The sequence below is a fragment of the Streptomyces sp. NPDC001933 genome (genome assembly GCF_042890955.1).
Lineage (GTDB): Bacteria > Actinomycetota > Actinomycetes > Streptomycetales > Streptomycetaceae > Streptomyces.
Genome location: NZ_JBIASS010000011.1, coordinates 1 through 114,449, shown reverse-complemented (window position 1 = coordinate 114,449; position 114,449 = coordinate 1). Strand labels below are relative to the sequence as shown.

The window sequence follows — 114,449 nt, the reverse complement described above, 5'->3', positions numbered from 1 at the left end:
ACGGCGCGGCCGAACTCGTCGACCGTCTCGTCGAGCGGCTCGCCCCCGGCAGCTACCTGGTGCTCTCGCACACCACGGGGGACTTCGACCCCGAGCGCGCGGCGCAGGCGTCCGAGATGTACCGGGCCCGGGGGATGACGCTGTGCCTGCGCTCGCACGCCGAGGTCTCCACCTTCTTCGACGGACTCGAACTCGTCGAGCCGGGGGTGTCGCTCTCCGTGGACTGGCACCCGGAGCTCGGCGAAGTGGTCGAGGTCTCCGGCGACGAGCCGATCCCGGGCTACGCGGGCGTCGCCCGCAAGCCCTGACCTCGCTCTCCTGGTCCTGCCCGGTCCGGACCAGGAGGCCCCGGCCCCTGAGCCGGGTCCGCCGTAGATCTCAGGGCCCCGGCCCCTGAGCCGACCACGCCGCAGGTCACAGGGGACCGGCCCTCTGAGCCGGCCCCGCCGCAGGTCACAATGGACACATGTCACGACGCACGAAACGACCGGGACGGCCCGCCCCCGCCGCAGCACGGCCCCCCGCGGTCACCGCGGACTCGCCGTGCCCGTGCGGCCTGTCCGCCACGTACGCGGACTGCTGCGGCCGGCTGCACGCCGGGACCGCCGTCGCGCCGACCTGCGAGTCGCTGATGCGCTCCCGGTACGCCGCCTTCGTCGTCCGGGACGAGGCGTACCTGCTGCGCACCTGGCACCCCGACACCCGGCCGCCCGCCGTCGACTTCGACCCCGGGATGCGATGGGTGCGCCTGGAGGTGCTGGAGACGACGGACGGCAGCCCGTTCCACACCACGGGTACGGTCACCTTCCGCGCGCACTACACGGACAACGGGCGGCCGGACTCGCTCCACGAGAAGAGCCGCTTCGTCCGGCACGACGGTGCCTGGGTGTACGCGACCGCGGTCTTCGTCGACTGACACCCGCGGTGCCGCGGCCCGGCCCGTTCAGGCCGCCGTCCCGGCCAGGGCCCGCTCCGGCGGCAGCTCCTGCGCCAGGTCCTCCGCCAGCAGCCGCTTGGCGATCACGTCCACCGCGGCCCTCAGCTGCCGGTCGTCCGGGCGTGCCCCGTGCTCGTCCAGGCGCTCGTTGAGCCACCGCGCCCACGCGTCGGTGATCGCGGCGGCCTCCCGGCTCCCGGCTGCGGTGTGCGTGAACACACGCCCGTCGCCGGTGAGATAACCCTCCTCGATCATCCGGTCGAAGACCGGCACCAGCACCTCGGGCGGCAGCCGGTGCCGGGTCGCGATCAGCCGCAGACCCGCGTGGCCCACCATGCGGGTGAACAGCTCGACCTGCATCACCGCCCAGGCGCCCGCCATGTCCAGCCGGGTGTCCGAGTCCGCGACGATCCGCCGGGCCGTGTCCGGGCCCACCCCGTGCAGGATCTTGGCCACGGCGAATTCGAGGAGCTTGGCCGAGTCGCCGGTGCCCGGCTGCGCGAAGCCCTCGCCCATGTCCGTGGAGCCGACACGGGCCGTGTCCCGCAGCTGCACCTGCTTCAGGAAGAGAGCGACGAGGAACCCCAGCACCGCGACCGGCACCGTCCACAGGAACACGGTGTGCAGCGTGTCCGCGTACGCCTGGGCCAGTGGCGCGGACTGTGCGGGGGGCAGCCCATGCAGTCCCGCCGGGCTCTGCGCGGCCTTCGCCAGTGTCGCGGGGTCACCGCCGGCCCGCGCCGCCGCGGCGACACCGTCGGTCAGATTGGGCTTCAGGGCGTTGGCGTAGATCGTGCCGAAGACCGCCGTACCGAAAGAGCTGCCGAGCGTACGGAAGAACGTCACGCCCGATGTCGCCGTACCCAGGTCCGCGTAGTCGACCGTGTTCTGCACAGCGATCGTCAGCACCTGCATGGCCAGACCGATGCCGACGCCGAGCACCAGCATGTAGAGCGACTCCAGCCACACCCCGGTGCCCGGACCCATCCGGGAGAGCAGATACAGCCCCACCGCCATGATCAGCGAGCCGACGATGGGGAAGATCCGGTACTGGCCCGTCTTGGAGACCACGTTGCCGCTGAAGATCGAGGCGACGAGCAGCCCGAGGACCATCGGCAGCGTCCGTACGCCCGACAGGGTCGCCGAGTCCCCGTCCACGTACTGCAGATAGGTCGGCAGGAAGATCATCGCGCCGAGCATCGCGAAGCCCACGATGAAGCTCAGGACCGAGCAGACGGTGAACACCGGATTCCGGAAGAGCCGCATCGGCAGCATCGGCTCCTGTGCCCGGAACTCCACGAGGCAGAAGAGCGCCAGTGCGACCAGGCCGCCGGCGAAGAGACCGAGGATGACGGGGGAGCCCCACGCGTACTCGTTCCCGCCCCAGCTCGTCGCCAGGATCAGCGCGCTCGCGCCGACCGTGACCATCGCGATGCCCAGGTAGTCGATGACGGGCCGGCCGGCGGCCTTGACCGAAGGGATCGTCCGGGCCGCGGCGATGACCACCACGATCGCGATCGGCACATTGACGTAGAACGCCCAGCGCCAGCTCAGATGGTCGGTGAAGAGTCCGCCGAGCAGCGGCCCGATCACCGTCGAAACCCCGAAGACCGCGCCGATCGCGCCCTGGTACTTGCCGCGTTCGCGCAACGGGATCACATCGGCGATCAGCGCCATCGAGGTGACCATCAGGCCGCCCGCCCCGATGCCCTGCAGCCCGCGCCAGACGATCAGCAGCGTCATGTTGGTCGCGAGGCCGCAGAGGAACGAGCCGGTGATGAAGATGACCGCCGACAGCTGGAAGATGATCTTCCGGCCGAACAGGTCGCCGAACTTGCCCACCAGGACCGTGGCCACCGTCTCCGCGAGCAGATACGCGGTCACCACCCAGGACATATGGGCGGCGCCGCCGAGGTCCGAGACGATCGTCGGCAGCGCGGTGCCGACGATCGTCTGGTCCAGGGCGGCCAGCAGAATTCCCAGCACGATCGTCGCGAAGACGATGTTCCGGCGGCGCGGATCGAGTACGGGCGGCGCGGCGGCACTCTGCGCGACGGGGGCGGTCTCGCTGGCAGTGGTCACGCTTGCACCATCACACCGGCCCGCGCCTCGCGCATGTGGGGGACGGCCGGACGGGTCGTCAGGCCGGCAGGTCCCGCAGGGAAGCCTTCAGCCGGGTCACGAACGCCTCCCGTACGGGCTCCGCCACCCGGTCCAGCGAGAGATACGGATTGAGGTCCTCCAGCTCGACCAGCAGCAGCTCGCCCCGCGCGGTCCGGCAGGCGTCGACTCGCTGGATGCCGTGGTCGAGAGTGTTCCACTCCACGAAGCCGCGGGCGAACGCCAGGTCCGCCGCGTCCGGCGCGTACGGCTCCAGCACCCACCGCCGCTCCGGGTCCGGTGCGTACAGCGCGTACTGGAAGTCGTGGTCGATGAAGTAGAAGGACACCTCGTAGCGGAAGTCGATGCGGGGCTGGACGAGCATCGTGCCGTCCTCGCCCGCCGGCAGCGCGGCCTCCCGCACGAACCGCAGCCCGGCCGAGTCCGCCCCCAGCTTCGGCTTGACCACGTACTCGGGCGCCTCGGGCAGCGCACCCAGGTCGGCTGCCCGGTCCACGGTGGGGATCACCGGGTGCCCGGCCCGGCTCAGATCGACCAGGTACTGCTTGCCCGCCATGTCCCCGCGGCCGTGCAACGGGTTGTAGACCCGGGTGCCCAGCTCCCGCGCCCGTGCGCGGAACGCGTCGTACGCCTCCTGGTAGTGCAGCACCGGACCGCTGTTGCGTATGACGACCGTGTCGAAGCCGTCCAGCAGCGCGGCGGCGTCCCGGGGGTGACAGAGCGCGACGTCGAACTCCTCCCGCAGCCTCGCGGTCAGCAGGATGTCCTCGTCGCAGTAGCGGCGGCCACGCGCCTGGTAGGCGAGGTCGGTGACGAACAGGACGGACGGTCGCGGGCCGGCTGGCATGGCGTTCCCCCAGGGGGTGTGTCGGTGGGCAGCTGATCAATAGCCTTGACGGCGTTGCCCGTTCACGACCCTGGAGCGTCATGACGTCTGCCCCGCACGAGCCGGCCGCATCGCAATCGCCGTCGCTGCCCGACATTCTCTCGCCCGCCTTCGCGGCCGATCCCTACGGGGCGTACCGGATCATGCGCGAGAGCGCGCCGCTGATCCGGCACGAGGCCACGAACAGTTACATCGTCTCCCGGTACGAGGACGTGGAGCGGGTCTTCAAGGACCGGGCGGGGGAGTTCACCACCGACAACTACGACTGGCAGATCGAACCCGTCCACGGCCGGACGATCCTCCAGCTCAGCGGCCGCGAGCACGCCGTCCGCCGGGCCCTGGTCGCCCCCGCCTTCCGGGGCACGGACCTCCAGGAGAAGTTCCTGCCGGTCATCGAGCGCAACGCACGCGAGCTGATCGACGTCTTCCGGCACACCGGCGAAGCCGATCTCGTCTCCGCCTTCGCGACCCGCTTCCCGGTCCTCGTCATCGCCGACATGCTCGGCCTGGACCGGGCGGACCACGAGCGCTTCCACGGCTGGTACACCACCGTCATCGCCTTCCTCGGCAATCTGGCGGGCGACCCGGAGGTGGCCGCGGCCGGTGAGCGGACCCGCAGGGAGTTCGCCGAGTACATGATCCCGGTCATCCGGCGGCGCCGGGACGAGCCGGGCGACGACCTGCTCTCCGCGCTCTGCGCCGCCGAGGTCGACGGGGTGCGGATGAGCGACGAGGACATCAAGGCCTTCTGCAGTCTGCTGCTCGCGGCGGGCGGCGAGACCACCGACAAGGCCATCGCCTCCGTCTTCGCCAATCTGCTCACCCACCCCGATCAGCTTGCCGCGGTGAGGGCGGACCGCGGCCTCGTCGACCGGGCCTTCGCCGAGACCCTGCGCCACACCCCGCCGGTCCACATGATCATGCGCCAGACGGCGAAGGAGGTGGAGCTCAGCGGCGGGACGGTCCCGGCGGGGGCCACCGTCACCTGCCTGATCGGCTCCGCCAACCGCGACGAGTCGCGCTACCGAGAGCCCGACCGGTTCGACATCTTCCGCTCCGACCTGACCAGCACCACTGCCTTCTCGGCGGCCGCCGACCACCTGGCGTTCGCGCTCGGCAGGCACTTCTGCGTCGGCGCGCTGCTGGCCAGGGCGGAGGTGGAGACGGGGGTGAACCAACTGCTGGACGCGATGCCCGACCTGCGGCTCGCGGACGGCTTCACCCCCACCGAGCACGGCGTCTTCACCCGGGGCCCGCGCTCGCTGCCGGTGCGGTTCACGCCGGTCACCGGCTGAGACCGGGGCGGCCGGGGGATCAGGGCCGTGAGCCGCCCCGTCGCCCCGCTTCGAGACGGATGTGGCGAAGGGGTCACCAGGAGCTGCCGGGGCGCACCGCGAGCCGGGGGTGGTGGGCAGCGAGGACCTTGTTGGCGCGGGCCAGTTCGGAGAGCGCCTGCTCGCGGTCGGCCCGGTCCTCGTCGCAGAGCCGCGGACCGCGGAACCTGCGCACCTCGCGCGCGGCGCAGTCGGCGTCGAATTCCGCCTGGAGGATGTGCGGCGGGATGCAGGACCCGATCAGCGCGGCAACCCGGTCCGGGATCGGCACGGGGACGAGGAGGTGTGAGGCGGTCATGGGGGGTCCCTCTCGCAATGGTCGGCCAGGAGGAGTTCTCGGTTCGGCCGCCGGGTGCGGCGGCCGACTTCTCCATATGTACGGGACGCGGTTCCGGGTTTCTCGTTGAGAACGTCTCCGTGTGGCAACCGTTTGAGAGTGACCGTCTATTTCGCCTTACCCGTAAGTAAGTTGACTCGTGGTGAGGACCGTGATCCGTCCGAAAGCCGACTCAGAGCGGTGTTTCCTCGCCACGGGCCCGCAGTTGGAGCGCCCGCAGCACGGCCTCGGTGGAGAACCGGCTCTCGGGATCGGTCAGTTGCTCGCCGAAGATGGACTCCAGATTGCGCATCCGGTAACGCACCGTCTGCGGATGGACATCCAGCAACTCGCCCATGTGGGCCGCGGTGCCACGGGTATCCAGCCAGATCCGCAGGGTCTCGACCAGCCGTTCCCGCCGGGTGGCGCTGATTCCGGAGATGGGGGCCAGTTCGCGCTGGGCGAGCTGGTCGACCAGTACCGGGTCGGAGAGCAGCCACAGGGTGATGAGGTGGTTCTCGCAGAGGATGACGGGCGTGTCGTCGATGATGTTCGTGTCGACGAGTTCGAGCACGCGCCGGGCCCAGCGGATCGAGTCCGAGGCCAGGGCGATGGGCACGGTCAGGCCGATCGCGGCGTGGGTGCCGAGGAGCGCCTCGTCCAGCATGCGTCTTCGGGCGTCGTCGAAAGCTCCGGGAATCAATAAGTGTGGTTGCGGTGCGCTGAGATCGGCCAGCAGGTCGCGGTCGGCCACGGCCCGGTCCAGGGCGGCGGGTGAGCGGACGGCGACCAGGGTGACCTCGTCGGGCAGCGCCCATCCGGTCTGTTCGCACAGTTCGGCGATGGCGGTACGGGGCGAGGGGCGTCCGGCGAGGATCAGGTGCAGCAGACGCCGGCGCATGGCCTCGGTCTGTTCGCCGGTCTGCGACTGCACCTCCAGGAAGCCCTCCCGGGAGAGGGATTCGAGCTCGTCGATGTAGGTGAAGAGCGCGTCGGCGAAACTGAGCATGAGGGCCGGCGAGAAGTTGTGACTCCGGCCGACCTTCTTGGCCCGGCGCAGCGCTACCCGGGCCCCGAGGCGGTAGGCGCCCTGAAGCGTCTCCATGGTGCGGCCTTCGTACGCCTCGAAACGCCCGAAGCGGCGGCACATGTCGTCGCGCAGCGAGGTCGACGCGGACGGCTCGGCGACCAGGTCCACGAAGGAGGAGAGGCTCTGCTCCACGCCGACCCTGATGGCCTGTCCGTTGGGGCCGTCGAGCAGTCTGGCGTATTCCGGGTAGGCCCGGGTGACCTCGACGCCGATCTCCTTGATCAGGCTCGGCAGTTCGGGCCGCATGATGGCGGCGAATTCCTGGGGGAGCGGCCCCAGCGGATCCCCCGTGTCCAACGGCTGAATGAGTTCAGGCATGACAGTCCCCCCTGCTCTCCGGCGCCCGGTGGGGGGACAGGCGGTGGGGAAAGCGCTCCCACGAACCGACAGGTGCGTACCAAGTTCGCGATGAAGATAGACCAAGTGAGCGGTTGTGCCCACTACTTGGACAAGATCGAAGTGCAAGGGGCACATATCTCGGCCCCGTTGTGGTGCTTCGGTGCAGGTAGGACGCCAGTGCTCACTTCAGGACAATGTTTTTCGGACATCTGCTCTCCCGACAACAAGAAAGTAACCGTGGGTAACGGATTCCGGCCCGGGTGATTGGTGCGGATTCGGGCCGCTGATGTGCGTCTTCCCGGAGCGCTGCGACCGTGGCGGGATGCGGCCATTCGCCGCCTCTCGGGCCGCGGAATTACAAGGGGAACATGCTATTCGGGGAAGGGAAATCCTCTGGGGCCGGCGGGTAAATGTAAAAACCGGTCGGCCGGAATGGATAATTCGCCGGCGGTTCGCCGGTGGCGGTGTGTTCCGCGGTCCGGGGCGGTGTTCCGTGACGCCCTGCGGGGGTTGGACTGCGCGGTGGGCGCGGAGCGCCAGGGCGTCATTCGGCCGAGCTCCCGACGATCTCACCGGCGGGTACGTGGCCGGTCGGCGGGCCGGCCCGCCGCCGGTGACTGCGCCTGGGATGAGTGTCCGGCGGGGGCCGGGGCGCATGAGACGGCCGTAACTACTCACTTTCGTATAGAAAATCGCGGCGATCTGCTGAGTTGTCGCTAAGGTGGAATGCTTTTGCTGAGAGGTGCGGGGATTTTCTGCGCCGGGTATTGCAGCGTTGGGCTACTGGCTCGTAACGTTCGATCCGCACGGAGTTCGATCACGCAGTCGAGTCCACCGACTTCTGCGTTCCACGATGTGAGCCGCCCTCGTGCCGGGCCCATTCCCAGGGCGTGGTGCGAGGTAATCGGGTACGTCCAACTCCACTTCCCGGAGGTAAGTTCCGTGAGAAACACCCTCAGACGAGCATTGTTCGCCACGACCGTCGCCGCAGCCGCGTTCGGCTTCGCCGCCACGTCGGCCTCGGCCACCGCCCTCGCGCAGTGGACCGTGGTCAACCCCAACGCGAACGGCACCTTCACGGCCCAGCTCAAGGCCGGCACGGTGGCGACCCTGGTCGACACCAACACCAGCCAGCAGGTGGACTGCTCGGTGGGTACTGCCAGTGGCACCGCTCCGAGCGGCACGTACTCCACCGGCGTCGGTATCGCGAAGATCACCGCCGCCGCCTGGGGCTCCACGGCCAGCCCGTGCCCGGGACCGCTCGGCTCGAACTTCACGGCCTCACTCGCATCGGGTGCTGTCATCAGCATCGACGCGAGCAGCTACAGCGGTGGCATCACCTCGGGAAGCCTGTCCGGGGTCAAGGTCAACCTGACGGGTGACACCATCCTCGGCACCTGCAAGGCCGTGATCTCCGGGTCCGTGAGCAACGTGACGTACAACAACGCCACTGGTGAACTCGACATCAACACCGGCACCGGCCTGAAGGTCGACAGCGCCGACAACTGCTCGGGGCTGCTCAACGCGGGTGACTCGGCGACGTTCGACGCGACGTACAAGGTCGCTGCGCCGCTCACCATCACCTCGCCGTAACCGGATCGGAGCCGGTGGCAAGGAAGGGCCGCGGAGCGGAGGTTCACCTCCTCTCCGCGGCCCGCCGTCGGCAGGTCCCTCCGCAACACGCACGAGTGCCGAGCACCGAGACGACGGCAGGTAGGCCGAGATGAGAACAAGGACCACGGACCCGCGGCGCGCCGCGCGCATCGCCGCAGTCGGTGCGGTGACGCTCGTGGCGGGATTCATGCCGGGAACGGGAGCCGCGACCGACACCCGGACCGCCGAGGCGGACGTCGCCTACACCTGTGACCTTCCCTCCGGCGCGCAGCCGGTCGCGGTGCACATCGCGGCGGAGCTGCCGGTGACCACGAGCATCGGGACGGCGATCCGGCTCCGGGACGTGGCCCTCTCCTTCGAGCTCCCGCGTTCCGCGCTCTCCGCGTCGCCGGGGGCCGAACCGGTGGCCGTCTCGGGATCCGCGCGGATGCTGACCGAGGTCTCGCAGCGGGGCGAGTCGACGGATGTGCCCTGGCAAGGGCTGGAGATCCCGGAGCTCCCCCTCCCCGCCACGGGCGACCTCTCGCTCCGGGCGACGGGCGAGGTACCGACGATCACGCCGAGATCCAGCGGCGACGTGCTCTTCGCCCTGGGGCAGCTGGACGTGGGTCTCGCCCCGCGCGCCGCGGAGGGTGCCGGGGACGCGCCGCCCCCGCTGGCCTTCTCGTGCAAGGTCGATCCGGACCAGAGCGCGGAACTGGCCACGGTCACCGTTCCCCCGGAGAGCGGAACCACGCCGCCTTCCGGGGCCGCCCCCGAGCCGTCCGGGGGCACCACCCCCGACCGGTCCGGCGGTGCGAAGGCCGGACGGGCAGCGGATCTGCCGTCGGGGGGCGTGCAGCCACCCGCCGACTGCACGGTCATGACCGGTCCGCTCCCGCAGGTGCCCAAGCCCGCCCACGGCTACATGGCGGGATACTCCAACGTCAACAAATTGGCCGGGGCGATCAAGTTCAACGACCCCGGACATCTTCGCCTCAACCTGAACACGTCCGTCTCCTTCCTCAGATGCCCGACGGGCGTGAAGAGCTGGCTGACCACCGACGGCACGCTCGACTACAAGGGCAAGGCCCAGATGCCGCCGGCCGAGGCCACCTTCCTCACCTTCGGCTTCATGCCGACGACGGCGAAGGTGGAACTGATCCTCGAAGGCAGGATCGACATCGGAACGCTGGGCGACTCGGCCCCCGACCCGGAGACCAAGAAGTACAAGGAGACGACGACCGCCATCGCTCCCATGCGCGCGCGCCTCTACGACGTGGAGGTCAACGGGGAGCCGCTGGACGTCGGCCCCAACTGCCGCAGTGCGAGCCCGATGACGCTGGAACTGGTCGGCAAGGGGGCGTCCGGCGTGGGCGGCCCCGAGGGCTACACGGTGAAGACCGGGGGGCCGCTGACCGGCTACGCGGATGTGCCGCCGTTCACCGGATGCGGTGTCACGGAGGATCTCGACAACCTCTTCACCGCCTCGGTCTCCGGGAAGGGCAACTACACGAAAATGATGCAGTCCCCGCTGTGTGTCGAAGGTGTTCCGGCGAACTGTCCCGAGCCGCCGAAGCCCGAGCCCGAACGCTGAGAGCTGTTCCGCAAGCGCTGACTCCCGGATCCCCAGAAAGGCTGGACCAATCATGCGAGCTGCCCCGAAAACTGTCAGACCCGCCCTCCTCGGCGCGCTGGTGGCGGTCGCCGTCGGCATTCCGCTGAGCACCTCGCCGGTGAGCGCCGCCTCCGCCCAGGAGATGAACGGCAACTGGGCGCCCTTCACCCGGTGTCCGGTCGACGACCCGGCCATGCTGGCCGCGGACGGCCAGACGAACATCGCGATCTGCGTGGCCTCGCACTCCGAGAGCGGCTCCATCAAGCTCGGCAACACCCTGGCGACGACCGGTGCCAACGACCTCCAGTTCGGCGTCGTACGGAACACGGCGACGGGCGAGTCCAAGGTCGTGCCGCCCGCGGGCGGGGCGATCGTGGGAGCGCCGACGGAGATTCCCGGCGGTCTGCTCGGCCTCATGTGCCCGAGCGGGATTCCGGTGGTCACCGACATCTGCAAGCAGTTGACGGACAACAGTCTCAACCGGGTCGTCGCCACGGTGCAGTCGGCCGGCACGCCCAGGAATTTCGACGTGGCCGCAGGAATGCAGAGCGGGAAGACGATCGTCGACATCCCGGTCCGCATCCATCTGGAGAACCCCTTCCTGGGTTCGAAGTGCTTCATCGGGACCACCTCCGACCCGATCGTGCTGCGCCCGCAGAACCTCACCCGGCCGGCCGTGGGCAGCAAGCGCTTCGATGCCAACGGCACGGCGAACACCGGCGGTCTGCTCAACCGCATCGAGCTGACCGGAAACGCTCAGGGCGACGCGGGCTTCGCCGTCCCCGGGGTGAGCGGCTGCGGACCCCTGACCCTCGGTGAGCTGAACTGGGCGGTCAACCTGAAGACGGCGCTGCCGTCGGCGGCCGGAAACAACAACCTGGTGCTCAACAACGCAGCCACGTACACCGGGGGCCTGGCATTGCCCGGTGCGGCGGCTCCCAATGCCGGCCGGCTGCTTTCGGAGAGCTGGCACGCGGGAGTGGCGCGGTAGGTACCTCTCCGGTACCTCATTTCGCGGAGTACGGAGATCAGCGATGCCGCCCGCCCCGCCCGGCGCATTCTTCCGGGCGCGGCGGGCGTTTGCATACCGGTGTGCCGAAGGACTCACTTATCGACAAGTGGGCGATGCGCAATACTCACTCGCTCACAAAAACAAAAAGGCCGTCGAATGGTGTGCAAAAAGTTTACGAACCGGTATTGCGGTGGCTGGTTACCGGGCCGTAGCGTCCCGTTGAGCAGCGGGGAAACGTATCCGCTGCTGCCTGTTCGGTACCTCTGGAGCCCCAGCGGCTCCGGTTCGCCGGCCGCGGGGCCCCGGTTCGTGGGCCGGAAACCTTGCGCAGATTTCGACAAAGCCCGCATCCGGCTTTGTCACTCGGTGACAAATGATCCACACCGAGAGCCCGGTTCGTCGATTTCCGCTGTTCAACGGCTTGTCCTGGCGGTTTCGGCGGACATAGCGTGCGCCTCCTGGTGCATGTGTGACGAGCCGCCAACGCATTTCTCAGAGCCGGAGCGCTGACAGATGACTTCGTTCACAACAACTTCGAAGGAGGGCCGATGGGAATCGAAGTAGTCGTCGAGGGCCTCACGAAGTCCTTCGGCAAGCAGAACATCTGGCAGGACGTCACCCTCACACTGCCCGCCGGTGAAGTGAGCGTGATGCTCGGGCCTTCCGGCACCGGAAAGACCGTCTTCCTGAAATCCATCATCGGTCTGCTGAAGCCGGAGCAGGGACGCGTCCTCATCAACGGCGTCGACATGGTGAACAGCCCGGAACGCGAGATCATGGAGACCCGGAAACTCTTCGGGCTCATGTTCCAGGACGGCGCCCTCTTCGGATCGATGTCGCTCTTCGACAACATCGCCTTCCCCTTGCGTGAACACACCCGCAAGAAGGAATCGGAGATCCGCCGGATCGTCATGGAGCGGATCGACATCGTCGGTCTGCTCGGCGCCGAGGACAAGCTGCCGGGCGAGATCTCCGGCGGAATGCGCAAGAGGGCCGGCCTGGCCCGCGCCCTCGTCCTGGACCCGCAGATCATCCTCTGCGACGAACCGGACTCCGGGCTAGACCCGGTCCGCACCGCGTACATCTCCCAGCTGCTCATCGATCTCAACGCACAGATCGACGCGACGATGCTGATCGTCACCCACAACCTCGACATCGCGGCCACCGTCCCGGACAACATGGGCATGCTCTTCCGCCGTAACCTCGTCACCTTCGGACCGCGCGAGGTGCTGCTCACCAGCGACATGCCGGTCGTCTCCCAGTTCCTCGCGGGACGCCGCGAAGGACCCATCGGGATGGCGGAGGAGAAGGACGCCGCGACCCTCGCCGAGGAGGAGATGAACGGCTACGGGGTCGGCATCAGCTCCGCCAACGCCCCCCGCACCGTCGTACCCCAGCTGGAGCCCTCGCCCGGCATGCCCGTCCGGCAGGCCGCGCTGCGCCGCCGGGAACGGGTCCTGTCGATGATGGGCCAGCTGCCCGAGGCCGCCCGCACGGCCATCATGAAGAGCTACACCCCGGCCGTGGGCGGTGAACGCCTGTGACGGCCCCGATGCCGGTGCGGCCCCCCGAGCCGCCCTCGGCCGAGGCGGTCGGCGCGACGCCGTCCCAGCGGCCGGAGCAGAAGGCCCCGAACCGGCTGCTCTCCCCGCTGCGCGAGACCGGGAAGCTGTTCTCGCTCGCCGCGACCGTGAGCCGGGAGGTCTTCCGACGGCCCTTCCAGGTGCGGGAGTTCATCGAGCAGTTCTGGTTCGTCGCCAGCGTCACCATCCTGCCCGCCGCACTCGTATCGATCCCGTTCGGCGCGGTCATCGCCCTCCAGGTCGGCTCGCTGACCCAGCAGCTCGGTGCCCAGTCGTTCACCGGCGGCGCCAGCGTCCTCGCCGTCATCCAGCAGGCCAGCCCCATCATCGTGGCCCTGCTGATCTCCGGCGCCGCGGGCTCCGCCATCTGCGCGGACCTAGGATCGCGGAAGATCCGCGAGGAACTCGACGCGATGGAGGTCATGGGCGTCTCGCCCATCCAGCGCCTCGTCGTCCCCCGCGTCCTCGCCACCATGCTGGTCGCCGTACTGCTGAACGGGCTCGTCTCCGTGGTCGGCACGCTCGGCGGCTACTTCTTCAACGTGATCCTCCAGCACGGCACCCCCGGCGCCTACCTGGCCAGCTTCTCCGCCCTCGCCCAGCTCCCCGACCTCTACATCAGCGAGGTCAAGGCGCTGATCTTCGGCTTCATCGCGGGCATCGTCGCCGCCTACCGGGGACTCAACCCGCGCGGCGGCCCCAAGGGTGTCGGTGACGCGGTGAACCAGTCCGTCGTCATCACCTTCATGCTGCTGTTCTTCGTGAACACGGTCCTCACGGCGATCTACCTCCAGATCGTCCCCGCGAAGGGGAGCTGACCGATGTCGATGCTCAGCTGGCTCGACCGATCCGGTGAACAACTCACCTTCTACGTACGTGCGTTGATCTGGGTTCCGCGGACCCTTCGCCGCTATCTGCGCGAGGTCCAGCGGCTGCTGGCCGAAGTGGCCTTCGGCAGCGGCGGCCTCGGTGTCATCGGCGGCACCATCGGCGTGATGGTCGCGATGACGCTCTTCACCGGCACCGTCGTCGGTCTCCAGGGGTACGCGGCCCTCAACCAGATCGGCACCTCAGCCTTCACGGGCTTCATCTCCGCCTACTTCAACACCCGCGAGATCGCCCCGCTCGTCGCCGGACTCGCACTCTCCGCGACCGTCGGCGCGGGTTTCACCGCCCAGCTCGGCGCGATGCGGATCAACGAGGAGGTCGACGCCCTGGAGGCGATGGGGGTCCGGTCCATGCCGTACCTCGTCTCCACCCGGATCATCGCCGGGGTCGTCGCGATCATCCCGCTGTACGCGATCGGGCTGCTCTCCTCGTACCTGGCGTCCCGGTACATCACGGTCCTGTTCAACGGCCAGTCCGAGGGCACGTACGACCACTACTTCAATCTCTTCCTCTCCCCGGACGACGTGCTGCTGTCGGTGCTCAAGGTGCTGATCTTCAGCGTGATGGTGATCCTCGCCCACTGCTACTACGGCTTCCACGCCACCGGCGGGCCGGCCGGAGTGGGCGTCGCGGTCGGGCGCTCGGTGCGCAACGCCATCGTGCTCATCAGCGTCACCGACTTCTTCCTCTCCCTCGCGATCTGGGGCGCGACCACGACGGTGAAGGTGGCCGGCTGATGAACTCCCACCGGACGCAGACCGTCCGCCGCAGACTCGCCGGAGTCACCTTCCTCCTCGTACCCGCCGTACTCGTCTGGGTCTCGGTCTCGGTGTACCGGAAGGACTTCACCGACGACGCCACCGTGACCGTACGCACCTCCAGCGTGGGCAACGAGATGCACGACAACGCCGATGTGAAGCTGCGCGGCGTCGTCGTCGGCCAGGTCCGCGGCATCGCCGCGGACGGGAAGGGGGCCCGGCTCACCCTGGCCATCGACCCCGACAAGCTCGACCGGATCCCGGCCGACGTGACAGCCCAGATGCTTCCCACCACGCTCTTCGGGGAACGGTTCGTCGCCCTCGTACCGCCCGAACTGCCCTCCACGCAGCCGCTGCGGGCCGGCTCCGTCATCCCGCAGGACCGCTCCAGCAACGCCATCGAGCTGGAAGAGGTCCTCGACAACGTCCTGCCGCTGCTCACCGCGGTCAAGCCGGAGAAGCTCGCCGCCACCCTGGGCGCGGTCTCCCAGGCCCTCCAGGGGCGCGGCGAGAAGCTCGGCGACACCCTCGCCACGCTCGACGCCCACCTGGCGAAGTTCAACCCCCAGCTGCCCACGCTCAACGCCGACATCAAGGAACTCGTCAAGGTGAGCAAGGTGTACGGGGACGCCGCCCCCGACATCCTCGACGCACTCACCGACTTCACCACCACCAGCGGCACCATCGCCGAACAGCAGGCGCAACTCGCCGGGCTGTACGGGTCCACGACCGCCTCCGCCCAGGACCTCACCTCGTTCCTGCGGGAGAACAGGGACAACCTGATCCGGCTCTCCGCCGAGAGCAGGCCGACACTGGAACTGCTGGCGAAGTACTCCGCCGAATTCCCCTGCACCCTGCGGACCCTGGCCGGTTTCGTCCCGGCCATGGACAAGGCGCTCGGGAAGGGCACCGACCGGCCCGGACTCCACGTCACCGTCAAGTCCGTGAAGTCCAAGGGCAAGTACGTTCCCGGCAAGGACACCCCGGTCTACGACGCGACCGGCGGACCGCACTGCTACTCCGTGCCGTACGTGGGCAGATCCGTACCGACCGCGGACACCCGCGCGGCGGTGCCGGTCACCGCACCCGGCACCACACCCGCCGAAGAACCGGCCGGCACCGCGCCGTCGGACCCCGAGTCCGGTCTCGGCATGCCCAATTCCCCGCAGGAGAGCCAACTCGTCAACGAGCTGGTCGCTCCCTCACTGAAGGTCCAGCCGCAGACCCTGCCCGACTGGAGCAGCGTGCTCATCGGTCCGGCCTTCCGCGGTGCGGAGGTGAAGCTCAAGTGAAGCGCCGCTCTCTCGCCGCTCCGCTCACGAAATCCATCGTCTTCATCCTGGTGACCGTGCTGGCCACCAGCGTGCTGGCGCTGTCCATCGCCAATACGGGCGTCGGCGACACCACCACGTACAAGGCCAGGTTCACCGACGCCACCGGACTGGTCGTCGGCGACAGCGTGAGGATCGCCGGGGTGAAGGTCGGGCAGGTCGAGTCCATCCGGGTGGCCGACAAGAGGCTCGCCGAGGTCGGCTTCGCCGTCCGCAAGGGGCGCAAGCTCCCCGCGTCGGTGACCGCCTCGATCAAGTACCTCAACATGGTCGGCCAGCGCTACATCGACCTCGACCAGGGGGCCGGACCGGTCGGCCGGAGCTTCGCCGCCGGGGCGACCATCCCGGTCTCCCGCACCACCCCGGCGCTCGACCTCACCCAGCTCTTCAACGGCTTCCAGCCGCTCTTCGAAGGGCTCTCCCCGCCCGACGTCAACCAACTGGCCGGATCCATCGTCCAGGTGCTCCAGGGCGAGGGCGGCACCGTGGACAGCATCCTCTCGCACGTCGGCTCGCTGACCGGCACGGTCGCCGCCAAGGACAAGGTGATCGGCGAGGTGATCAAGAACCTCAACACGGTCCTGAAGACCGTCAACGACCGCGAGGCCGGATTCGACGACCTCGTCGTCACCCTGCAGAAGCTCGTCACCGGATTCGCCGGCGACCGCAAACCCCTCGGCAAGGCGGTCACCGCCATGGGTGCGCTCACCACCGTCACCGCGGACCTCCTGGAGGACGGCCGGGCACCGCTCAAGAGTGACATCAAGCAACTCGGGCGCCTCTCCGACCAGTTGGGCAAGGGAACCCCGCAGATCGAGAACTTCCTGCAGAAGACCCCGGCCAAGATGGCGGCGATCAGCAGGCTCACCTCGTACGGATCGTGGCTCAACCTCTACCTCTGCGAGGCCAAGGTCAGCGGAGTTACGACCGAGGACGGCAGCACCCCGCCCACCGGCATCGAGGTCAGGAAGCCGAGGTGCCAGTCATGAGGATCAAACCCGTACGGGAACGCAACCCCGTCGCCGTGGCCGTTGTGGGGCTGGTCGTGCTCGCCCTCATCGGCCTGGGCGCCTACCGCGTCGACTCGCTGCCCTTCATCGGCGGCGGCACCACCTACAGCGCCGACTTCACGGAGTCCGCCGGACTGAGCGAGGGCGACGAGGTGCGAGTCGCCGGAGTGAAGGTCGGCGAGGTCACCAGCGTCTCGCTGGACGGCCCCAAGGTGAAGGTCGGCTTCAAGGTCAAGGACGTCTGGATCGGCAACTCCTCCACCGTGGGCATCGCCATCAAGACCCTGCTCGGCGAGAAGTACCTCGCCGTCGACCCGCTGGGCGACGCCCCGCAGGACCCGGACGAGCGCATCGGGGCGAGCCGCACCACCTCCCCGTACGACGTCACCCAGGCGTTCAACGGACTCGGCGAGACCATCGGGGAGATCGACACCGCACAGCTCGCCAAGAGCTTCGAGACGATCTCCGCCACCTTCAAGGACTCCCCGCCGGACGTGAAGAGCGCGGCCGAAGGGCTCTCCGCCCTCTCGAAGACCGTCTCCGAACGGGACGCCCAGCTCGCCACCCTCCTCAAGGGCAGCAAGCAACTCACCAAGACCCTGGCCGACAAGAAGAGCAGCTTCGAAACCCTGCTGGAGGACGGCAACCTGCTCCTCGGCGAGATCCAGGCCCGCCGCGACTCCATCCACCTGCTGCTCACCGGCACCAAGAACCTGGGCACCCAGCTCACCGGCCTCGTCAAGGACAACAACAAACAGCTGAAGCCCACCCTGGACTCGCTCGGCCGGGTCACCGCCGTACTGGTGAAGAACCGCAAGAGCCTCGACAAGGTGCTCTCGCTGGCCGGCTCGTACAGCCGGCTCGTCGGCAACACCCTCGGCAGCGGCCGCTGGTTCGACAACTACGTCTGCGGAGTCGTCCCGAAGGAGTACGTGCCCGCGGGCACCCCCGCCGGGGCCGAGTGCAAGCCACCCAAGCAGCAAGGCGGCCGCTGACATGAGAATGAAGCGCATCGTCGGCATCGGCGCCGGACTCGCCGTGGTGGCCGTCGCGGCCACCACCGGCGTGATGGCCATGGACGACGAGGGAACGACCACCGTCACCGCCTACTTCGACCAGGCCACCGGCGTCTACGCCGGATCGGACCTGCGGATCCTCGGCGTCAGGGTCGGCCGGGTCGAATCGGTCACGCCCCGGGGCAAGGAGGTCGAGGTGACCCTCCGCGTCGACAAGGGCGTCAAGGTGCCCAAGGAGGCGCACGCCGTGGTCGTCGCCCCCAGCCTCGTCGCCGACCGCTACATCCAGCTCGCCCCCGCCTACGACGGCGGACCGGAGCTCGCGGAGGGCGCCGTACTGCCGGCTGCGAACAACGCCACACCCGTCGAGGTGGACCAGCTGTACGACTCCATCACGGAGCTCTCCAAGGCACTGGGCCCGGAAGGAGCCAACGCCGACGGCGCGCTCTCCGGACTCCTGGACACCGGCGCCAAGAACCTCGACGGCAACGGAAAGGCCATCGGGGACTCCATCGAGCAGTTCGGCAAGGCCACCAAGACCCTCGACAGCAGCAGCGGGAACCTCTTCGACACGCTGTCCTACCTCCAGACCTTCACCACCATGCTGAAGGACAACGACGGCAATGTGCGGGCCGCCGAACAGCAGCTCAACTCGGTCACCGGCTTCCTCGCCGACGACAAGGAGAACCTCGGCGCCGCACTGAAGGAACTCGGCACCGCACTCGCCCAGGTCAAGGGCTTCATCCAGAAGAACCGCGGCGCCCTGAAGGCGAACGTGGACGCCCTGGTGCCGCTCACCCAGACCCTGGTCGACCAGCGGGCCTCGCTCGCCGAGTCGATGGACACGCTGCCGCTCGCCGCGGGCAACGTCGTCAACGCCTACGACCCGGTCAACCGCACCCTCAACGGCCGCACCAACCTCAACGAGCTCTCCATGGGACCGCTCACCGGGGCGAACGGACTCGCCGGCCTCACCCCGGTGGACGGCGCACGCCGCAAGGCGCTGCCCACCCTGCCGCTCCCGGCCGTCGGCACCGTCTACGGCACCCCGGAGAAGACCGCCACGGAGAAGAAGGGGGCGAACCGATGAGCCGCACGCTGCGCAGACCCGGACCCCGCACGACCGGCATCGCCGCGGTGCTGGCCGTGGGCGTCGGCCTGGCCCTCGTCGTCACCGTCTCCGGCCTGCCGTCATTCACCGGGATCGACCAGGTGCCGCTGCCCGGCGGCGCCGACCTCGGCGACCACCCGTACGAGATCACCGCGGAATTCGCCGACGTACTCAGCCTCGCCCCGCAGGCATCGGTCAAGGTCAACGATGTCGCCGTCGGCCGGGTCACCAAGGTCTCCCTGGGCTCCGGCAGCTGGAACGCCAAGGTCACCATGCGCGTCAACGGCAAGGTCGAACTGCCCGCCAACGCCTACGCCCACCTGGAACAGTCCAGCCTCCTCGGCGAGAAGTACATCCAGCTCGCCGCCCCGGCACGCGGCACCGCGCAGGGCAGACTCGCCGACGGAGACCGCATCCCGCTGACCCGGACCAACCGGAACCCCGAGGTCGAAGAGGTCTTCGGCGCCCTGTCGATGCTGCTCAACGGCGGTGGCGTCAACCAGCTCAAGACCATCACCACCGAGCTCAACAAGGCGCTCGCCGGGCGCGAACCCCAGATGCGCTCCATGCTCGGCCGGGTCAACACCCTCGTGACCAACCTGGACGGCCACAAGAAGGACATCACCGACGCCCTCGACGGGGTGAACCGGCTCTCCGCCACCCTCGCCACCCGCAAACAGGACGTCGGCACGGTCCTCACCGGGCTCAGCCCCGGCCTGAAGGTCCTGGAGAAGCAGCGCGGCTCGCTCCTCACCATGCTGCGTTCGCTCGACACCCTCTCCACCGTGGCCGTCGACACGGTCAACAAGAGCAAGGCCGACATGATCGCCGACCTCAAGGCCCTCGCCCCCAGCCTCAAGGCGCTCGCCGACTCCGGACGCGACCTGCCCGACTCCCTCCAGGTGCTGCTCACCTACCCCTTCACGGACGAGGTGCTGCGCGGGGTGAAGGGCGACTACCTCAACGTCTACCTGGATGTGACGGCCATGCCCGGCACACAGATCGTCCCGCCGATCGTCCCGGCGGTCCCGCCGCGGACCGGGACCGGTACCGGCGGAACCAGCCGGGCACTGCCGTTGCCCCTCCCCGCGGTCCCGACGGCGGGCACGAACGGGAGCAGCCGATGATCACCCTCGCCATCCGGCTCAAGAACATCTCCTTCCTGATCATCGCGGTGCTCGTGCTCGGCTTCCTCGGAGTGCGCTACGCCGACCTCGGCCACTACATCGGGCTGCGCAGCTACTACACCGTCACGGTCCAACTCCCGCGCACCGGAGGGCTGTACACCCACTCCAACGTCACCTACCGCGGTGTCTCGGTGGGCCGGGTCGGGCCGATCGAGCTCACCGACGACGGGGTCGAGGCCGAACTGCGCATCGAGAAGGACGCCCCGAAGATCCCGGACGGCCTCAAGGCCGTCGTCGCCAGCCTCTCCTCGGTCGGCGAGCAGTACGTCGACCTGCGGCCCACCCGCACCGAGGGCCCGTATCTGGCGAACGGCTCCGTCATCGACCAGGCCGACACCACCGTCCCCGCGCCCGTCACCGATGTCCTCACCAGCGTCAACGACCTGGCGGGCTCGGTCGACCTGGAGTCCCTGCGCACGGTCGTCGACGAGTTCGGCACCGCGTTCGAGGGGCGCGGCGACGACCTCCAGGTGCTGCTGGACACCGGGAGCGAGTTCGTTCAGGCGGCCGACGACGCACTGCCCGTCAACACCCGGCTGATGGCCGACGGCCGGACCGTGCTGCGCACCCAGGCCGAACAGGGCGAAGCGCTCAAGGGCTTCGCCTCCGGGGCCGAGGAACTGGCCGCCCAGCTCAAGAGCTCCGACACCGATCTGCGCAAGCTGATCGCGGTCGCTCCCGACGCGACCGGACAGATCAGCGGACTGCTGAGGGACCTCGACCCGAGCTTCGGTGTCGTCGTCGCCAACCTCCTCACCACCTCCGAGGTCGCCGTCACCCGGCAGCGCGGCATCGAGGAACTCCTGGTGAAACTGCCCGCGGTGGCGGCCGCGGGGGCCAGCGCGATCGACGAGAACGGCGCCCGGTTCGGCATGTCGGTCACCTTCTTCGAACCCCTGCCCTGCACCGCCGGATACGGCGGCACCGTCTACCGCAGTGGCCTGGACACCTCGGCCGGGCCGCCGGTCAACACCAAGGCCCGCTGCACCTCCTCGCCCGGCACCGGCATCAACGTCCGGGGCAGCGCCAACGCTCCGAAGGGCGGCGCCGTGCCCGAGCCCGCCGAGCCCGGCTCGATGCTGCTCGGCGGCGACGCGGACCGGCTCCCGGGCGCGCTCGGTGTCACCGGCCGCAGCCCGGCGTCCGGGGACGGCATGGCCGGACTGCTGGGCCTCGGACAGGAAGGCGGCCGATGACGTTCCGGACCAGGACCCTGACCGGCTGGGCGGTGCTGCTCGTCGCGGCGCTCGTCTGCGCCCTCGGCGGCTGGTCGTACGCGCGGGCGCGCGGCGACGACAGCCTGGCATACGCGAAGAGCCGCGATGCCGCGCTGGCCGACGGGAAGCACCACCTCGCCCGGCTGAACAGCCTCGACGCCAAGGACGCCAGGAGCGTGGACGCCGGCCTCGGCGCCTGGCTCGAAGCCTCGACCGGGCCGCTCCACGACCAGCTGGGACGGACCCGGAGCAAGGACGCGAAGGAACTGACCAAGTCCGGTGCCACCGCACGCGGGAAGGTCACCGACGCGGCGCTCACCGCGCTCGACGAGCGGACCGGGACGGCGGAGCTGATCGCGACCGTCGACGTCGAGGTCACCCCGCGCACCGGAAAGGGCGGCACCGAGCGCAAGCGCTTCGAGGCCACGCTGTCCCGGACCGCGGACGGCTGGAAGGTCAAGGCGCTCACGGCGATCCCGGTCGGGAGCGGCGCATGAAACAGCAGGGAGGGACGGCGGTCGTGAGCACGGACGTGGACGCGCGGGACGTCGAGGAACGCGAAGAGGCCGCGGAGGGACCCGACGCGGCCACCGACGAGGGGCAGCCCGAACCGCCCGCCCCGGTCCGGCGGTGGCCGCGCGTCGTGGCGGCGGTCCTGGCCGTCGCACTGCTCGCGGCGGGCGGCGTGCTCTTCGCCCAGGGCAGGGCGCTGCGCGACACCCCCGCCACCTCGAACCGCGCGCTTACCGACAGCGAGGCGACCACCCGGGTCGCGGGCGATGTCAGCAACGCACTGGGCAAGGTCTTCTCCTACAGCCCCCAGGCCACCGCCGTCACCAAGGAATCGGCGAAGCAGCTCCTGGCCGGCAAGGCGCTCCAGCAGTACGCCGCCCTGTTCGGCCAGGTCGAGAAGCAGGCCGCCGACCAGAAGCTGACCCTCACCACCCACGTCGTGCGGGCCGGAGTGACCCGGCTGACGGAGAACAGCGCCCACTTGCTGGTCTTCCTCGACCAGGTCTACGAGCGGGAGGGCAAGCCGGCCACCACGGCGGCCGCCCAGCTCTCCGTCACCGCCCAACTCCGGGACGGCCACTGGACCGTGGTCGAGATCACCTCCAGATAGCAGTGCCCACACACGCGCAACTCGGTACGGATCGGCCGGCAGGGGAGAGACAGCAATGGCACGGGTACGGATCACGAGGAACCCGCTGATGGCGGCGGCGGTCGTGCTGACCGTCGTGGCGGCCGGTGCGGCGGCCTGGGGCGGAGTCTCCCGCTACGAGGCCGCGCACGACGAGTCGGCGGCGTACGCGCAGGCGCGCGACGAGGCGCTGGCCGCGGGCGAGCAGGCCGTGCAGAACATGAACACGCTGGACCACCGGAGGCTGGCGAAGGGCCTCGACAGCTGGGAGGACTCCACCACCGGCGATCTGCACCAGCAACTCGTGGACGGGCGGGACGCGTTCGTGAAACAGATCCAGGAGGCGAAGACGGTCAGCACGGCCCGGATCCTGTCCGGGGCGGTGACCGAACTCGACGACCGGGCCGGGAAGGCCGGAGTGATGGTGGCGCTGCGGGTCACCGTGACCGCGCCGAAGGGCAAGCCCGCGGTGAAGGAGAGCCGGATGCTCGGCCGGCTCAGCCGTACCTCCGAGGGGTGGAAGCTCAGCGCCCTCGGCCAGGCACCCGTCGGCAACACGGCCGGCTGAGAGGCGGTCACCCGACCGCCTCCGAGGCCACCGACTCCCACCCCGCCACCGAGAGGACCACCGGACATGTCGACGACCCGTCACCTCGTCAACCGTCAGCGCCGCCTGGCCACCGTCGCCGCGGAGCGCGCCGCCGCGCCGGCGCGCGGAACCGCGACCCCTGACACCGCACTCGACGGAGCGGCGCCGGACCCGTCCGCGAAGGACACCGTCACCGACGACGAGGCCACGCAGGACGAGGGCGGGGACGACGCCGCTCCGGCAGCGGCCCCGGCGAAGAAGGAACCGAAGGGTGAGCGGCCGTCCCGTCTCCGGATCCGGCTGCCCGCCGTCCTCTGCGCCCTCACCGTGCTGCTCGGGGCCTTCGCCGCCTGGGCGTTCACCTCGGCCGGCAGCCTGCGCGACGACCCGTCCCGGCAGAACACCGCCCTCACCGACATCGGCCGCACCAGCGAGGTGAAGGGCCAGATCGCCGACGCCGTCGGCGCAGTCTTCTCGTACAACTACGCCTCGCCCGCCAACTCCGAGGACGCGGCCAGGACCCACCTGGTCGGCGAGGCGGTGCAGCAGCACAAGGACATGCTCGCCCAGGTCCGGGCCCAGGGGCAGAAGCAGAAGCTCGTGCTCACCACGACCGTCACCGACAGCGGTGTGGAGCTCCTGGACGGCGACCGGGCCCGGCTGCTGGTCTTCGCCGACCAGAGCAACACCCGTACCGGCAAGTCGGACGAGACGACCTACGCGGCGGCCATGTTCGCCGTGGACGCCGTTCGCCGCGGCGACACCTGGCGGATCTCGGCCATCGATACGTTCACCCGGTGACCCGGGGGGAGAGGGGAGCACGCATGAGGTTCAACGGCACGATGCGCCGCGGACTCGGCGGCACGGCGGCCGCGGTCGTCGCGATGGCCGCGCTCACCGCGTCCCAGGCACCGGGGATCGCCGCTCACGAAGCGCCGCCGAAGGAGCGCCCGGAGACCGAAGAGGTCAAGTGGTCGCACGTACCCAACGACGACTCGTACCACACCGAACTGCCGCCGCTGCAGTCGCCGAAGCCGCCGAAGGCCGGAAAGAAGCAGAGCCCGGCCGCCGCCCGGTCGTGGTCCGAGGCGGGCATCCCGGCCACGGTGCTCGCCGCCTACCGCAAGGCGGAGAGCGCACTCGGGCGGACCGACCCCGACTGCCGGCTGCCGTGGCAGTTACTCGCGGCGATCGGCAAGGTCGAGTCCGGCCAGGCGGGCGGGGGCCGGGTCGACGCCCACGGCACGACGCTCTCACCGATCCTCGGGCCGGTACTCAACGGCGCGGGCTTCGCCAACATCCCGGACACCGACGGCGGCGCGTACGACGGCGACCGGAACTACGACCGGGCGGTCGGCCCGATGCAGTTCATCCCCTCGACCTGGGCCCACTGGGGGCAGGACGGGAACGGTGACGGGCGCCGCGACCCGAACAACATCTACGACGCCGCACTCGCCGCCGGGCACTACCTCTGCGCCGGGCCGCGCGATCTGTCGGTGAAGGCCGATCTGGACCGGGCGATCCTCAGCTACAACCACTCGGACACCTATCTGCGCACCGTGCTGTCCTGGCTGGAGTTCTACCGCAAGGGCATCCACCCGGTGGCCGACGGCAAGGGCACCGTGCCCAGGAGCCCCGGCGCGGGCGGACCGAACAAGCCGAAGCACCCGGTCGGCGGCCCCGGCGCCCCGGACGGCGGCATCATCGTGGGCCCGCAGCCCGGCGGCTCGCACCAGCCCTCGCCGTCCACCACCCCGAAGCCCACCGGATCACCGACCGGATCCCCGGACCCCACCGACCCGGGCACCGGCTCACCCGATCCCACCGACAGCGGACCGGCCACCCCGGACCCCGGCACCAGCCCCGACCCCGGCACAACCGAGCCGGGCCCCGGCTGCCCCACCGAATCACCGTCACCGGACCCGAGCGGGACGGCCGGAACCACCGAGTCCCCGGACCCGGACCCGAGCACCACCGAGGACCCGTGCGCCACACCGTCGGGCTCAGCGTCCGCCGGCTGACAGCACTTGGGCCAGGTCGTACCGCACCACCTCCTCCAGCTGCGCGTAGGTGCAGCCGGCCGGGGTGCGGTCCGGCCGCCAGCGGCGGAACCGGGCGGTGTGCCGGAAGCGGTCGCCCTCCATGTGGTCGTACGCCACCTCGCAGACCCGCTCCGGGCGCAGCGCCACCCATGACCGGTCCTTCTTCCCGGACCAGCGGCTCTGCGTCCCGGGCAGCCGGGCCCGCTCGTGCGCCTCGGCATCGGCCCAGGCCGCCCAGGGGTGGCCGGCGAAATCGACGCGCAGCGGCTCCAGCTCCGCGACCAGCTCCTCGCGGCGCTTCATCGAGAAGGCCGCGCAGACTCCGACGTGCTGGAGCACGCCATCGGAGTCGTACAGGCCGAGCAGCAGCGAGCCGACGACCGGGCCGCTCTTGTGGAAGCGGTAGCCCGCCACCACGCAGTCCGCGGTCCGCTCGTGCTTGATCTTGTACATCACCCGGGTGTCCGGGCGGTAGGGCAGGTCGAGCGGCTTGGCCACCACACCGTCCAGACCCGCGCCCTCGTAGAGCTCGAACCACTCCTGGGCGAGGTCCGGGTCCGTGGTCGCCGGGGCGAGGTGAACGGGGGGCGACGCACCGGACAGCGCCGCCTCCAGCACGGCGCGGCGGTCGGACTGCCGGGTGGAGAGCAGCGAATCGTTCCCCACCGCCAGGATGTCGAAGGCGATCAGGCTGGCCGGGGTCTGCTCGGAGAGCAGCCGCACCCGCGAATCGGCGGGGTGGATGCGCTCGCTGAGCCGGTCGAAGTCGAGCCGCCCGTCGTGCACGATCACGATCTCGCCGTCGATCACACAGCGCGGCGGCAGATTGTCCCGGACGGCGGTGACCAGCTCGGGGAAGTAGCGGGTGAGCGGCTTCCCGGTGCGGCTGCCGATCACCACCTCCTCGCCGTCGCGGTGCACGATCGCCCGGAAGCCGTCCCACTTGGCCTCGTACTGCATGCCGGGCGGGATCCTGGACACGGACTTGGCGAGCATCGGCTTCACAGGAGGCATCACCGGCAGATCCATGGCCCGATTCTCACCCACCATCGGGCGCAAGTCTCCCGATATGCGGCATATGTGAGCCCGGCCTACCGTGACCGTCATGGGTGCAGCGGTGAAAGCAGTGGAGCTCGAAGCCGGCGGACGGGCGGTAAGGCTGTCCAGTCCGGACAAGGTCTACTTCCCGGAGAAGGGCTACACCAAGAAGGACGTGGCCGAGTACTTCCTGGCCGTGGGGCCCGGCATCACCCGCGCGCTGCGCGACCGGCCCACCACCCTCCAGCGCTTCGTGGACGGTGTCGAGGGCGAGTTCTTCTACCAGAAGCGGGCCCCGAAGAACCTCCCCGACTGGATCCCCACGGCCCGGATCGCCTTCCCGAGCGGCCGGCCCGCCGACGAGATCTGCCCCACCGAGCTCGCCGCCGTCATCTGGGCCGCCAACCTCGGCACCCTCACCTTCCACCCCTGGCCGGTCCGCAGCGCCGACACCGACCACCCCGACGAACTGCGCATCGACCTCGACCCGCAGCCCGGCACCGACTACGCCGACGCGGTGCGCGCCGCCCACGAACTGCGGTCCGTGCTCGACGGCCACGGGCTGCGCGGCTGGCCCAAGACCTCCGGCGGCCGGGGCATCCACGTCTTCGTCCCGATCGTCCCGGAGTGGACGTTCACCGAGGTCAGACGGGCCACCATCGCCGCCGGACGGGAACTGGAACGCCGCATGCCGGACCGGGTGACCACGGCCTGGTGGAAGGAGGAGCGCGGCGAGCGGATCTTCGTCGACTTCAACCAGACCGCCCGCGACCGCACGATCGCCTCCGCCTACTCCGTACGCCCGCGCCCGCACGCCCCGGTCTCCGCCCCATTGCGCTGGGAGGAGATCGACGACGCCGAACCGGACGACTTCGACATCAGGACCATGCCCAAGCGCTACGCCGACGTGGGCGATGTGCACGCGGACATGGACGAACACGCCTTCCGGCTCGACGCGCTGCTGGAGCTGGCGGACCGGGACGAGCGGGATCGCGGACTCGGCGACATGCCCTACCCGCCGGAGTACCCGAAGATGCCGGGCGAGCCGAAGCGGGTCCAGCCGAGCCGGGCCCGGCACGACCAGGACGCCGAGGGGTGAGCGCGCCCGACCTGGAGCCCGCCGCGCCGCACGGGGAACATGCCCGGCCCCCGGCCCGCGGTGACCGATGGTCGGAGTTCAAGGCGTCCCCGTATCTGCCCGCCGTCGTGCTTCTGCTCATCATCGCGGCCGCGGCCGGCCTCTTCGCGGGCTCCTACACGTACGCGATGGCCAACCCGACCCCGCGCAATATCCCGGCCGCTGTGGTCGGAGAGCTCGACGCCCCGCGCGACAAGGTCTTCCTCGACCGGCTGGAGGGCGCACTCGACACCTCGCTGGTGCTGCACGAGTACGCCACCGAAGCCGGAGCCCGCCTCGCGCTGGAGGAGCAGAAGGTCTTCGCCGTCCTGCGGTCCGAGAACGGCGGGGTCGGCCTGGACGTCGCGAGCGCTTCCGGAGCCTCGGTCGCCCAGTTGCTCGCCGAGTCCACGCTGAAGGTGGGGGAGGCGGCCCATGTGCCGGTGAAGGTCACGGACGTGAAGCCCCTGCAGCGGGGCGACCCGCGCGGCCTCGCTCTCTTCTACATCTCGCTCGCCGCGGTGATCGTCGGGTTCATCGGCGCCATCCAGCTGAGTGTGCACGCCAAGGCGCTGGAGCCGCTGGAGCGGGTCGGGTTCACCGTCGCCTACGCCCTGCTCGGCGGGTTCTCCATCGCCGCCGTGGTGGACTGGCTGCTCGGTTCCGTCGACCTGCCGTTCGTCCAGTCATGGCTGATCCTCGCCTTCACCATGTTCACCACGGGCATGGTCTTCACCATGTTCAACGCCCTGATGGGGCGCTGGGCGATGATCCCCACCTGGGGACTGATGGTGATGCTCGGAAACCCGTCCTCCGGTGGTGCGGTGTCCTGGCCGCTGCTGCCGTCGGTGCTCGGCTTCATCGGCCGCTGGCTCCCCCCGGGCGCCTCGGTCAACGCCCAGCACGCCGCCGTCTACTACCAGGGACACCAGCGGGTCTTCCCGTACCTGGTCCTCGCCGGCTGGGCGCTGGTCTCCTGCACGGTCTTCTGGGTGTTGCGCCACCGGCACCCCGGAGGCCGTGACCGCATGCCTCAGCATGCGGCCACGGCCACCTGATCCGGGTTCCGGCTACAGCTCCTTGATACGGATGTCGCGGTACGAGACCACGTCCGTGGTGCTGTGGACCTGGAGTCCGATGTAGCCGGAGGCGTACCGCCGGCCGTCGGTGCCCGGGTCGTCGCCGCGCGGCGGCTCGAAGACCTGACCGCCGTTGTTGTCGAACTCGTTCAGCAGGACACCGTTGCGGTAGACCGAGTAGTGCTGGTCCACCACCCGGATCTCGTAGTCGTTCCAGGTGCCCTTGGGAGTGACCCCGGCGCCGGCCAGACCGACCCGGTCGAAGCCGTAGACCGAGCCGGTCTTGTACATGTCGCCGTCCGGCCGGTCGAGGATCTGCACCTCATGGCCGTACTTGATGGCGACCCACTCCGGACGTGACTCCTCCGGGTTGTCGTGGACGTTCGGGAAGCGGACGAACACACCGCTGTTGGCGTTGCCGGCGCCGGGGGCGTCGTCGCGCCACTGGAGCTTGAGCGAGAAGTCGCCGTACTGCCGGCCCGGGAACCAGAGCATGCCCATGCCGTCGACAGCGGTGGAGCTGGTGATCGTGCCGTCCGGGTTCAGCCCGAACTTCCCGCCGCCGACCTGCTGCCACTTGGCGAAGGACTCCGCCGTGCCGTCGAAGAGCTTCTTGTAGCCCTCGTCCTGGCCCGGCATGCCGATCCCCGACTGCTTGGCCGCCCGGTAGATCTTCTTGTGCTCACGGGCGTCGATCACACCGGCGGCGAGCAGCTTGTCGAGGACACCGTCGACGTGCTTGAGGAACAGCGCGTGCGACGACCAGTCCTTCTCGTCCTCGATCAGCTCGTTGATGGTGCAGCGGTTGCCCGTGATGCGGTTGGGGACCCCGGTGTCGACCGTGCCGACGATGACGGTGAGCCGCTCGTCGAACTCCGGGCAGTTCGGCGCCGGTACGCCGCCGCTCTCCGCGACGGTGAACGACACCTGCTTCGCCACGGAGGTGTTGCCGGCCTTGTCCGTGGCCCGGTGGGCGACGGTGTGATAGCCGATGCGGTCGACGATGACGGTGGTGGTGTACGCGAGGTACGGGCCGCCGTCGAGCGAGTACTCGACCTTGTCCACGCCCGATTCGGCGTCGGTCGCGGTGATGGTCACCTTGGCGCTGGTGATGTAGGCGTTGTCGGAGTTCTTGGCGCCCTCGACCTTCGCGGAGGTCTCCGGCGGGGTCTTGTCCTGCGTCGGCGGTGCGACGACGGTGAAGTCGGCCGACTTCTCGGCCGCCGTGTTGCCCGCCCGGTCGGTGGCCCGGTAGCGGACCGTGTGCGTACCGGTCTCGTGCACCATCACGGGCGCGGTGTACGGCTGCCAGGCGCCGTCCGCCCCGACCGCGTACTCGATGGTGTTGACGCCGGACCCGGTGTCGGAGGCGGTCACGGTGACCGTCGCCATGCCCAGGTAGCGCCCCTGGTCGTCCTTCTCGCCGGAGACGGTCGCCGAGGTCTCCGGCGGCGTCTTGTCGTCCGTCGGCGGTGCGGCGACCGCGAAGTCGACCGATTTCTCCGCTGCCGTGTTGCCCGCCTTGTCGGTGGCCCGGTAGCGGATGGTGTGTGCACCGACCTCGGTCACCACGACCGGCGCGGTGTACGGCTGCCAGGCGCCGTCCGCCCCGACCGCGTACTCGACGGTGTCCACGCCGGAGCCTTCGTCGGTCGCCGAGACGGTGACCGTCGCCTGACCGATGTAGGCGCCGTCGGTGTTCTTGTCACCGTCCACCTTCGCCGAGGTCCCGGGCGCCGTGGTGTCCTCGCCGCCACCGCCGTCGGTCACGGTGAGGATGCCCTGCATCGACTCGTGCCCCGGCATGGTGCAGTGGTAAAAGTACCGGCCGGGCGTGAGCGTGACCTCGGCGGTGTGCCTGCCGCCCTGGTCGTCGCCAGGGTTGGCCAGGATGTTCAGCGTGACGTCGTTGTTGAACTCCGGGTCCGAGACGCTGAAGGTGAGGGTGTGCGGCATCCCGGTGGTGTTGCCGGTCGCCGCGCTGTTCTCGAAGACGATGGTCGCCTTGCCGGCCACCGCGGTCTTCGGGGCGGACAGATAGTGGTCGATGGGGTCGCCCGCCGTCCAGGTGAGGACCTGGTCGGCCGCCGCGTCGGCGGAAGCAGCCGTACGGCCGTACGCCGCCGTCGAGGTCAGCCCCAGCACCATCAGGAACGAACCCAGCAGCGCCAGCCACAACCGGGCCGGACGGTACCGCCTTCGTGAGAGGACCGGACGATGTCTCACTGCGTTGCCGCCTTTCTGGCCAGATCGCCGGCGGCCGGGGTCGGACCGCCGCCCTTGTACGTCACACGCCACAGCGCGGACTTGGAGTCGGAGGTGAAGAAGCCGCGCCCGTAGTCCAGGACGTACAGCGAACCGTCCGGGGCGAACTTCCAGTCCATCAGGTTGCGGATGCCGTCCGCCCCGACCGGGATGATCTTCCGCAGGGACTCGGCGTGGGTGGGCAGACCGCCCTTGCCGACAGTCTTCGGGTCGGTGAGCACGGCGTGCCGGGGCTGGGTGTCGTCGTAGAAGTCACCGACGAACCACTTGCCGTCCCAGTACGAGGGCCACTTGTCGGCGCTGGTGCTCGCCGCGTCGTACCGGTAGACCGGGCCGTTCATCGTGGCCTGGCCGCCGCCCCTGAGCCACGGCAGCAGCTGCTTCTGCTCCGCGGCCTTGTAGCTCGGGATGCCGTTGGCGTCGCGCGGGTAGTCCACGCCACCGCCCTGCGGCGAGTACCAGATGGTGTTGGAGGTGACCGGCGGCAGGTTCACCAGGCCGTCGTTGTTCGGCGACTCGTTCTTCGGGTGGTCGCAGTCGTACCAGCCGAGCGGCTTGGTGGGGTCGGGCAGATTGCGGTCCCGGTAGGGCTGCTTGTTGCCCATGCAGTACGGCCAGCCGTGGTTGCCCGCCTTGGTGATCGCGGCGAACGTGTCGTACTTGGCCGGGCCCCAGGTGGTGGAGGGCGAGCCCGCGTCGGGACCGACCCAGCCCGCGTACAGCGTGTCGGTCGACTTGTCGACGGAGATCCGGGCCGGGTTGCGCACACCCATCACATAGATCTCGCCGCGGGTCTTGCCACCGCCCTCGTCGGGCTCCTTGCCGGTGAAGAGATTGCCCTCGGGCAGCGTGTAGGTGCCGTCGTCCTCCGGGTGGATCCGCAGGATCTTCCCGTTGAGGTTGTTCGTGTTGCCCGCGGTGCGGCGGGCGTCGGCGAACGAGACGCCCTTGTAGTTCGGCTGCGGGTTGTTCCCGGAGTAACCGTCACTGAAGCGGCTGGAGTTGTTGTCACCGGTCGCGATGTACAGATTGCCCTTGGAGTCCCAGGCCATCCCGCCGCCCGCGTGGCAGCAGCTGTGGACCTGGACGGGCCAGTTCAGCAGCACCTTCTCCGAGGACAGGTCCAGCTTGTTCGTGGCCAGGTCCATGGTGAAGCGGGAGACCTGACGCACCGCCATCTGCTTGTCGCGGTCCAGCTTCGAGTGCGGGGTGTAGTGCAGATACACCCAGCCGTTCTTCTCGAAGTCCGGGTCCAGCTCGATGCCGAGCAGCCCCTCCTCGACCTTGATCAGCTCGTCGCCGCCGCCCTTGTTGCCGAAGACCGTCAACTCACCGGCGAGGGTGACCTTCTTGGTCTTCGGGTCGTAGACGTGGATCTGCCCGAGGCCCTTGCCGATGTCGGGGTCGTTCCAGTCGGTGACGACCGGCCTGCTGCTGTCGGCGCCGCCGCGCCCGATGTACAGCACGCGTCCGTCGGGGGCGGTGACCAGGCCGTGCGGCTCGCCGATCTGGTCGTTCTGCCCCGGCTGGTTGGGCTGGGTGACGCGCTCGGCCTTGTAGTTGGAGTCGATCGTCGCCTTGCAGTCGGCCTGCGAGATGCGGGTCGTCCAGTCCAGCGCGCCGCGCAGATGGTCGCGGAAGTCGGTCTCCGCGAAGCTGTCGGCCGTGCCGCCCATCGCCGTGTAGAAGGACCGGCCGCCGTCGTAGTCGCGGCACCAGGAGACCGGGTGGTCCCAGCCGTTGGCACTCGCGCCCGGCTTGTAGGTGATCTCACGGACCCGGGCCACGGTGTGCACCGAGCCGGACGGGTTCTTCGTCCAGTTCAGCCACTTGTCGGGACGCTTCCACTCCAGCGGGAGGTTCTTGGTCGCCGGATGCTGCCGGTCGCCGATCTCGACCGTGGCGCGCTGCACGGCGGCCGGGCTGTCCGCCGCCGGGCGGGCACCGACCAGGCCGGTGAACCAGTCCGAGTACGGTTCGGTGCGCGCGGCGTCATGGATGCCGAGGAAGCCGCCGCCGGCCTCCATGTACGCCTCCAGGCCGGCCTCCTGCTCCGGGTCGAGGACGTCGCCGCCGCCGGTCAGGAAGACCACGGCGTTGAACCTGCCGAGCCTCTTGCCGTTGGTGAAGACCGCGGGGTCGTCGGTGGCGACGGTCTTGAACCGGCCGGATTCCGGGCCGCTCAGGCCGATCTTCTCGATCGCCGCGATCCCGGCGTCGACCGTCGGGGACTCCTCGGTGGCCGAGGCGTGGAACACCAGTACCTTGACGTCGGCACCGCCCGGTGGCGACGGCAGGGACAACGTTGTCGCCAGGGAGCCGGGCGGCTCCGGATAGGGCCTGGCCTCGGCCGCGTTGGCGCCGAGCAGGGAAGCGGTCAGTGCGCCGGCCGCGAGGCCTGCCGCGAGTCCGCGTCGCGATCTGGACCTGTGATGTGGTGCGCGCTGCATGTGGTCACCCACCCCTCTTTGGTCACTGCAACAGCGCATGAAGCTAGACCTCTTTTCGTGGTCCGCCAATAGCTATGGCGGCAATTGCACGAACTTTGTCCTGGCTGTGGATAAACGGAGATCCTCCGGCTACGGTGTGGGCCGTCCGGGGCGAGTCGGCGCTCCAAATTCCTTGGATCGGTGGGGAGTTCGGCATGGACAGAAGGAGCTTCAACCGGCGGATGCTGGTCGGCGGCGGGGTGGCGGCCGCGACCGGCCTGACATCGTTGTCCCTCGGCGCGATCGAGGCCAGCTCGGCGGAACCCGCGGTGGGGACCGCCCCGGCGGGCGGTGTGGTCCGCCATCTCAAGCTGTACGCGGAGAAGCTGGCGGACGGTCAGCTGGGGTACGGCCTGGAGAGGGGGAAGGCGTCGGTCCCGGGGCCGCTCATCGAGATCAACGAGGGCGACACTCTGCACATCGAATTCGAGAACACGACGGATGTGGCGGCCAGCCTCCACGCGCACGGCGTCGACTACGACATCGCGAGCGACGGCACCCGGATGAACAAGAGCATCGTCGAACCGGGCGGTACCCGGACCTACACCTGGCGCACCCATGCCCCGGGCCGGCGCAAGGACGGCACCTGGCAGCCGGGCAGTGCGGGCTACTGGCACTACCACGACCATGTCGTGGGCACGGACCACGGCACCGGTGGCATCCGGAAGGGCCTCTACGGTCCGCTGATCGTCCGGCGCCAGGGCGACATCCTGCCGGACAAGACGATCACGATCGTCTTCAACGACATGACGATCAACAACAAGCCCGCCCACGAGAGCCCGAACTTCGAGGCCACGGTGGGGGACCGGCTCGAAGTCGTCATGATCACGCACGGCGAGTACTACCACACGTTCCACATCCACGGTCATCGCTGGGCGGACAACCGGACCGGGCTGCTCACCGGCCCCGACGACCCGAGCCGGGTCATCGACACGAAGATCGTCGGCCCGGCGGACTCCTTCGGCTTCCAGATCATCGCGGGCGAACGCGTGGGCGCGGGCGCCTGGATGTACCACTGCCATGTGCAGAGCCACTCCGACATGGGCATGGCCGGACTGCTGCTGGTCGCCAAGCCGGATGGCACCGTGCCGGGGTACGAACCGCACCACATGACGGCCCATGGCGAGGCGGCGCCGGACAAGGCCGCGTCCGGAAGCGCGCGGACGGACGCGGCGAAGGACACGCCGAAGGGCACGGCAAAGGAATCGCCGAAGGGGGCGGCCGCGCACGATCCGGCCGCGCACGGCTCCTGACCTGACCCGGCCGCGCCGGCTCCTGATCTGACCGTCCGCGGGGCCCGGCACCGTCGGGGCGTGTCCACGTCCTGACGGCGTCAGCCCTCCGGCACCCCCCGCGTCGCCCCGTCCGCCTCGGCTGCCACGGCCGCCTCCTCGGCCGCGGCGGTCGCGGGCGGTCGGGCGGATCGGGTCGTTCCCGTCGCCAGGCGCAGCTGCTCCTCCTCGACGATGCGCCGGGCCAGCGCCCCGTCCGACACATCCACGGCGTCCGGCGTCGTCTCGGCGACATCGCTGCGCCGCGCGTACAGGTCGAACAGCCGCTCCTTGCGGGCCAGGATGTCCAGCATCCGCTCGTCGACGCTGTCGGCCGCGAGGAGCCGGTGCACCTGGACGGTCCGTATCTGCCCCATCCGGTGGGCGCGGGCCACCGCCTGGTGCTCCATCGTCGGCTTGATCTGCGGTTCGCAGATGATGACGACCGAGGCCGACTGCATGTTCAGCCCGACTCCGCCCGCCTGGATCTGGCTGAGCAGTACGGCATGACCGTCCACGGCGGCGAAGTCGTCGATCAGCCGCTGGCGGCGGTCGGCTGGCACGCTCCCCGACAACGGGCCGAACACGGGCGAGTCCAGGGCCTGTCCGACCGTGTGCAGCACTTCGCGGAAGTAGGAGAACACCACGACCTTCAGGCCGTTGTCCGCGGCCTCGGCCACCAGTTCGCGGAGCCGGTTCAGCTTCGCGGACGTGGCGGGCCGGGCGTACGCCGCCCGGCGCATCCGCATGAAGTGCCCGGCGCCCACCGCCTCGCGGTAGGCATCGAGATCGCCGGGGCTGAACTCCTCCCACTCGTCGACCTGTACCAGCGCCGGGAGTTCGGTCAGCACATCCACCTGGTTGCGCCGCAGATAGGCCGGGGCGACGGCCCTGCGGAAGGCGAGCGAACCGGCGGCTCCATGGGTGGTGTGTATCGAGGGGGCCAGCTCCGGCTGGAGGTGACGGACCAGGCTGCGGAACTCCTCGACGCGGTTCTCCATGGGCGTACCGGTCAGGAACAGCACCCGTTCGGTGTGCCGCGTCCATCCGGAGACGGCCTGGGACCGGCGGGTGGCGGGGTTCTTGACGTAGTGGGCCTCGTCGACCACCAGCATGCCGGGCCGGGTGCCGCAGTCCGCGGCGGCCGGGAGGGTGTGCAGGGCGTCGAACGTGGTGAGGGCGACCCCGCCGCCGCGCCGCCATTCGTCGAAGGCGGACTGCCGCTCGGGGCCGTGCACCGGAAGGGTGCGCAGAGTGGAGCGGGCGCGGATCTCGCGCGCCCAGTTGATCAGCACGCTGGCCGGGCAGACCACCAGGAAGTGTGTCTCGCCCCGCGCCGAGAGGTGCGCGAGCGCGGCGATGGCCTGCACGGTCTTGCCGAGCCCCATCTCGTCACCGAGGATGACCCGTTTCTGCGCGAGCGCGAACCGCGCGCCGAACGACTGGTAGCCGCGCAGCGAGACCCGCAGATGGGCGTCGTCCAGCCGCAGACCGCGCACCCGGTCCGCCATCCCGGACGGCAGGAACCCCTCGGCCGCGTCCCGGTCCGGCCCGGCGCCGGACATCTCGGCGATCAGACTGTAGTACTCGGCGGACCGCAGCTCGAAATCCACCCAGGCCGCGACGTCCGACTCCGCGCCCCGCAGCAGGTCGACGCTGACCTGCCCGAACAGCAGGGGCAGCTCGCGCTCGTCCGCCTCGGCGACGACGGTCCGTACCTCGGCGACGGCCTCCAGCGCCCGGGAGCGGGCCTGCCGCCCGGCGAACACCATGCGCAGCCGTCCCCGCGCCGGTCCCGCGGCGGCCAGCAGGGGCTCCAGGCGCCCGGCCAGCCGGCCCGCCGCGGCCACCGCCCGCCGGACGTCGGGACCGGCCTCCACCAGCCGGTGCAGTGCGACGACCAGCGCGGTCGTGGCGTCGTCCGGGGCGTCCACGTCTATCCGGACCGCGACCGTGTCCCGCACCGCGTGGGCGATCTGCCCGGCCGCGGCCAGCACCTGGTCGGCGGTCTGCGCGCCGACCCCCGGGATCTGGCGCAGCTCGTAGCGGTTGGCCTCGTGGACCTGGCCGACGGTGGTGAAACCGGCCTGCTCGACCGCGCCGAGCCGCAGCCTGCCCTCCGTGACGTCCTTGAGCCTGGCGGCCGGGATGACGGCGAGCTCCCGGCGGACGAGGGAGTCGAGCAGCGGCTTCAGCGCGGTGTGCACGGCTTCGACGGCGCGGGTGTGATCGGCCAGCACGGTGCGCGCGGACTCCAGCAGCCGCTCGGCCCGGGTCAGCAGCTCCCGGGCGGCCCTTCCCGTGGGCGCCCCGTCCTCCGTCGCTCCGGCCTGTGTCATGTACGTCCCTCTGTCCGCGCAGCCCGGCTGCGGTCCCGCCCGGCACCTGCCCGGACGGTTCCTATCGTGCCACGCGGCACCGACAGCCCAGGCTGGTCAGGGCGCGGGCGGGCGGCGCTCGGCCGGGGAGAGCAGCAGGACCTCCAGGGCCCGTGCGCAGGAGCGGGCCTGCGCCAGGAACCAGTCGGTGCGCGCGTCCGTGATCACGGACGGGGTGGCCCGGACCGCCAGGGCGAAGCGGGCATGACCGGTGCCGTCCAGGACCGGGACCGCCAGGGTCCGCACCCCGTGGGCCGACTCGCCGTCGTTGAGCGCGTAGGCGTCGGACCGTACCTTCGCCAACTCGGCCTCCAGGGCGGCCGGTTCGACGATCGTCCGGTCGGTGAACGCGGGCAGCGGCGGCAGTGAGGAGGGCCCGCCCTCGCCCGGCCGGGCCCAGGCCAGCAGGACCTTGCCGAGCGCCGTGGAGTGCAGCGGTCTGCGCAGTCCCACCTTCGGCGTCACCGAACCGCCCGCCACGATCACCGCATGGGGGCCGCTGCGCAGCGCCAGGTCGGCGGTGGCGCCGGTGCGTTCGGCGAGATCGGTCAGCTCGGGGGCGGCCAGATGCAGACCGCGCTGGTGGTACGAGAGCCTGCCCAGCTCTGTCACGGCGGGGCCCAGCCGGTAGCGGGACGTACGGGCGTCCTGTTCCAGGAAGTTCGCGCCGAGCAGGGTGCGGGCCAGGCGGTGCGCCGTGGAGGCGGAGAGCCCGAGGCGGCGGGCGAGGTCGGAGGCGCTGAGGTCGGGGCCGTTGTCGTGGAAGCAGTGCAGTACGTCCAGGGCGCGCTGCACGGCCTGCGCGCCGCCGGGAGCGCGCACTGCCGCGGCCTCGGTCATATCGGTTCACTCTCCGCTCGTGGGGGCTGAGGGACATGTGGTTGCCACATTACGGGAGTTGGAGACCTGGAAATCCGGGTGGTGAAACACTGTGTTCACACTGAATCCCACATCATGGGAAGCGAGTTGTGGGACTGCCTCGGCGCGTGGCAGTGTGCGACACGTCATCACCGACGAGCAGGAGGGAGCAGTGCCATGGCCCGTCGCCGAACCGCGACTCCTGCCCACGCCGCTCCGGTCCTGCTCGCCCTGACGCTGCGCCGTCACATCGACCTGGCGCGGGTCGCCAGCGCAGCCTGTCGCTGACCCCTTCCCGTTCGCGCTTCTCCTGCGCGATCCCCTCTCCTCCGCCGCGCCCCGGCGCGGCCGGGGCCTTCGGCCGTACCCGGTGTCCGCTTCCCGGCGTACGAGCCATGCCACCCACCGCTTCGCCGACCCCTCGGGAAGATCCCATGACGCATGCCGTCCCGCCCCGGACGCTCTGGTTCACCCGCTGTCCCGTCCCCACCGCGACCGGCATCGCCGCCGACCGCCGGTGGCTCACCGAAGAGTTCGCCCCCGACGGCATCACGGTGCGGTCCCTCCAGGACGCCGCGCCCGGTGCCGACCCGGCCGCCCACTTCACCCACGCGCTGCCGGGCCTGTTCCGTGAAGGCGGCAACGTGCCCGCCCTGTGGGCCCGTTCCCGCGGGGAGCGGACCCGGCTGATCGGCCTCACCTGGATCGAGGAGCGGCAGACCGTACTGGTCCGTCCCGGCTCCGGGATCCGGGGCGTCGAGGCGCTGCGCGGACTGCGGCTCGCCGTACCCGTGCACGACATCGCCATCGACTTCTGGCGGGCCATGGCCCTGCGCGGCTTCGAGGGCGCGTTCGCGGCGGCCGGACTCGGCCCGGGCGACGCCGCGTTCGTCGACGTACCCGCCGCCGGGCACCGGGGCCAGTGGGCCGCCGAGCTGGCGGCGCTGCGGCGCGGCGACGTCGACGCCGTGTACGTGAAGGGCGCGCCGGCCGTCGAGGCCGCCCGGCGGGAGGGCGCGGAGGTCGCCGTCGAACTCGACGAGCTGACCGACCGCCGGTTCCGGATCAACAACGGCACCCCGCGCCCCATCACCGTTCACCAGCAGCTCCTCGACGAACACCCCGGCCTCGTCGACCGCTTCCTCGCCGTCCTGCTCAGGGCCGCCGACTGGGCCACCGAACAGCCCGCCGAGGTCGCCCGGATCCTCGGCGCCGAGACCGGCGCGGGCGCCGAGGGCGTGGCCGGGGCCTACCGGCCGGGCACCCATCTCACCCTCCACCCCGACCTCTCCCCGGACCGCCTGACCCTGCTCGCCGAGCAGGAGGCCGGGCTGCGCGCCCACGGCTTCCTGCCCGAACCCGTCGACATCACGGCCTGGGCCGACCCCGAGCCGCTGCGCCGCGCCGCCGAACTGGCCGCCTCCCGCCCCGTCCGTCCCTGAGTTGCGAGGACCCCGACACCATGAACCTCCCCCGACCACTGCACACCGCCTTCGCCCCCGCGCTCCTCACGGCCACCGCCCTGATCGCCCTCACTGCCTGCGGCTCGTCCGCGGCCGACAGCGGCGGTTCCGGCGCCGAGGGCACGGTGGACATCCGCATCCCCGACCCCGGCAACTCCGGTGTGCTCGCCCTCGGAAAGAAGGACGGCAGCCTCGGCAGGGCGCTCGCCGAGGTCGGCGCCAAGGTGCGCTGGACCGGCAGCGCGGGCCCCTTCGCCCCGGCCGCCCAGGCGATGAACGCCGACCAGCTCGACATCGCCACCGGCTCCATCACCTCCGGCATCACCTCGCTCGCCCAGCGACCCGGCTTCAAGTTCTTCACCGCGGTCGACCCCGACGCCGCCGGCGAGGGCATCCTCGTCAAGAACGGTTCCGGCATCGGCTCGGTCGCCGACCTGGTCGGCAAGAAGGTCGCCGTCAACCAGGGCGGCACCGGCGAATACCTGCTGCTGAAGGCCCTCGCCAAGGCCGGCATCCCCGCAGGCAAGGTCAAGCGCGTCTATCTGCGCCCCGACCAGACGGCCGCCGTCTTCAACGCGGGCAAGGTCGACGCCTGGGCGGTCTGGGCGACCTACGCCGTGGCCGAGATCGGCAGCGGCAAGGCGCACTTCGTCGCCGACGGCGCCGCGATCGGCTCCGACAACTACAGCCTCAACGCCGTGCGCACCGGCTTCGCCGAGCAGCACCCCGAGATCGTCAAGGCGCTCTACCGGTACCTCCACGACGCCAGCGCCGAGGAGAAGCAGAACCCGGCCGCGTACCTCAACGTCTTCACCGACGTCGGACCGACCGCCGTCACCGGCAAGGCGAAGGAGGTCCAGACCGGATTCACCCGCGAGGGCGGCACCGTCGACCCCATCGGCCCCGAGGACATCGAGCGCTTCGAGGACGTCGCCGGCTTCTACGCCGAGCAGAAGGTCACCACCGAGAAGGTCGACGTCGCCGCCCACCTCCTCGACATCGAGAAGCTGAAATGAGCGGTACCGGCCTGCACCCGGGCCTCGTCCGGCCCCGCCCCCAGCGGCGCAGGGCCCGCAGCCGCACCTACTCCGCCACCGTCCGGACACTCGGCCCCATCGCCCTCCTCGTCCTGTGGTGGGCGGCATCCGCCACCGGCGTCCTCACCCCCGACGTGCTCGCCTCTCCCGCCGAAGTGCTAAGTGCCGTAGGGGAGTTGTGGGGAAACGGGCAGCTGCCCGACGCGCTCACCACCTCCCTCACCCGTTCCGGCCTCGGCCTCCTCATCGGGCTCGCCGCCGGGCTGGTGCTCGGCATCACCACCGGATTCACCCGCGTCGGCGACGAACTCCTCGACTCCTCCATCCAGACCCTGCGCACCATCCCGTTCCTCTCCCTGGTGCCCCTGTTCATGGTCTGGTTCGGGATCAACGAGACGGCGAAGATCCTCCTCATCGCCGTCGCCACCACCTTCCCGATGTACGTGTCGACATCGAGCGGGGTACGCAACACCGACCCCAAACTCATCGAGGCGATGCGCAGCTTCGGCATGGGCCGCGTCGCCCTCGTCCGCGAAGTCGTCCTTCCCGGAGCCCTGCCGTCGCTGCTCGCCGGGCTGCGGCTCTCCATGACCCTCAGCGTCATCGCCCTGATCGCCGCCGAGGAGATCAACGCCACGGCAGGCATCGGCTATCTGATGTCCCAGGCGCAGAGCTACGCCCGCACCGACATCCTCGCCGTCTGCATCCTCGTCTACGGGCTGCTCGGACTCACCGCCGACATCGTCGTACGGCTGCTGGAACGCGTACTGATGCCCTGGCGCACCCCACAGGGAGCCGGCCGATGACCGACCGCACTCCTCAGCCGGCCGTACGGGTACGGGAACTGCGGCGCGTCTTCGGCGACCGGGCGGTGCTCGACGGACTCGAACTCGACATCGCACGGGGCGAGTTCGTCGCCCTGCTCGGTGCGAGCGGCAGCGGCAAGACGACCCTGCTGCGCATCCTCGGCGCACTCGACCGGGCCGACGGGGGAGAGGTCCTCGTCCCCGAGGCCCGCACCGTCGTCTTCCAGGAACCCCGCCTCGTACCGTCGAAGAAGGTCCTCGCCAATGTGACGGTGGCCCTGCCGCGCGGCAGCTCCGGACACGGGCTGCGGGCCCTGGCCGAGGTCGGCCTCGAACGGCACGCCGACGCCTGGCCCGCCACCCTCTCCGGCGGCGAGGCACAGCGCGTCGCCCTCGCCCGCGCCCTTGTCCGCGAACCCGAACTGCTGCTGCTCGACGAGCCGTTCGCCGCACTCGACGCCCTGACCCGGCTCAGGATGCAGGACCTGGTGGGGGAGCTGTGCCGCAAGCACCGGCCCGCCGTCCTCCTCGTCACCCACGACGTGGACGAAGCCGTACGGCTCGCCGACCGGGTCGCCGTACTGCGCGACGGCCGGCTGATCACCGACGAGCCGGTCACCGTCGGCCGGCCGCGCGACCCCGGCGACCCCGCCTTCGCGGCCCTGCGCCGACGGCTCCTCGACGACCTCGGCGTCAAGACGGCCACGCAGCCCTCAACCACCCCCGAACGTACCGAAGTCGGAGTGATCTGAATGACCATCACCATCGGTGTGCACAGCAGCAACCCGTCCCTCTACCACCTGTACCACCTCTCCCGGCTCGGCCTCGCCCAGGAGGAACTCGCCCCGCTGGGCGAGAGCGTCGTCTTCCACCCGTACACCAACGGCGTCCGCACCGGGGAACTCCTCAGCCGGGGCGTCATCGACTTCGGCGGCACCGGCTCCACCCCGCCGGTCACCGGCCAGGCCGCCGGCCACGACATCGTCTACACCGCCGTCTCCGCCCCGCGCCCCGGGCACGGCGCACTCCTGGTCCCCGAGGACAGCCCCGCGCGCACGGTCGCCGACCTCAAGGGCACCACCGTCCACCTCGCGATCGGCTCCTGGCAGACCCACCTCATCGCCAAGGCGCTGGACGACGCCGGGCTCTCCTACGCCGACGACATCACCGCCGTCCGCAGCACCGACGACAGCGAGGAACTGCTGCGCACCGGCGCCATCGCCGCCTGGGTGGCCCAGGGCGCCCAGCTCGCCGCCGCCCGCCGCACCGGCGGGCTGCGCACTCTGATCCGCACCGGCGACGTCATCACCGACCGCTCCGTCTTCTTCGCCCGCCGGGACCTGGCCGAGAGCCGCCCCGAGGTCATCGAGGCGCTCACCCGCGCGCTCCAGCGGGCCGACGACTGGGCGGCGGCGCACCCCCGCGAGGCGGCCGAGATCGCCGCCGCGGACCTCGGCGGATCCGCCGACGACTGGGAGACCGCGCTGCGCGCCCTGCCGTGGAAGATCGAGCCCGTCACCGACGCCTTCCTCACCGAGCAGCAGGAAGCGGCCGACATCTTCCACCGCAGCGGATTCATCGACCGCCCGGTCACCGTCGCCCAGGCCCTCGCCGGTGCGGGCTCCGGCGCCGGCGCGGACCGGGCGGTGTGACGACATGGCGACCGAAGTCCTCTGGTACGTCATCCCGCGCGAAGGCGCCTACCCCTGGGAGCCCGAGGGCCGGCGCCCGGTCGACCTCGGCTACCTCGCCCAGCTCGCCGGCACGGTCGAACGCCTCGGCTACAGCGGTGCGCTGCTCGCCACCGACCTGTACGACGTCTGGCCGCTCGGCAGCGCGCTGGCCGCCTCCACCAGCACCGCGTTCAAGCCCCTGCTGGCCGTCCACCCCGGTCTCATCTCGCCCACCCTGCTCGCCAAGATGGCCCTCAGCTTCGACAACCTCTTCGGCGGTCGGCTCCGCTTCAACGTGGTCAACGGCTCGACGAAGTCGCTCCAGGAGTACGGGCTCCACGTGGAGCACGACGAACGGTACGAACTGAGCGCCGAGTACTGGTCGATCGTGAAGCGGCTCACCGCCGGTGAGGTCTTCGACCACAAGGGCCGCTTCTACGACCTGAAGAACGCGGGTGCGTCCTTCCGGGAGCTGAGACCGGTCCAGGAGTCACACATCCCGCTCTGGTTCGGCGGCTCGTCCGACCCGGGGATCGAGATGGCGGCCGAGCACGTCGACGTCTTCCTCACCTGGGGCGAACCCCCGCACCTGCTCAAGGAGAAGCTGGCGAAGGTCAGGGCGCGGGCCGCCGCGTACGGCCGCACGCTCAGGATCGGGCTCCGCCTCCACCTCATCGTCCGGGACACGGAGGACGAGGCATGGGCCGCGGCCGACCGGCTCCTCGACGTGACGCGCGAGGCGACGTACGCCCGGCAGCTCGGCGACCGGGCGGGGGAGGACGGCGTGGGCTGGCAGCGCCAGTTCCGCCAGCACGGCGGCAAGGTTCCGGCGCACGCCCGGGAGCTGGAGACGCACCCCAACATGTGGCCGGGCATGAGCCTGTTCCGCCCGGGGCCGGGCACGGCGGTCGTCGGTTCGACGGCCCAGGTCGTCGAACGCCTCAAGGAATTCGAGGGGCTGGGCGTCGACACCTTCATTCTCTCCGGCAACCCGTTGCTGGAGGAGGCCTACCGGGTGGCGGAGACGGTGCTTCCGGCACTGGGCATCACCCGCTGACCGGCCGGGGGGGGCGGGAGCACCGGAGCGTGCCCCGCCCCTCCCGCCTCCCGTTCCAGTGGTCGTCTTCCAGTGGTCGTCGCGACACTCCCGACCCGTGCCGACGACACGTCTCACCGATCGCCGCGCGCCATGTCGAACACCGACCAGTCCGTCCCGCCGCGCTCACGGACATGGATGCGCGGACCACGACAGACCATGTTCCGGCGGCGCGCCGGGGCGCGCCCGTCGGGCCGGACCAGCCGCGCGGCCCCCGGTTCCGGCTCGACCGTGTGCTCCGTGATCCGGCCGTACGTCAGCACACCGTCGAAGTCCACGAAGGCCGCGCGCCCGCCGTCCACCGCCACGCCCCCGACGCGGCTCACCCGCGTGGTGCGGACCCGCACGTAGCCGTCGGCCCGGACCTCGATCAGCGGGTGGTGCATGTACGGGCAGGCCCACGCCGTCGTCCCGTGGACGTTGAGGGCGAGGCAGTCCGACATGTCCAGCGGGCCGGGCCCGGGGCTGAACGACCACAGCGGTTCGCCCGTGCTGCTCCACCGCCGCAGACCGGGGTGGCTCAGCGGGTCGTCGCCGTACACCCCCTCGTCGAAGTGGCCGACCCAGAGGGCGCCCGACGTGTCGGTCAGCAGATGCTCGAGCGCGTCGCCCACCCGGAACGTCCACGACGGACGCCCCAGCGCGTCGAAGACCTGCACATGGTCGGCGTCCACCTTGCTGCGGGCCTCCGCGAGCACGAAACCGCCGTCGGGCAGGGCGTCGAACCAGGGACGGTACAGCGTGACGGCGCTGAGATGCGTCTCGTCCACCTCGCCCCGGTCCGCGGTGACGACCAGGGCCTCGTACGGATCGACCGGTCCCGGGCCGGGGTCGCGTTCGGTAAGCAGCCAGTGCACCCGGCCGTACGCGTCGACGGTGCTGTGCAGCAGGCGCAGCCGGCCGTATGCGCGCGGCAGGCGGGCGTACTCGGTCAGGCGGACGGACTCCATGGTGCTCCTCGGCGTGGTGCGTGAACGGGTCGGCTGCGGGCTTGCGCAGGACCGGTGGCGCGTTCGCCGGGTGCCGGAGCGGGGGGCGCTTACGCGGCATGGGCCTTTCTGGTGGTCATGGAGGAGATCATCCACGAGGGCGGTTCACGTGCGCAATGCCCGCCCGTCCGCGGGCTGCGGTCGCCGGTGCCCGGTGCGAGACTCGGAACGTCGGGGAGGACCCCCGTGCCGCACGGCACGGGCACCGCCGAAGGAGCCGGCCATGCTCACCACCCGTTACGTCGACGGAGCGCCCGACTGGATCGACCTGGGCACACCCGATCTCGACGGGGCTGTTGACTTCTACACCGGTCTCTTCGGCTGGGAGTACGTGGCCGGCGGCCCGGAGACCGGTGGCTACGGCATGTTCACGCTGGACGGGAAGACGGTCGCCGGCGCGATGACGGTCACCGAGGAGCAGGCGGCGCCGTCCTGGTCGGTGTATTTCCGGTCGTCGGACGCCGACGCCACGGCGCGGGCGGTCGAGCAGGCCGGCGGCACCGTACCGTTCGCCCCGATGGATGTCCTGGACTTCGGCAGAATGGCCGGATTCAAGGACCGGGCTGGCGCCTACTTCGGCATCTGGCAGCCGGGCGGGAACCCTGGCCTGGGCGCCGTGGGCGTCCCCGGCAGTCTGTGCTGGGCGGAGCTGTACACCCCGGACGTGCCCGCGGCCGCCGCGTTCTACGGCGCGGTCTTCGGTTGGGGGAGCGCGCGGGCACCGTTCCCCGGGGGCGGCGGGTCCTACACGGTGATCCGGACCGGCGGCGGTGGCGAGGAGGCGGCCTTCGGCGGCTTCGTACCGCTGAACGCGGTGCCGGCACGGGCGGTGGCCGGATCGCACTGGCTGCCCTACTTCGAGGTCGCCGACTGCGACGAGGCGGTCGCGGACGTGGAACGGCTGGGCGGCAGACCGACCCTGGAACCCACGGAGATGGAGGGTGTGGGAAAGTTCGCCAACGTGGCCGATCCGGACGGCGCCGAATTCGCTCTGATCAAGAGCGCGTCCACGCCACAGAGCTGACCGGAAGTCATCGGCGCGCCGCATTGATGAGGCGTTGATCGGTCGTTTATCGCGACCGGGCACTGTGGACCGCATGCTGATCAACACCGCGGCCGACCCCGCACTCGCCTGGCAGGAGACAGCGCTGTGCGCCCAGGCAGGGCCCGAGTTCTTCTTTCCCGCCCCCGGCAGCTCCACCCGTGAGGCCAAGCAGCTCTGCAACGCCTGCGAGGGGCGCGAGGCATGCCTGGAGTACGCCCTCGCCAACGACGAGCGCTTCGGCGTATGGGGCGGGCTGTCCGAGAAGGAGCGGGACCGGCTGCGCAGAACCGGCCGCGACTGAGGGGCCGTGGCCGGACCGCCCCGCGGGCCTGGGACGATGCCCGTATGAATGATCACGACCGGGACAGTTCGCTCGCGGCGGCCGTACGGCTGCGCACCGAGGGCCACCAGGAGGAGGCCAGACAGCGCCTGCTGGCCCTGTCCGCCGAGTTCCCCGCGGACGCGGAGATCGCCTATCAGACCGCCTGGGCCCACGACGTGCTCGGGCTGGAGGCGGAGGCAGTGCCGTTCTACGAACGCGGCCTCGGCGGCACCGGGCTGTCGGAGGAGGACCGCAGGGGCGCGCTCCTCGGCCTGGGGAGCACGCACCGGGTGCTCGGGCAGTACGAGAAGGCCGTCGAGGTGCTGCGCGGCGGTGTCGAGCAGTTCCCCGACCACGGGGCGCTGCGCACGTTTCTCGCCATGGCCCTGTTCAACACCGGCGAGCACCACGAAGCCATGCGGTTGCTGCTGGAACTCCTCGCGACCAGCAGCGAGGACCCGTATGTGCGCCGGTACCGGGCAGCGATCGAGCACTACGCGCGGGACCTGCACGAAACGGTGTGAGCACCGGCACGGGCGTCGACCCGCCGGCCACCGGACGGCGGCAGACGGGTCGACGGGCCGGGCCCGGAACGGTCAGGCGCCGGCGCGCGCGGCCATCCGCGCCTTGCGGGCGGCCAGCTTCTCGTCGAACTTCGCCGCCTCGCTGTCCAGGCCGCCCATGTACAGGCCCAGCTCCTCCTGCGCCTTCAGGCCGTCGGGGCCCAGGCCGTCGATGGAGAGCACCTTCAGGTAACGCAGCACGGGCTGGATCACGTCGTCGTGGTGGATGCGCATGTTGTAGATCTCGCCGATCGCCATCTGCGCGGCGGCCCGCTCGAAGCCCGGCATGCCGTGACCGGGCATCCGGAAGTTGACGACGACGTCGCGCACGGCCTGCATCGTCAGGTCGGGGGCGAGCTCGAAGGCCGCACCGAGGAGGTTGCGGTAGAAGACCATGTGCAGGTTCTCGTCGGTCGCGATCCGCGCGAGCATCCGGTCGCAGACCGGGTCGCCCGACTGGTGGCCGGTGTTGCGGTGCGAGACGCGGGTGGCCAGCTCCTGGAACGCGACGTACGCCACCGAGTGCAGCATCGAGTGGCGGTTGTCCGACTCGAAGCCCTCCGCCATGTGCGCCATCCGGAACTGCTCCAGCTTGTCCGGGTCGACGGCCCGTGAGGTGAGCAGGTAGTCACGCATCACGATGCCGTGCCGGCCCTCCTCCGCGGTCCAGCGGTGCACCCAGGTGCCCCAGGCACCGTCGCGGCCGAAGAGGGAGGCGATCTCGTGGTGGTAGCTCGGGAGGTTGTCCTCGGTCAGCAGGTTCACCACCAGGGCGATCTTGCCGATGTCGGTGACCTTGGACTGGTCGGCCTGCCAGGCCTCACCGTCCTCGAAGACCCCGGGGAAGTTCCGCCCGTCGGAGAACGGCACGTACTCGTGGGGCATCCAGTCCTTGGCGACCTTGAGATGGCGGTTGAGCTCCTTCTCCACCACCTCTTCCAGGGCGTACAGCAGCTGGGCGTCGGTCCACGCCTTCGGGCTGCCGAGGTGGGGAGCGGTGATCGTCACGGGGGACTCCTGGGGACGGGAGAATTACCTACGGATACGTAGGTTACGAGACCGTAGGTTAAAGCTGCGGTAAGGCCACCGCCAAGCCCGCCCTCGCGATGTCCGGTTACGTAACGTTATGTACGCAGGTCCCGGGGTGGTTGGGTGTCCGCGAACGAGGTTCGGCGCGGTGCGATGCGATCCATCCGTACCGGCGGCGCGCCGGTGACCGGGACCGGCCGGCCCCCGGCTGCGGGGCGCTCAGAGCTGTCGGCGTACTCGGAGCGGACCTTCGCGGGGGCGCGGGCGCGGTCGGGGCGTGCGGTCAGAGCAGGTGGTCCGCCGCACCGGCCTTCACCGCGGAGATCAGCGCCCGCAGCGCCTCCACGGAGTCGCTGACGTAGGCGGTGGTGTCGGTGGTGGAGCCGATGTATGCCCGGCCCTGGTCGTCGAGTCCGAAACGGAAGCAGTTGGCGCCCTCGCTGCAGAAGGCTTCGTCCCAGCAGATATCGGTCATGGTCGCTCCTCAGAGGTCCTGGGCTATGGATCGGATGAAGTCGCGCGACTCCTCGACGGGCAGTGCGAGTGTGCGAAGGCGCTCCAACAGGCCGCGATAGCGCCGCAGTTGCATGTCGGAGTCCAGCAGCATCGAACCATGCGAGGAGTCGAGCTGCACGGTGTCGAGCTGCGGTACCGCGGCGCCCACATAGGTGAACGACTGTCCGGCACCCGGGAAACCGCCGGCCTCGAACGGGATCACCCGTACCGTGATCCGGTCCCGCTCGGACTGTTCGAGGATGTGGTCCAGTTGGGCCCTCGCCACCTTCGGGCCGCCGAACTGCATGCGCAGTGCCGCCTCGTGGATCACCGACTCGTACATCGGCGGACGGTCCCGTTCCAACACCTCCTGGCGGCGCAGCCGCAGCGACAGCCGGGCCATCAGATCGGGTCCGGGCAGTTGTGGATCGGCCGTGTCGAAGACCGCCCGCGCATGCTCCTCGGTCTGCAGGAGGCCGGGGATGTGCGTGGTGGTGGAGGTCGTCAACTCCGATGCGTGGTACTCGAGTTCGGCGATGTCGAGCAGTCCCGGCAGCAGTAGCCCCCGGTGCTCCTCCCACCAGCCCCGGGCGCGCTCCTGGGCCATCTCGGCGAGCAGGTCGACCAGCCCGGTGTCCGGGCAGCCGTAGTTGAAGGCGAGGGTGCGGACCCGTTCGGCGCTGATGCCGAACCGTCCCGATTCGATGTTCGGGATGCGGGTGCGGTCGACGCCGAGCAGTGCGGCGGCCTGCTGCACCGGCATGCCCGACTGCTCGCGCAGTTTGCGGAGTTCGTACCCGAGTCGCTGCTGCCGGGCGGTCGGGGTGCTTCTGGGGGGCAAGGTGCGGTCCCTTTCGGGGTGGGAGTGAAATGACCGGAACCGCACAAGTAGTAGCACTGTGCTCCTTGGTGCGCTACGGTCGGTAGCGCAAGTCTCACACGGGGCGACCGCACCTGTGTGTGATCGTCACCACAATTACCGAAATGTGAGCATCTTGATGAAAGGCGCGCTGCGTTGTCTGCCGGCCCCCGCACCTGCCGGACCCCACCCACCGGTGGCGGACAACCTGAGTTATTCGTTCGCACTGCCCGGTGGCGCCTTCTGCGCCGGCCTCGCACGTGGTGCCGTGGGTGACCTTCTCACCCGGCACGGCCTCACGGGGCTCCGGGAGACGGCCGTACTCGCCGCATCCGAACTGGTCGCCACCGCCTACCGGTTCACCCCGGAGCGGGAGATGCTGCTGCGGGTGCACTGGCAGTTCGACGCACTCCGCATCACCCTCTACGACCAGCACCCCGCGCACGGCTCGTTCGTGAAGTCCGAGGAATGCCGCGAGCGCCGCAGCGAGAGCATGTGGCTGCTGGCCGCCGCGGTCGACGCGCACGGCGGGGACTGGGGGCTGGCGCCCGCGCTGACCCCGTCCGGCGGCTGCAAGGCCTGGGCCTTACTCCACAGCTGACGCCCATACCGTCCCGGCCCGCCGGACGCGAGCTCTCAGCAGGGGCCGCCGAGCAGATCGGTCAGGCCGCGGTCGAGATCCAGGAACCGGTGCTCGTCGCCGACGGGCACCATTTCCTGCGCCCGCGCCAGAAAACGGCGCAACTCCGCCGTACGGACGTGCACCATCGCGATGCCCTCGGCGGCGTGGAACTCCAGGACCGTACGGTCGTAACCGAACGGCCTGACGCGTACGTCCCCGACACCGGCCGCCCCGTCCATCCCCGCCGCCAGCAGCTCACGGGAGAACTCCCAGGCGACCTCGGTGCCCTCCAGGGTCGCGGGGGCGGGAAACGCCATACGCACAGCGAACGGATCCCTGGGGTCGTAATGCAGGGTGGCGGGAAGGGTCTCCATCCGCGGTGCGGATGCGACCATGCGGGCCTGCACGGACTGCTCGATAACGGTGGACAAGACCTGCTCCCTTTCTCGGCCAGATGAACGGTTCCCGGCACTGATACAGACGAAGGAAGTCCCTCATCCGTGCACCGGAAGGTGGCGTGAGCTGTATCACCGCCCGCCGCCGCGCCCGGCCACTTCCCCGCTGCGCACCCTGGACTGGGCTGGGCTCGTCGGCTAGCTTCCAGCGCCATGAGGGTCAAGGGGAAGACGAGACGACTGATGTCATGGGGACTCTGTGCGGCGGCGATGACCGCGGCACTGGCCACACCGGCAGCCGCGGCGACACCTTGGGAACACCACCGGCCCGGCGAACGACCGGCCTGGACGCTCACCGACACCGGAACCGATGCCCGCTTCCGCGGCCTCGCCGCAGTCAGCCGCCGCACCGCCTGGGTCGCGGGCAGCAAGGGCACGGTGCTGCGCACGTCCGACGGGGGCAGGCACTGGCGCGACGTCTCGCCGCCGGGCGCGGCCGCGGAGGCGCTGGAGTTCCGCGACATCGAGGCGTTCGACGGCCGGCGCGCGGTGGCCCTGGCCATCGGTGAGGGCGAGGCGTCCCGGGTGTTCCGCACGGACGACGGGGGAGCGACCTGGACGGAGTCCTTCCGCAACACCGACGCACGCGCCTTCTACGACTGCCTCACCTTCTTCGACAGCCGGCACGGGCTGGCGATGAGCGATCCCGTGGACGGCAAGTACCGCATCCTGTCCACCGCGGACGGCGGCCGGAGCTGGCGGGTGCTGCCCGACGAGGGCATGCCGGACGCGCAGCCCGGCGAGGCGGGATTCGCCGCCGGCGGCCAGTGCCTGGTCTCGTCGGGACCCAGGGACGTATGGCTCGCGACCGGAGGCGCCGCCACCGCGCGGGTGCTGCACTCCGCCGACCGCGGGCTGACCTGGACCGCGACCGAATCGACGATCCCGGCCGGAGACCCGGCCCGCGGCGTCTTCGCACTGGCCTTCCGCGACCGCCACCACGGCATCGCGGTCGGCGGCGACTACCGGGCCGGAGAGCCGTCGCCGGACGCCGCGGCCGTGACGGGCGACGCCGGCCGCACCTGGCAGCAGGCCGCCACCCCGCCGTCCGCCTACCGCTCGGGCGTCGCCTGGCTGCCGCACAGCAGGTCCGGAGCCCTGGCGGTCGGCCCGACCGGCACCGACCTCACGACGGACGGCGGACGCACCTGGCGCACGGTCGACACCGGCTCGTACGACACCGTCGACTGCACCCCGGACGGCGGCTGTTGGGCCGCGGGAGAGAAGGGACGCGTGGCACGCACGGGGCGCTGAGCCCGTTCCGCACCCCCCGGAGCGCGGCCGCTCCGGGGGAAGGGCTCCACTGTCCGGGCAGCTGCCGGCGGTACGGAGCGAGCTCGTCCGCGGTCTTCGTCGCGATGAACTCGGTGATGCGGTAGGCACACACGCCCCGCACCGAGAAGGATCCTCCGAAACGATCTCCTCGATCCGCGCACGGTCGTCGCCGACGGCCAGGATCACCCCGCCGTCGCGCGGGTTCTTGCGGCCCGACGCGATGAACACCCCCGCCGCGTACTGTGCGTCCAGCCAGACGACATGGTCCTGCATCAGCTCGTCGACGCGCTCGACAGGGGCGGTGCAGGTCAGTTCGAGTACACACACGATCGCCGGGCTACGGGTAGGGCAGGGCCCCGTGGGCTCCGGGCCAGTCCCGTGGACCGGCCCTAGACTCGGCCTCACCATGACAAACCTTGCGATGCCCGCCGACGAGGCCGAAGCCCGAGCCGTCCAGGACACCTTGCGTTCCCGGGTGGTGCTCGACGAAGCCGGCCCGCCGCCCGGTTCCGGCCGGGTCACGGGGGTCGATGTCGCCTACGACGACGAGCGTGACGTCGTCGTCGCGGCGGCGGTGGTCCTCGACGGGGCGACGTTCGAAGTGGTCGCCGAGACCACCGCCGTCGGCCGGATCACCTTCCCGTACATCCCCGGCCTCCTGGCCTTCCGCGAGATCCCGACCGTGCTGGCCGCGCTCGAATCCCTGCCAGTCGACCCCGGACTCATCGTCTGCGACGGATACGGCCGGGCGCACCCGCGCCGCTTCGGACTCGCCTGCCACCTCGGGGTGCTCACCGGTCTCCCGGTGATCGGCGTCGCCAAGAACCCGTTCACTTTCACGTACGAGCAACCGGGGCCCCGTCGTGGTGACTGGTCGCCGCTGCTCGACGGCGAGGAGGAGGTGGGCCGGGCGCTGCGTACCCAGGACGGCGTCAAACCCGTGTTCGTCTCCGTCGGACACCGGACCGGTCTGGACAACGCCTGCGCCCACACCCTGCTGCTGACCCGCGATTTCCGCCAGCCGGAGACCACCCGCAGGGCCGACTCGCTCTGCCGCCGTGCCCTGCGGGAGGCGACCGCCTGAGAGCGGCCAGGGTGCGTGAGTACGCGTACGGATACCTTTTGCCGATCATCACCGGCAAGCTTGTACTCATGAACGAACATCGAACGTCCACACGACCCGGCACCGTCTATCTCGCTCAGCGCCGGGTCGCAATAGGGATGACCCTCGGGATGATCGCGGGAGTGGCCTGGGCCGTCTCGATGGTCTGCACGCTGGTTTCCTGGGCACTCTGAGCCCCGGCGCAAGGCCGCCCCGGCCCGCGGCTACTTGTGCTGATCCGGTCCCTGGGCGTTGAGCAGCGCGCGCCAGGTGGCCTCGTCCCCGACCCCCGTCACCGGCAGATTCCGGGACTCCTGGAACTCCTTGAGCGACCGCATGGTCGAGGGCGTGTACGTACCGGTGCTGTCGGTCGGCACCCCGGCGTGGTGCAGCAGGTACTGCACCGCCGTGATGGCATCGGGCTCGGTCGTGCGCGAGTCGACCGTGATGACCAGCAACGGCCAGGTGTCCTTCCCGACCTTGCCGTCCGGGGTCAGACCATGTGCCGCCTGGAACTTCTTCACGGCCTGGGCCGTGGCCGGACCGTAGTCGGCGTCGACCTTCACGTCGAAGCCGTTCGCCCGCAGCAGCAGCTGCACCGTACGAGCCTTCCAGAGCACATTGCCCTTGCGGGCCAGCGGCCAGTCCGCGCCTTCCGACGGCCGGTCCGAGACACCCGCCGTGCCCTTGGCATCGCTCTGTCCCGTGGTGGTGGGCACCAGCCACCACACGAAGCCGCCGAGCACGAGCAGCAGCAGCGACGCGACGGCCAGGGCCGGGTACGCGACGGGGGAGCGGCCCCGCCGACGGGCCGCCGCGTCGCGGTCGGCGGACGGACCGGCGGGCGCGGCTGCCGGACCGGGCGCCGCCGCCGCCGGGCGCTTCCCGGCCGCCGCCGCGCGCGCCAGGGCGAGCGCCCGGTCCAGGTCGTCGGCCGGTGCCCGCAGCGCCGTGTGCAGCTGCTCGACGATCCGGCCCGGGGCGTTGGAGGCATGAGCGGGATTCAGATAGCGCGACAGGGTGGTCTGGTCGATCCCCAGCCGCTTGGCGAGCGACTGCTGAGTGGGTTTCTCACGGCCGTCGCGTGCCGACGACTCCCACCAGTTCCTCAGTAACCCGGCGAGCGCCCGCCCCGGCTGTTCCTCGTGACCCGCCACAGTGTTGTCCGTCATCGTTCTTCCCCGACTCTCTGTGTGCATAGCCGCAGGTCAGGGCTGTGCATCGGGAGCATGCCCGGGTGCGCCGACCTGCGGGACGCAGATCGTAGTGAAAGCGCCGATCCGTGCCGCGCGGCCGAGGAGCCCGCGAAGCGGTGCCATGGCCCGCTCACCCGGGGAACGAGGAGGCGGGGGCATGGGGCGACATCACCCGAACGAGTGCGTGCCGCCCCGGGCGTCGGCTCAGCGAGCCGCCGCGACCCGGAAGCGCAGGCCGGCCGAGCGCAGCCGCTCCAGCAGCGCGTCACCCATTGCGGCGGCGGTGGTGACCTGCCCCGATGTCGGCGGGAGTTCGTCCAGGGCGAGGCAGAGCGCGGACTCGGCGAGCATCTTCGCCGTCTCGTCGTAGCCGGGGTCGCCGCCCGAGACCTCGGTGAACACCCGGTGCCCGCCGCCCTCACCGACGAAGCGCACGGTGAACCAGCTGCGCCGACGGCGCTCCGCGTCCGGCCCCTTGCCCGGCTCGTACCGGTCCATCAGCCACGACCGGGCCGCCGGAACCTGCGCGGCGCCCAGGAGCGCGCCGACCGCGGCCGTGCCGCCGAGGGCCACGGGCAGATGACGGACCGAGGCGAAGTGGCGGTAACGGAAGTCGGGGCCGTAACGGGCCAGTGCCCGCGCCGAGCGTTCGACGATCCGAGGGTCCAGCGTCGGCAGCGGGAGCGCCCAGGTGCCGGTCTCCGCGCTGAAGTGCGGGGTGCCGAGCGGGGCGCGGGCCCGGCGGGCGACCAGCCGCGGTTCGTGCAGCCGGCGTTCCCGGGCGGAGCTCAGCATCCGCGGGCCGCGGCCCATCGCGGTGAGCGCCGAGGCGAACGTACCGCCGGAGAAGACGGCGTTGCTGCGTACGAAGCCGTCGACGGTCAGCGGTACGTCCCGCGGCAGCTGCTGGACGGTGAAGTACACCCCGAGGTCGTGCGGTACGGAGTCGAAACCGCAGGCGTGCACGATCCGGGCCCCCGTCTCGCGGGCCCGCGCGTCGTGCTCCAGATACATCCGGTCCACGAACTCCGCCTCACCGCTGAGGTCCGCGTAGTCCGTCCCCGCCTCGGCGCAGGCCGCGACCAGCTTCTCGCCGTACCAGACGTAGGGGCCCACCGTCGTGGCCACCACATGGGCGGACTCGGCGAGCTCGCGCAGCGAGTGCTCGTCCCCGGCGTCGGCGTGCAGCAGCGGCAGCTCCGCGCAGCGCGGCTCGATCGCGACGAGACGGTCGCGCAGGCGCTCCAGCTTGGCCCGGTCGCGTCCGGCCACGGCCCAGCGGCAGCCGACGGGTGCGTGGGCGGCGAGATATTCGGCGGTGAGGGCGCCCACGAAGCCGGTGGCGCCGAAGAGGATCACGTCATAAGGGCGTTCTGCCCCGTTCTGCCTGTTCATGATTACCTCCGCGGAGCCGGCGCCGATGTGGCAGGCAGAGGCTAGCGGAGGGGTCGTGGCGGTGTGCGGCCGGGCGGTCCCCATGGGGGAGGATCCGGAGGACGGAACTAAGCGCTTGCTCGGCCAAAGGGGTTGTGCGGAGCGCGGTGCGTTCTTAGCATCATCGCTGTTACATCAGTTGTGTCATACCGCTGGGGGCTCGATGGCAACGACAGAGCACGGCTCGCACGGCCCGCTGGCAGGGGTGCGGGTGGTCGAACTGGCAGGCATCGGACCCGGTCCGTTCGCCGCGATGCTCCTGGCCGACCTCGGCGCCGACGTCGTCAGGGTCGACCGGCCCGGCGGTGCGGGGCTGGGCATCGACCCCGGGTACGACCTCACCAACCGCAACAAGCGCTCCGTGCTCGTCGACCTCAAGGCCGAGGGCGGAGCCGCGAAGGTGCTCGATCTGGTCGAGCGCGCCGACGTCCTGATCGAGGGCTACCGGCCGGGCGTCGCCGAACGTCTCGGCGTCGGCCCCGACGCCGCCCTGGCCCGCAACCCGCGCCTCGTGTACGGACGGATGACCGGCTGGGGCCAGGACGGACCGCTCGCCGAACGGGCCGGGCACGACATCGCCTACATCGCGCTCACCGGCACCCTCTCCATGATCGGCAAGCCCGGCGAGCCGCCCACCGTCCCGGCCAATCTCGTCGGCGACTACGCGGGCGGCTCGCTCTATCTCGTCGTCGGCGTGCTCGCCGCCCTCCAGCACGCCCGCACCCCCGGCGGCCGGGGCCAGGTCGTGGACGCGGCGATCGTCGACGGCGCCAGCCATCTCGCCATGATGATCCACGGAATGCTGGCGGCCGGCGGCTGGCAGGACCGGCGCGGCTCCAACCTCCTGGACGGCGGCTGCCCGTTCTACGGCACGTACGAGACCGCCGACGGCCAGTACATGGCGGTCGGGCCGCTGGAGCAGCGGTTCTACGAGGAGTTCGGCCGGCTCCTCGGGATCGGGGACGAAGCCCCGGACCGGGGCGACATCGGCCGGTGGGAGGAGCTGCGCACCGTCGTCGCCGACCGGTTCCGCACCCGTACGCGTGCCGAGTGGACCGAGGTGTTCGAGGGATCGGACGCCTGCGTCGCCCCCGTCCTCTCGCTCCGTGAGGCGCCGCACCACCCGCACCTCGCCGCCCGCGCCACCTTCGTCGAGCACGACGGGCTCGTCCAGCCGGCGCCCGCACCGCGTTTCTCCGTGACCCCCGCCTCGGTACGCGGCGGGCCCGCGCGACCCGGCGCGGACACCGAGGCCGTCGCCGCCGACTGGGACGTACCCGGCCTCGCCGGGCCGTGACCCCCCACCGGGCCCGACCGGCCCGGCCCATCCCCCGTCAAGAACCGGCCCCAGGAGGACCCCAGTGCAGCGGCAGATCTTCACCGAAGAGCACGAAGCGTTCCGCGAGACCGTGCGTACCTTCCTCACCAAGGAGGTACTCCCGCACTACGAGCAGTGGGAGAAGGACGGCATCGTCTCGCGCGAGGCATGGCTCGCGGCCGGCCGGCAGGGGCTGCTGGGCCTCGCCGTGCCCGAGGAGTACGGGGGCGGCGGGAACACCGACTTCCGTTACAGTGCCGTCCTCGCCGAGGAGTTCACCCGGGCCGGTGCCCCCGGCCTCGCGCTCGGGCTGCACAACGACATCATCGGCCCCTACCTCACCGGCCTCGGCACCGACGAGCAGAAGCGGCGCTGGCTGCCCGGATTCTGCAGCGGCGAGACCATCACCGCCATCGCCATGACCGAACCCGGCGCGGGCTCCGACCTCCAGGGCATCCGCACCACCGCCGAGGACAAGGGCGACCACTGGCTGCTCAACGGCTCCAAGACCTTCATCTCCAACGGCATCCTCGCCGACCTGGTCGTCGTCGTGGCGAAGACCACCCCCGAGGGCGGGGCGAAAGGGCTCTCGCTGATCGTCGTCGAACGCGGCGCGGAGGGCTTCGAGCGCGGCCGCAACCTCGACAAGATCGGCCAGAAGTCCCAGGACACCGCGGAGCTGTTCTTCAACGACGTCCGCGTGCCCAAGGAGAACCTGCTGGGCGAGCGGGACGGCGCCTTCATCCACCTGATGACCAACCTGGCGCAGGAGCGGATGGGCATAGCGGTCGCCGGGATCGCCGCGGCGGAACATCTGCTGGAGATCACCACGAAGTACGTCAAGGAGCGCGAGGCCTTCGGCAGGCCGCTCTCCAAGCTCCAGCACATCCGGTTCGAGATCGCCGAGATGGCCACCGAGTGCGCCGTCACCCGCACCTTCATCGACCGCTGCATCGTCGACCACTCCGACGGCACGCTCGACGCCGTGCACGCCTCGATGGCCAAGTGGTGGGCCACCGAACTGCAGAAGCGCGCCGCCGACCGCTGTCTCCAACTGCACGGCGGATACGGCTACATGGCGGAGTACCCGGTCGCCAAGGCGTTCACCGACGGCCGCATCCAGACCATCTACGGCGGCACGACCGAGATCATGAAGGAGATCATCGGCCGCTCGCTGCTCGCCTGACCCCGTCGCACAACCACCCTCGAAAGGCTGCTGTCTTGAGTACCGAAGCGTTCGTCTACGACGCGATCCGCACCCCGCGCGGCCGCGGCAAGGCCAATGGAGCCCTGCACGGCACCAAGCCGATCGACCTCGTCGTCGGCCTCATCCACGAAATCCGCAGCCGCTTCCCCGGCCTCGACCCGGCGGCCATCGACGACATCGTCCTCGGCGTGGTCAGCCCGCTCGGCGACCAGGGCTCCGACATCGCCCGGATCGCCGCCATCGCGGCCGGCCTCCCGGACACCGTCGCGGGCGTCCAGGAGAACCGCTTCTGTGCCTCGGGTCTGGAGGCCGTCAACCTGGCCGCCGCCAAGGTCCGTTCGGGCTGGGAGGACCTCGTCCTCGCGGGCGGCGTCGAGTCGATGTCCCGGGTCCCGATGGGCTCCGACGGCGGGGCCTGGGCGATGGACCCGATGACCAGCTTCGAGACCGGCTTCGCCCCGCAGGGCATCGGCGCCGACCTCATCGCCACCATCGAGGGCTTCTCCCGCCGCGACGTCGACGAGTTCGCCGCACTCTCCCAGGAGCGCGCCGCCGAAGCGTGGAAGGACGGCCGCTTCGCCCGGTCCGTCGTCCCCGTCAAGGACCGCAACGGCCTTGTCGTGCTCGACCACGACGAGCACATGCGGCCCGGCACCACCGCCGACTCGCTCGCCGCGCTCAAGCCCTCCTTCGCCGCGATCGGCGAGATGGGCGGCTTCGACGCGGTGGCGCTGCAGAAGTACCACTGGGTCGAGAAGATCGACCACGTCCACCACGCGGGCAACTCCTCCGGCATCGTCGACGGCGCCGCGCTCGTCGCGATCGGCAACAAGGAGGTCGGCGAGCGCTACGGACTCACGCCGCGCGCCCGGATCGTCTCCGCCGCGGTCTCCGGCTCCGAGCCGACCATCATGCTCACCGGCCCCGCGCCCGCCACCCGCAAGGCACTCGCCAAGGCCGGGCTGACCATCGACGACATCGACCTCGTCGAGATCAACGAGGCGTTCGCCGGGGTCGTGCTCCGCTTCGCCAGGGACATGGGCCTCCCGCTCGACAGGATCAACGTCAACGGCGGCGCCATCGCCCTCGGCCACCCGCTCGGCGCCACCGGCGCGATGATCCTCGGCACCCTCATCGACGAACTGGAGCGCCGCGACCAGCGGTACGGCCTCGCCACCCTCTGCGTCGGCGGCGGCATGGGCATCGCCACCGTCATCGAGCGTCTCTGACCGTCCCCCGGCCAACCCTGCTTACGGAGAAGAACAGCAATGACCGAGAGCACGACCATCCGCTGGGAACAGGACGAGACGGGCGTCGTCACCCTCGTACTCGACGACCCGAACCAGTCCGCCAACACGATGAACCAGGCGTTCAAGGACTCCATCGCGGCCGTCGCCGACCGCGCCGAGGCCGAGAAGGACGCCATCCGCGGCATCATCTACACCTCCGCCAAGAAGACCTTCTTCGCGGGCGGCGACCTCAAGGACATGATCAGGATCGGTCCGGAGAACGCCCAGCTGGCCTTCGACACCGGCACCGCCATCAAGAACTCGCTGCGCCGCATCGAGACCCTCGGCATCCCCGTCGTCGCCGCCATCAACGGCGCGGCGCTCGGCGGCGGTTACGAGATCGCGCTCGCCTCGCACCACCGCGTCGCCCTCGACGCCCCCGGCTCCCGGATCGGCCTGCCCGAGGTCACCCTCGGCCTGCTGCCCGCCGGTGGCGGTGTCACCCGCACCGTACGCCTCATGGGCATCGCCGACGCGCTGCTGAAGGTCCTCCTGCAGGGCACCCAGTACACGCCGCGGCGCGCCCTGGAGAACGGCCTGGTCCACGAGGTCGCCGCCACCCGCGAGGAGATGCTCGAAAAGGCCCGCGCCTTCATCGACGCCAACCCCGAATCCCAGCAGCCCTGGGACGTCAAGGGGTACAGGATCCCCGGCGGCACCCCGTCCAACCCGAAGTTCGCTGCCAACCTGCCGGCCTTCCCGTCCAACCTGAAGAAGCAGCTCGCCGGCGCCCCGATGCCCGCGCCCCGCAACATCCTCGCCGCCGCCGTCGAGGGCTCTCAGGTCGACTTCGAGACCGCGCTGACCATCGAGGCCCGGTACTTCACCGAGCTGGTCACCGGCCAGGTCGCGAAGAACATGATCCAGGCGTTCTTCTTCGACCTCCAGGCCGTCAACTCCGGTGCCAGCCGCCCCAAGGGCATCGAGGAGCGTCAGGTCAACAAGGTCGCCGTGCTCGGCGCCGGGATGATGGGGGCCGGCATCGCGTACTCCTGCGCCCGCGCCGGGATCGAGGTCGTCCTCAAGGACGTCTCCACCGAGGCCGCGGCCAAGGGCAAGGCGTACAGCGAGAAGCTGCTCGACAAGGCGCTCTCCCGGGGACGAACCACCGAGGCCCAGCGCGACGAACTGCTGGCCCGGATCACCCCGACCGGCGACCCGGCCGATCTGGCGGGCTGCGACGCCGTCATCGAGGCCGTCTTCGAGGACACCGCGCTCAAGCACAAGGTGTTCCAGGAGATCCAGGGCATCATCGAGCCGGACGCGCTGCTCTGCTCCAACACCTCGACCCTGCCGATCACCGTCCTCGCCGAAGGCGTGGAGCGTCCGGCCGACTTCATCGGGCTGCACTTCTTCTCGCCCGTGGACAAGATGCCGCTGGTCGAGATCATCAAGGGTGAGCAGACCGGCGACGAGGCCCTGGCCCGCGCCTTCGACCTGGTCCGCCGGATCAAGAAGACCCCGATCGTCGTCAACGACTCGCGCGGCTTCTTCACCTCGCGCGTCATCGGCCAGTTCATCAACGAGGGCGTCGCCATGGTCGGCGAGGGCGTCGAGCCCGCCTCCGTCGAGCAGGCCGCCGCACAGTCCGGGTACCCGGCCAAGGTGCTCTCGCTGATGGACGAGCTGACGCTCACCCTGCCCCGCAAGATCCGCAACGAGACGAAGCGGGCCGTGGAGGAAGCAGGCGGCACCTGGGCCGGTCACCCGTCGGACGCGGTCATCGACCGGATGGTCGACGAGTTCGGCCGGCCGGGACGCAGCGGCGGCGCGGGATTCTACGAGTACGACGAGTGCGGCAAGCGCACCCGCCTCTGGCCGGGCCTGCGGGAGCACTTCGCGAAGCCCGGCACGGACATCTCCTTCATCGACATGAAGGAGCGGATGCTGTTCTCCGAGGCGCTGGACAGCGTCCGCTGCCTGGAGGAGAAGGTCCTGATCACCGTCGCCGACGCCAACATCGGCTCCATCATGGGCATCGGCTTCCCGCCGTGGACCGGCGGCGTGCTCCAGTACATCAACGGGTACGAGGGCGGTCTGCCCGGCTTCGTCGCCCGCGCCCGGGAACTCGCCGAGCGGTACGGCGACCGCTTCCTGCCGCCCGCGCTGCTCGTGGAGAAGGCCGAGAAGGGCGAGACCTTCCACGACTGAGCCCACGGCCGGCGCCCGTCCCGCGGGCCGCGTTCACTCCGCCGTGAACGCGGCCCGCAGCTCTTCCTTCAACGACCGCTGGAACGCGGTCACCAGTGCCTGGATCACCATCGGCTGCATATGGGCCGACAGCGACTTCATCGCCGCCACGTGCTCGGGGTCCGACTCCCGCTCCCGGTACGGCCCCCACACCTCGTCCCGGAACAGCCGGGTCAGCTCCTGCGCGGCGGACCGGGAGTGCTCCAGCAGCACCGTGCGGGCGGCCAGGATCGTCTCGTGGGCGATCGGTACGCCGAGCAGTTCGACCCCGAGCCGCAGCAGCCCCGGATCCACCCGGTAGCTGCCGTCGACCGGCTCCGCGTGCTCCAGCACGCCCATCGCGGCCAGCCGCGCGATGTCCTGTTCGGTCAGCGCCCGGCCGGCCCGCCGCTCCAGCTCCGCCCGCGTCGCGTCCTCCGCCGAGTCCGGTGCCCAGGAGGCCACCAGCGCACGGTGGATCGCCAGGTCGTGGGCGCTCAGATCCGGCGGGAGCTGCTCCAGATAGCGTTCGATCGCGGCCAGCGTCATGCCCTGGTGCTGGAGCTCCTCGATGAGCGCGAGCCGGGACAGGTGCTCGTGGCCGTAGTGCCCGACCCGTCGCGGCCCGATCACCGGGGGCGGCAGCAGACCGCGGGTGCTGTAGAAACGCACGGTGCGTACCGTGACACCGGCGCGCGCCGCCAGCTCGTCGACGGTGAGCGTCGGCTCCTCGGTCCCGGTCGCCATCTCTGCTCCTCGTGTCCGGCCCTGAGGGTGAGCGGCTGTACGCGTGGCCCACCCCGGTGCAACAGTATTGCTGTCTCACCAGCGTTGTGAAAGTGCCTGGTTGTCAGAGGCGCCGCCTAGCCTGGTGCCATGTCCGAGATCATGTACGTAAAGGGGGACGCGACGGCGCCCCACGGCAAGGGCGTCAAGCTGATCGTCCACGTCTGCAACGACCTGGGTGGCTGGGGCAAGGGATTCGTCCTGGCGCTCTCGCGCCGCTGGCCCGAACCCGAAGCGGCCTACCGCCGGTGGCACCGGGAGCGCGCGGGCAATGACTTCGCCCTCGGTGCGGTGCAGTTCGTGCAGGTGAGCCCGTACATCTGGGTGGCGAACATGGTGGGCCAGCGGGGGATGCGCAGGGGCAGCAACGGGGTCCCGGTGCGTTACGAGGCGATCGACGCGGGGCTGGACGCGGTGGCCGGCCGGGCCCGCGAGCTGGGGGCCTCGGTCCACATGCCGAGGATCGGCTGCGGGCTCGCGGGCGGGAAGTGGTCCCGGATAGAGCCCCTGATAGAGGAGCGGCTGACCGGCCGGGGCATACCGGTGACGGTGTACGACTTCGACTAGTGGTCTGTCCGGCCAGTGGTTCGTCCGGGTCCCCCGGGGGCCTCGGCCTGCGGAAATTCGCCGGATAACCTGACCCCGGCCGACGGGCGGCAGGAAGAGGGGTGGGTCCGGTGGAGGGTGCCGAGGCGGGGCGCGAAGAGCCCGGACGTCCCGATTCCGTCGCGCCGGGCGACCCGGTGGACGCTTCCCTGCTGACCCTGCTCGGCCTCGGACCGGACGAGGACGCGGTCTACCGCCTGCTGGTGGACCGTCCGGACAGTGAACCGGATGCGTTCGCGGGCCCGTTGGACGGCTCGGCGGTGACGCGTGTCCTCGGCTCGCTCGTCGATCGCGGGCTTGCCAGTGCCGCGCTGCCGGAGGGAGACGGCACCGTCCGCTACCGGGCCGCCTCGCCCGTCCTGGCGCTCGGGCCGCTTCTGGAAGCCCGCCGGTCCGCGCTGCACCGGGTCGAGTCGCTGGTGGGGGACCTCACCGAACGGCACCGCGCCGCGCAGTCGCACGCGTCGGGTGCGCCGGTGGAGGTGCTGTCCGGTCCGGCGGCGATCCGGCGACGCCTGCTGACCATGCAGCGCCAGGCCAGGAGCGAGGTGTGCACCCTGGTGCCGACCAGGCGGGTGCCCGCGGTGCTCAGCTTCGAGGACAACCACGAAGAGGTCGACTCCGAGATGATGCTGCGCGGGGTGACCGTGCGCAGTGTCGTCGAACGCGAATGGCTGGAGCAGCCGTCGACCGCGGCCGTGCTGGCCTCCTGCGTCGCCCAGGGCCAGCACATATCCGTCACGGACCGGCTGCCGATCAAGCTCGCCATCGTGGACCGCCGCGTCGCCCTGCTGCCCCTGTACCCCGAGCGCGAGGCGGAACCGGTGGCGCTCGTCGTGCACCGGACGGGTCTGCTCACCGCTCTGGTCTCGCTCTTCGAGGAGCACTTCGACAAGGGCTGGCGGCTGAATGTCTCCGGTGCCGATGAGGAACACGAGGCCCCGGTCGCGGCGACCGACCGGCAGATCGTGGCCCTCCTCCACGTCGGCCTGACCGACGCGGCCATAGCCCGCCAGCTGGGCATGGGCCACCGCACGGTCCAGCGGCGGCTGCACGCGCTGATGGACGAAGTGGGCGCGGCCACCCGCTTCCAGCTCGGCTGGTACGCAGCACGCGCCGGATGGCTGCCCGATGTTCCGGACAACTCGCCTACCGCTGAGTACTCCTGAGGCGTAATTACGCCACGGCACTTTCGCGCCAGCTCCATCCCTTGTTCACACAACCGCCCATGGCGAACGATCGGCACGTCAACGCCCGGGGCCCCAATGGACCGGGCGCAGGTGTGCGATGGGGAGGTCCCGTGAGACGAACGAGCGTGCTGCGGATGCTGGCGACCGGCGTGGTCGCCGCCGCGACCGGCGCGACGCTGCTGGCCGCGCCGGCCTGGGCGGACGACACCGCCGCGGCGCAGACGACGGACCCGGTGGGTGTCGCCCCGGCGATGACGCAGGGCCTGGACAAGACCGCCCGCGAGGGCACCCCGGCCGAGGCCGCGCGGGCCCACATCAAGGCCCATGAGGACACGTACAAAGTCCCGGTCTCCGACCTCAGGACGGTGAAGACCACCAAGGACGGCAAGCAGTCCTCGGTGCGCTTCCAGCAGAAGCACGACGGCGTCCCGGTCTTCGGCGCCGAGTACGCGGTGCAGACCCAGGCCGCGGACGGCGGCCAGCAGGTCACCTCCGCGACCGGCACGCTCTACACGGACCTCACCGTCTCCACCACGCCGAAGGTGGGCGAAGCCACCGCGAAGCAGCGGATGTTCACCCTCGACCGCGGTCTGTCCGGCGTGCAGGGCGCGAAGACCGAGGCGCACGGCCTGTCCGTGCTGCCCGACGCCCACGGCGGCAGGCTGGCCTGGCACTTCACGGTCACCGGCGGCAAGGCGAACGGCAGCCCGGTGCGCCAGGAGGTGTACGTCGACGCACGGGTGGGCGGCATCGCGCTCTCGTACAACAACATCGACGCGGCCGACGCGTCGCCCGCGCAGGGGACAGGCGTACGCGTCGACGGCACCGAGGCGAAGCTGGACGTCAACAAGGAGGCGGACGGCTCGTACACGCTCGTCGACTCCACGCGCGCCATGTACCCGCAGACCGGCGGCCAGATCCGTACGTACGACGCGAACCGCAAGCAGTACACGGACGTCGCGGGCGGCCCGGTCACCGACGACATCCGGCTGGGCACATCGGCGAGCGACCGTTTCGACGGCGCCAACACCGCCTCGGGCGCGGTCGACGCGCACCTGAACGCGGCGAAGGTGTACGAGTACTACAAGAACCAGATCGGCCGCGACGGCGTCGACGGCAAGGGCGGCACGATCTACTCGGTCGTCAACGTCGCCGCGAGCGGCAAGGACTACGCCAACGCCTTCTGGGACGGCTCCAAGATGGTCTACGGCCACATGGACGGCGTACCGCTCTCCGTCGGCCTGGACGTCGTCGGCCACGAGATGACGCACGGTGTCACCGAGCACTCCGCCGGGCTCGTCTACCTCAACCAGTCGGGCGCCCTCAACGAGGCGATATCCGACTACTTCGGCAACGCCATGGAGACCGCCGACAAGGGCGTCGCGATGAGCGACCCGACGTCCGGCCTCATCGGGGAGTACCTCTGCAACGGCACCAAGCCGCTGGAGGAGTGCGCCCTGCGCGACCTGAACGACGGGCGCAACGCGCAGAAGGACTACGAGCCCATCACGCTCGACATCGACAACGGCGGAGTGCACTACAACTCCACCATCGTCGGCGGCGCGCTGTGGGACATGCGCAAGAACCTCGACAGCAAGCTCGCCGACCAGATCGTCTACCGGTCCGCGCAGAACTACCTCACCCCGCTGTCCGGTTTCACCGACATGCGCAACGCGGTCCTCCTCGCGGCCAAGTCCCTGAACGTCTCGAAGGCCGATCTCGCTGTTATCACCAAGGCATTCGACGACCACGGCATCGAGACCGGCTGGGAGCAGAAGGGCGGCACGCACGACGGCACCACCATCGGCGCCGACATCCTGCCCGCCTACGAGCTCACGGGCGGCGTCGACGAGCAGGCCGCCCAGATCAACGGCGACGTCTACGCCATCAGCCACGGCGACGCCATCGCCTGGGACCAGGGCAGCGCTGCCTTCGGCATCACCGTGGGCCGCTTCAGCAAGAAGCCGAAGCACGAACTGGCCCAGAAGGACGCCTACCTGCTCGACCCCTCCCTGGACGACGACCGCATCGCCTTCACCCGGATCACCGCCGACGGCATCGGTATCTACTGGGCCGGTGAGAAGGGCCAGGGCGCGATCACGAAGCTGGTCGACCGCCCGGACGCCGACGAGACCGAGCCGGTGACCGAGAACGGCGCGCTCGCCTACATCAGCACCACCGCCGACGGCGAGCAGGACGTCATGCTCCGCAAGGCCGACGGCACCACGGTCGACGTGACCCCGGAGGCCGGCACCAAGGCCAGTCACCTCGCCATGAAGAACGGCCGGATCGCCTGGGCCGGCGAGGACGGCACCTGGGTGTACGTGTACGACATCGCGAAGGAGACCACGCAGAAGAAGCGGATCGCCGGCTTCCTCTTCGACTACGTCTCCGACATCCAGCTGACCTCGGACCGTGTCTTCTGGCGGGAGACGGGCGGTTTCCTGCTTCCGTCCTCGAAGTTCGTGTCGGCTCCGCTCGACGATCTGTCCAAGGCGGCGACGCTGCGCTACCCGTCGAGCACCTACCTCGCCCAGTTCTCGGTGAACGACGAGTACTTCGCCTACTCCACGTACGACTTCTGGGGCGCGCTCGGCTCCTGGAACGGGCCGACGAAGGTGAAGGTCTCCAAGACCGCCGACGTGGTCGCGGGACTCAACAACTTCTCCCGCGTCTCCTGCTCCTCCGGCTCCCAGCTGGCCCCGTCGCTCGGTGACGGCCAGCGCGTCGCCTGGCTGGACACGACCGCGGCGGCCACCGACGTGGTGACCCGCGAGACGTTCGCCGGGACCTGCGAGTAGTACCCCCGGCCCGAACACCGCACCCTCGGCAGGGCGCCCACCGGACTCCGGTGGGCGCCCTGCCCGCTTAGGGTGGGGCGGACGCGGCGGAACGGGAGAGGGCCCATGACGGCACGGAGCACCGACGAGACAGGGCTGGCCCTGGCGCTGCGCACGGCGCCGCCCTCCGACGCGCTGAGCGAGCAGATCCTGGACGCCGCGCGCGAGCAGTTCATGACCTTCGGGCTGCGCCGCTCCACCGTCGACGACGTCGCCAAGCGCGCCGGGGTCTCGCGGGTGACCGTGTACCGGCGGATCGGCAACAAGGACAGTCTGGTCTCCGCCTGTCTGCTGCGCGAGTACCGCCGCTTCGTCGTGGAGGTGGACGGTGCCGTGGCCGCGCTGCCGACTACGGAGGACAGGCTCGTCGAGGGTTTCGCCGCGGTTCTCCGGCACATCCGCGAGCACCCGCTCGTCGGCGGTCTGCTGAGGCTGGAGCCCGAGACGATGCTGCCGTTTCTGACCCTGGAGAGCGGACCGGCCTTCCTCGCCATCCGTGAGTACCTGGCCGACCGGCTGCGGGACGCCCGGCGCGCGGAGGGCCGGCCGGCCAGCGATCCGACCCCGGTCGCCGAACTGATGGTGCGGATAACCGTCTCCTTCCTCCTCAACCCCGTCAGCTGTTTCGAGCTGGACGACGACAGCCAGGTCCGGGAGTTCGCCCGCCGCTATCTGGTGCCGCTGCTCGCTGCCGGGTAGCGCCACCGGCGTGACCGTCCCTCTCGCCGTCCCTCTCGTCGGGCAGGGGTTCCACGGGGCGGTTGCGGGCCCAGTGCGGTCCCAGGTCGTCGAGCCGCCAGCCGAAGGGGTACGAACGGGGCTGCGGGCGCGCGGGAAACCTGCGTGGCCGGGCCGGCAGTCTGCGGACGCAACGGGCGCGCAGCCGCAGGGCCGTCGACGCCGAGGCCCGCACCCACCGCGGCTGCGGCCGGAAGCCCAGCGCCGCGAGCAGCGGCTCGTCCAGCACCCCGAGCGCGAACCTCGCCACCAGGGGCCGCAGCGGTCGCGGGTACCAGCTCGCGATCACGCGGAACGTGGCGTTCGCGACCCGCCGGTTCGCCGGGTCGTACGCGAACATCCGCTCCTCGTAGGAGTCGAGGAGACGCTCGAACCCCTCGTACGTGTCGGGCACCCCCTCGATGCCCATCATCGCCCCCGTCTTCCGGCCGGCCTCCACCAGCGCCTGGACCTCCTGGAAGCACAAGGGGCGCCAGCCGAACCGGTCGATCCAGCGTTTCGGCCCCACGACCGTGGTCGCCAGGACGTAGCGGAAGTCGTCGTTCGGGATGCTGTACTTCCCGTGGATCCGGTTGAGGTGACGTGCGGCGGCCCGCCCGCGCTCCGAGTCGAAGCCGTCGGCGGCCATCTCGTACGCGATCAGCACCGTGTCGTCGTACCGCTTCTGCCCGGCCCGTTCGAACTCCTGGGTCCGGTCGAGGAGCACGGAGATCCGGGGAACGCCGTAGTCCCGGAGGAAGGCGACGCTCACCCCCTGCCGGTAGTCCCAGGGGAACTCGTACTGGGACATCAGCCGAAGGATCTCGGCGTAGTCGCGCGCCGGATCCATCCGGCGTATCTCGTGCAGGCGGCTGTATCGGCCCATGGTGCCCTCCTGTCCGTGTGCCGACTCCCTGTGCAGCCTCTTTCGCGGGTTGTCGCTGCGCGACGGACCAACTCGCTGGATTCACAAGTGATATGACGAACCGTCGGGCTCGGGAGTCAAAGTTACAAATACTATCGACTTGTTTCACGAGCCCCGTCAACACCGCCGACGGCCGGGGATGCGGCGGGATGCGGCGGGGGGCCGGTGCGCATGGCTCCCGGGACGCTCGCATACTGGATCACGCAGGGACCGGGCGCCGAGCCGTGCGCCCGCCGATCGTCGGGAGCACCGCATGACCAGCGCAGCAGCCAGGGGCGCCGCCCCCGCACCGCCCCCGCCCGGCGGTGTGCTGTGGAGCCTCTCGGGCGACATCCGGGCCCTGCTGATGCTGCCTGCCGCGCTGACCCTCCAGGTGGCCCACCCGGCGGTCGGTGCCGGGGTCGACGAACACTCCGTCTTCCGCACCGACCCCTGGGGACGCGGCGAGAGGTCCCTGCGCTCGCTCCAGCTCTGGGTGTACGGGGGCGAGGCGGCGGCCGAGGAGGGGCGCAGGCTGCGCGTGCTGCACCGCACCATCCAGGGCACCGACACCCGGGGGCGCCGCTACCACGCGCTGTCGCCGGAGAACTACGCATGGGTGCACGCCACCGGCTTCCCGGTCTACCAGCACGCCGCGCGCTATCTCGTCCGGCCGCTCACCGCGGCACAGGAACGCGCCCTGTACCGGGAGTGGCTCCAGGTCGGCAGGGTCCTCGGCATCCACGACCGGGACATGCCGCAGACGATCGAGGAGTTCTGGCCGTACTACCGGAAGGTGCTCACCGAGGAGATCGAGGCGACCGCGGTCGTCGAGGACCTGGTAGCCACCGATCGTCCCGTACCGCCGCCGGACCGCGGGCCGCTGCCGCTCAGGCTGCTGCTGAGGGTGCTGTGGCCGGTGCTGTTCCCGCCGCTGGCCCGGTTCCGGCGCTTCGTCACCATAGGGCTGATGCCGCCGGACGCCCGGGAGGCCATCGGGCTTGAGTGGACGGACGGGCAGGAGCGCGCACTGCGGCGGTTCTGCGCGGTGGTGCGGCGCGTGGTGCCCGTGCTCCCCGAGCGGCTGCGCTATCTGCCGTACGCCCGCAGGGCGCGGGCGGCCCACCGGCACAGTCTTCAGGGCCGGGGAGGGCTCAGGCGGAAGCCCGGCGCACCAGCTCGGTCGGCGTGATCACCGACTCCCGCTCGTCGCCCCCGGCCTCGCCGTCGAGCCGGCTCATCAGCATCCGCACCATCAACCGGCCCATTCCCTCCACATCCTGACGGACCGTCGTCAGCGGCGGCTCGGTGGCCTCGGCTATCGAAACCATGTCGTCGAAGCCGACCAGGGCCACGTCCTCGGGCACCCTGCGACCGCGCTCGCGCAGCACCCGCAGGGCGCCCGAGGCCATCAGGTCGTTGGCGGCGAAGACCGCGTCCAGGCCGGGCCGGCGGTCGAGCAGTTCCGCCATCGCCCGCGCACCGCCCTCGACGGTGAAGTCGCCGTCCGCCAGCAGGGCCGGATCGCCGTCGGGCAGCACGTCGCGGTAGCCGTCGACCCGGTCCAGGGCCGAGGTCTGGTCGCGCGGTCCGGCGATGTGCGCGATCCGCCGACGCCCGAGGCCGACGAGATGGCGTACGGCCGCGGCCGCGCCGCCGCGGTTGTCGCAGTCGACGTACGGGACGGCCAGCTCGGACGCGGCGCCCGGCCGGCCCGGACGGCCGCCGTAGACCGTGGGCACCTTGAACCTGCGGATGATCGCGGGGAGTTCGTCGTCGGTGTGCAGCGAGAACGCCAGTACGCCGTCCACATGGCCACCGGCCAGATAGCGGGCTACCCGGTCGAAGTCCCCGCTGCCCTCCACCAGGAGCAGCACCAACTGGGAGTCGTGCAGGGTCAGTTCGCGGCTGATGCCACGGATCTGCTGGGAGAAGAAGGGGTCGGAGAAGATCCGGAACTCCGGCTCGTCGATGATCACGGCGACCGCTCCGTTGCGCCGGGTGACCAGGGTCCGGGCGGCGTGGTTCGGTACGTATCCGAGCTCCTCGACCGCCTTGCGCACCCGGTCCACCAGCGGTTTGCGCACCCCTGCCCCGCCGTTCACCACCCGGGAGACCGTCGCCCGGGAGACCCCGGCGCTGGCCGCCACGGCTTCCAGGGTGGGGCGGGCGTCGCGATCGGCATCGTGGGACGGACCGGGCAAGGGACGCTCCTCGTACACGCGGGATCGGGCCGGAAACGGCCGGGGCCGGCCGGACAGCGCCGACGCCGTCAGCCTAACCGGCGCCCCCGGCCCGCCGCCGGGCGCCGCCGCCCCCACCAGGAGGAAGGGGCGGCGGCGCCCGGACCGGTCAGCGGTGCTCGTGCACGGAGTTCGTCGCCTCGATCTTCTTCCACGAGGCGGGCCGGGCCTGCTTCCCGGAGGCGTTCAGGGCGTGCGTCCCGGCCGCCGCCGGGGCCTCGGGCCGCGTCGGCTGGAACAGCCAGGTGTCGAAGAAGGAGGCGAGCGGCTTGCCCGAGACCCGCTCCGCGTACGCGACGAAGTCGCTCACGCTCGCGTTCCCGTACGCGTGCTCCGCGGGCCAGCCCTTCAGCAGCGCGAAGAACGTCTCGTCGCCCAGCTCGTCGCGCAGCGCCTGGAGCGCCAGCGCGCCCCGGTCGTAGACGGCCGCGTCGAACTGGTTGTCGGGGCCCGGGTCGCCCGGCTTCACCTTCCAGAAGGGGTCGTCGGCCGGGTGCAGGGAGTAGGTGTAGTCCGCCAGTTCCTGCGCGGTTCCCTCGCCCTCCTTCTCCGACCACAGCCACTGGCTGTAGCGGGCGAAGCCCTCGTTGATCCAGATGTCCTTCCAGCCCTTGAGGGACACGCTGTCGCCGTACCACTGGTGCGCCAGCTCATGGACGACTACCGAGACATTGGCGCCGTTGGCGAACTGCTTCGGGCTGTAGAACGGCCTGGTCTGGGTCTCCAGGGCGAATCCGCTCTTCACATTGGGGGAGTAGCCGCCGAGCGCCTCGAAGGGGTACGGCCCGAAGACCTCGGTCAGCCACTCGGCGACCTCGGTGGTCCGCTCGATGCTGGCGCGGGCCGCACCGGCGTTGGCGCCGAGGTCCTCGCTGTAGGCGTTGACGACCGGCAGCCCGTCCGAGGTGGTGTCCGTGGTGATGTCGAACCTGCCGACCGCCAGCGTGGTCAGATACGTCGCCTGCGGCCGGGCGGAGCGCCAGTTGAAGCGGGTCCAGCCGAGCCTCGAACTCTGCGACTGGAGCGTGCCGTTGCTGATCGCCTGGGTGCCGTCCGGGACGGAGACGGAGATGTCGTACGTCGCCTTGTCCAGCGGGTGGTCGTTGCTGGGGAACCACCACGCGGCCGACTCAGGTTCCTGGGCGGCCACCGCGCCGTCCGGGGTACGGACCCAGGACGTCCAGCCGTTGATCTTCACCTCGGAGGGTTTCCCGGCATACCGCACGACCACCGAGACGGCCTTGCCCTTCGCCAGCGGGGCGGACGGGGTGATCTCCAGCTCCTGCTCGCCGTTCTTCACATGGCCGGCCTTCTTGCCGTTCACCCGCACCTCGGAGACGTCCAGCCCGAAGTCCAGGTTGAAACGGGAGAGTTCCTGGGTGGTCGTGGCGAGGATCGTCGCCGTGCCCTCCAGCAGATCGGTCGAGGGCCGGTACTTCAGCCGCAGGTCGTAGTGGGACACGTCGTAGCCGCCGTTGCCACTGGCCGGGTAGTAGGCGTCGCCGATGCCCGGGGCGCCCACGGTGCCTTCGGCGGCCGAGGCCGGGATCGCCAGCAGCAGGGAGGCCGCGATTGCGCTCGGGACGATGAATCTGCGGTGCACGGAATGCTCCAAGTCGTCGGGCGAGTGATCTTTCGAACCGTCATGGTGATCTTTCGAACCGTCGTGCCGAGACTATTCAGCGACTGCCGCAACAGTCGTGTCCATGGCCACAGCTGTCACACGATCGCCATTCGGCCGCCACTTGGGACCGTCTTGTTTGCGCCGTGATCACGCTATTCACGTCGCTGATCGCCCTCTGTCGTCCGGGAGTTGACCGGGGTACCTTCCGCCCATGCCGATTCGTGTGCTGGGCCCAGGCCTCCGTTCGAGTTGTCGATTGCTGGTGGTGGCGGCCGTCGCCGCACTGATGGCCGTCCTGCTCCCACCCGCAGGCGCCCAGGGCGCGAGCCCCGGGAAGGCCCGGCCGCCGCAGAGCGAACCCGTCTACTCGTACGGGGACGCCGTCCGTGAATCCGTCTGGGTCGACACCGGACTGGACGGCGACGGGGACGGGCGGAGCGACCGCGTCGCCGCCGACATCGTCCGGCCGCGCGAGCCCGCCCGGCAGGGCCGGAAGATCCCCGTGATCATGGACGCCAGCCCGTACTACTCCTGCTGCGGACGCGGCAACGAGAGCCAGCTCAAGACGTACGACGCCGATGGCCGGCCAGTGCAGTTCCCGCTCCACTACGACAACTACTTCGTGCCGCGCGGCTACGCCTTCGTCGCCGTCGATCTGGCCGGAACCAACCGCTCCGACGGCTGCGTCGATGTCGGCGGCCGCTCGGACGTGCAGTCCGCCAAGGCCGTCATCGACTGGCTCAACGGACGCGCCCGCGGTTACACCACCCGCACCGGCGACGCCCGTGCCTCGGCCGGCTGGTCCGACGGCCGCACCGGCATGATCGGCAAGAGCTACGACGGCACCGTCGCCAACGGGGTCGCGGCGACCGGTGTCGAAGGGCTGCGCACCATCGTGCCGATCGGTGCCATCTCCTCCTGGTACGACTACTACTTCTCCCAGGGCGCACCGCTCTACGACAGCGGCCCCGACTGGCTCTCCGGCTACGTGGAGAGCCCCGGGGCACGCGACCGCTGCGCAGCCGTCCAGCAGCGGCTCGTCGACGGGGCGCCGCGCACCGGCGACTGGACGGGACTGTGGACCGGGCGCGACTACGTCAAGGACGCCCGCAAGGTGCGTGCCAGCGTCTTCGCCGTGCACGGCATGCAGGACCTCAACGTCCGTACCAAGCACCTCGGCCAGTGGTGGGACGCGCTCGCGGACCGGGGCGTGGAGCGCAAGATCTGGCTCTCCCAGACCGGACACGTCGACCCGTTCGACTTCCGGCGCACCGAATGGGTCGACACGCTGCACCGCTGGTTCGACCACTACCTCCTGGGCTACGACAACGGCATCGAACGCGAACCGATGGCCGACATCGAACGCCACCCCGACCAGTGGTCCACCGACCGCGTCTGGCCGCCCCGCACCACCCGGGCCACCACCCTGCGCCCGGGTACCGGCGACGCGCCGGGCGTCGGCACCCTGGCCCTGAAGCCCGCCCGCCCCGGCGCCACCGAGACGTTCACCGACGATCCGGCACAGGACGAGACCCGGTGGGCCGCCGACCTGGACCGGACCACCGGGGCCAAGGCCGGGTTCCGCACCGCCCCGCTCACCGCCGATCTGAGGCTCTCCGGCTCCTCCGCGGTGACCGTCACCGCCACCCCGACCACGACGAGCGCCCATCTCTCCGCGGTCCTCGTGGACCTCGGCCCCGACACCATCCGCGACTACGGCTCCTCCGGCGAGGGCATCAGCACCCTCACCACCCGCAGCTGCTGGGGCGCGAGCACCACCGGGGACAGCTCCTGCTTCAGGGAGACCGAGGCCCGGACCACCACCGTCGACCGGACCGTGGTCAGCCGTGGCTGGGCCGACCTCGGTACGTACGCCGACGCGCACCGGGGCCGCCCCCTCACTCCCGGCAGGGCCGTCACCCTCACCATCGACCTGGCGGCCACCGACCACGTCGTCCCGGCCGGACACCGCCTCGCCCTGATCGTCGCCGGCACCGACCGGGACCTCATCGACCCGCCGGACTCCACGCCCACCCTCACCCTCGACCTGGCCCGTACCTCCGCGAAGCTGCCGTTCGTCGGCGGCACCGGCGCCTTCGTACGCGCCACCGCCGGCTCCGCGGCCGCCACGGCCGCGCCCCGGGCGGACGACGTCCGGGGCGTCACGCCGCCGCGGCCCGCCGCCCGTGTCCCGGGCGGCGGCCACCAGTAACGGACCGCCCGGCCGCGAAGGGCCCTTCCCGAGAGGGCCCTTCGCACCGCTTGTTGGTCCACGGGAGTGAGCGCTGCGTGTGGTAGTGCCTACGGAGAGCGAACAAATTGCTTCCGTGAAAGGTGCCATCCGTGTCGCAGGACGAACAGAGAACGGGCGACCGGGGGGACCTGCCGGTGACGGCGGACCTCCCCGGTGACCCGGCCCAGAACCGGCACCCCACGACGGACCGGGTGGTGTTCGGCGTCACCGCCGCGTTCACCCTCGCCTTCGTGGTCTGGGGAGCCACCGCCACCGACTCGCTGCAGAACATCTCCAGCGCCATGCTCAACGGGCTGATTCACAACGGCGGTTGGGCCTTCATGCTCGCCGCGTCCGGCTTCGTGGTCTTCGCCCTCTGGCTCGCCGTCAGCCGCTACGGCAAGATCGCCCTCGGCCAGGAGGGGGAGGAGCCCGAATTCCGGACCGTGTCCTGGGTCGCCATGATGTTCAGCGCGGGCATGGGAATCGGTCTGATGTTCTACGGGGTGAGCGAGCCGCTCGCGCACTTCATCAGCCCGCCGCCCGGCACCCATCCCGCCGATGCCGCCGAAGCGATGCAGACGGCGATGGCCACCACCCTCTTCCACTGGACGCTCCACCCCTGGGCGATCTACGCCGTGGTCGGTCTGGCCATCGCGTACAGCACCTTCCGCCGGCGCCGCCGGCAGACGATCAGCGCAGTCTTCGAGCCGCTCATCGGAGCCCGGCACGCCCACGGCGGTCTCGGCCGGCTGATCGACATCCTCGCCATCTTCGCGACCCTCTTCGGCTCCGCCGCGTCACTGGGCCTGGGCGCCCTCCAGATCGGCAGCGGCTTCCACGAGCTGCACTGGAGGGAGAAGACCGGCACCGGGCTCCTGGTCCTGATCATCGCCGTGCTGACCGTGGCCTTCGTCGCCTCGGCGGCTTCCGGTGTCGAAAAGGGCATCCAGTGGCTCTCCAACACCAATATGGTGCTCGCCCTGATCCTCGCCGTCTTCGTCTTCATCGCGGGCCCCACCATCATCGTGCTCGACCTGCTGCCCACCTCGATCGCCGCCTACTTCGGCAATCTGGCCCAGCTCGCCGGACGCACCGAGGCGACCGGCAAGGGCGACGTCGCCGAGTGGCTCGGCAACTGGACCGTCTTCTACTGGGCCTGGTGGATCTCCTGGACGCCCTTCGTCGGCATGTTCATCGCCCGGATCAGCCGCGGCCGGACGATCCGCCAGTTCATCGGCGGCGTCATCCTGGTGCCCAGCACCGTCAGCCTGGTGTGGTTCGCGATCTTCGGCGGTACGGCGATCAAACTCCAGGAGGCCGGCAAGCTCGGCGGCGCCGTCACCCAGGAGGCACAGCTCTTCGGAGTGCTCCAGCAGTTCCCGCTCGCCACGGTGATGAGCCTGGTGGTGATGATCCTGGTCGGCATCTTCTTCGTCTCGGGAGCCGACGCCGCCTCCATCGTGATGGGCACGCTCTCCCAGAAGGGCATCCTCGAACCCGCCAAGTGGGTCGTCGTCTTCTGGGGCGTGGTCACCGGAGCCGTGGCCGCGATCATGCTGCTCATCGGCAACGGAAAGGGCGACGCGCTCGCCGGACTCCAGAACCTGACGATCCTGGTCGCCGCGCCGTTCACCGTCGTCATGATCGGCATGTGCGTGGCGCTGATGCGGGACCTGCGCCAGGACCCGCTGATCGTGCGGCGCGAATTCGGTGTGGAGGCCGTCGAATCAGCGGTCATCGAAGGGCACGCGAAGTACGCCGGTGACTTCGAGATCCGGATCGGTCCGGGCGGCAGCCAGGTCACCACCGGGCTCCACCAGGACCACGGACCGGAACCGGACTCCTCCGGCGCGGACGGACCGGCCGGCTGACGGCCGGAGCACCCGCCGCCCGGCCGGAGCGCGACCGGCCGGGCGGTCCGGCCCCCGGCGCCGATTAGGATCGACACCCTGATGACTGCCACCCTCGTCGCCAAGGACCTCGCCGCCGGACACGGCGACCGCACACTCTTCGCCGGACTCGACCTCGTCGTCGCGCCCGGTGACGTGATCGGTCTCGTCGGAGTCAACGGCGCCGGAAAATCGTCACTGCTCCGGCTCCTCGCCGGGCTCGACCGGCCGGAGGAGGGCGAGCTGCGGCTCTCCCCGCCGACCGCCACCGTCGGCCACCTCCCGCAGGAGCCGGAACGGCGGGCCGGCGAGACCGTGCGGGAGTTCCTGGCCCGCCGCACCGGCGTCGCCCAGGCCCAGGCCGCCATGGACGAGGCCACGCAGGGCCTCGTCGACGGGACGCCGGGTGCGGACGACGCGTACTCCGAGACGCTGGAACGCTGGCTGGCCCTCGGCGGCGCCGACCTGGACGAGCGCGCCGAGGAGGTCGCAGCCGAGCTCGGGCTGACCGTCGGCCTCGACCTGCCGATGACCGCCCTCTCCGGCGGCCAGGCCGCCCGCGCTGGCCTCGCCTCCCTGCTGCTCTCCCGCTACGACGTCTTCCTGCTCGACGAGCCCACCAACGACCTCGACCTGGACGGCCTGGAGCGGCTGGAGCGCTATGTCTCGGGGCTCCGCGCGGGCACCGTGGTCATCAGCCACGACCGCGAATTCCTGATGCGCACGGTCACCAAGGTCCTCGAACTGGATCTGGCCCAGCAGCAGATCAATCTGTACGGCGGCGGCTACGCGGCCTACCTGGAGGAGCGCGAGCGCGCCCGCAGGCACGCCCGCGAGGAGTTCGAGGAGTACGCCGACAAGCGCACCGCTCTCGAAGGGCGCGCCCAGATGCAGCGCTCCTGGATGGACAAGGGCGTCAAGAACGCCCGCCGCAAGGCCACCGACTCCGACAAGCTCGGACGCAAGTTCCGCAGCGAGTCGAGCGAGAAGCAGGCCGCGAAGGCCCGGCAGACCCAGCGCATGATCGAACGGCTCGACGTCGTCGAGGAACCGCGCAAGGAATGGGAACTGCGGATGGAGATCGCCGCCGCACCCCGCTCCGGCTCGGTCGTGGCCACCCTGCGCGAAGCGCAGGCCGTACGCGGTGACTTCGCCTTCGGCCCGGCGTCGCTGCAGATCGACTGGGCGGACCGGGTCGCCATCACCGGCGCCAACGGAGCGGGCAAGTCCACCCTGCTCGCCGCCCTGCTCGGCCGCCTCCCGCTGGACTCCGGCCACGCCGCGCTCGGCTCGGGCGTGGTGGTCGGCGAGGTCGACCAGGCGCGCAAGCTCTTCCACGGCTCGGAATCGCTCCTGGAGGCGTTCTGCGCCGCCGTGCCCGACACCGAACCGGCCGAAGTGCGCACGCTGCTCGCCAAGTTCGGCCTGCGCGCCGACCATGTGATGCGCCCCGCCACGACGCTCTCCCCCGGGGAGCGCACCCGGTCGGCGCTCGCCCTGCTCCAGGGCAGGGGCGTCAACCTCCTGGTGCTCGACGAGCCCACGAACCACCTCGATCTGCCCGCGATCGAGCAGCTGGAATCCGCGCTCGACTCGTACACCGGAACGCTTCTTCTGGTCACGCACGACCGGCGGATGCTGGAAGCGGTACGGACCACCCGGCGGGTCGAAGTCGCGGCGGGAAGGGTGACGGAGCTCTGAGCCCCGCACCGGGCCGTCGCCGACGGCTTGGTAGTCGGGGGCCGGACGAACAGTCACCCCTCCTGGTATCCCAAAAGGATCGCATTTCCCGATTCCGAACCTCTGTCCGTCGGGTCATTTCCGGCATGGTGCCCACATTCCTCGGCGGTGGCGGAATTTGGTATGCCAAGTGCTAGTGTCGGCACAGCCAAGGACCGCCGTCCGGCCTCTACGGCCCCGACACCGCATCCGCAGGAGGCCCCGTGCGTACCCGCTGGCGCGCCACCCACATCCTCGCCCACCGCGAAGGCGGGCACGCGCTGCTGCGCGACGGCGAGATCGTCTGGGACGGCGACACGATCGTGTACGTCGGCAGGCGATACCACGGCCCGGTGGACGAAGAACTGGACCTCGGCGAGGCACTGGTGATGCCGGGCCTCATCGACCTGGACGCCCTCACCGACATCGACCACCTCGTCCTGGACTCCTGGGCGTCGCAGGAGACCGGCGGCGGACTCCTCTGGTCGCAGGAGTACTTCACCGACCGGCGCCATGACGTCTTCACACCGGCGGAGCGGGCCACCGTACGCGAGTACGCGCTCGTCCAGCTCGCGCTGCACGGCATCACCACCTACATGCCCATCGCCTCGGAGGTCCACAGCGCCTGGGCCGAGCCGTACGACGAGCTCGTCGACATGGCGGAGACCTCCAGGCGGATCGGCCTGCGGGGCTATCTGGGGCCCGCCTACCGCTCCGGCGTCAATGTGACGCTGCCCGACGGCAGCCGCGGCGTCGAGTTCGACGAGGGCCGCGGCCGGGACGGGCTCCGGGACGCCGTGCGCTTCCTCGACCACGCGGCCGCACTGGACGACCCGCTGGTCAACGGTGTGCTGCTGCCGTGCCGCATCGAGACCCTCACCGACGAGCTCATGCGGAAGACCGCCGACGTCGCTCTCCGCCGCGACGTCCTCGTACGGCTCCACTGCCTGCAGGGGACGACCGAACGGAACCTGGTGCGGGAGCTGCACGGCACCACCCCGCTCCAGCTGCTCGAACGCACCGGGCTGCTGGACACCCGGCTCCTCGTACCGCACGGCATCGTGATCGACCGGCATCCCGAGGTGCACGGCGAGGACCGCGGCGACCTGGCGACGCTCGCGGCGGCGGACGTCTCGGTCATCCACTGCCCGCAGACCTCCCTGCGCTACGGCCAGGTGCTGCACTCCTTCGGCGCGTACCGGCGGGCAGGCGTCAACCTCTGCCTGGGCACCGACTCCTTCCCGCCGGACCTGATCAGGGGCATGGACCTCGGCGTCCACCTCGCCAAGGTCGTCGACGGACGCGCGGACGCGGCGCCCGCCGAGCACTACGTCGAGGCGGCCACCCTCGGCGGCGCCCGCGCGCTGGGCCGCACCGACCTGGGCCGGCTGGAGCCGGGAGCCCAGGCGGACCTGGTCGCGTTCCGGCTGGAGGACATCCGCGACGGCGTCCAGGACGACCCCGTCCGCACCTTCCTGCTGAACGGCACCGCCCGGCAGGCCACCCACTCGGTCGTGGCGGGACGCCCGGTCATGACCGACAGCCGGATCCCCGGTATCGACCTGGTCAACCTGCGCCGGCGCGCGCAGAGCCTGTTCGACCGGATGCGCGAGGCGTACAGCGAGCGCGACGTGCTCCGGCGCGGCGCCCGGGAACTGTTCCCGCCGACGTTCCCGCCGTTCGAGGCGGGCCGCTCATGACTGGAGCCGGCACGTCCCACGTCGCGCACGCCGAGCGGACGATCCGTTCCCGCATCCTCGGCGGGGAGTACCCGCCGGGCTCGCGGCTGCGCGAACGCGAACTCTCCGACGCCCTGGGGGTGTCCCGCATTCCGGTCCGCGAAGCGCTCACCCGGCTGACGGGGGAGGGGCTCGTGCTGATCTCGCCGCGACGCGGCGCTTCCGTACGCAACCTCTCGCTCCGCGACGTGGCCGAACTCTTCGACCTCCGGCTGAGCCTGGAGGTGTTCGCCGCGCGCAGGGCCGCGGAGGCATGCGCCGCCGGCCGCGGCGGCGAGCGGCTGCGGGAACTCATGGAAGCGGCCGAGGACGCCACCCGGCGCGGCGACATGCAGAAGATCCCCGCCGCCAACACCGCCCTGCACGCGGAGATCGTCGCGATGACCGGGAACCGGCTGCTGCAGGACGCCCTGCAGCCGTCGCTCGGCCTGGTGCAGTGGCTGTTCACCCTCACCGGCGGCCTCGAACCGCGCGTCCAGTGCACCGAGCACCAGGACATCTGCGCCGCGATCCACGTGGGCAAGCCCGACCTGGCCGATGCCCTCGCCTACGCGCACATCGAGAGGGGCCGCGGCCCCTCCCTGGCCGCCCTGGCCGAGGTGCTTCCGGCCGAGTGACCGGCGGCGGCCGGACGACCGCCGCCGGACGACCCCCGCCGGAGAACCGCGCACCGGTGCCCGAGACAAGGAGATCCACCACATGCTGATCACGAATGTCCGTCCCTGGGGCGGCGAGCCGTGCGACATTGAGATCGAGAACGGCACGATAACGGCGCTCACCCCGCACGATCCGGACCGTGCCGTGACCGGCGACACCGTGGCAGGACGGGGACGGCTCGCCCTGCCGTCGTTCTCCGACGTCCACTGCCACCTGGACTCCACCCGAATCGGGCTGCCCTTCCGCCCGCACACCGGTGCCCCCGGCGTCTGGGCCATGACCATGAACGACCGCGCCCACTGGCGCGAGGACGAGTGGAGCGTCGCCGAGCGGGCCACGTACACCCTGGGCCGCATGATCGAGCGCGGCACGACCCGGGTCCGCAGCTACGCGCAGATCGACGCGGACTGCGGCCTGGAGCGGTTCGAGGGCGTGCTCGCCGCCAAGGAGGCGCACGCCGACCGGTGCGAGGTCGAGATCATGGCCTTCCCGCAGGCCGGTCTGCTCAAGGAGAAGGGCGTGCCGGAGCTGATGGACCGGGCGCTGTCCGCGGGCGCGGCCGTCGTCGGCGGCATCGACCCCTGCACCCTCGACCGGGACCCGGTGCGCCACCTGGACATCATCTTCGACCTCGCCGAGCGCCACCGGGCACCGGTCGACATCCACCTCCACGAGCCCGGTCCGCTGGGTGTGTTCAGCGTCGACCTGATCCTGGAGCGGGTGCGCGCCCTCGGCATGGCCGGCCAGGTGACGCTCTCGCACGCGTACGACCTCGGCGGTGTCGACGAGGCGACGACGCGCCGCCTGATCGAGGAGTTCGCCGAGCTGGACATCGCGATGGCGACCGTCGCCCCCGCGCAGCACCGGGCGCTGCCGCTGGCCGACCTGACGGCCGCCGGGGTGCGGGTCGGCCTCGGCGAGGACGGCCAGCGCGACTTCTGGTCGCCGTACGGCAACGGGGACATGCTGGACCGCACCTGGCAGCTGGCCTTCACCAACCGCTACCGCGCCGACGAACTGATCGAGCACTGCATGGCCGTCGCGAGCCGTGGCGGCGCCTCGATCCTGCACCCGCAGCTGCCGCGCCTGACCTCGGTGGCCGACCGGCCCGGCGTCTCGGCGGGCGACAGCGCCGACCTGCTGCTGGTCGAGGGCGAGACCGTGGTGTCCGCCGTGATGGACCGCAGCGGCGACCGCACGGTGCTGCACGCCGGCCGCGTCGTCGCGGACGGCCTGGAGCTGGTGGGCTGACCCCGGGACACACACGCCGGAGCCCGTCCACCACGAGGTGGACGGGCTCCGGCGTATCTGCCCCCGGTGTTACGCGGCTGCCTTCGCGGCATCCGGCACGGTGCCGTCGTCCGCCACGAGGTGGCACGCCACCTGGCGAGGGGCCGCGTCCGGACCGGCCTCCCCGGGCAGCGTGCGCAGCTCGGGCGACTGGGTACGGCACCGGTCGGTGGCCAGTGGGCACCGGGTGTGGAAGTGGCAGCCGGGCGGCGGGTCCAGCGGGCTGGGCAGATCACCGCCGAGCACGATCCGGCTGCGGCCCCGCTGTTCGGCCGGGTCGGGCACCGGCGCCGCGGACAGCAGCGCCTGGGTGTACGGGTGCTTCGGCGCGGCGAACAGCTCGGCCGCCGGGGCCTGTTCGACGATCCGGCCCAGGTACATCACCGCGATCCGGTCCGCCAGATACTCCACCGCCGCCAGGTCGTGCGTGATGAACAGGCAGCCGAAACCCCTCTCGCGCTGGAGGTCGGCGAGGAGATTGAGCACGGACGCCTGCACGGACACATCGAGCGCCGAGGTCGGCTCGTCGGCCACCAGCAGCGCGGGATCGACGGACAGCGCCCGTGCGATCGAGACGCGCTGACGCTGGCCCCCGGAGAGCTCGTGGGGGTTGCGGTCTGCCAGCTCGGGCCGCAGACCGACCTGGGCGAGCAGCTCGTCCACCCGCCGCGCGGCCTCGGCTCGGTCTGCCATGCCGTGCAACCGCAGCGGCTCCGCAATGATCTGACGGATCGTCATCCGAGGGTTGAGCGAGGACGACGGGTCCTGGAACACCAGGTGGAAGTCCTTGCGCAAGGGCCTCAGCGCACGCTGCGTGAGCGTGGTGACGTCCGTGCCGTTGATCTCGACGGTGCCGTCGGTCGGCCGGTCCAGGCGGACCACGCAGCGCCCCACGGTCGACTTGCCGCTCCCCGACTCCCCGACGAGGCCGACGACCTCACCGGGCAGGATCGTCAACGACACGCCGTCCACCGCCTTCACGGTGCCGCCGGCCCTGTCGAAGTGCCGCTTCAGGCCGCGTACGGCCAGCACCGGGGTGACGGTCCCCGCCGCGTCGGCGGGTGGGGTGAGGCTGGCGGTCATCGGACGGTTCCCTTGCTCGCATCGGGTCGGGACGTGGCGGCACCGGCCGAATCGGCCGGGTGGTAGCAGGCGATCAGATGGGTGCCCTCGGCCGGCCGCAGCGGGGGACGGCTCGTCAGGCAGTCCGCGTCGGCCGACGCGCACCGGGGGGCGAAACTGCATCCCGCAGGCTGCTCGCGCAGATCGGGCACCAGCCCGGGGATCTCGTTGAGCCGGGTCCGCCCTCCCGCACTCCGGCTGCCGGGCCGCAGCACGGCACCGAGCAGACCGCGGGTGTACGGGTGCTGCGGCGAGGCGAACAGCTCGTCCACCGAGGCCTGTTCGACCGGGCGGCCCGCGTACATCACCAGCACCCGGTCGGCGGTGTCCGCGACGACCCCGAGGTCGTGGGTGATCAGCACGATGGCCGTGCCGAGCCGGTCCCGCAGCGAGCGGAGCACATCGAGGATGCCCGCCTGCACCGTCACGTCGAGCGCGGTGGTCGGTTCGTCCGCGATCAGCACCGCGGGGTCGCACGCCACGGCGATCGCGATCATCACCCGCTGCCGCATGCCGCCGGAGAGCTGGTGCGGGTACTCGTCCACCCGCTTGTGGGGGGCCGGGATGCCGACGATGCCGAGCAGTTCGACGGCCCGTTCCCTGGCCTCGCTCCGGCTCAGTCCCTGGTGCCGGCGCAGCACCTCGGTGATCTGCCGTCCGATGGTGAGCACCGGATTGAGCGAGGTCATCGGCTCCTGGAAGATCATCGAGAGCCGGCGGCCGCGCAGCGAGCGCAGCTGTTTCTCCGGGGCGCCGACCAGTTCCTGGCCGTCGAGGGTGATCGACCCGCCGATCCGGGCGGTCGGCGGCAGCAGCCCCATCACGGCCATCGACGTGACGGACTTGCCGCACCCCGACTCGCCGACCACGGCCAGCACCTCGCCGGGGGCCAGGTCGTAGGAGACCCCGTCCACGGCGTGCACGGTGCGTTCCGCGCCGTGGAAGGAGACCGACAGGTCGCGCACCCGGAGCACCGGTGCCGGGTCGCCGCCGGTGGCGGGCGCGGGCGCGGCGGTCGTTTCGACTTCGGTCACCGGGTACCTCCGCGGGGGTCGAGGATGTCGCGTACGCCGTCACCGAGCAGGTTGAACGCCAGAGTGGCGAGCACGATGACCAGGCCGGGGAAGACCGCCATCCAGGGCGCGTCGGCGATGAACGGCTGGGCGCTGGAGAGCATCACGCCGAGCGAGGGAGAGGGCGGCTGCACCCCGAGGCCGAGGAAGCTGAGCACCGCCTCGCCGGTGATCGCGGACGGGATGCCGACGGTGGCCTGCACGATGAGCGTCGACGTGGCGTTCGGCAGGATGTGGCGGAACAGGATCACGCCGTCCCTGGCACCGTTGGCGACGGCCGCGCCGACGTAGTCCAGGTGCTTGAGCCGCAGGGTCTCGGCGCGGGTGACGCGGACGATCCCCGGGATCTGGGAGATGCCGATCGCGATGGTCGCGTTCGTCAGCGAGGGGCCCAGCACCGCGGCGAGCCCGACGGCCAGCACCAGGAACGGGAAGGCCAGCATGGTGTCGGTCAGCCGGGAGACCACCGTGTCGGCGAACCGGCCGTAGTAGCCGGCCACCAGCCCGAGCGGAACGGCGACGACGAAGGCCAGCAGTACCGACGCCACCCCGACCTGCATGGACGCGGTGACGCCCACCAGCACCCGGGACAGCTGGTCGCGGCCCAGGTCGTCGGTGCCGAGCCAGTGCGACCAGCTCGGTTCGGCCAGCGCGGCGCCGAAGTCCGGCCGGGCCGGGTCGTACGGGGCCAGCAGCGACGAGAAGAGCGCGACGAGCACGAGCACCGCGGCGAGCACCGCGCCGACCAGTGCCAGCCGGTTGCGGCGCAGCCGGCGCAGGGTGGTGGTCAGCCGCGCGACGCGGCCCGAGGAGGGCCGTGCGGCGGGGGCGGCGGCCGTCGGCGGCGCGGGGGACGGGGCGAGGGTCATCGGGAACCTCCGAGCCGGATGCGCGGGTCGACCACGGAGTACAGGAAGTCGACGAGCAGGTTGATCAGGATGTAGGCGGCCGAGGTGAACAGCACGACGCCCTGGACCATCGCGTAGTCGCGGGTGAAGACCGCGTCGATGGTGAGCTTGCCGAAGCCGGGCAGGACGAAGACCTGTTCGGTGACGACGGCGCCGGAGATCAGATGGCCCAGTTGCAGGCCGAGCACGGTGATCACGGTGACGAGCGAGTTGCGCAGCCCGTGCCGGCCGATCACGGCGGCCGGGGCCAGCCCCTTGGCCCGCGCGGTGCGCACGTAGTCCGAGGACATCGCGTCGATCATCGCGGCTCTTGTCTGGCGCATCACCACCGCCGCGAGGCCGGAGCCCAGCACCACGGCCGGCAGCACCAGACGGCGCAGGTTCTCCAGGGGATCCGCGCTGAACGGCACGAATCCGGAGGCCGCGAAGACGGGCATGGCGATGGCGAAGGCCAGCACCAGCACGATGCCGAGCCAGAAGGAGGGCACCGACATGCCGAGCAGGGCGATGCCGTTGACCAGCCATTCCTCCGGCTTGCCGCGCCGGACGGCCGCCATCACACCGGCGCCGATGCCGACGACCACGGCCATCAGCAGGGACAGCGCGGCCAGCTCGAGGGTGATGGGCAGTGCCTGGGTGATGGAGTCCAGCACGGGAAGCCCGGTACGGGCCGAGGTGCCGAAGTCACCGGTGGCCGCGTGGCTGACGTAACGCCAGTACTGGACCGCGATGTTGTCGTTGAGCCCGTACTCCTCGCGGATCGCGGCCAGGACCTCCGGGGAGGTCTGCTCACCGGCGAGGGCCTGGGCGGTGTCGCCGGGCATCGCTCGGACCCCGAGGAACACGGTGATGCTCACCAGCACCATGGTCACCAGAGACATGCCGATCCGGCGGCTCACGTACGACGTGAGCAGTCTGCGCAGGTTCATCACCGGCTCGCCTTCGTGTAGCCGGCTTCCTTGACCTTGATCAGGCCGTCACCGGAGAGCTTGATCCCGCTGACGTCCTTCGAGGCGGAGACGTAGTTGATGTTCCGGTAGAGGTAGATGACGCCGTGCTGCTTGTTGATCGCGACGGTGAGCTTCCGGTAGATCTCGCGGCGTTCGGCGACGTCGGAGGTGCTGCGGCCCTCGACGATCAGCCGGTCGATCGTCGGGTCCGAGATCTTGCCCTGGTTGTTGCTGCCCTTGGTGCCGACGAGGCTGTCGATGTTGCCCGCCGGATCCGGCTGACCGCCCCAGCCACCGGTACGCGCCTCGAAGTCGCCCGCGAGGGTGCGGGTGAGCCCGGTGGCGAACTCGGTGGGCCGCAGGGTGACCTCGAAACCGGCGTCGGCCGCCATGGCCTGGATGACCTGTCCCATACGGCTGTCGTCCGGAGTGGTGTTGATCATCAGCTCCAGCGGTACCGGGGTCTTCACCCCGGCCTCCTTCAGCAGTCGCTCGGCCTTCGCCACATCCCGCTTCGGGCAGGTGAGGGGAGTGCTGAGCGGGGTGCCCGGCGGGACGGGGCCGCAGGCCGGCTCGTACATGCCCTGGAAGACCAGCTTGTTGATCAGCTCGCGGTCCAGCGACAGGTCGAACGCCTCGCGCACCCGCACATCGCGCCCGAAGGGCGTGTCGACGGGGCCGGGGTCCTCGGCGATGCCGTTCGCGTTGCCGACGTTCAGGGTGAGGGCCATGTAGCCGAGCGACGGGGTGTTGAGGAGCTGGAGGTCCTTCTCGCCCAGGGAGTTGCGTACCTCGACCGGGCCCATCTGGTCGCCGATCTGGACGTCGCCGGACCGGATGTTGGCCATCCGGATGTTGCCGTCGGTGATCGTCTTGTAGATGACGCGGTCGAGATGGACCTTGTCCGCGTCGTAGTACAGCGGGTCCTTCGTCAGCTCGATCCGGTCGCCGACGACCCGCTTGTCGTACTTGAACGGGGCGACGCACGACGGATGGGTGGCGAAGTCCCGGCCGTACTTCTTGAGCGCCTTCGGGGACATGATCAGCCCGGCGGTGTTGGCCAGCCGGCCCAGCAGCGGGACATCGGGATGGCTCAGCGAGAGCCGCACGGTGTAGGGACCGATCGCCGTGACCTGCTGTACGGAGTCGATCTCGGACGCGCGCCCGGATCCGCGCAGATGCAGGTGCCGGTCGAGCGAGGTCTTCACCGCCGCGGCGTCCAGCCGGGCGCCGTCGCTGAACCTGGCGTCCTTGCGGACGTCGAAGGTGAAGGTCCTGCCGCCGTCGGTGATCTTCGGCATCGAGGCGGCGAGCTGCGGTACGAACTTGTTGTCCTGGTCGACGTCGTAGAGCTGTTCGCACATGGACGAGAACACGGTGCGGGCGACCAGGGTGGCGGTCAGGCTCGGGTCCAGCATGTCGGGATCGGACTTCAGCCCGATCGTGACCGTGCCCCCGTCGCGCACGGGGCGCATGTCGGTGAGCCGCGCCTGGGCGGCCGCCTCTTTGCCGGGGGGAGAGAGCGAGCTGCACGCGGTGGTGATCGCCAACAGCGCGGCCACCGAGAGAGTGGCCGGAATACGACGCACGGGAACAAGCCTCCTTCAGGACGGCAGGACGGCAGGACTGCAGAAACGGCAGGGCTCCCGGACGAGTGCCGGTGCGGGTGCACGTTGAGGCGCAACGGTATACCAATGGGATGTGGCGTCAACCGGAATATGTGATGCCGTTTCCTCTGTCGTGATCGAACGCCCTGGATATAAGGGGCAAGGCGCCCCATGCGGTGTCGGCCTTTACTTTTGCCTGAGACCTTTTTGGTATACCGATAAGGTAAGTGTGGGGTGTGATCCGGGGTGTACTCACCGGACCGTGAGGGGGAGAGGGAAAGAGAAGGGCGGGGGGGGGGGGGGGGCCCCCCCCCCCCCCCCCCCCCCCCCCCCCCGGTACTGCTGCCGCTGCGGCTACCGCCTCCGGCCGCCCTGGTTCGGGTCCGCCAATCCGGCCCGGCGCAGTGCGTCGGCCATCGCGCTGTTCACCGGCGCCGGCGCCTGCCGGGCGGAGCCGCCACCGCCGCCACCGCGCCGGTCGCGGTCCTGGCCGCCCTGACCCTGGCGCTGCCTCGGCGGCCGGCCGCCCTGGCTGCCGCGCTCACCCCGCTCGCGCCGCTGGCCGCCGCCCTGGGAGCCCGCACCGGCCGCGGCCTCGTCGTCCAGCCGCAGCGTCAGCGAGATCCGCTTCCGAGGCACATCGACGTCCATGACCTTGACCTTCACGATGTCGCCCGGCTTCACGACGTCCCTCGGGTCCTTCACGAACGTCCGCGACATCGCCGACACATGCACCAGGCCGTCCTGGTGCACACCGATGTCCACGAACGCGCCGAACGCCGCGACATTGGTGACGACGCCCTCCAGCACCATGCCGGACGCCAGATCACCGATCTTCTCGACGCCCTCCTTGAAGGTGGCCGTCTTGAACGCGGGCCGCGGGTCGCGCCCCGGCTTCTCCAGCTCCCTCAGGATGTCGGAGACCGTCGGCAGACCGAACTTCTCGTCCACGAAGTCGTCCGCCCGCAGCGAGCGCAGCACCCCCGTGTTGCCGATCAGCGAGGCGACGTCGCCGCCGGTCCGCTTCACCATCGCCCGCACCACCGGATACGCCTCCGGGTGCACGCTCGACGCGTCCAGCGGATCGTCGCCCCGGATGCGCAGGAAGCCCGCGCACTGCTCGTACGCCTTGGGGCCCAGCCGTGCCACGTCCTTGAGCGCCCTGCGGGACCGGAAGGGGCCATTGGTGTCGCGGTGCGCGACGATGTTCTCCGCGAGCCCCGAGCCGATCCCCGAAACCCGCGAAAGCAGCGGCGCGGACGCGGTGTTGACGTCGACGCCGACACCGTTCACACAGTCCTCGACGACCGCGTCCAGCGAGCGCGACAGCTTCACCTCGGACAGGTCGTGCTGGTACTGGCCGACCCCGATCGACTTGGGATCGATCTTCACCAGCTCGGCGAGCGGGTCCTGCAGCCGCCGCGCGATGGAGACCGCCCCGCGCAACGACACGTCCATGTCGGGGAGTTCCTGCGAGGCGAAGGCCGAAGCCGAGTAGACCGAGGCGCCGGCCTCGGAGACCATCACCTTGGTGAGCTTCAACTCCGGGTGCTTGTCGATGAGTTCACCGGCCAGCTTGTCGGTCTCCCGGGAGGCCGTGCCGTTGCCGATCGCGATCAGGTCGACGTCGTGCGCCTTCGCCAGCCGCTCCAGCGTGGCCAGCGACTGGTCCCACTTGTTGGCCGGGACGTGCGGGTGGATGACGTCCGTCGCGACGACCTTGCCGGTAGCGTCGACGACGGCGACCTTCACACCGGTACGGAAACCGGGGTCGAGCCCCAGCGTGGCCCGTGTCCCGGCCGGCGCGGCGAGCAGCAGATCGCGCAGGTTCGACGCGAAGACGCGTACTGCCTCGTCCTCCGCCGCGGTGCGCAGCCGCAGCCGCAGATCGATGCCGAGGTGCACCAGGATCCGGGTCCGCCACGCCCACCGCACGGTGTCGCCGAGCCACTTGTCGCCGGGGCGGCCGCGGTCGGCCACGCCGAAGCGCCGGGCGACCATGTTCTCGTACGTCGACGGGCCGGGCGTCTCGGACGGCTCCTCCGGCTCCATGACCAGGTCGAGCACGTCCTCCTTCTCGCCCCGGAGCATCGCGAGCACCCGGTGCGAGGGCAGCGCGGTGAACGGCTCGGCGAAGTCGAAGTAGTCGGCGAACTTCGCGCCCGCCTCCTCCTTGCCGTCCCGCACCTTGGCCGCCAGCCGCCCGCGCGTCCACATGCGCTCACGCAGCTCACCGATCAGATCGGCGTCCTCGGAGAACCGCTCGGTGAGGATGGCGCGGGCCCCCTCCAGCGCCGCCGCACCGTCCGCGACGCCCTTGTCGGCGTCGACGAAGGCGGCGGCAGCGGCGAGCGGCTCCACCGACGGGTCCCCGAGCAGGCCGTCGGCGAGCGGTTCGAGCCCCGCCTCCCGGGCGATCTGCGCCTTGGTGCGCCGCTTGGGCTTGAACGGCAGATAGATGTCCTCAAGGCGCGCCTTGGTGTCGGCGGCCCGGATCTGCGCCTCCAGCGCCTCGTCCAGCTTGCCCTGCTCGCGCACCGAGTCGAGGATCGCCGTCCGGCGGTCCTCCAGCTCCCGCAGATACCGCAGCCGCTCCTCCAATGTGCGCAGCTGCGCGTCGTCGAGCATCTCGGTCGCTTCCTTGCGGTAGCGCGCGATGAACGGCACGGTCGACCCGCCGTCGAGCAGCTCGACGGCCGCCTTCACCTGCCGTTCGCGTACGCCGAGCTCCTCGGCGATCCTGCCTTCGATGGACGTCGTCACGGTTCTACCGACTCGCCTTCTCGTACTGGCTCTACTGGCTGTGCTTGCCGGGGCCGGGGCCTTTCGTTTGGATCATGCCGGGCTCGCGTGCCCCGGTGCCTGATCCGGCCTGATCCAAACGAAAGGCCCCAGGCCCCTTCGCCTGCATTGTGCCGGGTGGCCGGGCGCCGTGTCGCCCGGCCACCCCAGGGCCTGTCGTACGGATCTGGCGGGGAGGTGGTTCAGTCCTTGCCCATCAGGCCGTCCGGGAACGCGCCCGCCGACGCCGCCGTGAACAGGAACCTGCGCCCCAGCTCGGTCAGCCGCTCCACGCCCTCGGCGCCCAGGTGCTCGTACGGTGCCGCGTCCATCCGGTCCGTGGCCTCCTCCAGCTCCGAGCGGAGCGCGACGCCGGCCTGCGTCAACTCGCCGCCGTCGTCCAGGAGTCCGCGCCCGCGCAGCCGCTCGCACGCCGCGTCCCAGTCGTCGCGGTGCCAGCCGCGGGTGGCGAGCACCCAGCGCGGGGACATTCCCTTGCCGGTCGCCGTGTGGCTGACCAGCGCCTCGAGCGGGTCGAGCCCGGCGGTCAGCAGCGCGGCGAGATGGCCGTCGCCGCGGTGTTCCCGCAGCAGTGTGCCGGCGTGCCAGTACGCCAGGTGCGGCTGCTCGGGCACCGGGAGATCGGCGTGGGCGGCGTAGAGCGGCCGGGCGTGTCGGGTGCACCCCTCGGCGGCGCGCAGTGCGAGCTCCGCCGCCTCGGCCAGTTCCGGGGAAGCGATGATCTCCTCGCCCAGCAGCCGGCGAAGGGTGGTGTCGGCGGCGCGCAGCCGGGCGTCCAGGACCGCCTGCGGCGAGGCGACGGACCACACGGCGGGCAGATGCCGGGCGACGAGGTCGTGGTTGAAGTTGTAGAACGCGGCGGTGACCGCGCCCGGTCCGACGGCACCCATCGCCGCCGAACGCGCGGCGAAGTAGGCGGCGTTCGAGTCGTCGATGCCGAGCTCCCCGAGCTCCTTTCCGAGGTCGGGCGAGAAGTAGACCGTCGAGTGCAGCGGGTTGATGGCGTTGTGGCAGCGGCGTCCGGCGCGCGGCGGCAGAGTACTCATGCGGGCACATTACCGACTGGTCGGTACGCGCGGTAACCCCGGTGCGGCACCCGGTTCCCGACCACCGCGCGATGGCAGGAAAGGTGGGTTCTTCGTCATTGCGGCCATCATCGGGGCCGAGCAGGATGGCGGTCATGACGCAGCGATCCGTACTCGTCGTCCTCTACGACGGCGTCCAGAGCCTCGATGTCACCGGGCCGGTGGAGGTCTTCGCCGGGGCCTCCCGTTTCCCCGGGGCCGGGTACGGACTGCGCACCGCCTCGCTCGACGGCGCCCCGGTCCGCACCTGCAGCGGCCTCGTCCTCGTCCCGGACAGCAGCCTCGCCGACGCCGGGCCGCCCCACACCCTGCTCGTCCCCGGCGGCGAGGGCACCCGCGACCCCGACCCGGCACTCGTCGACTGGCTGCGCGAACACGCCCCGCACGCCGAACGACTCGTCTCCGTCTGCACCGGCGCGCTGCTGCTCGCCGGGGCCGGACTGCTGGACGGGCACCGGGTGACCACGCACTGGACGGTCTGCGACCACCTCGCGCGCAACCACCCGGCCGTCGAGGTCGACCCGGACCCGATCTTCGTACGCGACGGCAGGCTCGCCACCTCCGCCGGGGTAACCGCCGGAATCGACCTGGCCCTCGCGCTGGTCGAGGAGGACCACGGCAGGGACATCGCGCTCACCGTCGCCCGGCACCTGGTGGTCTTTCTGCGCAGACCGGGCAACCAGGCCCAGTTCAGCGCCCAGCTCTCCGCCCAGACCGCCCGGCGCGAACCCCTGCGCGAGGTCCAGCACTGGATCACCGAGAACCCCGGCGAGGACCTCTGCGTCGAGGCGCTCGCCGCCCGCGCCCGCCTCTCGCCCCGGCACTTCGCGCGCGCCTTCCAGGCGGAGACGGGCCTCACGCCGGGCCGTTACGTCGACCGCGTACGGCTGGAACAGGCCCGCAGGCTGCTGGAGGACACCACCGACGGCGTCACCGGCATCTCGCGTACCTGCGGCTACGGCACCCCGGAGGCCATGCGCCGCGCGTTCATCAAGGCCCTGGGCACCGCGCCCGCCGAGTACCGCCGACGCTTCCGCATCCATCCCGCGGCCGGCTGACCGCCGACCCGCACTCGATCGACCGCGAACGTGAAATCGACGCGAACGTGAAAGGGAACCCATGCAGATCGCCATCGTCCTCTTCGACCGCTTCACCGCACTCGACGCGGTGGGCCCGCACGAAATGCTCGCTCGCACCCCCGGCGCCGAGACCGTCTTCGTCGCCGAACGGACCGGCCCCGTGCGCAACGACACCGACAGCCTCACGCTCGTCGCCGACAAGGCCTTCGCCGATGTGCCCGCGCCCGACGTGGTGGTGGTGCCCGGCGGCCCCGGTCAGCGCGACCAGATGGAGAACGAGACGCTGCTGGGCTGGCTGCGCGCCGCCGATGCCACCAGCACCTGGACCACCTCGGTCTGCACCGGCTCGCTGCTGCTCGCCGCGGCCGGACTGCTGACCGGCCGCCGGGCCACCTCGCACTGGCTCATGCTGGACGTACTGGAGGAACTCGGCGCCGAGCCGACCGGGGAGCGGGTCGTCATCGACGGCAAGTACGTCACCGCGGCGGGCGTCTCCTCCGGCATCGACATGGGCCTCACCCTGGCCGGCCGGATCGCGGGCGACGAGCACGCCCTGGCCGTACAGCTGCTGACCGAGTACGACCCGCAGCCGCCGTACGACGCGGGCTCCCCGGAGAAGGCCCCGGCGGCGATGGTCGAGAAGTTCCGTGCCCAGCGCCACTACCTCCTCCAGTAGCGCGCCGGCGCGGTCCGTCAGGCCCCGGTCGTCCAGGTGAAGCGGGGCTCGCGCCGCTCCAGGAAGGCGGCGACACCCTCGGCGGTGTCGCCGCTGAGGCGTGCCTGCCGCGCCCAGTGCGCGTCCCGGTCCCGGCGCCCGTCGGCGAACTCCTTCGCCGCCGCCTGCGTCAGCCGTGAGCGGGCCGTCAGGGTCCGCGTGTACGCCTCGACCCGCTTCTCCAGCTCGCCGGCCGGCAGCACCTCGTCGACCAGGCCGGTACGCAGCGCCCGTGCGGTGTCGATCAGCTCGCCGGAGAACAGCAGGTGCTTCGCGGTGGCCGGGCCGGTCAGCGCCACCAGCCGCCGGGTCGACGACGCGGCGTACACGATGCCGAGCTTGGCCGGCGTGACACCGAAGGAGGCCCCCTCCTCGGCGAACCGCAGGTCGCAGGCGGCCGCCAACTGGCTGCCGCCGCCCACGCAGTAGCCCCGGATCACCGCGAGCGTCGGCCCGGGGAACGCGGCCAGCGCCTCCTCGGCCGCCACCGCGAGCGCCTGCGGGTCGCCCGCCGGGTCCCGGAGCGAGGAGATGTCCGCGCCGGCGCAGAAGGTGTCCCCGGCGCCCGTCAGCACCAGCACCCGGACCTCGGGGTGGGCGGCCAGCCGCTCCAGCAGACCGGGCAGCACGCTCCACATCGCGGCCGTCATCGCGTTGCGCTTGGCGGGATTGCTGATCACGACGGTGGCGACGCCGTCCGCGACGGTGTGCTCCAGCCCGGGTTCCGTACGGTCCATGTGCCGGATGCTATCCGTACGGTTCGAACCTATGATCAAGAAGGGGTCTGGGACCAGGCACGCACCGTGAGGAGCTTCCCGTGGCAGATCCCGCAACCGAGGGCAGGAGACTGAGCCGCAGCTTCGGCTGGCTCACCCTGCTCGGCAGCCTGCTCGTCGTGGCCGGTCTGGTCGGTCTCGTCTACACCGGCGTCGCGACGCTGACCTCGATGATCCTGTTCGGCTGGCTGCTGCTGATCGGCGGCATCGTCGGGCTGCTGCACGCCATCGACTCCCGTGGCAGCGACTACTTCTGGCTGGGCGTCGTGGTGGCCGCGCTGAACATCGCCGCCGGGATCGTCGTCATCCGCCACCCGCACGGCACCGCCGAGGCGCTGACCATGTTCGCCGCGCTGCTCTTCCTGACCGGCGGGGTGTTCCGCCTGGTGGGCAGTGTCGTGGTGCGCGGCCCGCAGTTCGGCTGGACGCTGCTGCAAGGCGCCTTCGGCCTGCTGCTGGGGCTGCTGGTGCTCTTCGACTGGCCGCACAGCAGCCTCTACGTACTGGGTCTCTTCTTCTCGCTGGCGCTGCTCTTCGACGGCCTCGGCCTGATCGCCATGGGGGTGGGCGGCCGCCGCATCGTCTCGATGGTCTCGGAACAGAGGGTGACCGACGAGCTGCCCGACCATCCCCGAGGAGACGGACAGAAACGGTCCAAAGACTGAGCTTTCAGCGTTCTGTCCGGCCAAAATTCGTCGATAGAGGTCGAATTCTGTTCAGTGGCACGGTCCGGACCAACCACGCCCCGCACTCTGTACTCGACGTGCAGTCACCATCGAGTGGAGAGCGGGTACCGGACTATGGAGAGCCGCGGGAGTGTCCCCGCCCGGCCCGTCCCGTACGAGGGAGTCTGGCGGTTCACCGCTCCGGCCGTGGACGTATCCGTACCGCAGGCCCGGCACGCGGTGCGCGATCTGCTGAAGCGCCAGTGCGTGCCGCTGGACGACGACGTCGCCGAGGGCCTGCTGCTCATCGTCTCCGAGCTGGTCACCAACGCGGTGAAGCATGCCGCGCTGCTCTCGCCGGAGCTGGCCGTCGAGGTGGCCGTCGGCGAGGAGTGGATCAGGGTGTCCGTCGAGGACAACCACCCCTACCGGCCGACGGCCCTGGAGACGGACTACGCGCAGACCGGCGGACGCGGTCTGCTGCTGGTCCGGGAGATCACCCGGGAAGCGGGCGGGGCCTGCGATGTGGAGCACACCGCAGGAGGCGGAAAGATCATCTGGGCGGCGCTGCCGCTGACCCCGTGCCGCTGACCGCCCGTACCGGACGGCGCCCCCGACGCCGTCCGCCCGTCACCAGCCGGCGGACGGTCCCGTCAGCTCCCTGATCGCCGGACGCGCGGCGTCCAGCACCGTCATGAACCAGGCCGAGAAAGGCGACCGGGCGTGCCGCTCGGCGAGCTCGTCGGCCGTCACGAACGCGGTCTCACCGACCTCCTCCGGGTCCGGGTCGAGCCGGTCCTGCGCCATGCCCACGAAGAGATGGTTGAACTCCTGCTCCACCAGGCCCGAGGCCGGGTCCGGGTGGTTGTAGCGGACCGTGCCCGCCTCGGCCAGCAGGGAGGGTGAGACGCCGAGCTCCTCGTACGTACGCCGGGCGGCGGCGGCGAAGGGCGCCTCACCGGGGTAGGGGTGGCCGCAGCAGGTGTTCGACCAGACACCGGGGGAGTGGTACTTGCCGAGCGCGCGGCGCTGGAGCAGCAGCCTGCCCTGCTCGTCGAAGAGGAACACGGAGAAGGCGCGGTGCAGCTGACCGGGTGGCTGATGGGCGGCGAGCTTCTCCGCCGTACCGATGGTGGTGCCGTCCTCGTCGACCAGTTCGAGCATGATCACTTCTGCTGTGCCGTTCGACGAGCTGTGCGCCGCGGTGGCTGGTGTGGTCGGCATACCCATCCTTCGCTATGGTCCCGGCCCGGTGCGCCGGTCCCGTCGATTCCGGTCAAGTCTGCCGTACAAAAGCCGCTTGTCCGCACCGCGGGGGTCTGGCATGTCCGGTCCCGCCGCACCGTGACGCGCGGCGGGACCGGACGGCGCGTCAGACGCCGAAGGCGGCCGGATAACGGATCGTGCCCGTCGGCACCGGCACGGATTCGTCCAGCACCAGGGCCATCATCGCCTCGTCCGGGACCTCGAAGCCCGGCCGGATCCCGTACCGCGACGCCGGTACGAAGCCGAACTTCGGGTAGTACTCGGGATGACCGAGCACCAGGACGAGTGACTCGCCGCGCAGCCTCGCCGCGTCGAGTGCCGCGCGCACCACCGCCTGCCCCGCCCCCCGGCGCTGGTGCTCCGGGGCGGTGGCCACCGGGGCCAGCGCGAGCGCCGGTGCGTCCCCGACCCGGCACCGGGTCAGCAGCGCGTACGCAGCGATGTCCCCGTCCGGGCCGTCCGTCGCCACCTGGGCGAGGCCGGGCAGCCAGGCCGCCGGATCGGCGCGCAGCGCGTCGACGAGAGCCGCCTCGTCCGGCGTCGGGAACGCGGCGGCGTTGACGGCGTGCACGGCCGCCGTGTCCGCCGCCGTCTCCGCACGGGTCGTCCAGCGGGGGTCGGCGGGGCGCAGCACATAGCCGGCGTAGCCGTACTCCGTGCCGTGGTCGCGCCGCACGGCCAGCTCCTCGCGGGTCGCCGCGAGCGCCCACGCCATGCCGGGAGCGGACACGTCGGCGCTCTCGACGCGCTCGGCGAGCGGGACGTAGTACTCGTCCCAGTCGCTGTCCGGCTGCACCCGCGCCCCGAGGACGTGGTAACCGGCCTCGACGGCCGCCGCGGCGTTGCCAGCCACGGGACGCATCGACGTCTCCTGTTCCCAGAAGGCGCGCGCCTCGGCCGTCGGCGCGTCCGTCGTCCAGACGCACTCGCTGACGACCAGGGAGCCGCCCGGGGCGAGCAGCCGCTTCCAGTCACGCAGCGCGGTGTCGAAACCGATGATGTACGCCGACCCCTCGGCCCAGACGAGGTCGAACGACCCGTCGGGGAAATCGGGGCCGGTCAGCTCCGAAATGTCGGCCCGGACCGTACGGATGCGGTCGCCGAGCCCGCGGGCCCCGGCCGCCTCGCGCAGTTCGTCGAGGAATGGCTGGTGGAGATCGACGGCGGTCACCTCGGCACCCGCCTCGGCGGCGAGGAGCAGCGCGGCACGGCCGGGCCCGCAGCCCAGATCCAGAACGCGCGGACGGCCGGGCAGCGGGCCGGTGAGCTCCAGCAGCCGCCGGGTGGTGGCATCGGAGCCGGGGCACTGCCGGGGCAGGCCGTGATGCAGGGAGAAGAACGCCTCGGTACGGACGGCGTGATCGTTGTCGCTCAACGTGGGAACCCTTGGTGTACGAGGGCTCCGGCCAACGGGTCGACCCGTTGCGAGTCGTGGTGCTAGCCGAGAACCCGGGAGATGAGGAAGGACCGGATGCTGCGCCGGGCAGGCGCCTTCGCGACGGTCATCAACCTCAGCTCCTCTCTCGCACATGGGGAGGCCGAACGCCTCTGCGAATACCCTACACGGCCCGGTGCACGGCCCCGCCGGACCGGCCCCTCAGTGGCAGAGCTTCGCCTCGTGCTCGGCATGGCCGCTCGGCTCCAGCTGGAAGGTGCAGTGCTCCACGTCGAAATGGTCGCCGAGGCAGCCCTGCAGCTCATGGAGGAGCTTCTCGTGCCCGATCGAGTCGAGCATGTCCTGGCGCACCACCACATGGGCGGAGAGCACCGGCATGCCCGAGGTGATCGTCCAGGCATGCAGGTCGTGGACGTCCAGCACGCCGGGCAGGTCGGTGATGTGGGCGCGCACCTCCCCCATGTCGACCCCCTTGGGCGCCGACTCCAGCAGCACGTTGAGGGTCTCCCTGAGCAGCTTCACGGTGCGCGGGACGATCATCAGGCCGATGACCAGCGAGGCGATCGGGTCGGCGGCCTGCCAGCCGGTGGACAGGATGATCCCCGCCGAGACCAGCACCGCGAACGAGCCGAGCGTGTCCGCGAGCACCTCCAGATAGGCGCCGCGCACATTGAGGCTGTCCTTCTGCCCACGCATCAGCAGCGACAGCGAGACCATGTTCGCGGCCATGCCGACCAGGGCGAAGGCGATCGTCAGCCCGCCCCTGGTCTCGGCCGGGGTGATGAAGCGCTCAACGGCCTCGAAGAGCAGGAAGCCGCCCACCCCGAGCAGCAGCAGACAGTTGGCCAGTGCCGCCAGGATCTCGGCACGGGCGTAGCCGAAGGTGCGGTTCACCCCGGCCGGGCGGTTGGCGAAGTGGATCGCCAGCAGCGCCATGCCCAGGCCGAGGGCGTCGGTCGCCATGTGGGCCGCGTCGGCGATCAGCGCGAGCGAGTCGGCGAGCACCCCGCCGACGATCTCCACGACCATCACGGTGAGCGTGATGCAGAGCGCGATGCGCAGCCGCCCCCGGTACGCGGCGGCCGCCGTGCCGGTGGGCGGCGGCCCGCCGTGTGTGTGCCCGTGGTCGTGCCCTGCCCCCATGGGGAACGCCTCCCGGTCGTCTCGCGGTCCCGGACGCGGTCGGCCCGGGCACTGCCAGTGAACTACGGGTGGGGGGTATCCGGCAACACGGTACTGAACACCGTTGTCATATGCTCTGACCTGCGGAAATGCTTGCAGGTCAGGAAGGCGGCGCGGCAGGACGGGACGGGGTCGTACCGACGCGTTTTGTCAGGCGAGGCGGCGATCGACGATGATGATCGCGGGCGGCGCCGGATGATGCCGGTCCACCCCGAACGGGGCGCGAACGGTCGGTGAAATCGCGCTTCCGTTCATCCGATAGCCTCTGCCGACGTGCCGCCGGCCCGCATCCGGGCCGCACAGTCGCGCGCCGACCCCGTCAGCACCAAGGAGTGAGTTCGTCTGTCGACCGCCATCCTCACCGGTGCACCGGTACCCGGCTCGTCGCTCGCGGACGACCTGCGGTCACTGGGCTTCGACGTACAGGTCGCCGCCGATGTGACCGAGGCCGCACGGCTGCTCTCGGCCGTCCCCGCCGACCGCCGGGTCGCACTGGTCGACCCCCGTTTCGTCGGCCATGTCCACGCCCTCCGGCTCGGACTGACCGACCCCCGCTTCCCCGCGGCCACCGTCCCCGGCGCGCTCACCGCGCAGCCCGAGGCGCGCCCCGCGCTCGTCCGAGCCCTGGACACCACGGCCGAGGCCGTCGGCGCGGGCCTGCCCACGGGCCCGTCCACCGCACCGGTCACCGACCGCACCGTGCCGGGCCGCCTCGCAGTCACCATGGACGCCGAGGGCACCGTGGTGCAGCGCCCCGAACTCGGCTCGCTGGTCGCCGCCGTGCCGACGGACGCACCCGCGCGCGCCGAGGCGGAGAGCGCCCTCGCCTCGGTCGACGACGAGGCGGTGCGGCTGCGCAGTGCGGTGAAGGCCCACGACGGCTTCTTCACCACGTTCTTCATCAGCCCGTACTCCCGCTACATCGCCCGCTGGTGCGCCCGCCGCGGCCTCACGCCGAACCAGGTCACCACCGCGTCCCTGCTGACCGCGCTGATCGCGGCCGGCAGCGCGGCGACCGGCACCCGCGGCGGCTACATCGCGGCCGGCGTGCTGCTGCTGTTCTCCTTCGTCCTGGACTGCACCGACGGGCAGCTCGCCCGCTACTCGCTCCAGTACTCGACGATGGGCGCCTGGCTGGACGCGACCTTCGACCGGGCCAAGGAGTACGCCTACTACGCGGGCCTCGCGCTCGGCGCCGCCCGCGGCGGTGACGACGTATGGGCGCTGGCCCTGGGCGCGATGGTGCTCCAGGCATGCCGGCACGTCATCGACTTCTCGTTCAACGAGGCCAACCACGACGCGGTGGCCAACTCCAGCCCCACGGCTGCGCTCTCCGACCGGCTCGACAGCGTCGGCTGGACCGTCTGGGCGCGCCGGATGATAGTGCTGCCGATCGGTGAGCGCTGGGCGATGATCGCGGTGCTGACCGCGGTGACCACGCCCAGGATCGTCTTCTACGCCCTGCTCGTCGGCTGCGCCTTCGCCGCCTGCTACACCACCGCCGGCCGGCTGCTGCGCTCGCTGACCCGCAAGGCCGAGCGCACCGACCGCGCCGCCCAGGCCCTCGCGGACCTGGCCGACTCCGGCCCGCTGGCCGAGGCCGCCGCCGCCTTCGGGCCCCGGCTCGGTGGCAGCTGGAGCGCCCCGATCACGGCCCTGCTCGCCGGGGCGCTCATGATCGCCTCCGCGCTCTCGCAGCCCTTCGGCAGCTGGCACACCATCCTGGCAGCGGTGGTCTACGCGATGCTCTCGGGCATGGCCGTCTCCCGGCCGCTCAAGGGTGCGCTGGACTGGCTCGTGCCCCCGATATTCAGGGCGGCCGAGTACTGCACCGTCCTGATCCTCGCGGCCCGCAGCGATGTCCCGGGTGCCCTTCCGGCGGCATTCGGGCTGGTCTCGGCCGTCGCCTACCATCACTACGACACGGTGTACCGCATTCGGGGCGGCACCGGCGCGCCGCCCCGGTGGCTGGTACGCACGATCGGTGGGCACGAGGGCCGCACCCTGGTGGTGGCCGTACTCGCCGCCGTATTCACTCAGCATTCGGCTTTCACCGTGGCACTCACCGCATTCGCGGTGGCGGTGGCCCTGGTGGTGCTCGTGGAGTCCATCCGCTTCTGGGTGTCCTCCGGAGCACCCGCCGTTCACGACGAAGGAGAACCCGCATGATCGGCCTCGTACTGGCAGCCGGTGCAGGACGGCGTCTGCGCCCCTACACCGACACGCTTCCGAAGGCCCTCGTGCCTGTAGGCCCTGAACAGGACGGCGCTGCGAAGACCGTGCTGGACCTCACGCTGGCCAACTTCGCGGAGATAGGCCTCACCGAGGTCGCCGTCGTCGTCGGCTACCGCAAGGAAGCCGTGTACGACCGCAAGGCCGAGCTCGAGGCCAAGTACGGCGTGACCCTCACCCTGATCGACAACGACAAGGCCGAGGAGTGGAACAACGCCTACTCCCTGTGGTGCGCCCGTGAGGTGCTCAAGCGCGGCGTGATCCTGGCCAACGGTGACACCGTCCACCCGGTCTCCGTCGAGAAGACCCTGCTCGCCGCCCGGGGCGACGGCCAGAAGATCATCCTCGCCCTCGACACGGTGAAGCACCTCGCCGACGAGGAGATGAAGGTCATCACCGAGGACGGCAAGGGTGTGCGGCGCATCACCAAGCTGATGGACCCGGCCACCGCGACCGGCGAGTACATCGGCGTCACCCTGATCGAGCCCGAGGCCGCCGAGGAGCTCGCGGACGCCCTGAAGGCGACCTTCGAGCGTGACCCCGACCTCTACTACGAGGACGGTTACCAGGAGCTCGTGAACCGCGGCTTCACCGTCGACGTGGCCCCCATCGGCGAAGTCACGTGGGTGGAGATCGACAACCACGACGACCTCGCGAAGGGCCGTGAGATCGCGTGCCAGTACTGACCCGGCTCATCCCGTCCCCGGTCGTCGTCGACATCCGTGGCGGCGCCCTGGACGATCTGGCCGGCCTCCTCGCGGACCAGCGGATCTCCGCCTCCGGCAAGCTCGCCGTCGCGATAAGCGACGGCTCGGGACGGGCCCTGCGCGAGCGGCTGACCCCCGCGCTGCCCGGCGCCCACTGGTACTCCGTGAGCGACGGCACCCTCGATTCGGCGGTCAAGCTGGCCGACGACATCAAGGGCAACCGGTACGACGCCGTGGTCGGCCTCGGCGGCGGCAAGATCGTCGACGTGGCGAAGTACGCGGCGGCGCGGGTCGGGCTGCCCATGGTCGCGGTGGCGACGAACCTCGCCCACGACGGCCTCTGCTCACCCGTCGCGACGCTCGACAACGACAACGGCCGGGGCTCCTACGGGGTACCCACCCCGATCGCCGTGGTCATCGACCTCGACATCGTCCGCCAGGCACCGGCCCGCTTCGTGCGCTCCGGCATCGGCGACGCGGTCTCCAACATCTCCTGCGTGGCCGACTGGGAGCTCGCCCACGAGGTCAAGGGCGAGGAGATCGACGGACTCGCGGCGGCCATGGCCCGGCAGGCGGGCGAGGCGGTGCTGCGCCACCCCGGTGGGATCGCCGACGACGCCTTCCTCAAGGTGCTGGCCGAGGGCCTCGTGCTCACCGGCATCTCGATGTCCGTGGCCGGGGACTCTCGGCCGGCCTCCGGCGCCTGCCACGAGATCAACCACGCCTTCGACCTGCTGTACCCCAAGCGGGCGGCCAGCCACGGCGAGCAGGTCGGCCTCGGCGCCTGCTTCGCGATGTATCTGCGCGGCGCCCGCGAGGAGTCGCTGCACATGGCGGCCACCCTGCGCCGCCACGGGCTGCCGGTCGTGCCCGAAGAGATCGGCTTCACCGCCGACGAGTTCGTCCGGGCCGTCGACTACGCCCCGCAGACCCGTCCGGGGCGCTTCACGATCCTGGAACACCTCAACCTGTCCACCGACCAGATCAGGGACGCGTACGCCGACTATGCAAAAGCCATCCATAGCTGAACTCCGTCCGGTCGTGCACCCCCCGGGTGTGAAGGACCGGCGCAGTGGTGAGCACTGGGCGGGTCGGCTCTACATGCGCGAGATCTCGCTGCGCATCGACCGGCACCTGGTGAACACCAGGATCACGCCCAACCAGCTGACCTACGTGATGACGGTCGCGGGCGTGCTTGCCGCACCGGCCCTGCTCGTCCCCGGCATTCCCGGCGCGCTGCTCGGGGTGCTCGCGGTCCAGCTGTACCTGCTGCTCGACTGCGTCGACGGCGAGGTGGCCCGCTGGAAGAAGCAGTTCTCGCTGGGCGGGGTCTACCTGGACCGGGTCGGCGCGTACCTCTGCGACGCGGCCGTGCTGGTCGGCTTCGGCCTGCGCGCCGCCGACCTGTGGGGCACCGGGCGGATCGACTGGCTCTGGGCCTTCCTCGGCACGCTCGCGGCGCTCGGCGCCATCCTGATCAAGGCCGAGACCGACCTCGTCGGCGTCGCACGCCACCAGGGCGGGCTGCCGCCGGTCAAGGAGGCCGCCTCGGAGCCGCGCTCGTCCGGCATGGCGTTCGCCCGCCGGGCCGCCGGCGCGCTCAAGTTCCACCGGCTCATCCTCGGGGTCGAGGCGTCCCTGGTCGTCCTGGTGGCGGCCGTCCTCGACGCGGTCCGCGACGACCTGTTCTTCAGCCGTCTCATGGTCGCGGTGCTGGCCGGCATCGCGCTGCTCCAGACGCTCCTGCACCTCGTGTCGATCCTGGCGTCGAGCAGGCTGAAGTGAGCACGCCCATGAAGCTCGGCGCGGTCGTCATCACCATGGGCAACCGCCCCGACGAGCTCCGCGCCCTCCTCGACTCGGTCGCCCGGCAGGACGGCGACCGGATCGAGGTGGTGGTCGTCGGCAACGGTGCCCCCGTGCCGGACGTCCCCGCGGGAGTGCGGACCGTCGAGCTGCCCGAGAACCTGGGCATCCCCGGCGGCCGCAATGTCGGGATCGAGGCGTTCGGCCCGTCCGGCGCCGACGTGGACGCCCTGCTCTTCCTCGACGACGACGGACTGCTGCCGCTCGGCGACACCGCCGAGCTGTGCCGGCAGGCCTTCGAGGCCGATCCCGGTCTCGGCATCATCAGCTTCCGCATCGCCGACCCGGACACCGGAGTCACGCAGCGCCGCCACGTGCCGCGGCTGCGCGCCGCCGATCCGATGCGCTCCTCACGCGTGACGACCTTCCTGGGCGGCGCCAACGCCGTACGGACCAAGGTCATCGCCGAGGTCGGGCCGCTGCCCGGCCGGTTCTTCTACGCGCACGAGGAGACCGACCTCGCCTGGCGGGCACTGGACGCCGGCTGGATGATCGACTACCGCGCGGACATGGTCCTCAACCACCCGACGACCGCCCCCTCGCGGCACGCGGTGTACCACCGCATGGTGGCCCGCAACCGGGTCTGGCTGGCCCGTCGCAATCTGCCCGCACCGCTGGTCCCCGTCTACCTCGGGGTGTGGCTGCTGCTCACCCTGGTCCGCAGGCCCTCGGGCCCGGCGCTCAAGGCGTGGCTCGGCGGTTTCCGGGAAGGCTGGGCGACACCGTGCGGAACCCGCCGCCCGATGAGATGGCGCACGGTGTGGCGGCTGACCAGACTCGGCCGACCTCCGGTGATCTGAGAGGCTCTCCTCTGAGAGCATGGGACGTACGTTTTCTTCTCCACGGGACCTGTCCGCTCCGAGCCGCGCCCGCGACCGGCTGCGCATCTTGAATACGAGAGTTTCATCTGGTGAGTGACACAACCCATGATGGTGCGGTGGCATTGAGCACCCCACCATCCGCCGACGACGGCCTGACCTCGGCCGCCCTGGCCGCCAAGTACGGCCTGACGGTGAGCGGCGCCCGGCCAGGGCTCTTCGAGTACATCCGCCAGCTCTGGGGCCGGCGCCACTTCATCATGGCGTTCTCCAGGGCGAAGCTGACCGCCCAGTACAGCCAGGCGAAGCTGGGCCAGCTGTGGCAGGTGGCCACACCGCTGCTCAACGCCCTGGTCTACTACTTGATCTTCGGGCTGATCCTGGGCACCCGGAAGGGGATGACCCAGGAGGTCTTCATCCCGTTCCTGGTGACCGGCGTCTTCGTCTTCACGTTCACCCAGAGTTCGGTGATGGCGGGCGTGCGGGCGATCTCCGGCAATCTGGGACTGGTCCGGGCGCTGCACTTCCCGCGCGCCTCGCTGCCCATCTCGTTCTCGCTCCAGCAGCTCCAGCAGCTGCTGTTCTCGATGATCGTGCTCGGGGCCGTGGCCGTCGCCTTCGGCAGCTACCCGAGCCTGTCGTGGCTGCTGATCATTCCGGCGCTGGTCATGCAGTTCGTCTTCAACACCGGCCTGGCGCTGATCATGGCCAGGCTCGGCAGCAAGACCCCCGACCTCGCACAGCTGATGCCGTTCGTCATGCGGACCTGGATGTACGCCTCGGGCGTGATGTTCTCCATCCCGGTGATGCTCAAGGACAAGCCGGCCTGGATCGCCGACGTGCTGCAGTACAACCCGGCGGCCGTCTACATGGACCTGATCCGCTTCGCGCTGATCGACGGCTACGGCTCGGAGAACCTGCCGGCGCACGTCTGGGCCGTGGCGCTCGGCTGGGCGGTTCTGATCGGCCTGGTGGGCTTCGTGTACTTCTGGAAGGCAGAGGAACGGTACGGCCGTGGCTGACGACAAGACTCCGGGGCGCGTCCCCACCGTCATCGCCGACGATGTGCACATCGTGTACCGCGTCAACGGCGCCGGCGGCGGCAAGGGCAGCGCCACCGCGGCGCTGAGCCGGATCATGCGCCGCGGCAAGGGCGAATCGCGCGGGGTGCGCAAGGTGCACGCCGTCCGCGGTGTCTCCTTCACCGCCTACCGAGGCGAGGCGATCGGCCTCATCGGCACCAACGGCTCCGGCAAGTCGACGCTGCTGCGGGCCATCGCCGGTCTGCTCCCGACCGAGCACGGCAAGGTCTACACCGACGGGCAGCCCTCGCTGCTCGGGGTGAACGCGGCGCTGATGAGCGATCTGACCGGCGAGCGCAACGTGGTGCTCGGCGGCCTCGCGATGGGCATGTCGCGCGAGGAGATCCGCGAGCGCTACCAGGGGATCGTCGACTTCTCCGGGATCAACGAGAAGGGCGACTTCATCACCCTGCCGATGCGTACGTACTCCTCCGGCATGGCCGCGCGGCTGCGCTTCTCCATCGCCGCCGCCAAGAACCACGACGTCCTCATGATCGACGAGGCGCTGGCGACCGGTGACCGCAAGTTCCAGATCCGCTCGGAGAAGCGCATCAGGGAGCTCCGCAAGGAGGCCGGCACCGTCTTCCTGGTCAGCCACAGCAACAAGTCCATCCGCGACACCTGTGACCGGGTGCTGTGGCTGGAAAAGGGCGAGCTGCTGATGGACGGCCCGACGGACGAGGTGCTCAAGGCGTACGAGCGCGAGACCGGAAAGTAGCGGTTCGTCCGGTTCTGCGACACCGGGGCGGCCTTCGTCGGAGCTCTCCGGCAGAGGCCGCCTCGGTGTCCGGATCGTGGACCTCCGCCGGTGCTCTCCATGCCCGGCGGTATGTCCCGGGCAGGATCTCGTCCCGTCGGATGACGTCAACCGGCTTGTGTGCGGGGAAGGTTGGCGGAGCGGAAAGCGTTGCCGCAACGCGCCCAACACCCCGCCGTATGGATGAGCGTTGTACAACGTAAGCTGTAGCTGCTGATTCGAGGCAAGTGGGGCGATAGTGCCTGGCTGTACGGCCCGTAGGCAGTGCTCCGCACTCGGCAGAGCGGGCGGCGTGTCCGGAATGGGATGTTTTGGGTCAGCAGTGTAGAACGGGAGATGTGACGGCAATGACGGAAAATCTCCAGCTCCGAGGTGCTCACGCCGTCCCAGCGCCGGGCGGTCCGTGGTGACCCGTACCCGGCAGACGCACCCCGACGACGTCGTGCCCAGCACTCTCGACAAGGCCGCGGACGAGAATTTCCCCGTAGCCCCCTTCTTCCTGCCCCGCGCCTGGCGCGACGACCTGATGGCCGTCTACGGCTACGCACGCCTGGTCGACGACATCGGCGACGGCGATCTCGCCCCCGGCGGCGCGGACGCCCGCCACCTCGGCCTCGATCCCGCGCAGGCCGACGACCGGCTCGCCATGCTCGACGCCTTCGAGGCCGATCTGCACCGGGTCTTCGACACCTCGGGCGACGGTCCCGGCCACCCCCTGCTGCGCGCCCTGGTCCCCACCGTGCGGCGCTGCGCGCTCACCCCGGAACCCTTCCTCGGCCTCATCGAGGCGAACCGGCAGGACCAGAAGGTCCGCCGCTACGGGACGTACGAGGAGCTCCTGGCCTACTGCGAGCTCTCCGCCAACCCGGTGGGCCGGCTGGTCCTGCAGATCACCGGCACCGCCAGCCCCGAGCGCATCCGCCGCTCCGACGCCGTCTGTACCGCCCTGCAGATCGTCGAGCACCTCCAGGACGTCACCGAGGACCTCGGCCGCGACCGGATCTATCTCCCCGCCGACGACATGGCGCGGTTCCATGTCGTCGAAACCGATCTCGCCGCCCCCTCGGGGAGCGCATCGGTGCGTTCACTGGTCGCGTACGAAGCGGAACGCGCTCGGGAACTGCTGAATGAAGGCACCCCCCTGGTGGGTAGCGTCCACGGCAGGCTCAAGCTGCTTCTCGCCGGATTCGTGGGAGGGGGGCGCGCCGCCCTCACCGCGATCGCGGCCGCCGGGTTCGACGTACTGCCCGGACCGCCCAAGCCCACCAAGCCCAGCCTGCTGCGCGAGGTGGGAGTTGTCTTGCGAAGAGCGCGTAGAGAGGGGTGAGCCGGACCGTGGAGGGACAGACGACGTACATGTCGGCACCGGTACAGGCCGCATACAGTTACTGCGAGGCGGTCACCGGACAGCAGGCGCGTAACTTCGCGTACGGCATCAGGCTGCTGCCGGTTGAGAAGCGGCAGGCCATGTCGGCGCTGTACGCCTTCTCCCGTCGGGTCGACGACATCGGCGACGGCGAGCTGGACGCGGACACCAAGCGGTCCCGCCTGGAGAGCACCCGCGACGTCCTGGACCGGATCCGGGACGGGGCGGTCGACGAGGACGACACCGACCCGGTGGCCGTCGCGCTCGCCGACGCCGCGCGCAGGTTCCCGCTCCCGCTGGGCGGGCTCGACGAGCTCATCGACGGCGTGCTGATGGACGTGCGCGGTGCGACGTACGAGACCTGGGACGACCTCAAGGTCTACTGCCGCTGTGTCGCGGGCGCCATCGGCCGCCTCAGCCTGGGCGTCTTCGGCACCGAGCCCGGCGCCCAGGGTGCCGACCGGGCCGCGGAGTACGCCGACACCCTCGGCCTCGCGCTCCAGCTGACCAACATCCTGCGAGACGTCCGCGAGGACGCGGGCAACGGACGTACGTATCTGCCCGCCGACGACCTCGCCAAGTTCGGCTGCTCGGCCGGCTTCCACCGGGCCACCCCGCCGCCCGGCGCCGACTTCGCGGGCCTCGTCCACTTCGAGGTGCGGCGCGCCCGCACCCTGTTCGCCGAGGGCTACCGGCTGCTGCCCATGCTGGACCGGCGCAGCGGCGCGTGTGTCGCGGCCATGGCGGGCATCTACCGGCGGCTGCTCGACCGGATCGAGCGCGACCCCGAGGCGGTGCTGCGCGGCCGGGTCTCGCTGCCGGGCCACGAGAAGGCCTACGTGGCGGTGCGCGGGCTGTCGGGGCTCGACGCCCGGTACATCTCCCGGCGTACGACCAGGGGGCGTGTCTGATGCGCCGTGCGGACATCTCGCGCACCATGTGCAGCACGGAGACCCGAACCGCCCGGCGGTCAACCCTCCGCTGTGCTCATGCGTCCCTGACTGAAGTGACCTGGCGAAAGGAGGACGCATGACGGACGACGCCTCGCGCTCCTCCCGCGCGGTCGTGATCGGTGGCGGGCTCGCCGGAATCACCTCGGCCCTGCGTCTCGCCGATGCCGGGCTTGACGTGACCCTGCTCGAAGGCCGGCCCCGGCTCGGCGGCCTCGCCTTCTCCTTCCGGCGCGGCGAGCTGACGGTCGACAACGGACAGCATGTCTATCTGCGCTGCTGCACCGCCTACCGCTGGTTTCTCGACCGGATCGACGGGACGAGCCTGGCACCGCTGCAGAACCGGTTGGACGTGCCGGTCCTCGACGTCGGACGGCCCTCGGGCCCCCGGCTGGGACGGCTGCGCCGCAACGCACTGCCGGTGCCCTTCCACCTCGCCGCCGGACTGGCCGGCTATCCGCACCTCTCGCTCGCCGAACGGGCCGGCGTCGGCCGCGCCGCGCTGGCGCTCGGCCGCCTGGACCCCGACGACCCCGCGCTCGACACCGTCGACTTCGGCAGCTGGCTCGCCCGGCACGGCCAGTCGCCGCGCACCATCGAGGCACTCTGGGACCTGGTCGGCGTCGCCACGCTGAACGCCACCGCGCCGAACTCCTCGCTGGCCCTGGCCGCGAAGGTCTTCAAGACCGGACTCCTCTCCGAACCCGGCGCCGCCGACATCGGCTGGGCGAGCGTGCCCCTCGGCGAGGTGCACGACACGCTGGCCCGCAAGGCCCTCGACTCCGCATCGGTCCGCACCGAACTCCGCACGAAGGCCTCAGCCATCACCCGTACGGGGGATGGCGGCTGGTTCGTGGACACCGGCGGCGAACGGATCGAGGCGGACACCGTCGTCCTCGCCGTCCCGCAGCGCGAGACCCACGACCTGCTGCCCGAAGGCGCACTCGACGCACCGGAGCGGCTGCTCGACATCGGCACCTCGCCGATCCTCAACGTGCACGTCGTCTACGACCGCAAGGTGCTGCGCCGCCCGTTCTTCACTGCGCTCGGCTCCCCGGTCCAGTGGGTCTTCGACCGCACCGACGCCTCCGGACTCACCGGTCCCGGGCAGTACCTCGCCGTGTCCCAGTCCGCCGCGGACGAGGAGATCGACCTCCCCGTCGCCGAACTGCGCACCCGCTACCTGCCCGAGCTGGAGCGGCTCCTGCCGGCCGCCCGCGGGGCCGGCATCAGGGACTTCTTCGTCACCCGGGAGCGCACGGCGACCTTCGCCCCCGCCCCCGGAGTCGGCCGGCTGAGGCCCGGTGCCCGCACCCGTGCCCCCGGCCTCAGCCTGGCCGGGGCATGGACGGCCACCGGCTGGCCCGCGACGATGGAGGGCGCCGTCCGCAGCGGGTTCAGCGCGGCCGAAGCCGCCCTCCGGGCGCTCGGCCGCCCCCATGAACATCCGCTGCAGGAGGCGGCATGAGCAGTACCACCGGAACAAGAGGAGAGTCAGTGACCCCGGCGAATCCGGCTTTCGACACCGTGGCCGACACCACGGACGTCACCGCGCTTCTGGAGCGCGGACGGGCCCTTTCCACGCCGGTGCTCCGGGCCGCCGTTGACCGGCTCGCACCGCCCATGGACACCGTCGCCGCCTACCACTTCGGCTGGATCGACGCCCAGGGACAGCCCGCCGACGGCGACGGGGGCAAGGCCGTCCGCCCGGCCCTCGCCCTGCTGTCCGCGGAGGCCGCCGGCGCCCCGGCGGAGGCCGGCGTACCCGGCGCAGTGGCCGTCGAACTCGTGCACAACTTCTCGCTGCTGCACGACGACCTGATGGACGGCGACGAACAGCGCCGCCACCGCGACACCGTCTGGAAGGTGCACGGCCCCGCCCAGGCGATCCTGGTCGGCGACGCGCTCTTCGCCCTCGCCAACGAGGTCCTGCTGGAGCTCGGCACCGTCGAGGCGGGCCGCGCGACCCGCCGGCTGACCGCGGCCAGCCGCAAGCTCATCGACGGGCAGGCCCAGGACATCTCCTACGAGCACCGCGAGCGGGTCACCGTCGAGGAGTGCCTGGAGATGGAGGGCAACAAGACCGGCGCCCTGCTCGCCTGCGCCTGCTCCATCGGCGCGGTGCTCGGCGGCGCCGACGACCGGACCGCCGACACCCTGGAGGCGTACGGATACCACCTCGGTCTCGCCTTCCAGGCCGTCGACGATCTGCTCGGCATCTGGGGCGACCCCGAGTCCACCGGCAAGCAGACCTGGAGCGACCTGCGCCAGCGCAAGAAGTCCCTGCCGGTCGTCGCCGCGCTCGCCGCGGGCGGTCCGGCATCGGAGCGCCTGGGCGAACTGCTCGCGGCCGACGCCAAGAGCAGCGATTTCGACAGCTTCTCCGAGGAGGAGTTCGCCGCCCGCGCGGCACTCATCGAGGAGGCGGGCGGCCGCGAGTGGACCGCCCAGGAGGCCCGTCGACAGCATGCGGTCGCCATCGAGGCGCTGCACCGCATCGACATGCCGCAGACCGTGCGGGCGCAGCTCACAGCGCTCGCGGACTTCGTCGTCGTACGAAAGAGATGATCACTATCTGCTCCATATGACTCGCAGTCGCCGGCCGGCGCCCTTGCCGGGGCGCCGGCCGACGGAGACCCCAGCACAGCAGAGGAACTGACTGCACGAAGGGGAAGCCATGACAGCGACGACCGACGGAAGCACCGGGGCCGTGAACCCCCGCGCAGCCTCGGCCAGCAAACCGACCGACACAACCATCGCCGCGGACGACGTGTTCACCGCCGCGCGGCGGGCCGCGGAACGCTCGGTGGAGCACCTCCTCGGCAGGCAGGACGAGCAGGGCTGGTGGAAGGGCGACCTCGCCACCAACGTCACGATGGACGCCGAGGACCTGCTGCTCCGTCAATTCCTCGGCATCCAGGACCCGGACACCGTCCGGGCGGCCGGCCGCTTCATCCGCGGCGAACAGCTGGGCGACGGCACATGGGCGACATTCCACGGCGGCCCCGGCGAACTCTCCACCACCATCGAGGCGTACGTGGCCCTGCGGCTGGCCGGGGACCGGCCGGACGAACCGCACATGGCCCGCGCGTCCGGATGGATCCGGGAACAGGGCGGCATCGCGTCCGCCCGGGTCTTCACCCGGATCTGGCTCGCCCTGTTCGGCTGGTGGAAATGGGACGACCTGCCGGAACTCCCGCCCGAACTGATGTTCTTTCCCAAATGGGCTCCGCTCAACATCTACGACTTCGGCTGCTGGGCCCGCCAGACCATCGTGCCGCTCACCATCGTCTCGGCGAAGCGGCCGGTACGCCCGGCCCCCTTCCCGCTCGACGAACTCCACGCCGATCGGAGCAACCCGAACCCGCCCAGGCGACTCGCACCGGCCGCCAGCTGGGACGGTGTCTTCCAGCGCCTGGACAAGGCGCTGCACGTCTATCACCGGATCGCACCGCGCGGGCTGCGCCGGACCGCGATGAACGCCGCGGCCCGCTGGATCATCGAACGCCAGGAGAACGACGGCTGCTGGGGCGGCATCCAGCCGCCCGCCGTGTACTCCGTCATCGCCCTGCATCTGCTCGGCTACGACCTGGACCACCCGGTGATGCGCGCCGGACTCGAATCGCTCGACCGGTTCGCCGTGTGGCGCGAGGACGGCGCCCGCATGATCGAGGCATGCCAGTCCCCGGTCTGGGACACCTGCCTCGCCACCATCGCGCTCGCCGACGCCGGGGTCCGCCCCGACCACCCGGCGCTGGTGAAGGCCGCCGACTGGATGCTCGGCGAGGAGATCGTCCGGCCCGGCGACTGGTCCGTACGCCGTCCCCGGCTCAATCCGGGCGGCTGGGCCTTCGAGTTCCACAACGACAACTACCCGGACATCGACGACACTGCCGAGGTGGTCCTCGCGCTGCGCCGGGTCCGCCACCCCGACCGGGCCCGCATCGAGGCCGCCATCAGGCGCGGTGTCCGCTGGAACATGGGCATGCAGTCCCGCAACGGTGCCTGGGGCGCCTTCGACGCCGACAACACCAGCGCCTTCCCCAACCGGCTGCCCTTCTGCGACTTCGGCGAGGTCATCGACCCGCCGTCCGCCGACGTCACCGGGCACGTGGTGGAGATGCTCGCCGTCGAAGGACGGGCCGGCCACCGGGTCACCCGGCGGGGCATCGAGTGGCTGCTCGCCGAACAGGAGGCGAGCGGCGCCTGGTTCGGCCGCTGGGGCGTCAACTACGTATACGGGACAGGGTCGGTGGTGCCCGCGCTGGTGGCCGCCGGACTGCCCGTGACGCACCCGGCGATCCGCCGCGCGGTCGGCTGGCTGGAGTCCGTGCAGAACGACGACGGCGGCTGGGGCGAGGACCTGCGCTCCTACCGGGAGGAGAAGTGGATCGGGCATGGCGCCTCGACCGCCTCCCAGACCGCCTGGGCCCTGCTCGCGCTGCTTGCCGCGGGAGCCCGGGACAGCGTCGCCGTGCGGCGCGGGGTCGCCTGGCTCACCGCCACCCAGCAGGCCGACGGCTCCTGGGACGAGCCGTACTTCACCGGCACCGGATTCCCGTGGGACTTCTCCATCAACTACCACCTCTACCGCCAGGTGTTCCCGCTCACCGCACTCGGGCGGTACGTGTACGGCGAGCCGTTCGCCGACCGCACGGCCGCCCGCAAGGGGGCCTGATGGCCGACGGCCCGGGGACGGCCGGCCCCGCCGCGCCGCTGCTGATCGCCTGCGCGCTCGGCATCGAGCGGTTCGCCCTGCGCAGCGGCCGGGGCAGGGCCGGCGCCACTCCCGGCCCGGTGACCGTACTCCGTACGGGCATGGGCCCCAGGGCCGCCGAGGCGGCCGTCGCACGGGCGCTCGGTCAGGACCGGGCGCCCGGCACGGCGGTCCTCGCCTCCGGCTTCTGCGCCGGACTGCTGCCCGGCATGCACCCCGGGGACCTGGTGGTCGCCGACGAGACCCGGGAAGGCGGCGACCGTACGGTCTGCACCGGTCCGGGCCTGCTCGCCGAGGCCCTGGCCAGGGCGGTACCCGGCCGCGCCGTCCACACCGGTCCGCTGACCGGCTCCGACCATGTCGTACGCGGACATGAGCGGGCCGGGCTGCGGGCCACCGGAGCCATCGCGGTGGACATGGAGTCCGCCGCCACGCTGCGCACCGCTCTGCGGTCCGGGCCGCGCCCGGTTGCCGCCGTACGGGTGGTCGTGGATGCTCCGGAGCATGAGCTCGTCCGCATCGGCACGATACGCGGTGGAATATCGGCTTTCCGAGTTCTCCGTGCCGTCCTGCCTGCTTTCTACGAATGGCACCGATCTTTGCTGCTCCCCAGGAGGTGAGCCAGATGGCCATGCCGCTCCGTCAGTCCATCAAGGTTGCGACGTACCTCATCGAACAGAAGCTCCGCAGGCGGGAGAAATTCCCGCTCATCGTGGAACTGGAGCCCTTGTACGCCTGCAATCTCGCGTGCGAGGGCTGCGGGAAGATCCAGCACCCGGCCGGCGTGCTCAAGCAGCGCATGCCGGTGGCCCAGGCCGTGGGCGCCGTCCTCGAATCGGGTGCCCCGATGGTCTCCATCGCGGGCGGCGAACCATTGATGCACCCGCAGATCGATGAAATCGTCCGGCAGCTGGTGGCGCGCAAGAAATACGTCTTCCTGTGCACCAACGCGGTGCTGCTGCGGAAGAAGATCGAGAAATTCACGCCCTCGCCGTTCTTCGCCTTCGCCGTGCACATCGACGGGCTGCGGGAACGGCACGACGAATCGGTCGCCAAGGAAGGGGTCTTCGACGAGGCCGTGGCGGCGATCAAGGAGGCCAAGCGGCGCGGCTTCCGGGTCACCACGAACTCCACCTTCTTCAACACCGACACCCCGCAGACCATCATCGAGGTCCTCAATTACCTCAATGACGACCTGAAGGTCGACGAGATGATGATCTCGCCCGCCTACGCCTACGAGAAGGCACCCGACCAGGAGCACTTCCTGGGCGTCGAGCAGACCCGCGAACTGTTCAAGAAGACCTTCGCGGGCGGCAACCGGGCCCGCTGGCGGCTGAACCACTCGCCGCTCTTCCTCGACTTCCTGGAGGGCAAGGCGGACTTCCCGTGCACGGCGTGGGCCATTCCCAACTACTCGCTCTTCGGCTGGCAGCGGCCCTGCTACCTGATGAGCGACGGCTACGTACCGACATACCGTCAGCTCATCGAGGAGACCGACTGGGACAAGTACGGCCGGGGCAAGGACCCGCGCTGTGCCAACTGCATGGCGCACTGCGGCTACGAACCCACCGCCGTGCTCGCCACCATGGGATCGCTGAAGGAATCCCTGCGCGCCGCGCGCGAGACCATCTCCGGGAACCGGTGACGTCATGACCGCTGGAGAACCGGTCGCACTGGGTCTCCCCGGGCTGCCGGCCCGGCCGCTCGCGATGCGCCGCCCCTCGCGGCGCATCCGGGTCGGGTCGGTTGCGGTGGGCGGGGACGCGCCGGTGTCGGTGCAGTCGATGACGACGACGCGTACGTCGGACATCGGTGCGACGTTGCAGCAGA

General features: G+C 70.8%; 102 protein-coding genes and 1 pseudogene (1 of these 103 running past the window's edge). 71 read left to right on the top strand and 32 right to left on the bottom strand.

Annotation, left to right across the window (positions count from 1 at the left end):
• Together ACFYY7_RS25755 and ACFYY7_RS25750 are read left to right on the top strand one after the other, a co-directional pair.
• Positions 1 to 308: the 3' end of an SAM-dependent methyltransferase gene (locus ACFYY7_RS25755; protein ID WP_388664906.1), read on the top strand. 502 nt of this gene lie to the left of the window's left edge; only the last 308 of its 810 coding nucleotides appear in the window; the start codon falls outside the window, past its left edge; it ends in the stop codon at positions 306 to 308.
• A 158-nt stretch (positions 309 to 466) separates the two neighbouring features.
• Complete coding sequence (locus tag ACFYY7_RS25750; protein WP_388664904.1) at positions 467 to 916, top strand: YchJ family protein; 450 nt, start codon at positions 467 to 469, stop codon at positions 914 to 916.
• A gap of 27 nt (positions 917 to 943) precedes the next feature.
• On the opposite strand, the gene ACFYY7_RS25745 is transcribed toward ACFYY7_RS25750, so the two are convergent.
• Positions 944 to 3,019, bottom strand: coding sequence for an MDR family MFS transporter (locus ACFYY7_RS25745; RefSeq protein WP_388664902.1), 2,076 nt, complete (start codon positions 3,017 to 3,019; stop codon positions 944 to 946).
• 58 nt (positions 3,020 to 3,077) lie between these two features.
• Entirely contained in the window at positions 3,078 to 3,905 is an 828-nt protein-coding gene (locus ACFYY7_RS25740) for a hypothetical protein (protein WP_388664900.1), read from the bottom strand.
• An 80-nt stretch (positions 3,906 to 3,985) separates the two neighbouring features.
• On the opposite strand from ACFYY7_RS25740, the gene ACFYY7_RS25735 reads away from it, so the two are divergent.
• Positions 3,986 to 5,239, top strand: coding sequence for a cytochrome P450 (locus ACFYY7_RS25735; protein ID WP_388664898.1), 1,254 nt, complete (start codon positions 3,986 to 3,988; stop codon positions 5,237 to 5,239).
• Positions 5,240 to 5,312: 73 nt separating this feature from the next.
• Here ACFYY7_RS25735 and ACFYY7_RS25730 read toward each other — a convergent pair whose 3' ends face one another.
• Positions 5,313 to 5,576, bottom strand: a complete 264-nt coding sequence (locus ACFYY7_RS25730) for a hypothetical protein (RefSeq protein ID WP_266728090.1) — start codon at positions 5,574 to 5,576, stop codon at positions 5,313 to 5,315.
• A 211-nt stretch (positions 5,577 to 5,787) separates the two neighbouring features.
• Complete coding sequence (locus tag ACFYY7_RS25725; protein WP_388664896.1) at positions 5,788 to 7,002, bottom strand: helix-turn-helix domain-containing protein; 1,215 nt, start codon at positions 7,000 to 7,002, stop codon at positions 5,788 to 5,790.
• 963 nt (positions 7,003 to 7,965) lie between these two features.
• Between ACFYY7_RS25725 and ACFYY7_RS25720 the strand changes: the two genes are divergently transcribed.
• The 17 genes from ACFYY7_RS25720 to ACFYY7_RS25640 all read left to right on the top strand — a co-directional run bounded on the left by ACFYY7_RS25720 (position 7,966) and on the right by ACFYY7_RS25640 (position 25,098).
• Positions 7,966 to 8,616, top strand: a complete 651-nt coding sequence (locus tag ACFYY7_RS25720; protein ID WP_259928359.1) for a hypothetical protein — start codon at positions 7,966 to 7,968, stop codon at positions 8,614 to 8,616.
• A gap of 130 nt (positions 8,617 to 8,746) precedes the next feature.
• A complete protein-coding gene (locus tag ACFYY7_RS25715) occupies positions 8,747 to 10,213 on the top strand; it encodes a DUF6801 domain-containing protein (RefSeq protein ID WP_388664894.1) in 1,467 nt (488 codons plus the stop codon).
• Between the two features lie 52 nt (positions 10,214 to 10,265).
• The gene (locus ACFYY7_RS25710) at positions 10,266 to 11,225 is read left to right on the top strand and encodes a hypothetical protein (protein ID WP_388664892.1); all 960 of its coding nucleotides are present in this window, start codon (positions 10,266 to 10,268) and stop codon (positions 11,223 to 11,225) included.
• 569 nt (positions 11,226 to 11,794) lie between these two features.
• On the top strand, positions 11,795 to 12,790 hold the full coding sequence (locus tag ACFYY7_RS25705) for an ABC transporter ATP-binding protein (RefSeq protein ID WP_388664890.1): 996 nt from the start codon (positions 11,795 to 11,797) through the stop codon (positions 12,788 to 12,790).
• On the top strand, positions 12,787 to 13,647 hold the full coding sequence (locus ACFYY7_RS25700; protein ID WP_388664888.1) for an MlaE family ABC transporter permease: 861 nt from the start codon (positions 12,787 to 12,789) through the stop codon (positions 13,645 to 13,647). The genes ACFYY7_RS25705 and ACFYY7_RS25700 overlap by 4 nt, the downstream gene beginning before the upstream one ends.
• 3 nt (positions 13,648 to 13,650) lie before the next feature.
• Positions 13,651 to 14,454 carry an ABC transporter permease gene (locus ACFYY7_RS25695; RefSeq protein WP_266728076.1) on the top strand — a complete coding sequence of 268 codons (804 nt, stop codon included), beginning with the start codon at positions 13,651 to 13,653 and terminating at the stop codon, positions 14,452 to 14,454.
• Positions 14,454 to 15,767 (top strand): MCE family protein, encoded by a 1,314-nt coding sequence (locus ACFYY7_RS25690; RefSeq protein WP_388664886.1) that lies wholly within the window; start codon positions 14,454 to 14,456, stop codon positions 15,765 to 15,767. Before ACFYY7_RS25695 ends, ACFYY7_RS25690 begins: the two co-directional genes overlap by 1 nt.
• Positions 15,764 to 16,795 carry an MCE family protein gene (locus ACFYY7_RS25685; RefSeq protein WP_388664884.1) on the top strand — a complete coding sequence of 344 codons (1,032 nt, stop codon included), beginning with the start codon at positions 15,764 to 15,766 and terminating at the stop codon, positions 16,793 to 16,795. The genes ACFYY7_RS25690 and ACFYY7_RS25685 overlap by 4 nt, the downstream gene beginning before the upstream one ends.
• Complete coding sequence (locus ACFYY7_RS25680; RefSeq protein ID WP_388664882.1) at positions 16,792 to 17,811, top strand: MCE family protein; 1,020 nt, start codon at positions 16,792 to 16,794, stop codon at positions 17,809 to 17,811. The genes ACFYY7_RS25685 and ACFYY7_RS25680 overlap by 4 nt, the downstream gene beginning before the upstream one ends.
• Before the next feature lies 1 nt (position 17,812).
• Entirely contained in the window at positions 17,813 to 18,922 is a 1,110-nt protein-coding gene (locus tag ACFYY7_RS25675) for an MCE family protein (protein ID WP_388664880.1), read from the top strand.
• The gene (locus ACFYY7_RS25670; protein ID WP_388664878.1) at positions 18,919 to 20,070 is read left to right on the top strand and encodes an MCE family protein; all 1,152 of its coding nucleotides are present in this window, start codon (positions 18,919 to 18,921) and stop codon (positions 20,068 to 20,070) included. The genes ACFYY7_RS25675 and ACFYY7_RS25670 overlap by 4 nt, the downstream gene beginning before the upstream one ends.
• Positions 20,067 to 21,326 carry an MCE family protein gene (locus ACFYY7_RS25665; protein ID WP_388664876.1) on the top strand — a complete coding sequence of 420 codons (1,260 nt, stop codon included), beginning with the start codon at positions 20,067 to 20,069 and terminating at the stop codon, positions 21,324 to 21,326. The genes ACFYY7_RS25670 and ACFYY7_RS25665 overlap by 4 nt, the downstream gene beginning before the upstream one ends.
• A complete protein-coding gene (locus ACFYY7_RS25660; RefSeq protein WP_388664874.1) occupies positions 21,323 to 21,844 on the top strand; it encodes a hypothetical protein in 522 nt (173 codons plus the stop codon). Before ACFYY7_RS25665 ends, ACFYY7_RS25660 begins: the two co-directional genes overlap by 4 nt.
• Positions 21,841 to 22,470, top strand: a complete 630-nt coding sequence (locus ACFYY7_RS25655) for a hypothetical protein (RefSeq protein WP_388664872.1) — start codon at positions 21,841 to 21,843, stop codon at positions 22,468 to 22,470. Before ACFYY7_RS25660 ends, ACFYY7_RS25655 begins: the two co-directional genes overlap by 4 nt.
• An 88-nt stretch (positions 22,471 to 22,558) precedes the next feature.
• Positions 22,559 to 23,056 (top strand): nuclear transport factor 2 family protein, encoded by a 498-nt coding sequence (locus tag ACFYY7_RS25650; protein WP_388665224.1) that lies wholly within the window; start codon positions 22,559 to 22,561, stop codon positions 23,054 to 23,056.
• 66 nt (positions 23,057 to 23,122) lie between these two features.
• Complete coding sequence (locus ACFYY7_RS25645) at positions 23,123 to 23,878, top strand: hypothetical protein (protein WP_388664870.1); 756 nt, start codon at positions 23,123 to 23,125, stop codon at positions 23,876 to 23,878.
• Positions 23,879 to 23,901: 23 nt separating this feature from the next.
• Positions 23,902 to 25,098: a lytic murein transglycosylase gene (locus ACFYY7_RS25640; RefSeq protein WP_388664868.1), complete on the top strand. Its 1,197-nt coding sequence runs from the start codon at positions 23,902 to 23,904 to the stop codon at positions 25,096 to 25,098.
• Here ACFYY7_RS25640 and ACFYY7_RS25635 read toward each other — a convergent pair.
• Complete coding sequence (locus ACFYY7_RS25635) at positions 25,081 to 26,148, bottom strand: ATP-dependent DNA ligase (protein ID WP_388664866.1); 1,068 nt, start codon at positions 26,146 to 26,148, stop codon at positions 25,081 to 25,083. The two genes, ACFYY7_RS25640 and ACFYY7_RS25635, sit on opposite strands and share 18 nt — an antisense overlap.
• 97 nt (positions 26,149 to 26,245) lie before the next feature.
• Between ACFYY7_RS25635 and ligD the strand changes: the two genes are divergently transcribed.
• Together ligD and ACFYY7_RS25625 are read left to right on the top strand one after the other, a co-directional pair.
• A complete protein-coding gene (gene ligD / locus ACFYY7_RS25630) occupies positions 26,246 to 27,256 on the top strand; it encodes a non-homologous end-joining DNA ligase (protein WP_388665222.1) in 1,011 nt (336 codons plus the stop codon).
• Complete coding sequence (locus ACFYY7_RS25625) at positions 27,253 to 28,332, top strand: ABC transporter permease (protein ID WP_388664864.1); 1,080 nt, start codon at positions 27,253 to 27,255, stop codon at positions 28,330 to 28,332. The genes ligD and ACFYY7_RS25625 overlap by 4 nt, the downstream gene beginning before the upstream one ends.
• 12 nt (positions 28,333 to 28,344) lie before the next feature.
• Here ACFYY7_RS25625 and ACFYY7_RS25620 read toward each other — a convergent pair whose 3' ends face one another.
• Together ACFYY7_RS25620 and ACFYY7_RS25615 are read right to left on the bottom strand one after the other, a co-directional pair.
• Positions 28,345 to 30,579: an OmpL47-type beta-barrel domain-containing protein gene (locus tag ACFYY7_RS25620; RefSeq protein ID WP_388664863.1), complete on the bottom strand. Its 2,235-nt coding sequence runs from the start codon at positions 30,577 to 30,579 to the stop codon at positions 28,345 to 28,347.
• Positions 30,576 to 33,068, bottom strand: coding sequence for a ThuA domain-containing protein (locus ACFYY7_RS25615; RefSeq protein ID WP_388664861.1), 2,493 nt, complete (start codon positions 33,066 to 33,068; stop codon positions 30,576 to 30,578). Before ACFYY7_RS25615 ends, ACFYY7_RS25620 begins: the two co-directional genes overlap by 4 nt.
• A 194-nt stretch (positions 33,069 to 33,262) precedes the next feature.
• On the opposite strand from ACFYY7_RS25615, the gene ACFYY7_RS25610 reads away from it, so the two are divergent.
• Positions 33,263 to 34,360 (top strand): multicopper oxidase domain-containing protein, encoded by a 1,098-nt coding sequence (locus ACFYY7_RS25610; protein WP_388664859.1) that lies wholly within the window; start codon positions 33,263 to 33,265, stop codon positions 34,358 to 34,360.
• A gap of 80 nt (positions 34,361 to 34,440) precedes the next feature.
• Here the strand turns inward: ACFYY7_RS25610 and ACFYY7_RS25605 are convergent, their stop codons facing one another.
• Positions 34,441 to 36,717, bottom strand: coding sequence for a DEAD/DEAH box helicase (locus tag ACFYY7_RS25605; RefSeq protein WP_388664857.1), 2,277 nt, complete (start codon positions 36,715 to 36,717; stop codon positions 34,441 to 34,443).
• A 96-nt stretch (positions 36,718 to 36,813) separates the two neighbouring features.
• Complete coding sequence (locus ACFYY7_RS25600) at positions 36,814 to 37,596, bottom strand: IclR family transcriptional regulator (protein ID WP_388664855.1); 783 nt, start codon at positions 37,594 to 37,596, stop codon at positions 36,814 to 36,816.
• Between the two features lie 195 nt (positions 37,597 to 37,791).
• On the opposite strand from ACFYY7_RS25600, the gene ACFYY7_RS25595 reads away from it, so the two are divergent.
• The 7 genes from ACFYY7_RS25595 to ACFYY7_RS25565 all read left to right on the top strand — a co-directional run bounded on the left by ACFYY7_RS25595 (position 37,792) and on the right by ACFYY7_RS25565 (position 43,650).
• Entirely contained in the window at positions 37,792 to 37,902 is a 111-nt protein-coding gene (locus ACFYY7_RS25595) for a putative leader peptide (RefSeq protein ID WP_388664853.1), read from the top strand.
• A 146-nt stretch (positions 37,903 to 38,048) separates the two neighbouring features.
• Positions 38,049 to 39,056: an ABC transporter substrate-binding protein gene (locus tag ACFYY7_RS25590; protein WP_388664851.1), complete on the top strand. Its 1,008-nt coding sequence runs from the start codon at positions 38,049 to 38,051 to the stop codon at positions 39,054 to 39,056.
• Positions 39,057 to 39,076: 20 nt separating this feature from the next.
• A complete protein-coding gene (locus tag ACFYY7_RS25585; protein WP_388664849.1) occupies positions 39,077 to 40,093 on the top strand; it encodes an ABC transporter substrate-binding protein in 1,017 nt (338 codons plus the stop codon).
• The gene (locus ACFYY7_RS25580) at positions 40,090 to 40,920 is read left to right on the top strand and encodes an ABC transporter permease (protein WP_388664847.1); all 831 of its coding nucleotides are present in this window, start codon (positions 40,090 to 40,092) and stop codon (positions 40,918 to 40,920) included. The genes ACFYY7_RS25585 and ACFYY7_RS25580 overlap by 4 nt, the downstream gene beginning before the upstream one ends.
• Positions 40,917 to 41,672 carry an ABC transporter ATP-binding protein gene (locus ACFYY7_RS25575; protein ID WP_388664845.1) on the top strand — a complete coding sequence of 252 codons (756 nt, stop codon included), beginning with the start codon at positions 40,917 to 40,919 and terminating at the stop codon, positions 41,670 to 41,672. The genes ACFYY7_RS25580 and ACFYY7_RS25575 overlap by 4 nt, the downstream gene beginning before the upstream one ends.
• Complete coding sequence (locus ACFYY7_RS25570; protein WP_388664843.1) at positions 41,673 to 42,572, top strand: ABC transporter substrate-binding protein; 900 nt, start codon at positions 41,673 to 41,675, stop codon at positions 42,570 to 42,572. It begins immediately after the preceding gene.
• A gap of 4 nt (positions 42,573 to 42,576) precedes the next feature.
• Positions 42,577 to 43,650, top strand: a complete 1,074-nt coding sequence (locus ACFYY7_RS25565; RefSeq protein WP_388664841.1) for an LLM class flavin-dependent oxidoreductase — start codon at positions 42,577 to 42,579, stop codon at positions 43,648 to 43,650.
• Between the two features lie 113 nt (positions 43,651 to 43,763).
• Here the strand turns inward: ACFYY7_RS25565 and ACFYY7_RS25560 are convergent, their stop codons facing one another.
• Positions 43,764 to 44,639, bottom strand: a complete 876-nt coding sequence (locus ACFYY7_RS25560; RefSeq protein ID WP_388664839.1) for a hypothetical protein — start codon at positions 44,637 to 44,639, stop codon at positions 43,764 to 43,766.
• Positions 44,640 to 44,901: 262 nt separating this feature from the next.
• Here ACFYY7_RS25560 and ACFYY7_RS25555 point away from each other — a divergent pair, with 262 nt between their 5' ends.
• From ACFYY7_RS25555 to ACFYY7_RS25545, 3 genes are all read left to right on the top strand, one after another.
• Positions 44,902 to 45,702 (top strand): VOC family protein, encoded by an 801-nt coding sequence (locus ACFYY7_RS25555; RefSeq protein WP_388664837.1) that lies wholly within the window; start codon positions 44,902 to 44,904, stop codon positions 45,700 to 45,702.
• Between the two features lie 73 nt (positions 45,703 to 45,775).
• Positions 45,776 to 46,024 carry a WhiB family transcriptional regulator gene (locus ACFYY7_RS25550; protein WP_124720677.1) on the top strand — a complete coding sequence of 83 codons (249 nt, stop codon included), beginning with the start codon at positions 45,776 to 45,778 and terminating at the stop codon, positions 46,022 to 46,024.
• A 44-nt stretch (positions 46,025 to 46,068) separates the two neighbouring features.
• Positions 46,069 to 46,569, top strand: a complete 501-nt coding sequence (locus ACFYY7_RS25545; RefSeq protein ID WP_388664835.1) for a tetratricopeptide repeat protein — start codon at positions 46,069 to 46,071, stop codon at positions 46,567 to 46,569.
• Positions 46,570 to 46,641: 72 nt separating this feature from the next.
• Here the strand turns inward: ACFYY7_RS25545 and ACFYY7_RS25540 are convergent, their stop codons facing one another.
• The 3 genes from ACFYY7_RS25540 to ACFYY7_RS25530 all read right to left on the bottom strand — a co-directional run bounded on the left by ACFYY7_RS25540 (position 46,642) and on the right by ACFYY7_RS25530 (position 48,973).
• Positions 46,642 to 47,616 (bottom strand): acyl-ACP desaturase, encoded by a 975-nt coding sequence (locus ACFYY7_RS25540; protein WP_356087370.1) that lies wholly within the window; start codon positions 47,614 to 47,616, stop codon positions 46,642 to 46,644.
• A gap of 304 nt (positions 47,617 to 47,920) precedes the next feature.
• A complete protein-coding gene (locus tag ACFYY7_RS25535) occupies positions 47,921 to 48,112 on the bottom strand; it encodes a hypothetical protein (RefSeq protein WP_358952994.1) in 192 nt (63 codons plus the stop codon).
• Between the two features lie 9 nt (positions 48,113 to 48,121).
• Positions 48,122 to 48,973, bottom strand: coding sequence for a Scr1 family TA system antitoxin-like transcriptional regulator (locus ACFYY7_RS25530; RefSeq protein ID WP_388664833.1), 852 nt, complete (start codon positions 48,971 to 48,973; stop codon positions 48,122 to 48,124).
• Positions 48,974 to 49,118: 145 nt separating this feature from the next.
• On the opposite strand from ACFYY7_RS25530, the gene ACFYY7_RS25525 reads away from it, so the two are divergent.
• A complete protein-coding gene (locus ACFYY7_RS25525) occupies positions 49,119 to 49,592 on the top strand; it encodes an ATP-binding protein (protein ID WP_388664831.1) in 474 nt (157 codons plus the stop codon).
• 35 nt (positions 49,593 to 49,627) lie between these two features.
• Here the strand turns inward: ACFYY7_RS25525 and ACFYY7_RS25520 are convergent, their stop codons facing one another.
• Positions 49,628 to 50,044 (bottom strand): SsgA family sporulation/cell division regulator, encoded by a 417-nt coding sequence (locus ACFYY7_RS25520; protein ID WP_388664829.1) that lies wholly within the window; start codon positions 50,042 to 50,044, stop codon positions 49,628 to 49,630.
• A gap of 177 nt (positions 50,045 to 50,221) precedes the next feature.
• On the opposite strand from ACFYY7_RS25520, the gene ACFYY7_RS25515 reads away from it, so the two are divergent.
• The gene (locus tag ACFYY7_RS25515) at positions 50,222 to 51,322 is read left to right on the top strand and encodes a WD40/YVTN/BNR-like repeat-containing protein (protein ID WP_388664827.1); all 1,101 of its coding nucleotides are present in this window, start codon (positions 50,222 to 50,224) and stop codon (positions 51,320 to 51,322) included.
• A 55-nt stretch (positions 51,323 to 51,377) separates the two neighbouring features.
• Here ACFYY7_RS25515 and ACFYY7_RS25510 read toward each other — a convergent pair.
• Positions 51,378 to 51,670: pseudogene (locus tag ACFYY7_RS25510) on the bottom strand (YciI family protein); the annotation flags it as partial.
• 94 nt (positions 51,671 to 51,764) lie between these two features.
• Between ACFYY7_RS25510 and ACFYY7_RS25505 the strand changes: the two are divergent.
• Both ACFYY7_RS25505 and mmpA read left to right on the top strand, forming a co-directional pair.
• Complete coding sequence (locus ACFYY7_RS25505) at positions 51,765 to 52,427, top strand: endonuclease V (RefSeq protein ID WP_388665220.1); 663 nt, start codon at positions 51,765 to 51,767, stop codon at positions 52,425 to 52,427.
• 68 nt (positions 52,428 to 52,495) lie between these two features.
• Entirely contained in the window at positions 52,496 to 52,639 is a 144-nt protein-coding gene (gene mmpA, locus ACFYY7_RS25500) for a morphogenic membrane protein MmpA (RefSeq protein WP_266728004.1), read from the top strand.
• Between the two features lie 30 nt (positions 52,640 to 52,669).
• Here the strand turns inward: mmpA and ACFYY7_RS25495 are convergent, their stop codons facing one another.
• Positions 52,670 to 53,617, bottom strand: coding sequence for a peptidoglycan-binding protein (locus ACFYY7_RS25495; protein WP_388664824.1), 948 nt, complete (start codon positions 53,615 to 53,617; stop codon positions 52,670 to 52,672).
• A gap of 228 nt (positions 53,618 to 53,845) precedes the next feature.
• Positions 53,846 to 55,036 carry a saccharopine dehydrogenase family protein gene (locus ACFYY7_RS25490; RefSeq protein ID WP_388664822.1) on the bottom strand — a complete coding sequence of 397 codons (1,191 nt, stop codon included), beginning with the start codon at positions 55,034 to 55,036 and terminating at the stop codon, positions 53,846 to 53,848.
• 202 nt (positions 55,037 to 55,238) lie between these two features.
• Here ACFYY7_RS25490 and ACFYY7_RS25485 point away from each other — a divergent pair, with 202 nt between their 5' ends.
• From ACFYY7_RS25485 to ACFYY7_RS25470, 4 genes are all read left to right on the top strand, one after another.
• Positions 55,239 to 56,372, top strand: coding sequence for a CaiB/BaiF CoA transferase family protein (locus tag ACFYY7_RS25485; RefSeq protein WP_388664820.1), 1,134 nt, complete (start codon positions 55,239 to 55,241; stop codon positions 56,370 to 56,372).
• Positions 56,373 to 56,436: 64 nt separating this feature from the next.
• Positions 56,437 to 57,579, top strand: coding sequence for an acyl-CoA dehydrogenase family protein (locus tag ACFYY7_RS25480; RefSeq protein WP_388664818.1), 1,143 nt, complete (start codon positions 56,437 to 56,439; stop codon positions 57,577 to 57,579).
• 35 nt (positions 57,580 to 57,614) lie between these two features.
• Positions 57,615 to 58,829 carry an acetyl-CoA C-acetyltransferase gene (locus ACFYY7_RS25475; RefSeq protein ID WP_388664816.1) on the top strand — a complete coding sequence of 405 codons (1,215 nt, stop codon included), beginning with the start codon at positions 57,615 to 57,617 and terminating at the stop codon, positions 58,827 to 58,829.
• A 39-nt stretch (positions 58,830 to 58,868) separates the two neighbouring features.
• Complete coding sequence (locus tag ACFYY7_RS25470) at positions 58,869 to 61,040, top strand: 3-hydroxyacyl-CoA dehydrogenase NAD-binding domain-containing protein (protein ID WP_388664814.1); 2,172 nt, start codon at positions 58,869 to 58,871, stop codon at positions 61,038 to 61,040.
• A gap of 33 nt (positions 61,041 to 61,073) precedes the next feature.
• Here the strand turns inward: ACFYY7_RS25470 and ACFYY7_RS25465 are convergent, their stop codons facing one another.
• Positions 61,074 to 61,805, bottom strand: a complete 732-nt coding sequence (locus tag ACFYY7_RS25465; protein ID WP_356087389.1) for a MerR family transcriptional regulator — start codon at positions 61,803 to 61,805, stop codon at positions 61,074 to 61,076.
• A gap of 129 nt (positions 61,806 to 61,934) precedes the next feature.
• Between ACFYY7_RS25465 and ACFYY7_RS25460 the strand changes: the two genes are divergently transcribed.
• From ACFYY7_RS25460 to ACFYY7_RS25445, 4 genes are all read left to right on the top strand, one after another.
• Positions 61,935 to 62,411 (top strand): macro domain-containing protein, encoded by a 477-nt coding sequence (locus ACFYY7_RS25460; RefSeq protein ID WP_388664812.1) that lies wholly within the window; start codon positions 61,935 to 61,937, stop codon positions 62,409 to 62,411.
• A gap of 101 nt (positions 62,412 to 62,512) precedes the next feature.
• Positions 62,513 to 63,619, top strand: coding sequence for a helix-turn-helix transcriptional regulator (locus ACFYY7_RS25455; protein WP_388664810.1), 1,107 nt, complete (start codon positions 62,513 to 62,515; stop codon positions 63,617 to 63,619).
• A gap of 131 nt (positions 63,620 to 63,750) precedes the next feature.
• Complete coding sequence (locus tag ACFYY7_RS25450; RefSeq protein ID WP_388664808.1) at positions 63,751 to 66,441, top strand: M4 family metallopeptidase; 2,691 nt, start codon at positions 63,751 to 63,753, stop codon at positions 66,439 to 66,441.
• Positions 66,442 to 66,546: 105 nt separating this feature from the next.
• Complete coding sequence (locus tag ACFYY7_RS25445; protein ID WP_356087398.1) at positions 66,547 to 67,179, top strand: TetR/AcrR family transcriptional regulator; 633 nt, start codon at positions 66,547 to 66,549, stop codon at positions 67,177 to 67,179.
• Here ACFYY7_RS25445 and ACFYY7_RS25440 read toward each other — a convergent pair.
• Positions 67,097 to 68,083: an oxygenase MpaB family protein gene (locus ACFYY7_RS25440; protein ID WP_388664806.1), complete on the bottom strand. Its 987-nt coding sequence runs from the start codon at positions 68,081 to 68,083 to the stop codon at positions 67,097 to 67,099. The genes ACFYY7_RS25445 and ACFYY7_RS25440 overlap by 83 nt on opposite strands.
• 292 nt (positions 68,084 to 68,375) lie before the next feature.
• On the opposite strand from ACFYY7_RS25440, the gene ACFYY7_RS25435 reads away from it, so the two are divergent.
• Positions 68,376 to 69,293, top strand: a complete 918-nt coding sequence (locus ACFYY7_RS25435) for an oxygenase MpaB family protein (protein WP_388664804.1) — start codon at positions 68,376 to 68,378, stop codon at positions 69,291 to 69,293.
• Here the strand turns inward: ACFYY7_RS25435 and ACFYY7_RS25430 are convergent.
• On the bottom strand, positions 69,256 to 70,305 hold the full coding sequence (locus ACFYY7_RS25430) for a LacI family DNA-binding transcriptional regulator (RefSeq protein ID WP_388664802.1): 1,050 nt from the start codon (positions 70,303 to 70,305) through the stop codon (positions 69,256 to 69,258). The genes ACFYY7_RS25435 and ACFYY7_RS25430 overlap by 38 nt on opposite strands.
• Positions 70,306 to 70,453: 148 nt before the next feature.
• Entirely contained in the window at positions 70,454 to 71,947 is a 1,494-nt protein-coding gene (locus ACFYY7_RS25425; protein WP_388664800.1) for a M1 family metallopeptidase, read from the bottom strand.
• Positions 71,948 to 72,179: 232 nt separating this feature from the next.
• Here ACFYY7_RS25425 and ACFYY7_RS25420 point away from each other — a divergent pair, with 232 nt between their 5' ends.
• From ACFYY7_RS25420 to ACFYY7_RS25395, 6 genes are all read left to right on the top strand, one after another.
• Positions 72,180 to 74,180 carry a Xaa-Pro dipeptidyl-peptidase gene (locus ACFYY7_RS25420; protein WP_388664798.1) on the top strand — a complete coding sequence of 667 codons (2,001 nt, stop codon included), beginning with the start codon at positions 72,180 to 72,182 and terminating at the stop codon, positions 74,178 to 74,180.
• Between the two features lie 131 nt (positions 74,181 to 74,311).
• Positions 74,312 to 76,075, top strand: a complete 1,764-nt coding sequence (locus ACFYY7_RS25415; protein WP_388664796.1) for a BCCT family transporter — start codon at positions 74,312 to 74,314, stop codon at positions 76,073 to 76,075.
• Between the two features lie 81 nt (positions 76,076 to 76,156).
• Positions 76,157 to 77,794 carry an ABC-F family ATP-binding cassette domain-containing protein gene (locus ACFYY7_RS25410; protein WP_388664794.1) on the top strand — a complete coding sequence of 546 codons (1,638 nt, stop codon included), beginning with the start codon at positions 76,157 to 76,159 and terminating at the stop codon, positions 77,792 to 77,794.
• Between the two features lie 242 nt (positions 77,795 to 78,036).
• Positions 78,037 to 79,512 carry a chlorohydrolase family protein gene (locus tag ACFYY7_RS25405; RefSeq protein ID WP_388664792.1) on the top strand — a complete coding sequence of 492 codons (1,476 nt, stop codon included), beginning with the start codon at positions 78,037 to 78,039 and terminating at the stop codon, positions 79,510 to 79,512.
• Complete coding sequence (locus ACFYY7_RS25400; RefSeq protein WP_388664790.1) at positions 79,509 to 80,168, top strand: GntR family transcriptional regulator; 660 nt, start codon at positions 79,509 to 79,511, stop codon at positions 80,166 to 80,168. Before ACFYY7_RS25405 ends, ACFYY7_RS25400 begins: the two co-directional genes overlap by 4 nt.
• An 82-nt stretch (positions 80,169 to 80,250) precedes the next feature.
• The gene (locus tag ACFYY7_RS25395) at positions 80,251 to 81,459 is read left to right on the top strand and encodes an amidohydrolase family protein (RefSeq protein WP_388664788.1); all 1,209 of its coding nucleotides are present in this window, start codon (positions 80,251 to 80,253) and stop codon (positions 81,457 to 81,459) included.
• A gap of 69 nt (positions 81,460 to 81,528) precedes the next feature.
• On the opposite strand, the gene ACFYY7_RS25390 is transcribed toward ACFYY7_RS25395, so the two are convergent.
• The 7 genes from ACFYY7_RS25390 to ACFYY7_RS25360 all read right to left on the bottom strand — a co-directional run bounded on the left by ACFYY7_RS25390 (position 81,529) and on the right by ACFYY7_RS25360 (position 91,006).
• Positions 81,529 to 82,581, bottom strand: coding sequence for an ABC transporter ATP-binding protein (locus ACFYY7_RS25390; RefSeq protein WP_388664786.1), 1,053 nt, complete (start codon positions 82,579 to 82,581; stop codon positions 81,529 to 81,531).
• Positions 82,578 to 83,654, bottom strand: coding sequence for an ABC transporter ATP-binding protein (locus tag ACFYY7_RS25385; protein WP_388664784.1), 1,077 nt, complete (start codon positions 83,652 to 83,654; stop codon positions 82,578 to 82,580). Before ACFYY7_RS25385 ends, ACFYY7_RS25390 begins: the two co-directional genes overlap by 4 nt.
• Positions 83,651 to 84,562: an ABC transporter permease gene (locus ACFYY7_RS25380; RefSeq protein ID WP_388664782.1), complete on the bottom strand. Its 912-nt coding sequence runs from the start codon at positions 84,560 to 84,562 to the stop codon at positions 83,651 to 83,653. The genes ACFYY7_RS25385 and ACFYY7_RS25380 overlap by 4 nt, the downstream gene beginning before the upstream one ends.
• A complete protein-coding gene (locus ACFYY7_RS25375; RefSeq protein ID WP_388664780.1) occupies positions 84,559 to 85,530 on the bottom strand; it encodes an ABC transporter permease in 972 nt (323 codons plus the stop codon). The genes ACFYY7_RS25380 and ACFYY7_RS25375 overlap by 4 nt, the downstream gene beginning before the upstream one ends.
• Complete coding sequence (locus ACFYY7_RS25370) at positions 85,530 to 87,140, bottom strand: ABC transporter substrate-binding protein (protein WP_388664778.1); 1,611 nt, start codon at positions 87,138 to 87,140, stop codon at positions 85,530 to 85,532. Before ACFYY7_RS25370 ends, ACFYY7_RS25375 begins: the two co-directional genes overlap by 1 nt.
• Positions 87,141 to 87,512: 372 nt before the next feature.
• The gene (locus ACFYY7_RS25365; RefSeq protein WP_388664776.1) at positions 87,513 to 89,921 is read right to left on the bottom strand and encodes a Tex family protein; all 2,409 of its coding nucleotides are present in this window, start codon (positions 89,919 to 89,921) and stop codon (positions 87,513 to 87,515) included.
• A 221-nt stretch (positions 89,922 to 90,142) separates the two neighbouring features.
• Entirely contained in the window at positions 90,143 to 91,006 is an 864-nt protein-coding gene (locus ACFYY7_RS25360; protein WP_388664774.1) for a hypothetical protein, read from the bottom strand.
• Positions 91,007 to 91,140: 134 nt separating this feature from the next.
• Here ACFYY7_RS25360 and ACFYY7_RS25355 point away from each other — a divergent pair, with 134 nt between their 5' ends.
• Positions 91,141 to 92,103, top strand: coding sequence for a GlxA family transcriptional regulator (locus ACFYY7_RS25355; protein ID WP_388664772.1), 963 nt, complete (start codon positions 91,141 to 91,143; stop codon positions 92,101 to 92,103).
• A gap of 61 nt (positions 92,104 to 92,164) precedes the next feature.
• Positions 92,165 to 92,800, top strand: coding sequence for a DJ-1/PfpI family protein (locus ACFYY7_RS25350; RefSeq protein ID WP_388664770.1), 636 nt, complete (start codon positions 92,165 to 92,167; stop codon positions 92,798 to 92,800).
• A gap of 17 nt (positions 92,801 to 92,817) precedes the next feature.
• Here the strand turns inward: ACFYY7_RS25350 and ACFYY7_RS25345 are convergent, their stop codons facing one another.
• Positions 92,818 to 93,576 (bottom strand): enoyl-CoA hydratase/isomerase family protein, encoded by a 759-nt coding sequence (locus tag ACFYY7_RS25345; protein WP_388664768.1) that lies wholly within the window; start codon positions 93,574 to 93,576, stop codon positions 92,818 to 92,820.
• A gap of 80 nt (positions 93,577 to 93,656) precedes the next feature.
• Between ACFYY7_RS25345 and ACFYY7_RS25340 the strand changes: the two genes are divergently transcribed.
• Both ACFYY7_RS25340 and ACFYY7_RS25335 read left to right on the top strand, forming a co-directional pair.
• A complete protein-coding gene (locus ACFYY7_RS25340; protein WP_388664766.1) occupies positions 93,657 to 94,280 on the top strand; it encodes an HdeD family acid-resistance protein in 624 nt (207 codons plus the stop codon).
• 135 nt (positions 94,281 to 94,415) lie between these two features.
• Positions 94,416 to 94,871 carry an ATP-binding protein gene (locus ACFYY7_RS25335; protein ID WP_388664764.1) on the top strand — a complete coding sequence of 152 codons (456 nt, stop codon included), beginning with the start codon at positions 94,416 to 94,418 and terminating at the stop codon, positions 94,869 to 94,871.
• A gap of 39 nt (positions 94,872 to 94,910) precedes the next feature.
• On the opposite strand, the gene idi is transcribed toward ACFYY7_RS25335, so the two are convergent.
• From idi to ACFYY7_RS25320, 3 genes are all read right to left on the bottom strand, one after another.
• Positions 94,911 to 95,504 (bottom strand): isopentenyl-diphosphate Delta-isomerase, encoded by a 594-nt coding sequence (idi, locus tag ACFYY7_RS25330; protein WP_360936585.1) that lies wholly within the window; start codon positions 95,502 to 95,504, stop codon positions 94,911 to 94,913.
• A gap of 148 nt (positions 95,505 to 95,652) precedes the next feature.
• Positions 95,653 to 96,921, bottom strand: a complete 1,269-nt coding sequence (locus ACFYY7_RS25325) for a GNAT family N-acetyltransferase (protein WP_388664761.1) — start codon at positions 96,919 to 96,921, stop codon at positions 95,653 to 95,655.
• Between the two features lie 222 nt (positions 96,922 to 97,143).
• Positions 97,144 to 98,085, bottom strand: a complete 942-nt coding sequence (locus tag ACFYY7_RS25320; protein ID WP_388664759.1) for a cation diffusion facilitator family transporter — start codon at positions 98,083 to 98,085, stop codon at positions 97,144 to 97,146.
• 438 nt (positions 98,086 to 98,523) lie between these two features.
• Here ACFYY7_RS25320 and ACFYY7_RS25315 point away from each other — a divergent pair, with 438 nt between their 5' ends.
• From ACFYY7_RS25315 to ACFYY7_RS25245, 15 genes are all read left to right on the top strand, one after another.
• On the top strand, positions 98,524 to 100,293 hold the full coding sequence (locus tag ACFYY7_RS25315; RefSeq protein ID WP_388665218.1) for a DUF5941 domain-containing protein: 1,770 nt from the start codon (positions 98,524 to 98,526) through the stop codon (positions 100,291 to 100,293).
• The gene (locus ACFYY7_RS25310; protein WP_266727940.1) at positions 100,290 to 101,042 is read left to right on the top strand and encodes a phosphocholine cytidylyltransferase family protein; all 753 of its coding nucleotides are present in this window, start codon (positions 100,290 to 100,292) and stop codon (positions 101,040 to 101,042) included. Before ACFYY7_RS25315 ends, ACFYY7_RS25310 begins: the two co-directional genes overlap by 4 nt.
• Positions 101,030 to 102,091: an iron-containing alcohol dehydrogenase family protein gene (locus tag ACFYY7_RS25305; RefSeq protein WP_388664757.1), complete on the top strand. Its 1,062-nt coding sequence runs from the start codon at positions 101,030 to 101,032 to the stop codon at positions 102,089 to 102,091. Before ACFYY7_RS25310 ends, ACFYY7_RS25305 begins: the two co-directional genes overlap by 13 nt.
• Positions 102,069 to 102,848, top strand: coding sequence for a CDP-alcohol phosphatidyltransferase family protein (locus ACFYY7_RS25300; protein ID WP_266727936.1), 780 nt, complete (start codon positions 102,069 to 102,071; stop codon positions 102,846 to 102,848). The genes ACFYY7_RS25305 and ACFYY7_RS25300 overlap by 23 nt, the downstream gene beginning before the upstream one ends.
• 8 nt (positions 102,849 to 102,856) lie before the next feature.
• Positions 102,857 to 103,729, top strand: coding sequence for a glycosyltransferase family 2 protein (locus ACFYY7_RS25295; RefSeq protein ID WP_388665216.1), 873 nt, complete (start codon positions 102,857 to 102,859; stop codon positions 103,727 to 103,729).
• Between the two features lie 110 nt (positions 103,730 to 103,839).
• The gene (locus ACFYY7_RS25290; RefSeq protein WP_388664755.1) at positions 103,840 to 104,769 is read left to right on the top strand and encodes an ABC transporter permease; all 930 of its coding nucleotides are present in this window, start codon (positions 103,840 to 103,842) and stop codon (positions 104,767 to 104,769) included.
• Positions 104,762 to 105,547 (top strand): ABC transporter ATP-binding protein, encoded by a 786-nt coding sequence (locus ACFYY7_RS25285; RefSeq protein ID WP_266727932.1) that lies wholly within the window; start codon positions 104,762 to 104,764, stop codon positions 105,545 to 105,547. Before ACFYY7_RS25290 ends, ACFYY7_RS25285 begins: the two co-directional genes overlap by 8 nt.
• 445 nt (positions 105,548 to 105,992) lie before the next feature.
• The gene (hpnC, locus tag ACFYY7_RS25280; protein ID WP_388664754.1) at positions 105,993 to 106,913 is read left to right on the top strand and encodes a squalene synthase HpnC; all 921 of its coding nucleotides are present in this window, start codon (positions 105,993 to 105,995) and stop codon (positions 106,911 to 106,913) included.
• Positions 106,914 to 106,942: 29 nt separating this feature from the next.
• A complete protein-coding gene (hpnD, locus tag ACFYY7_RS25275; RefSeq protein WP_388664752.1) occupies positions 106,943 to 107,863 on the top strand; it encodes a presqualene diphosphate synthase HpnD in 921 nt (306 codons plus the stop codon).
• 118 nt (positions 107,864 to 107,981) lie between these two features.
• Entirely contained in the window at positions 107,982 to 109,370 is a 1,389-nt protein-coding gene (gene hpnE, locus ACFYY7_RS25270) for a hydroxysqualene dehydroxylase HpnE (RefSeq protein ID WP_388664750.1), read from the top strand.
• Positions 109,367 to 110,470, top strand: a complete 1,104-nt coding sequence (locus tag ACFYY7_RS25265) for a polyprenyl synthetase family protein (protein WP_358949900.1) — start codon at positions 109,367 to 109,369, stop codon at positions 110,468 to 110,470. The genes hpnE and ACFYY7_RS25265 overlap by 4 nt, the downstream gene beginning before the upstream one ends.
• A 109-nt stretch (positions 110,471 to 110,579) precedes the next feature.
• Positions 110,580 to 112,580, top strand: a complete 2,001-nt coding sequence (shc, locus tag ACFYY7_RS25260) for a squalene--hopene cyclase (protein ID WP_388664748.1) — start codon at positions 110,580 to 110,582, stop codon at positions 112,578 to 112,580.
• Positions 112,580 to 113,239, top strand: coding sequence for a 1-hydroxy-2-methyl-2-butenyl 4-diphosphate reductase (locus tag ACFYY7_RS25255; protein ID WP_388664746.1), 660 nt, complete (start codon positions 112,580 to 112,582; stop codon positions 113,237 to 113,239). Before shc ends, ACFYY7_RS25255 begins: the two co-directional genes overlap by 1 nt.
• A 5-nt stretch (positions 113,240 to 113,244) precedes the next feature.
• Positions 113,245 to 114,264 carry an adenosyl-hopene transferase HpnH gene (gene hpnH, locus ACFYY7_RS25250; protein ID WP_266727918.1) on the top strand — a complete coding sequence of 340 codons (1,020 nt, stop codon included), beginning with the start codon at positions 113,245 to 113,247 and terminating at the stop codon, positions 114,262 to 114,264.
• 4 nt (positions 114,265 to 114,268) lie between these two features.
• On the top strand, positions 114,269 to 114,449 hold a 181-nt coding region (locus ACFYY7_RS25245), incomplete at its 3' end, for a flavodoxin-dependent (E)-4-hydroxy-3-methylbut-2-enyl-diphosphate synthase (protein WP_351265999.1).

Coding starts and splice junctions, on each gene's coding strand:
- ACFYY7_RS25555 (WP_388664837.1), top strand. CDS start 44,902: ATGCTCACCACCCGTTACGTCGACGGAGCGCCCGACTGGATCGACCTG.
- ACFYY7_RS25650 (WP_388665224.1), top strand. CDS start 22,559: ATGGCGGCGGCGGTCGTGCTGACCGTCGTGGCGGCCGGTGCGGCGGCC.
- ACFYY7_RS25360 (WP_388664774.1), bottom strand. CDS start 91,006: ATGAGTACTCTGCCGCCGCGCGCCGGACGCCGCTGCCACAACGCCATC.
- ACFYY7_RS25515 (WP_388664827.1), top strand. CDS start 50,222: ATGAGGGTCAAGGGGAAGACGAGACGACTGATGTCATGGGGACTCTGT.
- ACFYY7_RS25615 (WP_388664861.1), bottom strand. CDS start 33,068: ATGCAGCGCGCACCACATCACAGGTCCAGATCGCGACGCGGACTCGCG.
- ACFYY7_RS25605 (WP_388664857.1), bottom strand. CDS start 36,717: ATGACACAGGCCGGAGCGACGGAGGACGGGGCGCCCACGGGAAGGGCC.
- ACFYY7_RS25380 (WP_388664782.1), bottom strand. CDS start 84,562: ATGACCCTCGCCCCGTCCCCCGCGCCGCCGACGGCCGCCGCCCCCGCC.
- ACFYY7_RS25635 (WP_388664866.1), bottom strand. CDS start 26,148: ATGGATCTGCCGGTGATGCCTCCTGTGAAGCCGATGCTCGCCAAGTCC.
- hpnE (WP_388664750.1), top strand. CDS start 107,982: ATGACGGACGACGCCTCGCGCTCCTCCCGCGCGGTCGTGATCGGTGGC.
- ACFYY7_RS25535 (WP_358952994.1), bottom strand. CDS start 48,112: ATGACCGATATCTGCTGGGACGAAGCCTTCTGCAGCGAGGGCGCCAAC.
- ACFYY7_RS25545 (WP_388664835.1), top strand. CDS start 46,069: ATGAATGATCACGACCGGGACAGTTCGCTCGCGGCGGCCGTACGGCTG.
- ACFYY7_RS25645 (WP_388664870.1), top strand. CDS start 23,123: ATGTCGACGACCCGTCACCTCGTCAACCGTCAGCGCCGCCTGGCCACC.
- ACFYY7_RS25435 (WP_388664804.1), top strand. CDS start 68,376: ATGACCAGCGCAGCAGCCAGGGGCGCCGCCCCCGCACCGCCCCCGCCC.
- ACFYY7_RS25730 (WP_266728090.1), bottom strand. CDS start 5,576: ATGACCGCCTCACACCTCCTCGTCCCCGTGCCGATCCCGGACCGGGTT.
- ACFYY7_RS25670 (WP_388664878.1), top strand. CDS start 18,919: ATGAGCCGCACGCTGCGCAGACCCGGACCCCGCACGACCGGCATCGCC.
- ACFYY7_RS25660 (WP_388664874.1), top strand. CDS start 21,323: ATGACGTTCCGGACCAGGACCCTGACCGGCTGGGCGGTGCTGCTCGTC.
- ACFYY7_RS25470 (WP_388664814.1), top strand. CDS start 58,869: ATGACCGAGAGCACGACCATCCGCTGGGAACAGGACGAGACGGGCGTC.
- ACFYY7_RS25705 (WP_388664890.1), top strand. CDS start 11,795: ATGGGAATCGAAGTAGTCGTCGAGGGCCTCACGAAGTCCTTCGGCAAG.
- ACFYY7_RS25265 (WP_358949900.1), top strand. CDS start 109,367: ATGAGCAGTACCACCGGAACAAGAGGAGAGTCAGTGACCCCGGCGAAT.
- ACFYY7_RS25345 (WP_388664768.1), bottom strand. CDS start 93,576: ATGGACCGTACGGAACCCGGGCTGGAGCACACCGTCGCGGACGGCGTC.
- ACFYY7_RS25695 (WP_266728076.1), top strand. CDS start 13,651: ATGTCGATGCTCAGCTGGCTCGACCGATCCGGTGAACAACTCACCTTC.
- ACFYY7_RS25590 (WP_388664851.1), top strand. CDS start 38,049: ATGACGCATGCCGTCCCGCCCCGGACGCTCTGGTTCACCCGCTGTCCC.
- hpnH (WP_266727918.1), top strand. CDS start 113,245: ATGGCCATGCCGCTCCGTCAGTCCATCAAGGTTGCGACGTACCTCATC.
- ACFYY7_RS25655 (WP_388664872.1), top strand. CDS start 21,841: ATGAAACAGCAGGGAGGGACGGCGGTCGTGAGCACGGACGTGGACGCG.
- ACFYY7_RS25350 (WP_388664770.1), top strand. CDS start 92,165: ATGCAGATCGCCATCGTCCTCTTCGACCGCTTCACCGCACTCGACGCG.
- ACFYY7_RS25680 (WP_388664882.1), top strand. CDS start 16,792: ATGAGGATCAAACCCGTACGGGAACGCAACCCCGTCGCCGTGGCCGTT.
- ACFYY7_RS25740 (WP_388664900.1), bottom strand. CDS start 3,905: ATGCCAGCCGGCCCGCGACCGTCCGTCCTGTTCGTCACCGACCTCGCC.
- ACFYY7_RS25410 (WP_388664794.1), top strand. CDS start 76,157: ATGACTGCCACCCTCGTCGCCAAGGACCTCGCCGCCGGACACGGCGAC.
- ACFYY7_RS25440 (WP_388664806.1), bottom strand. CDS start 68,083: ATGGGCCGATACAGCCGCCTGCACGAGATACGCCGGATGGATCCGGCG.
- mmpA (WP_266728004.1), top strand. CDS start 52,496: ATGAACGAACATCGAACGTCCACACGACCCGGCACCGTCTATCTCGCT.
- ACFYY7_RS25735 (WP_388664898.1), top strand. CDS start 3,986: ATGACGTCTGCCCCGCACGAGCCGGCCGCATCGCAATCGCCGTCGCTG.
- ACFYY7_RS25550 (WP_124720677.1), top strand. CDS start 45,776: ATGCTGATCAACACCGCGGCCGACCCCGCACTCGCCTGGCAGGAGACA.
- ACFYY7_RS25505 (WP_388665220.1), top strand. CDS start 51,765: ATGCCCGCCGACGAGGCCGAAGCCCGAGCCGTCCAGGACACCTTGCGT.
- ACFYY7_RS25750 (WP_388664904.1), top strand. CDS start 467: ATGTCACGACGCACGAAACGACCGGGACGGCCCGCCCCCGCCGCAGCA.
- ACFYY7_RS25490 (WP_388664822.1), bottom strand. CDS start 55,036: ATGAACAGGCAGAACGGGGCAGAACGCCCTTATGACGTGATCCTCTTC.
- ACFYY7_RS25570 (WP_388664843.1), top strand. CDS start 41,673: ATGACCATCACCATCGGTGTGCACAGCAGCAACCCGTCCCTCTACCAC.
- ACFYY7_RS25715 (WP_388664894.1), top strand. CDS start 8,747: ATGAGAACAAGGACCACGGACCCGCGGCGCGCCGCGCGCATCGCCGCA.
- ACFYY7_RS25690 (WP_388664886.1), top strand. CDS start 14,454: ATGAACTCCCACCGGACGCAGACCGTCCGCCGCAGACTCGCCGGAGTC.
- ACFYY7_RS25335 (WP_388664764.1), top strand. CDS start 94,416: ATGGAGAGCCGCGGGAGTGTCCCCGCCCGGCCCGTCCCGTACGAGGGA.
- ACFYY7_RS25445 (WP_356087398.1), top strand. CDS start 66,547: ATGACGGCACGGAGCACCGACGAGACAGGGCTGGCCCTGGCGCTGCGC.
- ACFYY7_RS25395 (WP_388664788.1), top strand. CDS start 80,251: ATGCTGATCACGAATGTCCGTCCCTGGGGCGGCGAGCCGTGCGACATT.
- ACFYY7_RS25485 (WP_388664820.1), top strand. CDS start 55,239: ATGGCAACGACAGAGCACGGCTCGCACGGCCCGCTGGCAGGGGTGCGG.
- ACFYY7_RS25710 (WP_388664892.1), top strand. CDS start 10,266: ATGCGAGCTGCCCCGAAAACTGTCAGACCCGCCCTCCTCGGCGCGCTG.
- ACFYY7_RS25640 (WP_388664868.1), top strand. CDS start 23,902: ATGAGGTTCAACGGCACGATGCGCCGCGGACTCGGCGGCACGGCGGCC.
- ACFYY7_RS25255 (WP_388664746.1), top strand. CDS start 112,580: ATGGCCGACGGCCCGGGGACGGCCGGCCCCGCCGCGCCGCTGCTGATC.
- shc (WP_388664748.1), top strand. CDS start 110,580: ATGACAGCGACGACCGACGGAAGCACCGGGGCCGTGAACCCCCGCGCA.
- ACFYY7_RS25355 (WP_388664772.1), top strand. CDS start 91,141: ATGACGCAGCGATCCGTACTCGTCGTCCTCTACGACGGCGTCCAGAGC.
- idi (WP_360936585.1), bottom strand. CDS start 95,504: ATGCCGACCACACCAGCCACCGCGGCGCACAGCTCGTCGAACGGCACA.
- ACFYY7_RS25295 (WP_388665216.1), top strand. CDS start 102,857: ATGAAGCTCGGCGCGGTCGTCATCACCATGGGCAACCGCCCCGACGAG.
- ACFYY7_RS25310 (WP_266727940.1), top strand. CDS start 100,290: ATGATCGGCCTCGTACTGGCAGCCGGTGCAGGACGGCGTCTGCGCCCC.
- ACFYY7_RS25375 (WP_388664780.1), bottom strand. CDS start 85,530: ATGAACCTGCGCAGACTGCTCACGTCGTACGTGAGCCGCCGGATCGGC.
- ACFYY7_RS25665 (WP_388664876.1), top strand. CDS start 20,067: ATGATCACCCTCGCCATCCGGCTCAAGAACATCTCCTTCCTGATCATC.
- ACFYY7_RS25320 (WP_388664759.1), bottom strand. CDS start 98,085: ATGGGGGCAGGGCACGACCACGGGCACACACACGGCGGGCCGCCGCCC.
- ACFYY7_RS25595 (WP_388664853.1), top strand. CDS start 37,792: ATGGCCCGTCGCCGAACCGCGACTCCTGCCCACGCCGCTCCGGTCCTG.
- ACFYY7_RS25460 (WP_388664812.1), top strand. CDS start 61,935: ATGTCCGAGATCATGTACGTAAAGGGGGACGCGACGGCGCCCCACGGC.
- ACFYY7_RS25465 (WP_356087389.1), bottom strand. CDS start 61,805: ATGGCGACCGGGACCGAGGAGCCGACGCTCACCGTCGACGAGCTGGCG.
- ACFYY7_RS25390 (WP_388664786.1), bottom strand. CDS start 82,581: ATGACCGCCAGCCTCACCCCACCCGCCGACGCGGCGGGGACCGTCACC.
- ACFYY7_RS25600 (WP_388664855.1), bottom strand. CDS start 37,596: ATGACCGAGGCCGCGGCAGTGCGCGCTCCCGGCGGCGCGCAGGCCGTG.
- ACFYY7_RS25300 (WP_266727936.1), top strand. CDS start 102,069: ATGCAAAAGCCATCCATAGCTGAACTCCGTCCGGTCGTGCACCCCCCG.
- ACFYY7_RS25585 (WP_388664849.1), top strand. CDS start 39,077: ATGAACCTCCCCCGACCACTGCACACCGCCTTCGCCCCCGCGCTCCTC.
- ACFYY7_RS25575 (WP_388664845.1), top strand. CDS start 40,917: ATGACCGACCGCACTCCTCAGCCGGCCGTACGGGTACGGGAACTGCGG.
- hpnD (WP_388664752.1), top strand. CDS start 106,943: ATGTCGGCACCGGTACAGGCCGCATACAGTTACTGCGAGGCGGTCACC.
- ACFYY7_RS25420 (WP_388664798.1), top strand. CDS start 72,180: ATGCCGATTCGTGTGCTGGGCCCAGGCCTCCGTTCGAGTTGTCGATTG.
- ACFYY7_RS25400 (WP_388664790.1), top strand. CDS start 79,509: ATGACTGGAGCCGGCACGTCCCACGTCGCGCACGCCGAGCGGACGATC.
- ACFYY7_RS25495 (WP_388664824.1), bottom strand. CDS start 53,617: ATGACGGACAACACTGTGGCGGGTCACGAGGAACAGCCGGGGCGGGCG.
- ACFYY7_RS25560 (WP_388664839.1), bottom strand. CDS start 44,639: ATGGAGTCCGTCCGCCTGACCGAGTACGCCCGCCTGCCGCGCGCATAC.
- ACFYY7_RS25610 (WP_388664859.1), top strand. CDS start 33,263: ATGGACAGAAGGAGCTTCAACCGGCGGATGCTGGTCGGCGGCGGGGTG.
- ACFYY7_RS25725 (WP_388664896.1), bottom strand. CDS start 7,002: ATGCCTGAACTCATTCAGCCGTTGGACACGGGGGATCCGCTGGGGCCG.
- ACFYY7_RS25580 (WP_388664847.1), top strand. CDS start 40,090: ATGAGCGGTACCGGCCTGCACCCGGGCCTCGTCCGGCCCCGCCCCCAG.
- ACFYY7_RS25675 (WP_388664880.1), top strand. CDS start 17,813: ATGAGAATGAAGCGCATCGTCGGCATCGGCGCCGGACTCGCCGTGGTG.
- ACFYY7_RS25565 (WP_388664841.1), top strand. CDS start 42,577: ATGGCGACCGAAGTCCTCTGGTACGTCATCCCGCGCGAAGGCGCCTAC.